This is a genomic window from Paenibacillus sp. F024, from assembly GCF_057814255.1.
In genome coordinates, this window is record NZ_JBVASZ010000005.1 from 56,880 (window position 1) to 172,222 (window position 115,343).

100 protein-coding genes, 2 pseudogenes and 2 riboswitches (2 of these 104 cut by a window edge) are annotated in these 115,343 nt (G+C 49.0%); of the genes and pseudogenes, 79 read left to right on the forward strand and 23 right to left on the reverse strand.

What is annotated here, in order from left to right:
- From ACZYR9_RS07620 to ACZYR9_RS07645, 6 genes are all read left to right on the forward strand, one after another.
- On the forward strand, nt 1–437 hold the 3' portion of the coding sequence (locus tag ACZYR9_RS07620) for a DUF948 domain-containing protein (RefSeq protein WP_488977869.1). Its footprint begins 25 nt before the window's first position; 437 of the gene's 462 nt are visible here — the last part of the coding sequence; its start codon lies off the left edge, out of view; its stop codon occupies nt 435–437.
- A gap of 149 nt (nt 438–586) precedes the next feature.
- Nucleotides 587–949: an STAS domain-containing protein gene (locus ACZYR9_RS07625; RefSeq protein WP_488978011.1), complete on the forward strand. Its 363-nt coding sequence runs from the start codon at nt 587–589 to the stop codon at nt 947–949.
- A gap of 10 nt (nt 950–959) precedes the next feature.
- Complete coding sequence (gene rsbW, locus ACZYR9_RS07630) at nt 960–1,409, forward strand: anti-sigma B factor RsbW (RefSeq protein WP_488977870.1); 450 nt, start codon at nt 960–962, stop codon at nt 1,407–1,409.
- Nucleotides 1,406–2,182 (forward strand): sigma-70 family RNA polymerase sigma factor, encoded by a 777-nt coding sequence (locus ACZYR9_RS07635; RefSeq protein WP_488977871.1) that lies wholly within the window; start codon nt 1,406–1,408, stop codon nt 2,180–2,182. Before rsbW ends, ACZYR9_RS07635 begins: the two co-directional genes overlap by 4 nt.
- A gap of 363 nt (nt 2,183–2,545) precedes the next feature.
- Nucleotides 2,546–3,181 (forward strand): GntR family transcriptional regulator, encoded by a 636-nt coding sequence (locus tag ACZYR9_RS07640; RefSeq protein ID WP_488977872.1) that lies wholly within the window; start codon nt 2,546–2,548, stop codon nt 3,179–3,181.
- A gap of 194 nt (nt 3,182–3,375) precedes the next feature.
- On the forward strand, nt 3,376–3,696 hold the full coding sequence (locus tag ACZYR9_RS07645; protein ID WP_488977873.1) for a hypothetical protein: 321 nt from the start codon (nt 3,376–3,378) through the stop codon (nt 3,694–3,696).
- Nucleotides 3,697–4,049: 353 nt separating this feature from the next.
- On the opposite strand, the gene ACZYR9_RS07650 is transcribed toward ACZYR9_RS07645, so the two are convergent.
- Entirely contained in the window at nt 4,050–4,520 is a 471-nt protein-coding gene (locus ACZYR9_RS07650) for a YtxH domain-containing protein (protein WP_488977874.1), read from the reverse strand.
- Between the two features lie 68 nt (nt 4,521–4,588).
- Entirely contained in the window at nt 4,589–4,846 is a 258-nt protein-coding gene (locus tag ACZYR9_RS07655; RefSeq protein WP_488977875.1) for a GlsB/YeaQ/YmgE family stress response membrane protein, read from the reverse strand.
- 401 nt (nt 4,847–5,247) lie between these two features.
- Between ACZYR9_RS07655 and ACZYR9_RS07660 the strand changes: the two genes are divergently transcribed.
- Nucleotides 5,248–5,379, forward strand: a complete 132-nt coding sequence (locus ACZYR9_RS07660) for a hypothetical protein (protein WP_488977876.1) — start codon at nt 5,248–5,250, stop codon at nt 5,377–5,379.
- Nucleotides 5,380–5,410: 31 nt separating this feature from the next.
- On the opposite strand, the gene ACZYR9_RS07665 is transcribed toward ACZYR9_RS07660, so the two are convergent.
- Both ACZYR9_RS07665 and ACZYR9_RS07670 read right to left on the reverse strand, forming a co-directional pair.
- Nucleotides 5,411–6,088 carry a DUF2306 domain-containing protein gene (locus ACZYR9_RS07665; protein WP_488978012.1) on the reverse strand — a complete coding sequence of 226 codons (678 nt, stop codon included), beginning with the start codon at nt 6,086–6,088 and terminating at the stop codon, nt 5,411–5,413.
- 202 nt (nt 6,089–6,290) lie between these two features.
- The gene (locus tag ACZYR9_RS07670) at nt 6,291–7,265 is read right to left on the reverse strand and encodes a helix-turn-helix domain-containing protein (protein WP_488977877.1); all 975 of its coding nucleotides are present in this window, start codon (nt 7,263–7,265) and stop codon (nt 6,291–6,293) included.
- Nucleotides 7,266–7,499: 234 nt separating this feature from the next.
- On the opposite strand from ACZYR9_RS07670, the gene ACZYR9_RS07675 reads away from it, so the two are divergent.
- The 3 genes from ACZYR9_RS07675 (at nt 7,500) to ACZYR9_RS07685 (ending at nt 9,861) form a co-directional block, all read left to right on the forward strand.
- Complete coding sequence (locus tag ACZYR9_RS07675) at nt 7,500–8,237, forward strand: ThuA domain-containing protein (protein ID WP_488977878.1); 738 nt, start codon at nt 7,500–7,502, stop codon at nt 8,235–8,237.
- Nucleotides 8,238–8,635: 398 nt separating this feature from the next.
- Nucleotides 8,636–9,682 (forward strand): type I glyceraldehyde-3-phosphate dehydrogenase, encoded by a 1,047-nt coding sequence (gene gap / locus ACZYR9_RS07680; RefSeq protein ID WP_488977879.1) that lies wholly within the window; start codon nt 8,636–8,638, stop codon nt 9,680–9,682.
- The gene (locus ACZYR9_RS07685) at nt 9,661–9,861 is read left to right on the forward strand and encodes a GapA-binding peptide SR1P (RefSeq protein WP_488977880.1); all 201 of its coding nucleotides are present in this window, start codon (nt 9,661–9,663) and stop codon (nt 9,859–9,861) included. Before gap ends, ACZYR9_RS07685 begins: the two co-directional genes overlap by 22 nt.
- Before the next feature lie 66 nt (nt 9,862–9,927).
- On the opposite strand, the pseudogene ACZYR9_RS07690 reads toward ACZYR9_RS07685, so the two are convergent.
- Nucleotides 9,928–10,077, reverse strand: a pseudogene (locus tag ACZYR9_RS07690) (WCX domain-containing protein); the annotation flags it as partial.
- A 20-nt stretch (nt 10,078–10,097) separates the two neighbouring features.
- Between ACZYR9_RS07690 and ACZYR9_RS07695 the strand changes: the two are divergent.
- A pseudogene (locus ACZYR9_RS07695) lies at nt 10,098–10,202 on the forward strand (short-chain dehydrogenase); the annotation flags it as partial.
- Between the two features lie 104 nt (nt 10,203–10,306).
- Here ACZYR9_RS07695 and ACZYR9_RS07700 read toward each other — a convergent pair.
- Nucleotides 10,307–10,837, reverse strand: a complete 531-nt coding sequence (locus ACZYR9_RS07700; RefSeq protein WP_488977881.1) for a hypothetical protein — start codon at nt 10,835–10,837, stop codon at nt 10,307–10,309.
- A gap of 278 nt (nt 10,838–11,115) precedes the next feature.
- Between ACZYR9_RS07700 and ACZYR9_RS07705 the strand changes: the two genes are divergently transcribed.
- The 15 genes from ACZYR9_RS07705 to mutT all read left to right on the forward strand — a co-directional run bounded on the left by ACZYR9_RS07705 (nt 11,116) and on the right by mutT (nt 29,940).
- The gene (locus ACZYR9_RS07705) at nt 11,116–11,406 is read left to right on the forward strand and encodes a YerC/YecD family TrpR-related protein (protein ID WP_010494821.1); all 291 of its coding nucleotides are present in this window, start codon (nt 11,116–11,118) and stop codon (nt 11,404–11,406) included.
- 240 nt (nt 11,407–11,646) lie between these two features.
- The gene (locus ACZYR9_RS07710; RefSeq protein WP_488977882.1) at nt 11,647–12,456 is read left to right on the forward strand and encodes a sirohydrochlorin chelatase; all 810 of its coding nucleotides are present in this window, start codon (nt 11,647–11,649) and stop codon (nt 12,454–12,456) included.
- Nucleotides 12,457–12,465: 9 nt separating this feature from the next.
- On the forward strand, nt 12,466–13,452 hold the full coding sequence (locus tag ACZYR9_RS07715; protein WP_488977883.1) for a diacylglycerol kinase: 987 nt from the start codon (nt 12,466–12,468) through the stop codon (nt 13,450–13,452).
- 103 nt (nt 13,453–13,555) lie between these two features.
- A complete protein-coding gene (gene rlmD, locus ACZYR9_RS07720; RefSeq protein WP_488977884.1) occupies nt 13,556–14,986 on the forward strand; it encodes a 23S rRNA (uracil(1939)-C(5))-methyltransferase RlmD in 1,431 nt (476 codons plus the stop codon).
- 25 nt (nt 14,987–15,011) lie between these two features.
- Nucleotides 15,012–15,191 carry a DUF3934 family protein gene (locus tag ACZYR9_RS07725; protein WP_488977885.1) on the forward strand — a complete coding sequence of 60 codons (180 nt, stop codon included), beginning with the start codon at nt 15,012–15,014 and terminating at the stop codon, nt 15,189–15,191.
- Between the two features lie 21 nt (nt 15,192–15,212).
- Nucleotides 15,213–15,656 (forward strand): HEAT repeat domain-containing protein, encoded by a 444-nt coding sequence (locus ACZYR9_RS07730; RefSeq protein WP_488977886.1) that lies wholly within the window; start codon nt 15,213–15,215, stop codon nt 15,654–15,656.
- A 56-nt stretch (nt 15,657–15,712) separates the two neighbouring features.
- The gene (locus ACZYR9_RS07735) at nt 15,713–16,000 is read left to right on the forward strand and encodes a hypothetical protein (RefSeq protein ID WP_488977887.1); all 288 of its coding nucleotides are present in this window, start codon (nt 15,713–15,715) and stop codon (nt 15,998–16,000) included.
- Nucleotides 16,001–16,305: 305 nt separating this feature from the next.
- Entirely contained in the window at nt 16,306–16,713 is a 408-nt protein-coding gene (locus ACZYR9_RS07740; RefSeq protein ID WP_488977888.1) for a WYL domain-containing protein, read from the forward strand.
- A 107-nt stretch (nt 16,714–16,820) separates the two neighbouring features.
- A complete protein-coding gene (locus ACZYR9_RS07745; RefSeq protein WP_488977889.1) occupies nt 16,821–17,174 on the forward strand; it encodes an HIRAN domain-containing protein in 354 nt (117 codons plus the stop codon).
- Nucleotides 17,175–17,266: 92 nt separating this feature from the next.
- On the forward strand, nt 17,267–20,164 hold the full coding sequence (locus tag ACZYR9_RS07750; RefSeq protein WP_488977890.1) for a PD-(D/E)XK nuclease family protein: 2,898 nt from the start codon (nt 17,267–17,269) through the stop codon (nt 20,162–20,164).
- Nucleotides 20,157–23,456 carry a UvrD-helicase domain-containing protein gene (locus ACZYR9_RS07755; RefSeq protein WP_488977891.1) on the forward strand — a complete coding sequence of 1,100 codons (3,300 nt, stop codon included), beginning with the start codon at nt 20,157–20,159 and terminating at the stop codon, nt 23,454–23,456. Before ACZYR9_RS07750 ends, ACZYR9_RS07755 begins: the two co-directional genes overlap by 8 nt.
- Before the next feature lie 115 nt (nt 23,457–23,571).
- Nucleotides 23,572–23,901 (forward strand): nucleoside triphosphate pyrophosphohydrolase, encoded by a 330-nt coding sequence (locus ACZYR9_RS07760; protein WP_488977892.1) that lies wholly within the window; start codon nt 23,572–23,574, stop codon nt 23,899–23,901.
- On the forward strand, nt 23,882–26,329 hold the full coding sequence (locus ACZYR9_RS07765) for a DEAD/DEAH box helicase family protein (RefSeq protein ID WP_488977893.1): 2,448 nt from the start codon (nt 23,882–23,884) through the stop codon (nt 26,327–26,329). The genes ACZYR9_RS07760 and ACZYR9_RS07765 overlap by 20 nt, the downstream gene beginning before the upstream one ends.
- Nucleotides 26,330–26,391: 62 nt before the next feature.
- Complete coding sequence (locus ACZYR9_RS07770; protein WP_488977894.1) at nt 26,392–29,544, forward strand: DEAD/DEAH box helicase; 3,153 nt, start codon at nt 26,392–26,394, stop codon at nt 29,542–29,544.
- A gap of 12 nt (nt 29,545–29,556) precedes the next feature.
- Nucleotides 29,557–29,940: an 8-oxo-dGTP diphosphatase MutT gene (gene mutT, locus ACZYR9_RS07775; protein ID WP_488977895.1), complete on the forward strand. Its 384-nt coding sequence runs from the start codon at nt 29,557–29,559 to the stop codon at nt 29,938–29,940.
- Nucleotides 29,941–30,392: 452 nt separating this feature from the next.
- Here the strand turns inward: mutT and ACZYR9_RS07780 are convergent, their stop codons facing one another.
- Nucleotides 30,393–31,208 (reverse strand): methyl-accepting chemotaxis protein, encoded by an 816-nt coding sequence (locus ACZYR9_RS07780; RefSeq protein ID WP_488977896.1) that lies wholly within the window; start codon nt 31,206–31,208, stop codon nt 30,393–30,395.
- 1,018 nt (nt 31,209–32,226) lie between these two features.
- Here ACZYR9_RS07780 and glmS point away from each other — a divergent pair.
- From glmS to ACZYR9_RS07815, 7 genes are read left to right on the forward strand one after another with little or no spacing between them, the layout of a single operon-like run.
- Nucleotides 32,227–34,056: a glutamine--fructose-6-phosphate transaminase (isomerizing) gene (glmS, locus tag ACZYR9_RS07785; protein ID WP_488977897.1), complete on the forward strand. Its 1,830-nt coding sequence runs from the start codon at nt 32,227–32,229 to the stop codon at nt 34,054–34,056.
- Between the two features lie 43 nt (nt 34,057–34,099).
- A complete protein-coding gene (locus tag ACZYR9_RS07790) occupies nt 34,100–36,310 on the forward strand; it encodes a hypothetical protein (RefSeq protein WP_488977898.1) in 2,211 nt (736 codons plus the stop codon).
- Between the two features lie 21 nt (nt 36,311–36,331).
- On the forward strand, nt 36,332–37,534 hold the full coding sequence (locus ACZYR9_RS07795) for a HEAT repeat domain-containing protein (RefSeq protein ID WP_488977899.1): 1,203 nt from the start codon (nt 36,332–36,334) through the stop codon (nt 37,532–37,534).
- Between the two features lie 30 nt (nt 37,535–37,564).
- A complete protein-coding gene (locus tag ACZYR9_RS07800) occupies nt 37,565–38,986 on the forward strand; it encodes a glycosyltransferase family 2 protein (RefSeq protein WP_488977900.1) in 1,422 nt (473 codons plus the stop codon).
- A gap of 20 nt (nt 38,987–39,006) precedes the next feature.
- Nucleotides 39,007–39,810 (forward strand): response regulator transcription factor, encoded by an 804-nt coding sequence (locus ACZYR9_RS07805; protein WP_488977901.1) that lies wholly within the window; start codon nt 39,007–39,009, stop codon nt 39,808–39,810.
- Nucleotides 39,811–39,842: 32 nt separating this feature from the next.
- A complete protein-coding gene (locus tag ACZYR9_RS07810) occupies nt 39,843–41,204 on the forward strand; it encodes a nucleotide sugar dehydrogenase (protein WP_488977902.1) in 1,362 nt (453 codons plus the stop codon).
- 13 nt (nt 41,205–41,217) lie between these two features.
- Nucleotides 41,218–42,108, forward strand: a complete 891-nt coding sequence (locus tag ACZYR9_RS07815) for a hypothetical protein (protein ID WP_488977903.1) — start codon at nt 41,218–41,220, stop codon at nt 42,106–42,108.
- Between the two features lie 50 nt (nt 42,109–42,158).
- Here the strand turns inward: ACZYR9_RS07815 and ACZYR9_RS07820 are convergent, their stop codons facing one another.
- The gene (locus ACZYR9_RS07820) at nt 42,159–43,088 is read right to left on the reverse strand and encodes a hypothetical protein (RefSeq protein WP_488977904.1); all 930 of its coding nucleotides are present in this window, start codon (nt 43,086–43,088) and stop codon (nt 42,159–42,161) included.
- A 120-nt stretch (nt 43,089–43,208) separates the two neighbouring features.
- A riboswitch (cyclic di-GMP riboswitch) is annotated at nt 43,209–43,301 on the forward strand.
- A gap of 47 nt (nt 43,302–43,348) precedes the next feature.
- Here ACZYR9_RS07820 and ACZYR9_RS07825 point away from each other — a divergent pair.
- The 5 genes from ACZYR9_RS07825 (at nt 43,349) to ACZYR9_RS07845 (ending at nt 49,846) form a co-directional block, all read left to right on the forward strand.
- Entirely contained in the window at nt 43,349–44,224 is an 876-nt protein-coding gene (locus ACZYR9_RS07825) for a hypothetical protein (protein WP_488977905.1), read from the forward strand.
- A 524-nt stretch (nt 44,225–44,748) separates the two neighbouring features.
- A complete protein-coding gene (locus ACZYR9_RS07830) occupies nt 44,749–47,454 on the forward strand; it encodes a UxaA family hydrolase (RefSeq protein ID WP_488977906.1) in 2,706 nt (901 codons plus the stop codon).
- Nucleotides 47,455–47,622 carry a hypothetical protein gene (locus tag ACZYR9_RS07835; protein WP_488977907.1) on the forward strand — a complete coding sequence of 56 codons (168 nt, stop codon included), beginning with the start codon at nt 47,455–47,457 and terminating at the stop codon, nt 47,620–47,622.
- A 391-nt stretch (nt 47,623–48,013) separates the two neighbouring features.
- Complete coding sequence (locus ACZYR9_RS07840) at nt 48,014–49,183, forward strand: sensor histidine kinase (protein ID WP_488978013.1); 1,170 nt, start codon at nt 48,014–48,016, stop codon at nt 49,181–49,183.
- A 3-nt stretch (nt 49,184–49,186) separates the two neighbouring features.
- Nucleotides 49,187–49,846, forward strand: a complete 660-nt coding sequence (locus tag ACZYR9_RS07845; RefSeq protein ID WP_488977908.1) for a response regulator — start codon at nt 49,187–49,189, stop codon at nt 49,844–49,846.
- A gap of 184 nt (nt 49,847–50,030) precedes the next feature.
- Here the strand turns inward: ACZYR9_RS07845 and ACZYR9_RS07850 are convergent, their stop codons facing one another.
- Both ACZYR9_RS07850 and ACZYR9_RS07855 read right to left on the reverse strand, forming a co-directional pair.
- On the reverse strand, nt 50,031–52,964 hold the full coding sequence (locus ACZYR9_RS07850; protein WP_488977909.1) for a DEAD/DEAH box helicase: 2,934 nt from the start codon (nt 52,962–52,964) through the stop codon (nt 50,031–50,033).
- On the reverse strand, nt 52,961–54,520 hold the full coding sequence (locus ACZYR9_RS07855) for an SWIM zinc finger family protein (protein WP_488977910.1): 1,560 nt from the start codon (nt 54,518–54,520) through the stop codon (nt 52,961–52,963). The genes ACZYR9_RS07850 and ACZYR9_RS07855 overlap by 4 nt, the downstream gene beginning before the upstream one ends.
- Before the next feature lie 206 nt (nt 54,521–54,726).
- Between ACZYR9_RS07855 and ACZYR9_RS07860 the strand changes: the two genes are divergently transcribed.
- The 19 genes from ACZYR9_RS07860 to ACZYR9_RS07950 all read left to right on the forward strand — a co-directional run bounded on the left by ACZYR9_RS07860 (nt 54,727) and on the right by ACZYR9_RS07950 (nt 75,341).
- A complete protein-coding gene (locus ACZYR9_RS07860; RefSeq protein WP_488977911.1) occupies nt 54,727–56,271 on the forward strand; it encodes a PucR family transcriptional regulator in 1,545 nt (514 codons plus the stop codon).
- A 144-nt stretch (nt 56,272–56,415) separates the two neighbouring features.
- On the forward strand, nt 56,416–57,075 hold the full coding sequence (locus tag ACZYR9_RS07865; protein WP_488977912.1) for an aspartate/glutamate racemase family protein: 660 nt from the start codon (nt 56,416–56,418) through the stop codon (nt 57,073–57,075).
- Nucleotides 57,068–58,006, forward strand: coding sequence for a DMT family transporter (locus ACZYR9_RS07870; RefSeq protein WP_488977913.1), 939 nt, complete (start codon nt 57,068–57,070; stop codon nt 58,004–58,006). The genes ACZYR9_RS07865 and ACZYR9_RS07870 overlap by 8 nt, the downstream gene beginning before the upstream one ends.
- Before the next feature lie 71 nt (nt 58,007–58,077).
- On the forward strand, nt 58,078–58,839 hold the full coding sequence (locus tag ACZYR9_RS07875) for an IclR family transcriptional regulator (protein ID WP_488977914.1): 762 nt from the start codon (nt 58,078–58,080) through the stop codon (nt 58,837–58,839).
- 39 nt (nt 58,840–58,878) lie between these two features.
- Nucleotides 58,879–60,513: an OPT/YSL family transporter gene (locus ACZYR9_RS07880; protein ID WP_488977915.1), complete on the forward strand. Its 1,635-nt coding sequence runs from the start codon at nt 58,879–58,881 to the stop codon at nt 60,511–60,513.
- Nucleotides 60,514–60,525: 12 nt separating this feature from the next.
- Nucleotides 60,526–61,587 carry an S-methyl thiohydantoin desulfurase family protein gene (locus ACZYR9_RS07885; protein WP_488977916.1) on the forward strand — a complete coding sequence of 354 codons (1,062 nt, stop codon included), beginning with the start codon at nt 60,526–60,528 and terminating at the stop codon, nt 61,585–61,587.
- Between the two features lie 127 nt (nt 61,588–61,714).
- Complete coding sequence (locus ACZYR9_RS07890) at nt 61,715–62,662, forward strand: DUF1177 domain-containing protein (RefSeq protein WP_488977917.1); 948 nt, start codon at nt 61,715–61,717, stop codon at nt 62,660–62,662.
- Nucleotides 62,663–62,706: 44 nt separating this feature from the next.
- A complete protein-coding gene (locus ACZYR9_RS07895; RefSeq protein ID WP_488977918.1) occupies nt 62,707–63,378 on the forward strand; it encodes an AroM family protein in 672 nt (223 codons plus the stop codon).
- Between the two features lie 45 nt (nt 63,379–63,423).
- The gene (locus tag ACZYR9_RS07900; protein WP_488977919.1) at nt 63,424–64,371 is read left to right on the forward strand and encodes an aminopeptidase; all 948 of its coding nucleotides are present in this window, start codon (nt 63,424–63,426) and stop codon (nt 64,369–64,371) included.
- Nucleotides 64,368–65,228, forward strand: a complete 861-nt coding sequence (locus ACZYR9_RS07905; RefSeq protein WP_488977920.1) for an NADPH-dependent oxidoreductase — start codon at nt 64,368–64,370, stop codon at nt 65,226–65,228. Before ACZYR9_RS07900 ends, ACZYR9_RS07905 begins: the two co-directional genes overlap by 4 nt.
- Before the next feature lie 32 nt (nt 65,229–65,260).
- On the forward strand, nt 65,261–65,800 hold the full coding sequence (locus ACZYR9_RS07910) for a nitroreductase family protein (RefSeq protein ID WP_488977921.1): 540 nt from the start codon (nt 65,261–65,263) through the stop codon (nt 65,798–65,800).
- Nucleotides 65,772–66,110, forward strand: coding sequence for a DUF6092 family protein (locus tag ACZYR9_RS07915; RefSeq protein WP_488977922.1), 339 nt, complete (start codon nt 65,772–65,774; stop codon nt 66,108–66,110). The genes ACZYR9_RS07910 and ACZYR9_RS07915 overlap by 29 nt, the downstream gene beginning before the upstream one ends.
- Nucleotides 66,111–66,328: 218 nt before the next feature.
- Entirely contained in the window at nt 66,329–67,171 is an 843-nt protein-coding gene (locus ACZYR9_RS07920; RefSeq protein ID WP_488978014.1) for a M48 family metalloprotease, read from the forward strand.
- 80 nt (nt 67,172–67,251) lie between these two features.
- On the forward strand, nt 67,252–68,514 hold the full coding sequence (locus ACZYR9_RS07925; protein ID WP_488977923.1) for a protein kinase domain-containing protein: 1,263 nt from the start codon (nt 67,252–67,254) through the stop codon (nt 68,512–68,514).
- Nucleotides 68,507–69,316: a serine/threonine protein kinase gene (locus tag ACZYR9_RS07930; protein ID WP_488977924.1), complete on the forward strand. Its 810-nt coding sequence runs from the start codon at nt 68,507–68,509 to the stop codon at nt 69,314–69,316. Before ACZYR9_RS07925 ends, ACZYR9_RS07930 begins: the two co-directional genes overlap by 8 nt.
- 4 nt (nt 69,317–69,320) lie before the next feature.
- Nucleotides 69,321–69,476, forward strand: coding sequence for a hypothetical protein (locus ACZYR9_RS07935; protein WP_488977925.1), 156 nt, complete (start codon nt 69,321–69,323; stop codon nt 69,474–69,476).
- Nucleotides 69,463–72,615: a DEAD/DEAH box helicase gene (locus ACZYR9_RS07940; RefSeq protein WP_488977926.1), complete on the forward strand. Its 3,153-nt coding sequence runs from the start codon at nt 69,463–69,465 to the stop codon at nt 72,613–72,615. Before ACZYR9_RS07935 ends, ACZYR9_RS07940 begins: the two co-directional genes overlap by 14 nt.
- A 7-nt stretch (nt 72,616–72,622) precedes the next feature.
- Complete coding sequence (locus ACZYR9_RS07945; RefSeq protein WP_488977927.1) at nt 72,623–73,930, forward strand: hypothetical protein; 1,308 nt, start codon at nt 72,623–72,625, stop codon at nt 73,928–73,930.
- Nucleotides 73,923–75,341, forward strand: coding sequence for a hypothetical protein (locus ACZYR9_RS07950; RefSeq protein ID WP_488977928.1), 1,419 nt, complete (start codon nt 73,923–73,925; stop codon nt 75,339–75,341). Before ACZYR9_RS07945 ends, ACZYR9_RS07950 begins: the two co-directional genes overlap by 8 nt.
- Here ACZYR9_RS07950 and ACZYR9_RS07955 read toward each other — a convergent pair.
- Complete coding sequence (locus ACZYR9_RS07955; RefSeq protein ID WP_488977929.1) at nt 75,309–75,764, reverse strand: hypothetical protein; 456 nt, start codon at nt 75,762–75,764, stop codon at nt 75,309–75,311. The genes ACZYR9_RS07950 and ACZYR9_RS07955 overlap by 33 nt on opposite strands.
- Before the next feature lie 214 nt (nt 75,765–75,978).
- Between ACZYR9_RS07955 and htpG the strand changes: the two genes are divergently transcribed.
- From htpG to ACZYR9_RS07980, 5 genes are all read left to right on the forward strand, one after another.
- A complete protein-coding gene (gene htpG, locus ACZYR9_RS07960) occupies nt 75,979–77,859 on the forward strand; it encodes a molecular chaperone HtpG (RefSeq protein ID WP_488977930.1) in 1,881 nt (626 codons plus the stop codon).
- A 445-nt stretch (nt 77,860–78,304) separates the two neighbouring features.
- Nucleotides 78,305–78,565, forward strand: coding sequence for a hypothetical protein (locus tag ACZYR9_RS07965; protein ID WP_488977931.1), 261 nt, complete (start codon nt 78,305–78,307; stop codon nt 78,563–78,565).
- 98 nt (nt 78,566–78,663) lie between these two features.
- A complete protein-coding gene (locus tag ACZYR9_RS07970) occupies nt 78,664–79,371 on the forward strand; it encodes a hypothetical protein (RefSeq protein WP_488977932.1) in 708 nt (235 codons plus the stop codon).
- A gap of 71 nt (nt 79,372–79,442) precedes the next feature.
- The gene (locus ACZYR9_RS07975; RefSeq protein WP_488977933.1) at nt 79,443–80,375 is read left to right on the forward strand and encodes an ADP-ribosylglycohydrolase family protein; all 933 of its coding nucleotides are present in this window, start codon (nt 79,443–79,445) and stop codon (nt 80,373–80,375) included.
- A 107-nt stretch (nt 80,376–80,482) separates the two neighbouring features.
- Nucleotides 80,483–81,322 (forward strand): hypothetical protein, encoded by an 840-nt coding sequence (locus tag ACZYR9_RS07980; protein ID WP_488977934.1) that lies wholly within the window; start codon nt 80,483–80,485, stop codon nt 81,320–81,322.
- 140 nt (nt 81,323–81,462) lie between these two features.
- Here the strand turns inward: ACZYR9_RS07980 and ACZYR9_RS07985 are convergent, their stop codons facing one another.
- Nucleotides 81,463–82,041 carry a hypothetical protein gene (locus ACZYR9_RS07985; protein WP_488977935.1) on the reverse strand — a complete coding sequence of 193 codons (579 nt, stop codon included), beginning with the start codon at nt 82,039–82,041 and terminating at the stop codon, nt 81,463–81,465.
- Nucleotides 82,042–82,257: 216 nt separating this feature from the next.
- Here ACZYR9_RS07985 and ACZYR9_RS07990 point away from each other — a divergent pair, with 216 nt between their 5' ends.
- The 8 genes from ACZYR9_RS07990 to ACZYR9_RS08025 all read left to right on the forward strand — a co-directional run bounded on the left by ACZYR9_RS07990 (nt 82,258) and on the right by ACZYR9_RS08025 (nt 89,723).
- Complete coding sequence (locus tag ACZYR9_RS07990) at nt 82,258–82,710, forward strand: hypothetical protein (protein WP_488977936.1); 453 nt, start codon at nt 82,258–82,260, stop codon at nt 82,708–82,710.
- 40 nt (nt 82,711–82,750) lie between these two features.
- Nucleotides 82,751–83,458 (forward strand): NAD-dependent protein deacylase, encoded by a 708-nt coding sequence (locus ACZYR9_RS07995; RefSeq protein ID WP_488977937.1) that lies wholly within the window; start codon nt 82,751–82,753, stop codon nt 83,456–83,458.
- 96 nt (nt 83,459–83,554) lie between these two features.
- A complete protein-coding gene (locus ACZYR9_RS08000; protein WP_488977938.1) occupies nt 83,555–84,739 on the forward strand; it encodes a hypothetical protein in 1,185 nt (394 codons plus the stop codon).
- Nucleotides 84,720–85,502: a hypothetical protein gene (locus ACZYR9_RS08005; protein WP_488977939.1), complete on the forward strand. Its 783-nt coding sequence runs from the start codon at nt 84,720–84,722 to the stop codon at nt 85,500–85,502. The genes ACZYR9_RS08000 and ACZYR9_RS08005 overlap by 20 nt, the downstream gene beginning before the upstream one ends.
- Complete coding sequence (locus tag ACZYR9_RS08010) at nt 85,486–86,073, forward strand: hypothetical protein (protein ID WP_488977940.1); 588 nt, start codon at nt 85,486–85,488, stop codon at nt 86,071–86,073. Before ACZYR9_RS08005 ends, ACZYR9_RS08010 begins: the two co-directional genes overlap by 17 nt.
- A gap of 41 nt (nt 86,074–86,114) precedes the next feature.
- A complete protein-coding gene (locus ACZYR9_RS08015; protein ID WP_488977941.1) occupies nt 86,115–86,978 on the forward strand; it encodes a hypothetical protein in 864 nt (287 codons plus the stop codon).
- A gap of 10 nt (nt 86,979–86,988) precedes the next feature.
- Nucleotides 86,989–88,179, forward strand: coding sequence for a hypothetical protein (locus tag ACZYR9_RS08020; RefSeq protein ID WP_488977942.1), 1,191 nt, complete (start codon nt 86,989–86,991; stop codon nt 88,177–88,179).
- Nucleotides 88,180–88,205: 26 nt separating this feature from the next.
- Entirely contained in the window at nt 88,206–89,723 is a 1,518-nt protein-coding gene (locus tag ACZYR9_RS08025; RefSeq protein ID WP_488977943.1) for a hypothetical protein, read from the forward strand.
- A 120-nt stretch (nt 89,724–89,843) separates the two neighbouring features.
- Here the strand turns inward: ACZYR9_RS08025 and ACZYR9_RS08030 are convergent, their stop codons facing one another.
- Together ACZYR9_RS08030 and ACZYR9_RS08035 are read right to left on the reverse strand one after the other, a co-directional pair.
- Complete coding sequence (locus ACZYR9_RS08030) at nt 89,844–90,305, reverse strand: chemotaxis protein CheW (protein WP_488977944.1); 462 nt, start codon at nt 90,303–90,305, stop codon at nt 89,844–89,846.
- A 29-nt stretch (nt 90,306–90,334) separates the two neighbouring features.
- The gene (locus ACZYR9_RS08035; protein WP_488977945.1) at nt 90,335–92,170 is read right to left on the reverse strand and encodes a methyl-accepting chemotaxis protein; all 1,836 of its coding nucleotides are present in this window, start codon (nt 92,168–92,170) and stop codon (nt 90,335–90,337) included.
- Nucleotides 92,171–92,317: 147 nt separating this feature from the next.
- Nucleotides 92,318–92,401: riboswitch (cyclic di-GMP riboswitch) on the reverse strand.
- A gap of 497 nt (nt 92,402–92,898) precedes the next feature.
- Here ACZYR9_RS08035 and ACZYR9_RS08040 point away from each other — a divergent pair.
- Nucleotides 92,899–93,849 (forward strand): helix-turn-helix transcriptional regulator, encoded by a 951-nt coding sequence (locus tag ACZYR9_RS08040; protein ID WP_488977946.1) that lies wholly within the window; start codon nt 92,899–92,901, stop codon nt 93,847–93,849.
- A 101-nt stretch (nt 93,850–93,950) separates the two neighbouring features.
- On the opposite strand, the gene ACZYR9_RS08045 is transcribed toward ACZYR9_RS08040, so the two are convergent.
- Nucleotides 93,951–95,405 (reverse strand): esterase-like activity of phytase family protein, encoded by a 1,455-nt coding sequence (locus ACZYR9_RS08045; RefSeq protein ID WP_488977947.1) that lies wholly within the window; start codon nt 95,403–95,405, stop codon nt 93,951–93,953.
- A gap of 417 nt (nt 95,406–95,822) precedes the next feature.
- Here ACZYR9_RS08045 and ACZYR9_RS08050 point away from each other — a divergent pair, with 417 nt between their 5' ends.
- The 5 genes from ACZYR9_RS08050 (at nt 95,823) to ACZYR9_RS08070 (ending at nt 104,092) form a co-directional block, all read left to right on the forward strand.
- Nucleotides 95,823–98,264, forward strand: a complete 2,442-nt coding sequence (locus ACZYR9_RS08050) for an RCC1 domain-containing protein (protein WP_488977948.1) — start codon at nt 95,823–95,825, stop codon at nt 98,262–98,264.
- 178 nt (nt 98,265–98,442) lie between these two features.
- Nucleotides 98,443–98,922 carry an acyl-CoA thioesterase gene (locus tag ACZYR9_RS08055; RefSeq protein ID WP_488977949.1) on the forward strand — a complete coding sequence of 160 codons (480 nt, stop codon included), beginning with the start codon at nt 98,443–98,445 and terminating at the stop codon, nt 98,920–98,922.
- 332 nt (nt 98,923–99,254) lie between these two features.
- Nucleotides 99,255–100,130: a radical SAM/SPASM domain-containing protein gene (locus ACZYR9_RS08060; protein ID WP_488977950.1), complete on the forward strand. Its 876-nt coding sequence runs from the start codon at nt 99,255–99,257 to the stop codon at nt 100,128–100,130.
- A gap of 172 nt (nt 100,131–100,302) precedes the next feature.
- On the forward strand, nt 100,303–102,219 hold the full coding sequence (locus ACZYR9_RS08065; protein WP_488977951.1) for a DUF2334 domain-containing protein: 1,917 nt from the start codon (nt 100,303–100,305) through the stop codon (nt 102,217–102,219).
- Nucleotides 102,220–102,538: 319 nt separating this feature from the next.
- A complete protein-coding gene (locus ACZYR9_RS08070; RefSeq protein ID WP_488977952.1) occupies nt 102,539–104,092 on the forward strand; it encodes an ATP-binding protein in 1,554 nt (517 codons plus the stop codon).
- 45 nt (nt 104,093–104,137) lie between these two features.
- Here the strand turns inward: ACZYR9_RS08070 and ACZYR9_RS08075 are convergent, their stop codons facing one another.
- From ACZYR9_RS08075 to ACZYR9_RS08105, 7 genes are all read right to left on the reverse strand, one after another.
- On the reverse strand, nt 104,138–105,217 hold the full coding sequence (locus tag ACZYR9_RS08075) for a lactonase family protein (protein WP_488977953.1): 1,080 nt from the start codon (nt 105,215–105,217) through the stop codon (nt 104,138–104,140).
- A gap of 99 nt (nt 105,218–105,316) precedes the next feature.
- A complete protein-coding gene (locus tag ACZYR9_RS08080; RefSeq protein ID WP_488977954.1) occupies nt 105,317–106,234 on the reverse strand; it encodes a response regulator in 918 nt (305 codons plus the stop codon).
- The gene (locus ACZYR9_RS08085) at nt 106,209–107,504 is read right to left on the reverse strand and encodes an ATP-binding protein (RefSeq protein WP_488978015.1); all 1,296 of its coding nucleotides are present in this window, start codon (nt 107,502–107,504) and stop codon (nt 106,209–106,211) included. The genes ACZYR9_RS08080 and ACZYR9_RS08085 overlap by 26 nt, the downstream gene beginning before the upstream one ends.
- Nucleotides 107,505–107,605: 101 nt before the next feature.
- Nucleotides 107,606–108,256, reverse strand: a complete 651-nt coding sequence (locus ACZYR9_RS08090; RefSeq protein WP_488977955.1) for an amino acid ABC transporter permease — start codon at nt 108,254–108,256, stop codon at nt 107,606–107,608.
- Between the two features lie 15 nt (nt 108,257–108,271).
- Entirely contained in the window at nt 108,272–108,928 is a 657-nt protein-coding gene (locus ACZYR9_RS08095; RefSeq protein WP_488977956.1) for an amino acid ABC transporter permease, read from the reverse strand.
- 88 nt (nt 108,929–109,016) lie between these two features.
- Nucleotides 109,017–109,856, reverse strand: coding sequence for a transporter substrate-binding domain-containing protein (locus ACZYR9_RS08100; protein WP_488977957.1), 840 nt, complete (start codon nt 109,854–109,856; stop codon nt 109,017–109,019).
- 14 nt (nt 109,857–109,870) lie between these two features.
- Nucleotides 109,871–110,599: an amino acid ABC transporter ATP-binding protein gene (locus ACZYR9_RS08105; RefSeq protein WP_488977958.1), complete on the reverse strand. Its 729-nt coding sequence runs from the start codon at nt 110,597–110,599 to the stop codon at nt 109,871–109,873.
- A 207-nt stretch (nt 110,600–110,806) separates the two neighbouring features.
- On the opposite strand from ACZYR9_RS08105, the gene speD reads away from it, so the two are divergent.
- Nucleotides 110,807–111,613, forward strand: coding sequence for an adenosylmethionine decarboxylase (gene speD, locus ACZYR9_RS08110; RefSeq protein WP_488978016.1), 807 nt, complete (start codon nt 110,807–110,809; stop codon nt 111,611–111,613).
- Nucleotides 111,614–111,694: 81 nt separating this feature from the next.
- Here the strand turns inward: speD and ACZYR9_RS08115 are convergent, their stop codons facing one another.
- Nucleotides 111,695–113,086: a GGDEF domain-containing protein gene (locus ACZYR9_RS08115; RefSeq protein WP_488977959.1), complete on the reverse strand. Its 1,392-nt coding sequence runs from the start codon at nt 113,084–113,086 to the stop codon at nt 111,695–111,697.
- A gap of 302 nt (nt 113,087–113,388) precedes the next feature.
- Here ACZYR9_RS08115 and acsA point away from each other — a divergent pair, with 302 nt between their 5' ends.
- Together acsA and ACZYR9_RS08125 are read left to right on the forward strand one after the other, a co-directional pair.
- A complete protein-coding gene (gene acsA, locus ACZYR9_RS08120) occupies nt 113,389–115,116 on the forward strand; it encodes an acetate--CoA ligase (protein WP_488977960.1) in 1,728 nt (575 codons plus the stop codon).
- Nucleotides 115,117–115,309: 193 nt separating this feature from the next.
- A protein-coding gene (locus ACZYR9_RS08125) for a methyl-accepting chemotaxis protein (RefSeq protein WP_488977961.1) crosses the window boundary here: on the forward strand, nt 115,310–115,343 show its start. 1,580 nt of this gene lie beyond the right edge of the window; the window shows 34 of its 1,614 coding nt (coding positions 1–34); it begins with the start codon at nt 115,310–115,312; its stop codon lies off the right edge, out of view.

Here is a 115,343-nt window from a genome sequence, read left to right on the forward strand (position 1 = left end):
GTATAGCCGCGGCGGCGGCTGCTTTTGTGGCATTGGTAATTTTTATTATCATGACCCTGCGTAACGTGTCGGAGGTGCTTGTTCAGACGAATACAACGATCCGGGAAATTCAGGGGCAAATCAAAGGTATCAGTACGGAAGCTGCTGAACTGCTTCGACATACGAATGAAGTAACGGTTGATGTTCGGAACAAGCTGCATTCCATTGATCCGGTTGTATATTCGGTGAAAAATATAGGGGATGCCGTGCAGGAGGTTACGTCCACCTTGAAGCAGGCCTCAGCTACGGTAGCTGACAAGATTGAGACGAAGGTCGTAAAAGAAAATCCGTTAAACAATGATTCGGTCGTCCGGATCATGCAGGCTGTACCCGCTGCCATTGAGCTGTGGAATTCGCTTAGGAATCGCAAGAAAAAACTCTCGCCTCAGCAGAGCTAGTTGCCAAGCTCGCGGCGTTTTCGAATGTTAACATTTTCAGCATGGGAAGACTGTTTCATCCAAAGGGGTTTAGGGTAAGTACATTAAGATAAAGAGGGTGCGGCTTGTAGAGACAACGAGCCGCAGCCGAGGGAGGACTTTTATTGATGCTGAACAGGCCGCAATCTTTTCAAGTGGATATACAAAAAACGGATCAGGCAAATACCGTATTTTTGCAGGGGGAGCTGGATTTATCCAAGGTGGCGGAGCTGCGTTCCGCACTGGATTCGTTTATCGCCGATACCCATCGAAAGCTGATTTTGAATCTGAATCAGCTGCAATATATTGACAGCACGGGTATCGGTGTGATTGTATCGGTATTAAAAGCGCGGAATGTTCTCAATGCGCCATTCAAGGTAGAAGATATTCCGCAAAAAATTCAAAGATTATTCGATTTGACGGGGATTAGTCCGTTCTTGCAAACGGATGAAAGATTCTCCGCAAACAAGGACAGTAACGATCTGAATGAATAGGAGCGAACATATGAAACTTGAATCTCATGTTGTCTCTTTAACCTTACCCGCTGAGGCCGAATTCATTGACTTGGTACGCCTGACGCTCTACGGGATCAGTTCCAAATTAGGATTCAGCTATGAAGAAATTGAGGATATGAAGGTGGCTGTGGCTGAAGCTTGCAACAATGCGGTAGTGCATGCCTACGAGCCCGGAAACGCAGGGCAAATGGAGGTGCGTTTTGAACGCATCGATGACGGGTTACGCATCATTGTCAAGGATCAGGGTCCAAGCTTTGACTATAAGGAAAAAGCGGGCCGGGCCGAGTCTTTGCATGAAAAAACGTTGAATGAAATTAACGTAGGAGGGCTGGGCATTTATTTGATGCAGGCGCTGATGGATGAAGTAGAGGTGATCACCGGCGCCGGTACCGAGGTCATCTTAACCAAGCGAGTCTCCAGAAGCGAGGAAATGGTATGAAAATGAATTCGGAGCGATTTGCAAATGCGAGCGCTGAGGAACTGATTGTAATTTATCAACAAACCGGTTGTAATGATACGGCAACGGTCCTGCTTCAGGAGTACGAACCGATGGTCAAAATGGCAGCTGGGAAAATGTCGCGCAATCGCCCCGATCTGTTTGAAGACCTCTATCAAGTGGGGCAAATGTCCGTGCTTAAGCTGCTGAAGCAGTTTGATTTAACATTAGGCGTTCAGTTCGAGGCCTATATGATGAAAAGCGTTATCGGACATATGAAAAATTATTTGCGTGACAAATCCTGGTATGTACAAGTGCCCAGACGCATTAAGGAAAAAGGAAATCAAATCCAGCAAGTGATCGATAAGCTTACGGTACGTCTCGAGCGTTCTCCTAACGTGGATGAAATCGCCGCAGAAATGGAGCTGTCCGTAGAGGAAACGATTGAAATTCTAGCAGGACGCGATTACTATCACTATGTATCGCTGGATACACCTTTATCGAGTGACGATAGCGGTTCCACGATCGGCGATGTCATCGGAAGCCCGAGCGAGGCCTATCTGCGGGTGGAGAATCGACTGGCGCTTCAGGAAGCGCTGGTGCGTTTGAAGCCGGAGGAACAAAAGGTGCTGCAGCTGGCTTACGTAGAAGGGCAATCGCAGCGAACCATTGCGGCGCAGCTTGGCGTCTCTCAGATGAGCGTCTCCCGCATCCAAAAGCGTGCATTGGACAAGCTGAGAAACTACTTTGAAGAGACTGATAGCGGCAGCAAATAAATGCGTCCTTTTCCCGGGGACGCATTTATTATGATCATATTCCCCGGCAAAGCCCTCCGACTCCCAATTCGGCAGTGAAAGGCTCAACATTCCGCTTTCTCTTATGAAAGAATAACTTCGACCCGGTTTATTTCAAGTTGGTCAAGAGATTCCTTCGGAGCATCCGTGTTGGTGATTAAAACATCCATCTCATGGATCCCGCAGAACGTCAGCCATGAAAAAAAGGCTGAGAGCTTCGGCCGCTGAGTAGATTTTACTCAAGGCATAAATCACTTGACTGAATGTTGAATGTTTTGTAACAATGTATATATATTGTATATATATTGTATATAAAACTTCAAATCTAAGTTAAGAGGTAAGCTAATGGAGAATGTACCATTAAAAGAAAAAGCCTATCGCGAGATTCGCAGCCTGATTTTAAAAGGTGAATTAAAGCAAGGTGAATTTTTAACAGAGCGTGAACTTGTAGAACGTTTGCAGATGAGCAGAACGCCTGTTCGCTCCGCAATAGAACGTTTAGAAATTGAAGGCTTTATCAATAATTCCCCCAACAAGGGTCCGATCGTCGCCGAAATATCATTAAAAAGAGCCGTAGACATTTATGAGGTCCGGATTGCTTTAGAATCCCGCATTATGAAGAAGCTGGCCTCCATTAAACTGGAAGATGAACAAATTGAACTGCTGCAGAACAATCTGAGGGAACAGCAAAAGCATCTGGAAGAAAAGAACTATGTTGAATTCACTGCCAAGGATGCAGAGTTCCACCAGGAGCTGGTCAGGATCTACAACAATATTGAAATGATTCAAATTATGAGTCAGATTCAAGATAAGCTTCAAATTTTGGCGCTTAAAGTATTTCGTAAAGACTCCGAGAGGCTCCAGCGCTATTATGACGACCATGTCAAACTGCTGGAGCTGATTATGCAGGGTGAAGGAGATCAGGCGGCGGAGCTCATGACCCAGCATTTGGAGACGGGAAAAGAGATACTCATATCCTAGCTTTATTCTAATTGCAGGTCAATCCGGCTTCCTGACCATTCCATCGAAGTGTCCCTTCAGTTAAGAGCATCCTGCGCCAATAGTGTTTATGTCATTTCGTCTCGTTTTAGCATTCACGTTTTATCTGCCCAGGGAGAGGGTAATAGTAATTAAGCAGTACATCAATTATCCCTTTAAATAAGGCGGTGGATGTCATGACAGTGAAGCATACCATCAAATGTCACGGAAGTGAAGTGTTGGTTCGCGAAGCAGAGGCAGGCCAATATCAACTATCGATTCAGGCAACGACCAATCCGCTGGGTTTCGGAAAAGTGCTAGAAACATTCTCAGATATAGAAACGGCGATCAAAGCGGCGGAGCTGTTCTGCAGCCTTCTGTCCGAAGTGAAAGAGGAGGGTTACCATCTGGAGAACGGCCATTTCGTTAAAGAGGGCCGGGACAGCATTTCGGTAGCGGACCGCTTGCGCGAATTGATGTCAAAGGAAGGCTGGAAGGAGCTCACGAACCGGGAATAAGCTTCCCGGTTTTTTTATTATGATAACGATAACCTGCCTCTAAATCGCGTTCAACCCTCCATGAATGGTCTCGTTAGAAGTTTTCTTATAGAAGTATTACAGTAGAGACTCAATATCTGAATGGAGACTGCTGTTAAGCTGAAAAGCAGCGCCTCGGAAGGAACGGCAGTATGGGGTGTTTTTCTGCGTACCGGTTTTAAGCCCAGAGAACATGAAGACAGCTTTAAAACATATCATCTAATGGAGGCTAAACGGTCAGGTATGTGTAAATGGCGGATTCGACTTGAAGTCACAATAGGCATACAAAGCTAAAGCCCGGCTCTCTGGTAAGAACCGGGCTATACTGCGAGCTATTAAGGGCTCGTTGTCTTATTTGATGTATTCGCCGTTTGAGTTGTTTGATTGGACGTCTGCCCAGATGGATTCAGGGTGTCGCGGGACGTGTCCGATGATGCCTTGTCCACCGAGTCCTGCGCCTTGGATATCATCTCATGGGAAGAGCTGGCGGCACGATCCAGCGCTTGATGTGACGCATCGGCTGCGCGGTTGGTCACCTCATGGGCCTTCTCTACCAGCTGGGTGCTCTGCTCTTGGACCTTTTGGGCGGTTTCCGCAGCTTTTTCCTTGCAGGTTGCCATCCAATCAGCGCCCTTGGTCTGCACGGTATTCAGCACATCCATAAGGTCGCTGCGCAGCTCGCGTCCGGATTTTGGCGCCATGATCAGGGCGATGAGCGCACCTGCGGCGGCGCCGACTACTGTTCCAAGGAGCAGATTATTGCTGCCCCTCGTTTCCATATTCGTATTCGTATTGGCTGTATTCATCGTTTCTCACTCCTCCAATTCCATTCATCTAATGGTAAGTGGCCGCTCGAAGGCGGCCAGCTTTCGCTTTAAGCGGTGCGTTTGAAGCCTTTTGCCAAGAGACCGAGCAGGAAGACGAACAACGCCGCGCCGATAATGGCTGGAACGATGGCAAAACCACCGATGACAGGCCCCCAAGAGCCAAGCAGCAGAGTACCGATCCAAGCTCCGACAAATCCGGCGATCATGGCCCCGATAATTCCCCCGGGCATTGCTCCTGGTGCAATAGCGGAGCCGATAGCCCCGATAATTATCGCCATTATAATCGTAATAATTAAGCTTAACATCTTCTTCACGCTCCTTATATGGTTTGTCTTGCTTGTTTCTTCTTACCCTGGACAACCGAAAGTGAAACCCGCAATTTTTTTTCGCGAGGAGGAGACCTTTCCCTCACCGGCGGTATGGACAAGAACGCCATTCTGTCGGAGATGATGCCGGCCTACGGCGAGGACGTGTGGAACTATGTCTTTTTCCTCACGCGCCAAACGGTGCTGGCGGATGATATCAAGCAAGACGAATTTGTTAAAGTCTATGAAGCCCGTACATCGCAGGGCGATCTTCCCTCTTGTTTATCAGGTATAGAGCGGCATGAGGGGGGAAATACGGGTGTGCTTTACAGGCTGAGGCGTTGTCTTCGCCGTTGTCGATGGAGACTGCGCCGCCGGCGTTTCAGGAGGCCTTCTGCTCCTTGGCCGCCCAGAAGACCCAAGCCGTGCCGGGCGGAAGGACGACGCTGGATGAAGCGTTGAAGCAGCTGCAAGAACAAGCGAAAAGTGCAGCACGGCCCCTGCAGATAGGGGCCGGTTCGCAAGCCAAGTAATTTATTGTCGAAGCGTAAGCGTTCATAGCTCTCACTTTGCGAATTTTTTACGGTAATGATGATTCATGGAAATAATGACGGGAACGAGCACGAGGGTCGGCAGAAACCATACGATCGGAGATACCTTGCTGAGGTTCAGCAGCCGGGGCGCGCCGAAAACCGTAAATGCGGTAATGGTCGCGATGCAGCAGCCCATCATGTTGCTGATATGCTCGAACCACCATTGCATCCGATGCTTCGGACGGCGCAGCCAATAGGCCAGCTGGGTCGTCCCCAAGAAGATGCCGACAATCGGGAAATAAGCAAGCAGAGGAAAGTCCAAATAAAAACCATAGGCGCTGATCCCTATGCCGGAAAATAATAAGGCGGCAGGGGGAGCGATTTCGAGCGGATGCCGGTGGACGTCTGCTTTTCGTTTGAATCGGAGCACCCGCAGTCCATGCCAGGCGGTAACCGCACTGAGGATGGCGATGAAGATCAAAAACCAGGCGTAAGCGATCGATTCCGTATTCCGCTGCGGATCAAAGGCGATATCCCATACGCCCATATACCACGCGGTGACCGATACCAGCCCCATCGCAGCGACATAAATCCAGCCGAACCGGACATGCGCCTTGCCGCCTTTTGCGGTGACGATCGGCAACCAGAAGATGGCCAGTGCCGTAAAGCCGGCAATCACATGCAGGATCTTAAACACGGTGAATAGCATCACGGTAAGTCACTCCGTTTCATAAGTCCAAATTGGATGAAATTAGTATACAGCAATCCGCTGAAGGCGTCATGCGAAATCATTCGGCTTATGGAAGGCGGGCCGCTTGTTGAAGCGATCGCAAAGCGGATCGGATGGCAACGCCGGATCTTTTAATCCTAAAATGAAGAAGATCGGCTCCCAGGAAGGGAACCGATCTTCTTTAATAGACTTGGACGGGGCCTCCGGTGGTGCTGCCGAGGCCTGCGCCGCCGCGCATGCGCTGCTTGAACTCCTTCGGGGAGCAGTGGTTGTGGCGCTTGAACAGCTTGTAAAACTGCGCCATGTTGGGGATCCCGACCTCAAAGGCGACCTCCATGATGCTGAGATCGCGTGTGAGCAGCAGACGCTCGGCTTTTTTGACGCGCTTATAGTTGACGTAATCGACGAAGGACAGCCCCATCGCCTTTTTGAAATATTTGATGAAATAATGATAGCTCAGGTTCAGCAGGCTGCACACATCCTCGACCGCGATCTTCTCGACGAGATGGCGGTCGACATAATCGAGCGCCGGCCGCAGACGGATCACGTCACTTTCATCGGAGCCGCGGAGCATACCTCGGGTATCGCTGCGCATCATCAGGAGCATCAGCCGCTTGATGGCGGAGCTGATGGCCATCTCGTAACCCCGCTGCCGGATTTGGGATTCGTTGAAAATGTCCGTAATCAAGGCGAACGCCTCTTGACGGGCCGTTTCATTTTCCTGAAAAATATAATTGAGCGTTCCCAGCGGCTGCGTCAGCTCCGAGAAGCAGTGCAAATAAGGCATCGTGCTTTGGTCGAAATGCTGGGACAAATCCACCTGAAATACGACATAACGAAGCTCTTCGGAGCTGTTCTTATGCGTACGGTGCGGTTGTGAAGACCCCAGAAGAAGCACGTCCCCAGGGCCGAGAAGATCATAATCGTTCTTGGTTTGAATGCCAAGATGCCCCTCCGTCACCGCAAGAAATTCCACTTCTTTATGATAATGCCAAGGCCACGTCTCCGGGATGCCGAAGTAGGGGGAGTTGACTTGAATTTCCCATATTTTCAAGAAGAGCAGGGGATTCTGGTATATGACTTCCTCGTTGATCGCATCGATGTTTAGAGCTTCCCAGTTCATAATTTCCGTACTCAGTCCGACGGCAGCTTCCATGAGACCGAACGTGCACCTCTCTCTTTCCATACATTGGATATATCATTTTTGGATATTTTTTGAATTGCTGCGGACTTATGCCCTACAGCCTCCTCATCAACTATTAGTATAGCACGAAACAAAGCTTAATGGCACTTTTGCATAAGGATGAAGCAGGATCGAGCATATCTTTCGCGCTATTGATTCACTATACTGGATAGTAATGAAGCATACTAAATTGGGGGGGACACTGCCATGGGTCAAAAGCTTAGAGTTACCGTTTGGAACGAATTCCGTCATGAATTGGAGAATGAAAACGTGCGCGCGGTCTATCCGCAGGGCATTCATAAGGCGATCGGCGAAGGTCTGGGAACCGATGTTGAAGTCTCATACGCAACGCTGGATGAGCCGGAGCATGGCTTGACCGAGGAGAAGCTGAACAACACCGACGTTCTGATTTGGTGGGGACACAAAGCTCACGGCGATGTGCAAGACGCCATTGTCGAGCGCGTCCATCAGCGGGTACTGCACGGCATGGGACTGATCGTGCTGCATTCGGGCCACTTCTCCAAAGTGTTCAAAAAGCTGATGGGCACTTCCTGCGATCTCAAGTGGCGCGAGGCCGGCGAGAAAGAGCGCATTTGGGTCGTGGCTCCGGGACACCCGATCGCAGAAGGCATCGGTGAATATTTTGAGCTGCCGGAGGAGGAAATGTACGGGGAGCACTTCGACATCCCACAGCCTGACGAACTGATCATGATAAGCTGGTTCGAAGGCGGCGAGGTATTCCGCAGCGGCTGCACGTATTCCCGCGGCCAAGGCAAAATTTTCTACTTCCGTCCGGGTCACGAAACGTATCCGACCTACTTCAACGAGCAGGTGCGCCGCGTCATCCGCAACGGCGTGCAGTGGGCTGCGCCGTCGACCCGCGAATATCCGAAATACGGCAACCACAAGCCATTGGAGGCTATTAAAGAAAAATCCCCGGTTTAATGTACGGGATGAAAAGGGCCCGGGGGAAATACTGCCTACTATATCTCCCCGAGCAAGGAAACACAGCTTTATATCATTACTCGTTAGAAGGTAATGCCCGTTAAGGAGCATCCGGCCGGATGCTTCTGACGGGTTTTTTTGCTTTATATATCGATAGAAAGAATCGTATTCCCCCGCCGGTGCTCGAAGAGAAGCTCGAGGTTGCGTAATATAAATATAACATACTGATTGTTTAATCATTGTATCAGTATGCATTTTTTGTTGATCAAATTGGGCGGATACAAGGATTTAGTTGCGTCATATAATCTTAGTCAATTTATATATTGTGTCTTATTTAATTATATGGTATATATTATATACAGGAATGAAAAACGATAAATGACACTGGAGGGAATGGCATGGCAGGGACGTTAGGGATTAGTGGGGTGGGACGTATCGGCAGGCTATTGATCAGACGCGCTTTTGAGCTAAGTGAAGACGGCATGGGGCTGAGAGCGATCAATTCCGTGTACCCGGCCGGTACCATTGCTCATCTGTTAAAATATGACACTGTGCATGGAACGTGGAAAGCGGATGTGCGTGAGGAAGGCGAAGACCTGATCATTAACGGCCGCCGCGTACGGATTGTGTCCGAACGCGACCCTGGAGCGATTCCTTGGAAAGAGCTCGGAGTAGACGTAGCTATCGATGCAACCGGTAAATTCAACAATAGAGAAGGCGCCACGATGCATTTGAACGCCGGCGCACGCAAGGTCATCATTACCGCGCCGGGCAAACAGATGGACTTGACCGTTGTCGTGGGTGTCAACGACGATAAGTACGATGCCGGCAAGCATACGCTGCTGTCCGCCGCATCCTGCACGACCAACTGTGTGGCGCCTGTGCTGCATGTGCTGGACTCGGCGTTTCAGGTCAAAAGCGGGTGGATGACAACGATTCATTCATATACGAACGACCAGAAGCATATGGATAATCCGCATAAAGATTTGCGCCGGGCCCGCGCCTGCACGCAGTCGATCATCCCGACCAGCACGGGCGTCGGTAAAGCGCTTGTGGATGTGCTTCCACATCTGGCTCCACTGGTTAACGGCATTGCGGTCCGTGTTCCGACACCGGATGTATCGCTGGTCGATCTTACGGTGCAGGTCAGCCGTCCGGTTGATGTTCAAGAGGTTCAAAAGGCGTTCCGTGCAGCGTCCGAAGGCACGATGGCGCCGATTCTCGGATACAGCGATGCGCCGCTTGTTTCCTCCGATTTTATCGGATGCGACAAGTCCGCCGTCATTGACGGTGAATCGATCATGACGGCATTTGATCAGGTTAAAGTGCTAGCATGGTACGACAATGAATGGGGCTATGCCAGCCGCGTAATGGATTTGGCTTCTACTGTTTCTAAATCTATGAATAAGGAGCGTGTTGAGTCGTGGAAAGAAGCTTTGGTGTAAACGAGATGCATCTGGGTACGATTCTTTGCAAGCATTGCCATCAAATCATAGGTACACAAGAAACACGTAAAGTCACGGTGTATTACAGTGTTTGTTCTTCCGACAATTGTTTGAACCGGGGAATGACTTCGCCCGATTCGCAGCCGATTGCTCCTATAGTGAATACAGCCATTATATAATCATCATCTACAGGCCGATATCTGCGCCGGAGGAGAAGCTCTTTCTTCCGGCATGGATATCGGCCTTTATTCGTATAAGCCGATAATTTCTTTGGCTAGAGCTTGAATATCCTTTTGCAGCTCCTGCGGTTCCAGTACTTTCATTGGCAGTCCAAAGCCGGTAACCCGGCCGTAGGCATATTCAAAGGTCTGCAGGTCGGCCTTCAATTCGGTCCAAGCCGGGTCGTCCGATCAGATTTGGCGTAACGGAAGGGAATTGGCGGGATGCAAAGAAGAGTGAACCGCACTTTATTATGCCGGAGACTCCGTACTTTGTCGGACGGGCGGCTGCGGCGTTGGCGGGAGCAGGGAGACGATAAGGCTAGGCTTGTCTTCTTTGCCCGTCACAGAAAGAAGACCGGATGTTACCGTGCATGCACGGTTAAGCATCCGGTTTTCGCGTTTTTCAGCGGATACGCTGCCTGCGGCCGCGTGCGGAGCCTTTGCGGTTACGTCTTCTTCTGCGTCTTGGAGTAACACTGCCGCTGCTTAGACTATTTGACTTTTTCTTCCCGAACATGCCCAGCAGCAGCTTGAGCATGGGTGCCGCCTGATTGACGCTTTGCACCATTTTTTGCATTTTTCCAACCGTATCCAGAATACCTTCAATGCCGCCCAGCCGATCCACCACGTTTTTCAGCTGACCGATGTTAAAGCTGCTGCCGGTCCCTGAAGCGCCGCCGCCTCCTCCGCCGAACAATGAAGCGAGGCCGCTCCCGGAAGCAGGCTCGGGCGATGCGGACGGTGCCGACACGGGAAAGGGGCTTTCACCGCCTAATCCCGGGAAACCGGAATACCCTGTATAATTCGGAAAGCTCCCGGGGAAATCGGCCCCCTGCGTCAAGCTTTGCGTGTATATGGGAGGAGAGGCGCGATGCTGCGGATACGCATAGGGGGTTATACCCCGGTTTTCAACGCCTTGTCTTAAATAACCCATGGCTTCACAACCTTTTTTTTCATAGTTATGTTGCACAAATATCCGGCGGACTTTTACCTAACGACAATTTCCTAGTATACTGTATGTGATAGGCGGATGGATGGATTGGACTCCTGTCACGTTCCGGCTGATTTTTGCCTATCGGCAGTTTAGTCCACTACCGCATAAAAATAGTAACGTTTTGCTAATCTAAAGAGGATTTCGTTCCCTGCACGTCGAATACAAGGTTAAGAGTTCGCAGGAATTTGAAGCAGACCATCAAGGGGTTGAATAATACCATGCAATTAAAAAAATTGAACGATAAAGCGATCGATCAGCTGTTTGAGGCGATTTTGACACTTAAGGATATAGAAGAATGCTATGTGTTTTTTGACGATTTGTGCACGGTCAACGAGATCCAATCGTTGTCCCAGCGGCTGGAAGTGGCACGGATGCTGCGCAAAGGCAACACCTATAACCAGATTGAAGCCGAGACCGGGGCGAGCACGGCGACCATTTCCCGGGTGAAGAGATGTTTGAACTACGGCAATGACGGTTACAAAATGACGCTGGAGCGTCTCGGGCGCTAATCCGGAGGGAGACCTTCCGCTGCTCTTTTACTTCATGTAGGCAAAGGAAGGATTCACGCTGGGAATTTGGACTGCCGTACGGAGTTTATGGGCTCCAAGTTGAACGAATGAGCGCAGGAATCCTTCTCGCCTGATGGGCTGAGCAGGATTTTTCTTGTTATTGAAAAGATGCGTATAGGCGAGTACCGGGGGCAATGCAGGCGGAATGTGCGTATCTTTTTTGGCAAGGAGGGATAGGGTTTGGTAAAATACGGGATATTAGTCATTAGTCACGGTTCCCGCAGCGAGGACTGGGTTCGTCTTGTAGACGAAGCGGTGGAGGCTGTCCGCGTGCCTGAGAGCGTACCGGTATACTCCTCCTTTCTGGAAATTGTAGAAGGGCGGCTGATCCAGGACGGGATCACGTACCTGGAGTCGCTCGGCGTTACGGATATTATCGCGGTTCCTTTATTTGTATCCTCCGGAAGTACACATATCGATGAAATCAGCTATGCGTTCGGGGTCAAAGACAAGCCGCTGCTGCCGACGGACATGAGGCCGTTTGCGGTTCGGGCACGGATCCGCTTTACATCGCCGATTGACGACGATCCGATCATAGCGGAGATCCTCTATTCCAAGATCAGGGCGTTATCGTCCGACCCGAAAAAAGAGATCGTCCTGCTTGTGGGACATGGAAGCATTGAGAAAGGGTTCCATCTTCTGTGGCGCAAAGGACTGGAGAAGCTGGCGATGCGGCTGAGGGTGTTAGGAGGCTTTGATGAAGCCGATGTGGCGATGCTGCTCCCGGATCAAATTCCGCGTAAAATGAACCACTGGCTGCGTTATAGGCCTCAGCATACGGTCATTGTAGCGCCGCTTTTTCTAAGCGAGGGTTATTTTACCGGACAGGTTATTCCCGAACGATTGGGCGGTTATGAATATAGGTATAACGGGGAGGCACTGCTGCCGCATACGGGGATCTCGAGATGGATCGAGCGGCAGACAGAGCCTTATATACAGGGTAAAGCATTAGGCGACTCTGTACGGTTTGATTCTGAAGTAAACAGGTGAGAGAGAGCTATGGCAGGACAGACCAAAAGGGCAAGACTCATATATAATCCATCCTCAGGCCGTGAGGAAATCAAGAAGCGGCTGCCGGATATTCTGCAGCGGCTGGAACGAGGCGGGCTGGAAACCAGCACCCATGCCACGACCGGGGAAGGTGATGCGACGCTGGCGGCGGCCGATGCGGTCGAACGGGGCTTCGATATCATCATCGCGGCAGGCGGGGACGGCACGCTGTACGAGGTCATTAACGGGATCGCGGAGAAGGACTACCGGCCTCAGCTGGGGATTTTGCCGCTGGGGACAACGAACGATTTTGCCCGGGCATTGAACATTCCGCGCAGCTGGGAGGGTGCGGTGGACGTTATCCTGCGCAATCACACGCGCGTGATCGACGTGGGCAAGGTGAATCAGCGTTATTTCATCAACATTGCCGGCGGAGGGTCGTTAACCGAGCTGACCTATGAGGTGCCAAGCAAGCTGAAGACGATGATCGGCCAATTGGCCTATTATATGAAGGGACTCGAGAAGCTGCCGCGGCTGCGGCCGATCGAGCTGCACATCAAGACGTCGGAGGTCGAGCTGCACGAGGAAGTGATGCTGTTCCTGATCTCCAACAGCAACTCCGTCGGCGGGTTCGAGCGCCTCGCGCCGGACGCGTCGCTCAGCGACGGCTTGTTCGACGTGCTGATCCTGCGTAAATGCAATCTCGCGGAGTTCATCCGCATCGTCTCTCTGGCGCTGCGCGGCGAGCATACGAGCGATCCGCATGTGATTTATTTGCAGACGCGGCAAATTCAAGTTACGTCGCCGGACTACGTGCAGATGAACCTTGACGGAGAATTTGGCGGCACCCTGCCGTGTGTGTTTACCAATCTGCCGCAGCACCTGCACATCTTTGTAGATGAGACGGGACAGTCCACCTATAAGACGAATCCGCTGCAGATCAAGCTGCCTTGGAAGCAGAAGTCCGGAACGGATGGGCATAAAGAGGAAGACTAATAGCCTACGCGGTATTGTGTTGGACTTTGGCCGGTGCTGCCGGTTTGATGGTCAAGATGGTTGTAGGCAGGCATGATAGAAGAAACGGATTAGTGAGGTTACCATGAGAAGGAAGAACAACCAACGCCGGGAGCAGCCTATTGAAGGTGTTCCGGTGGAAAAGAACGGAGAATACACTGCCGACGTCATCGGGATTGGACATGATGGAGAAGGGGTGGGCCGTGTGGACGGTTTTACCCTTTTTATTCATGGCGCACTGCCGGGTGAACGGGTACGGGTTAAGGTGCTGAAGGTTAAGAAGCAGTACGGCTACGCGAAGCTGCTCGAGATCCTGGAGGCCAGTCCCGACCGTGTAGATGCGCCGTGCCCGATCTACAAGCAGTGCGGCGGCTGCCAGCTGCAGCACTTAAGCTATGAGGCGCAGATGCGCTGGAAACGTCAGCTTGTGATCGACAACCTGACGCGGATCGGCAAGCTGCAGGTGGCGGGGGAGCAGGAAGAGGGCATGGTCGTCAGGCCCACCCTCGGCATGTCCGATCCTTGGCGCTACCGCAATAAAGCGCAGGTGCCTATCGGATTAGGCAGCATGGAGGGCGGCCTGGTCGGCGGCTTCTACGCCCAAGGCAGCCACCGCATCATCGACATGGAGGCTTGCCTCATCCAGCACGAGAACAATGATTCGGTGGTCGCCGCCGTCAAACGCATCGCCCGCCAGCTCGGCATCCGGCCTTACGACGAGGAAAGCGGCAAAGGCCTGCTGCGCCATGTCATCGCCCGCTACGGCTTTAACACGGGCGAGATCATGGTCGTATTGGTGACCAACGGCAGGGACATCAGCCGCGCGGACGAGCTCATCGGCTTGATCCGAGAGGAAATCCCGGACATCCGCAGCATTTGCCAGAATGTGAACGCGGAGCGGACGAACGTGATTTTCGGTGACGAGACCAAGGTACTGTGGGGCAGCGATGTGATCTACGATACGATCGGCGATGTGCGCTTCGCCATCTCCGCCCGTTCGTTCTACCAGGTTAATCCGGTGCAGACGGAAGTGCTGTACGGGAAAGCCCTGGAGTACGCGCAGCTAAACGGCGAGGAAGTCGTCATCGACGCCTACTGCGGCATCGGCACGATTTCGCTCTTCTTGGCGCAGCGCGCCGGCAAGGTGTACGGCGTCGAGATCGTCCCCGAGGCGATCGAGGACGCGCGGCGCAACGCGCTGCTAAACGACGTGCGCAATGCCGAGTTCGCCGTTGGCGCGGCCGAGGTCGTCATCCCCGCGTGGAAGCAGCGGGGCGTGACGCCCGACGTCATCGTCGTCGACCCGCCGCGCAAAGGCTGTGACGCCGCCCTGCTGGAGACGATCGTGGCGATGCGCCCCGAGCGCGTGGTGTACGTATCGTGCAATCCTTCGACGCTGGCGCGCGACCTGCGCGTGCTGGAGGATGGAGGCTATCGTACGGTGGAGGTGCAGCCGGTGGATATGTTTCCCCACACGGTGCACGTGGAATCCGTTGCGCTGCTAGTTAGAGGTTAAGTATAAATTATAATGGAGTGATGTTTTGAGTAAAGCAAAAGGCAAGGGCGGAACAGGCAGGGGAACAGACAAAAAGGGCTGGAACCGATGGCAAGCTAGTGCCAACAGAGCAAAAAGTGCTCCAAAACCGTATAAAAGCAAGGGTACTAAAAATAAGGATGGCACTTCTTCAGCTTCCAATAATCCAAAAGGCGACAAATCATAATAGAGAACGGGATGGGATCACTTGAGTAAAAATGAAATAAACAATGAATTGCCTTCAAATTATGAGCAATTAAAAATCTCCGCCAATCGAACGTCCAATTGGAGAGAACGTCTGGATGCTGTGGAAGAGCTAGGCCGGTGGAACAACCAAAAAACCATTGATGTACTCATGCATAGAATGAATAACGATGTCGTATATAAAATTCAAGAGGCTGCTTTCCATAAGCTCAAACAATTCGGCGAAGATGTTCAACTCCCGCCAAGGAAAAAAGGCGAATTGATTAAAGGAGCTGCTAAAATCCTGGTAAGAATTAAGAAAAGCTTGCCGGAAGGTCATTCCTTTGAAGAGTTTAAAGAGAAGTTAAAGAAGATGAGACTCGATGTATATGATACCTATGAAGGTGAAAAGGGCGCTGACTTCGACCAGTGGCTTGAAGCCACGTGGGCTTCGTTATCAACAAGGTAGGCTGGAATGATTAAAACAAATATTAGGGATGTGATCATCTGAGAAGGCAAAAACCAATGCCGTTTGACGAGCTGCTGAAGGAATTGCAAGGCCAGAAAACGATCCAAGAAGATCCGAATCATATTTCATTAGACAAGTTGTTTAATGAATCGTTCATGAGTAACCATTCCAGCTTTAAGAGCTTCGGAGAGTTTTTAGAGAAAGGCAATTTTCAAGCCGAGACCCATGGAGATATCAACAACATTCATGACGAGCTTTTTGATCGGCATGTGGCAAGGGAGACGGATTTCGCCGATTGGAAATCCATGCTGGATACAGCGACTAAGGAATACGAGGGTAAATAATGAGTATTGCAGCTAAGCTAAGGCGGCCGTTTCTGGACTGACCTTAGCTTAGGCTATATTAAGGGGGTTATTTTGCTGAATTGGTGCATGTGGAGTCGCTTGAATTTTTTTGTCCGGCGTCCGCGACGCTAATGTGAGTAACGTGTGTTAATGCCATTGTGGAGCAAAAGACGAGCGATACCGTTTACCATACCCAATACCGGAATGAAACGACGGAACGGAAAATGGCCCCTTATTATCTCGTTCCGCGTGACCAGCGATTTTACTGGACATTTCGAATTAGCCGGTTTCAAAAGGTGGAGATTATGGATCAGCCTTTCGATAAAGGTGATTTTAATATGAAGCAATACTTAAAAAATCCGTGGTTCGTTGATCGCGGAGAAAAGAATATTACGTTCGATGTCCGGTTTAATGCCGAAGTTGCCCGCTGCATCAAGGAAGAAGAGCTGTTTGTACATCCACGAATGAAGAATGAGAAGGATGGCGGCCTTATCTTTGAAGTAACGGTTAACAACGAAAAAGAGTTTCTAAAATGGGTTTTGCAATATGGGGCTTCTGCAGAGATACCTGAGCCTAAGGGTTCGGGATTCGCTCAAGAACCAAGAAGCCATACGCAAATCGGTAAATACGGTTTACATTTACGGATGAATTGCACATGCCCTTTCGAGCTAGACAACACTATAGATTACAATGAATTGAGGTGCCTCGCGTAATCACAGCGGGGTATTTCGTTTTATAGAACGTATATTCGCTGACATCCAGCTGTCCATACGCAGGTTTAAAATAGGGATAGTCTTAGGAAGAGTGAGGTGCGGTGCATATGGAACTTCCAGTTTACGTCGCGATAACGGGCATGGCTCATTATTATGGAACGAGTTTCTTGAAGCCGGGGCAGCTCGTACATCTCCTTAAGGACCCGGATAATTCATACGATCAGGAAGCTATTAAGGCTGAGATCCCTCCAATCGGCAAAATCGGTTATGTTGCTAATAGTACACATACAGTACCCAAAGGATGTAGAAGTGCGGGACGAATCTATGATTCATTTGAGCATCGAGTCAGCGGAATCGTTCGTTTTGTGATAAAGGATACGGCTATTGTCGAATTAACTCCTAATATTGAGGAAGTTTATGTCATAAAGCTTATGGAGAATGCATCGTTCCCATTAAGATAGACCAAAGTCCTCCTCTATCCGGTTACTGGAAGGAATGGAGATGGTTTTCAGCGAATGTAGGTATATTGGATTTTTCGTAAGGAGGCATTCCTATGGATCTGATCGATCGGCTATATCAGAAAATCAATGAGGCTCCATTGACTCCGAAAGTGCTGTTGTCCAGATCCTACGCGCAAGGACACCAACTGCTCGAACGGATATGTAAGCGCTATGGATCGATCTTTAATGTAGAAGTACAAACACTTCGCGGAATCGCAACTGCAAATGCAAAGGTAGAGCTGTTGCGCAGAAATATCCGTTTGCTCGATGAGGGGCAAGCTGGTTGGGTTATCCATCAGTTGATGAAGCAATTGGCCGAGGAAGATCCGGAGAGTTACATTACCGATGCTCTGTTAAAGCCCGGTATTGTCAATAAAGTCCATCGTGCCATCCTGGAGCTGCGGCTGGCTGGTATTCATGCTGAAGATGTAACGGCAGAGCCATTTACAAGTGCAGATAAAGGGAAATATATGAAACGGCTGCTCGCCCGATATGAATCGTATCTTCGAGAGCATAGCCGGACGGATGAGGCAGGCTTGGCTGAATATTTGAGGCCGGGAGCGGACGACGCCGTCTATTTGGTGCTTACACCGACAGGGTGGACGCAGGTGGAGCAGCGTATGATCGAAAAGATATCGGGCAGCCGCCTTTGCATCCTTGATTCAGAGGCACCTTTTTACATAAACGAAGATTTTTCAAAGAATACATTCACCATGTTCCGAGCAGCCGGAAGTTTAGCGGAAGTTAGAGAAGGATTTCGCAGAATACTATCGGAACCCGCGGCTCTAGACCGGACGGAAATGATCCTTTCTGATTATGAACACTATGCACCCATTATTCACTCACATGCCGAAACATTGGGAATTGCATCCACGTTCTCGAATGGACTGCCGCTTGTATTTTGTGCTGCCGGAAAAGCAGCTGTAGGTATATTGAATTGGATCGAAGAAGGTTACCCGGTAAAGAGACTAACCGAGATGCTGCGGCACGGTTATATGTCGTTTGCAGATAAACGGTGGTCTCGGAGCGATTGGGTTCGCATGCTGGAAAAGTCAGGAATCGGCTGGGGAAGAGAAAGATATCTTGCATTGCTGAGTCCAGAGAGACTGAGCGAAGAAGAACAAGAGCAAGGTGCAGCTTTATATCATTTTATGAACGATTTGTTTCATCGAATGCCCGAAGGCAATGAATGGAATCCGCTTTTACTTCTAGGCTGGGTGACGGATTTTGTTCAGACTTACGTTCCGGCTCGGTCGCCGGATGATGCCTATGTTGGGGCTGCATTGAAGGAGATGAATCATCGTTACATAACAAGTCCGTCAGAGCCCATGCCGGTGGACTTAGCTGTCAGCTATGTAAAAGAGCTGATAAGCGGGATTCGGATACGCGTCTCAGCGACACCGAAACCAGGTGCCATCTTTATCAGCTCCCTACATAACGGTGGATGCAGCGGGAGAGAGCGTACTTGGATCTTAGGCATGGATGAGAGAGCCTGGAGCGTACCAGCAGTGCAAGACCCCCTTCTTTTGGATCAGGAGCGTATTGCGTTGTCTGCTGGCTTGGAGCCTATGGGGGAACGTGCAAAAAAAGTTAGGAGCGAACGCGAATCCCGGCTCTCGCTTATTCGGGGCGAGGTATGGCTAAGCTATTCTTCTTATGATACGGGGGAGCAGAAGAGCCAGAGCCCAGCTTTTGAAATGCTTCAAATTCTACGCTTGCAGTCAGGAGATTCGTCTATGGATTTTGGAGCATTGGAGCATGCATTAGGCGAACCTTACAGTGTAATGGATATCGTGCATTCATCCGGGTTATCTGCCCCGTTTGATGGAACCGATGCATGGGCCCAAGTGCTGAGGGGTGCGGACGGCAATCGCAAGAAGGGAATGCAGGTCATGCTTCACTCTTATCCTGCTCTTGCTCAAGGGTATCAAGCTCAATTTCACCGGTTAAATGAAAAGCTCTCCTCTTACGATGGCTGGTTGGAAATTGATCCTTCTTCAGATCCCGAAACATCAGAAGATGGCAGTAACCGCAGCACTCTTAGCGTAAGTCAGTTGGAGAAATATGCAAGCTGCGGACTGCAATATTATTTTTACTACGTATTAAAGCTTCGTCCAAAGGAGACCGCAGAGTTCGATCGTACCCGCTGGCTGCAGCCGGGCGAAAGAGGTTCCTTGCTGCATGATATTTTCAGAAGGTACTTAGAGGAGGTTACGAGTCAGGGCACGAAACCTGCAAAACATGACAGAGTCCGACTGGTTGAAATCGTCGAAACAGTGATCGGAGAGAATGCACGATCCAATCCAACCCCGAATTTGCATGTGTTCGCCAAGGAATGTGAGGAAATCCGGCGTGATGTGGAAATTTTTTACCGCTGTGAGGTTGGCAGAAGGGATCAACCGTGCTTCTTCGAATTGGAGCTGAAGACACAGGATGGAGAGCCCATGGAGCTTCCATTGTCCGGTGACATTCGTATTACGCTGACAGGTTTCGTAGATCGAGTCGATCGGATAGGACCAAATACATACAGAATTATCGATTACAAAACGGGCAGTACAAGCAAATATAAGGCTTCAGAATATTTCAGCGGCGGGACACAGCTGCAGCATGCCTTGTACTCGATTGCGGTAGAGCATTGGCTTCGCGATACGGGGAGGGATCCTGAAGCCAGGGTAGTAGAGGCGGATTATTATTTTCCTACAGAGCGTGGACGGGGCGAGTATGTAAGGCGAACCCAGAATCGGAGAGAAGCGTTGACTGCTGTCATTGCCCAGCTGCTCGAAGCTCGAAATAGAGGGCTCTATGTTCCTACTAAGGATTCGAGGAAGTGCCAATGGTGTGATTACCAGGCCGTTTGCGGTTCTCATTCGGAGTGGATGGACGCCAAACGGGTTTCTGCTTCAAACGCTGATATATTGGGCAGGCTGCTGGAGGTGGAGGAAATTGGCTGAGAAAAAAGTGCCGGCAGTACCGGCAGATCAAGCAGACCGTGATCGGATCGTAAACGATTTAGATACGACTTTGCTTGTTGAGGCAGGAGCAGGATCGGGCAAAACGACCAGTTTGGTTGGCAGGCTTCTTGCGCTGATCGAGTCCGGTATTAGAGTCGACCAAATGGCCGCCATTACGTTTACCAATAAAGCTGCGGATGAGATGAAGGAACGTTTCCGGCTGGCATTGGAAAAAGCTTATTGGAGATCACCGAATAATTCTCTAGTACGCGGGCGGTTGTCCGCAGCGATGGCAAATCTTGACCTTATTTTCATCGGGACCATACATTCGTTCTGCGGATCGATCTTACGGGAACGGCCCATTGAGGCAGGGCTGGATCCTTCATTTGAAGAAATGGATGAAGAAAGCGATAAGCAATTCCGTGCGGGCTGTTGGGATGTTTATATGGCTGAGCTTGAGGGAGAGGCGCGGATTCAATTCGAAGAATTGTTGTCGCTGCGTGTTGATGTCAACACACTCCGGGACGTATATGATCGTGTGTCTTTATTTACTGATGTCGAGCTTCCTTATGGAGAGCGGGAGCGGCCCAACTTTAATCGAATTCGGGATACGCTGTTCCCTTTGATCGATGCTGCAGCACCTTATATTCCGACGGTTGAGCCTGAGAAAGGGTGGGATGCGGTTCAAAAGCTCGTTCGTCAAACGCATCAAAAGATGCGTTACATAGACCTATCAGACGATATGCGAATTCTTGAGATCGCGAAGGAGTTTGACCGCAAGCTTGATGTGACATTAAATAGGTGGACATCCAAGGAGCATGCCGGGGAAATGAAGAAGCAGTTTCCCGATTGGCAGATCAAGGTGCTTTTTCCGTTCCTTCAGGAATGGCGTGAATATATGTATCCGAAGCTAATCCGTTTCGTTCGGCCTGTACTTGCTTATTGCGAGGACTGTCGTAACGCCGCGGGAAAGTTGAACTTCCAAGATCTGCTCATGGAAGCTGCAAAGCTTGTGCGTGAAAATGGTGAAGTAAGAGCGTATTTCGCCGAACGTTACCAGAAGCTGCTTGTGGATGAATTCCAGGATACCGATCCGATTCAAGCTGAGCTGATGTTTCTGCTTACAGGGAATTCAGAGGATGGGGGATTCGAGAAAGACTGGCGGCAGCTTACACCCCGGCCGGGTTCCCTGTTCGTGGTTGGGGACCCGAAGCAGTCGATCTATCGTTTCCGGAGGGCGGATATTTCCATATATAACGAAGTCAAGGCGCGGATTTACGAGTGCGGTGCGGTTTTAAGATTAACGGCCAATTTCCGTTCTACACGTTCTATCGGCGATTTTATAAATGGCCAGTTTGCCGGCAAATTTCCGTCTTCAGAATCGGAGCACCAGGCTGCGTTCGTGAAGATGGAGACAGGTGCAGACCATCCCACTGGCAGTCGTAAAACGCCGCATGGCATCTACGTTCTCAATTGCCCGAAAGTGCCCGGAGGTAAAGCTGCAGTCGCACAAGCGGATGCCGAACAGATTGCCAAATATATCTCATGGGCATGTAAAAATGGCAATTTAAAAATGATGGAGCGTGACGGTTTAAGCCGTGATGCAGTTCCTAGTGATTTTCTCATTCTGACCAAAACGAGGGAGTTCATCCATCTCTATGCTGAGCAATTGGACTTGTACGGCGTCCCCGCAGATACTTCGGGGAGCTCAACAGTATACGAGGAGCTGTCGGCACTGCTGCAGCTTGCCCGCTGCCTGGAAGATTCGGCAGATCAACCGGCTTTGCTCGCGGTTATGCGAGGAATGCTTTTCGGCTTAAGTGACCGGCAGCTGTGGGCATACAAGAGGGAAGGTTTTCGTTTCTCGTTATTTGACTTGCCAGAGTTGGAAGCATGCGGAGATGAAGCGAAGTCGGTTGTTATCGTTCTTAAAAGGTTAAAGCTATACCTGCATTGGGCTTGCACGTTAAGCGCGGCGGCAGCTTTCAGTAAAATTGTGGATGATCTCGGTGTGCTGCCTTACGTGTCCACGTTACCTTCAGGGTCTGTTCGTGCTGGAACAATGGTGAGAATGCTGCAAATGCTTTACAGCAATCCGGAGGCAAGCTCTAGTTGGACGGAACTGTGTCGGCTGATTGAGCAAATGATCTCAGGTCGAGGAATGGAAGCATCGAGTCTATATGCCGGCGGCAATCAAGCTGTTCGTATAATGAATCTGCATAAAGCCAAGGGACTTGAAGCGTCAGTAGTGTTCTTGGCTTGTCCCTGTGGGGAGTCTGATCATGATGCGACGCAGTATATAGATCGGTCCAGTGATCCGGCTGCAGGCTACTTTACGATTAGTAAAGCGATCGGGGAATTTAAAAGGGAAGTGATCGCCCATCCTATAGGTTGGACCGGGATGAACGAGCGGGAGCGGGCTTTTTCAAATGCCGAGAAAGACCGACTGCTCTATGTTGCGGCTACGCGTCCGAAGCAGATGCTGGTCATCAGTTTGTATCCAGATCAACCGGCAAAGTGCCCTTGGACACCGCTTGTGGAGGGTATGGATTTCGCGCGTGAGTTGGATGTGCCTGCGCTGAATCAGGAGAGCAAAAATGAGTTAAAGGCGGGGCCGGATTTGTTAGGCGCAACTGCAGCCCGTCAGCAGAAACTAGACGCGATCGGCATACCGACTTATGCGGTAATTTCGGTAACAGGCCAAACCAAAGCTGTTAGCGAAAAGCCTGAATGGTCCGCAGAAGGCAGAGGCATGGCCTTCGGGAGTGTTATCCACCGGACGATAGACATGCTCGGCAAAGGGTTACCGGAGCAGGAAATCGGGGATGCGGTGCGCTTTTTGGCGGATGAGGAGGGCTTGGCTGCGGAACATATCAGCGAAGCTGTTCGTATGATACGGGACGTACTAAGCAGCGAGCTCTGGCAGCGCAGCCTGCGCGCTCGCCGCCGGTTGTTTGAGGTGCCGCTGATGATTCGCAAGCGTTCCGATGAAGTTAGCGTGATTAGAGATGCTGGTGATGCTGGATCAGAGGTTGCGGCCGCATTGAAAGGAACGGTTTCGATTGAGCATGTCTATGTTCGTGGAGTCATCGACTTCCTGTTCGAGGAGGAAGACGGTTGGGTCATCGTTGACTTCAAGACAGATAGTGTAACGGAAGAGAAGCTTCAGTCGTTCATTGACTTCTACCGGCCGCAGGTGCAGGCTTATGCGTCGGAATGGGAAGGAGCTTTTGGATACAAAGTGAAAGAAGCTGGCTTGTACTTTGTTCAATTAGGAATCTGGGCAACATGACGCTTAAGTGAAGGATAAAAGGTACATTTGTCGAATTATAATTTGCACTAATCTCTTCCATTCCCTTAGTTGTGATACAATAATAGATAACTAACATGCGAAGGATGAGTTACCTATGCCGGTTTACAATAAACTTGTTCGTGATCTTATTCCTCAGGTTATAAAATCGACTGGTAAGGAATGTCGCACACGTATATTAGATGAAGAAGAGTATAAGAAAGAGCTTGTCATAAAACTTAAAGAAGAGTCGGAGGAATATTTTTCCGCTCAAGGTCCAAAAGAATCATTAGAAGAACTTGCGGATATGCTCGAGATCATTCGGGCGTTGGCCACCGTACATGGTGCTACATGGGAACAACTTGAAGCCTTGAGAGAGAAGAAGGCGGAAGCGCGCGGTGGATTTCAGGATCGGGTGTATCTAATCGATGTCGACGACAACGCTTAATGTCAAACTCATTACAGAAAACCTAGCGGACGAGTTAATCATCGGAATGCAGAATGCTTCCGGTATCTATATCATGACTTCCTTTATCATGCAGTCGGGGGTGCGCTTATTGGCGCCCCATCTGAAAGGTGCCATAGAGCGGGGAGCTGAAGTGAGGGTTCTGGCCGGCGATTATCTTTTTGTTACGCAGCCGGAAGGCCTGCAGGCATTACTCGATATTGATACACGGCTGGAGGCACGGTTATGGCGAAGTATGGGAACGTCCTTTCACCCTAAAGCCTATTTATTTGACTATGAGAATGGTGAAGGGCTGCTTATCGTCGGTTCCTCCAACTTTTCCATGTCTGCCATGAGAATGGGGATGGAATGGAACCTGGCGATGAATGCAAAAGCCGAGCCTTATACCTTCCAAGTCGCGTTGGACAAGTTCATGCAGAACTTCTATCACGATTCTACATTGCCGTTAAACGAGCACACCATTGCTATCTATGAAGAGGAGTATCGGACCTGCCATCGAAAAAATCCGGAGTTAATCCGCATGATTACAGAGATGGAAGAGGATGAGTACCGTACCGAAAATACGGGCAATGCTGTAGAAAAAACGGTTTTGGACGGAGAACATACTCCTATCCATCCTAGGTTTGCTCAAATCGATGCACTGGATGCATTAGAGAGAACGTTAGAAGAGGAATATGACAAAGCCATGGTTGTCATGGCCACCGGACTTGGAAAAACCTATCTTGCCGGCTTTTTCGCTCAGCGCTTTAAACGTGTGCTATTCGTAGCGCATCGTGAAGAGATTTTGCTTCAAGCGAAACGATCATTTCAGCGCATCATGCCGGACAAAACCTTCGGTATTTATAACGGAGTCATGAAAGAGGGAAGCGCAGACTGTGTGTTTGCTTCAATTTACACCCTCGGAATGAAGAAACACCGTGAATCCTTCGTGCAGGACCAGTTTGATCTTATCGTGGTAGATGAATTCCATCATGCTGCCGCAACGTCATATCAATCGGTAATCCAGTATTTTAAACCGAAGTTTTTACTTGGTATCACGGCAACACCAGATCGGATGGACGGCAAGGATGTCTATGCCCTTTGTGACGGTAATGTCGCCTACCAGATTCATTTTATTGAGGCCATCCGTCGTGGCTGGTTGTCCCCATTCCGATATTTTGGTGTTTATGATGATACCGATTATTCATCCATTAGGTGGCTTGGAACGCACTATGATGATGAACAGCTGACTGCGGCGCAGCTAAAACAAACACTGGCCGACAAAATCTATATTGCCTGGACAGAGCATAAGCAAACAAGAACGATTGGTTTTTGCTCGTCCATTCGGCAGGCGGATTTTTTGACAGGCTATTTTCAAGACAGGGGAGTATCGGCAGTCAGTCTTCACTCTGGAACAGTAGGAATGACAAGGGAAGAGGCGATAACACGTCTAGCCAGAGGGGATTTAGAGGTCATATTTACCGTCGATTTGTTCAATGAGGGTGTAGATATTCCTAGTGTAGATACCTTACTTTTCGTCCGTCCAACGGAATCATTAACGGTGTTCACGCAACAAGTTGGTCGGGGTCTGCGATTATCGGAGCAGAAGTCGCATTGTACAGTCATTGACTTAATTGGAAATTACCGAAATGCAGATGTGAAGCTTCGATTATTTGCAAGTGAAGGGGAAGCAAAGGGAACAGCAAAGGAATCTGTTATTCCATCTGTACCGGTTGGATGTGAGCTTAATCTGGAGACGGCCGTTATCAATCTGCTCGATGAGTTAAGTCGTAAGAAGCTGCCATATCGCGAGCGTTTGCATCGTTCCTTCCTTGATCTAAAGAATGAGCTCGGACGAATCCCTACTTATTTAGAGCTTCACCTTTATGGCAGATCCAACAGCTGGGAATATCGGAATGAATTCGGTTCTTACGTTGGTTTTCTTCAATGGGCCGAATGCTTAACGAAGGAAGAAGAGGAAGTATACTATAGATATGAAGCTTGGATCCGTGATGTCGAGAAGACGGTCATGACCAAGAGCTATAAAATGATTGTTCTCCTCTATATGCTTGAACGAGGACCGGAACATTGGGCGGAGTCTGTTATCTCTAAGGAAGTAGCATCATTCTTTCACGGTTACCTTATGGAGAAGGAGTACCGGAGGAGAATTGATTTCTCCGATAAGGACTCGAAACGGCTTTGGGCGTATAATGAGACGGGAGTTAGTCAGCTTATTGAACGTATGCCAATGACGAAATGGGGTTCGGCTAAAGGGAGTATGACCCGCTTTGAGGATGGGATGTTTAGTCTGAGAATTGAGCCCGCTCATGAGCATCGATCAATCCTGTATCGCTGGACAAAAGAAATTTGCCTTTATAGGCTTCATCATCACTTTGAACGTAAAGAGCAAAAGCAAGGGCCCCTTCAGTAATGATGGGGTCTTCATGTATAAATGGTTTGTCAAGATAGACTCCAAGGCAGATGAGGTGTTTTATGAAGCAGGGGCTGTATGAGCAAATTATTAATAATCTTACAAGGAGACAGTTGTCGGATCTGGATCCTTCCCTATATGAAATTGGTATAGAACAACTTGACCCAGAGGAAGCAAGAAAACAACTATCTAATTATTTAGCTGCAGTGACCCGAAGAGCTTTAAAAATAATTCGTGAACAAAATAGTGATGATGACGATGCACTTCTTTTACAGGTGAGGACTTGCAATGATATTATTTCAACTTTGCGTAACAGTCTGGGCCACGAAGAATTAAGGGAATGGCAGCTTGATGAAAGGGGTGAGGTTCTAACCTACGTATATTCCAAGTTAAACCATATCCGTGGCATCAAGGAATCCAAGGTGAATAGACCTACAACACCATTGTCACAAAGCTCATTATTTACAGGATCTCATTCGGAGCCCAATATGATGAGTGAACTAAAAACGGAGGTAGTAACCTCAGATCAGGTTGATTTATTGGTTTCCTTTATCAAATGGAGCGGGCTGCGCTGCCTAATGGAGCAGTTAGAGGAGTTCACATCCAATGGGGGCCGTTTACGGGTCATAACAACGACCTATATGGAAGCAACGGATTATAAGGCCGTCATAGAATTAAGCAAGCTACCGAACACGGAAATCAAAATCTCTTATGACACAGATCGCACGCGATTACATGCAAAGGCATATCTTTTCAAAAGAGAGACAGGCTTTACTACAGCCTACGTAGGGTCATCCAACCTATCAAATCCTGCTCTTACGAGCGGCTTGGAATGGAATGTAAAGGTTACGGAGAAAGATGCCTATGATGTCCTGAAGAAAATAGAGGCAACCTTTGAAAGCTACTGGAATGATCGTGAATTTAAGAGTTTCTCCATCTCAGATCAGGAGCATCAATTACTGCTCAAGCAAGCACTTGGCAAAAAGAAGGAACAGGAAAGTAATCAATTAACATTCCAATTTAACATTACTCCTTACGATTATCAGAAAGAAATTCTTGAGAAGTTAGAGGCTCAAAGAGTGATCTATGGAAGAACAAGAAATCTGCTAGTAGCTGCTACTGGTGTAGGGAAGACTGTTATATCTGCATTCGATTATAAGCGGTTTGCCAGTCGCAATCAAAGGGAAAGATTACTCTTTGTGGCCCATCGCGAGGAAATCCTTAAGCAAAGCCTGGATACATTTCGGTTTATCTTGAAAGATCTGAATTTCGGAGAACTCCATGTTGGAAGTAGCCAAGCCGATTCCATCGATCATCTGTTTATCAGTATCCAAAGCTTTAACACACTAAAGCTTGCTGATAAAACAACTCCAGATTTTTATGATTATATAATTGTAGATGAATTTCACCATGCCGCGGCGCCTTCCTATCAAAGGCTTTTGTCTTATTACCAGCCTCAGATATTATTAGGGTTAACAGCCACTCCTGAGCGGATGGATGGAAAAGATGTATTGCACTACTTTAATGATACTATCGCGGCAGAAATTCGCTTAACGGATGCGATTGATCGGAAATTGCTTTGTCCCTTTCATTATTTCGGTGTGACAGATAACGTTGATTTATCCCAAGTCAAATGGACAAGACGCGGTTACGATCTGAATGAGCTCGAGAACTTATACACCCATAATAAAATTCGGGCAAGTCAAATTATAAATAGCTTAAAAAAATATGTAACAGATTTGGATGATGTCAAAGCACTTGGATTTTGCGTGAGTGTGGATCATGCGCTCTATATGGCTAAGGTTTTCAATGAGTCGGGGATAGCCGCTATTGCATTGCATGGAAAGTCTGGCGATGAGGAGCGTAATTCTGCTAAGGGGAGATTAGTTTCAGGTGATGTCAAGGTGATCTTCGTTGTCGATCTGTATAATGAAGGGGTAGACATACCGGAGATCAACACGATTTTATTCTTGCGTCCTACAGAGAGCTTGACCGTATTCTTACAGCAGCTTGGCCGTGGGCTTCGCTTGGCAGACGGAAAAGAATGCTTAACAGTTCTTGATTTTATTGGACAAGCGCAAAAAGAATATAATTTCCAAGAGAAATTTAGAGCTATACTTGGCAAAACAAAGCATTCCGTTCAGCACTACGTCGAGCACGGGTTTTCGAGCCTACCACGCGGAAGCTTCATTCAGCTTGAGAAACAGGCCAAAGAATACATCCTAAGAAATCTGAAGCAAACAACAATCAATCGGAAGAGCTTGGTTGCTAAGCTGAAATATTTTGCAGAAGATACTGGATTAAGCTTAACACTAGAAAATTTCATTCGATATCACGGAATGAGTCTAAATGATTTCTACGGTGGGCGTAATGGAAACCGTACATTCCGAGGGTTGATGGCTGAAGCGGGTTTAATCGAGCCATTTGAGTATGAGAATATGGAGTACCTGACAAAACGTATTCCGGCTTTATTAAGCATGAACTCTCGGAGACTTTTAGGTTTTTTAATCGAGTATCTTGAGCAAGGAAAGCTCGTACAAACAGAAGAAGAACGTCTGATGCTGAATATGTTTTACTATACCTTCTATCGATCTGAGCCCCAAAAACAGGGGTACCTGGACATTCATCACGCTGTTCAGTCTATTGTTTCCTGCAACACGTTTAAGGAAGAGATCATTGAAATACTTAAATATAATTACGCACATATTAACTTTGTCGATAAAAGGAATGAGTTCCCATACATATGTCCCTTAGATTTACACTGTACATATTCAACGGATCAAGTGCTGGCGGCCTTCGGCTTTTGGAATGAAGAAAAGGCTCCGGCTTTTCGTGAAGGCGTGAAGTATTTCGAGGATAAGGAAACGGATATTTTCTTTATTACACTAAATAAATCCGACAAAGACTTTTCGCCTTCTACTTTATATGAAGATTATGCCATTAACGAGCGACTCTTTCATTGGCAGACTCAGAGTCGTATTTCGGAAGAAACGAATACGGCTAAGCGATATATCCATCATAAACAAATGGGGAAAAGAATTGCGTTATTTGTCCGTGAATACAAGGAGGAGAATAACTACACTTCGCCATTTGTTTTCTTAGGGGAAGCCGAGTATATAAGGCACGAAGGAAATAAACCCATGAGTTTTGTGTGGAGATTGAAGGAAGAGATGCCTCCGGAATTGGTGCCAGTGGCAAATAAAGCACTTGGATAGGATGTGATTGGGATGATTGAGGTGGCAGCAGCCATCATCGAAAATGAGCTTGGTCAGATCTTAATAGCTAGACGTAAGAAGGGTAAAGCGCAAGAAGGCTTGTGGGAGTTTCCGGGTGGCAAGATAGAGAATAATGAAACGATTGAAGAATGCTTAAAGAGAGAGTTACAAGAAGAAATGAATATTCAAATTCAACCGTATGAATCATTTGGTAAAAATGACCATTATTATGGATCGACACATATTCGGCTGTATGCACATAAGGCTAAATTTATAAGTGGGGAATTGGAGTTGGTCGATCACGACCAATGTGAGTGGGTATATTCGAAAGATCTGGGGGAGTATGTATTTGCTCCAGCTGATGTTAAGTTCGTTGAGATGTTACTAGTAGGTTAGTAAGAAGCCATGGCTATTTGGTCCCAATACCAAAATTCAGTGCCTGACTAAATAATCTGAGGATTTACGTCACTTTGGATTTCACTTGAACATCGGTATCTGCTTCCATCCGTAAACCGTTTTAGCCCATAGAACTTGCATTTATTCTACATTAAAGCCAGGCACCTTAAAATATCGAATTAAGGTCCTGGCCCTAGCCCTGGCTCTGATTATTTTTGAGTTGTAGTAATTAGGGCTTGCTGAATAATCAAAAATTCCGTATCGCCATGGCTATTGAACCTATCATGCCCGCCTCTCCATGTAAAGCCTTCCAAAGATAATTTAGAGATCAATGGGTTGAGTGCTTCTTCTATTTCTACTGATGCTATTGCTGAGGTTATTTTCTAATCAAGATACGCTTCCAAAAGGCGGATTTGGCAATTGAATAGCTCTGCCTTTGAGGATCGACAACGTTATTTACCTATCTTAGCTAATCGTTCAGTCGTTTCAGAAATTTGCAGAAAAGCTGCATTCAGTTCTTCCATGCTGCCCGAATGTTCCTGCGTATGAGCGGCGATCTGTCGTATAGCTTTATCCATTTCCGCGACTATTACTTGAATACGCGTTAATTGTTCTTTAATTTTGCTTGCTGCCTCCATGCTGTTGGCCGCCATTTTTCTGATTTCATTGGCAACCACGGCAAATCCTCTGCCTTGTTCTCCGACTCTTGCCGCTTCAATCGCGGCATTTAATCCTAACAAATGAGATTGGCTTGCTACCTCCTGGACGAATTTCAGGACGGAGCCAATTTGCCTAATATCGTTCATCGTATCCTGAGACTGTACGGATAGCTTTTGCAAATAATTCGATACTTCATCACTATCCTTTCTCACCTGCTCCGTGGTAGCGGTCATTTCCTCGATCGTAGCGTATAATTCGGAAGTCCCGGTTCTTAAAGCATCCAATTTTTTATTTGATACCACCGCGGCGAGAGAACCGACGACTTGTCCATCCTCCTCTATGATCGGTACTGCCGTGGAAATATAAGGGACGCCGGATACGGAAGCATCCCGTTCCACTTGAACGTTGATGCCCAAACGCATCGCTTCCGCCGAAGCAGTCCCCGTATATTTGCTCATGGGCTCGCCCGCTTTAATATTGGCATCAAACGCTTTTCCAGGCAAATATCCGATGACTCTTTCAGGGGTTGAAACGATGATACAAGCATCTTCGGGATACGTGTGCTGAAAAATGGGCATGGCATCTAATACAAGCTGAAGTTTGGACATCACGACACCCCTAAAGTTACAGATATATTACGCGGCGATCTATCAGAAAGCGTTTTCAATATAAATTATACTAATTTATGTAAAAGATTCAATCGAAATGTGCTTCCTCCCGATAGGTTGATTAAATTTTGAAGATGCGTTGAACATATTTTTAAAGATTGACCTGGGTTTCGATAAAGAAAGGTTCATGTCACGCCTTTATACTTGCTCCGAGCAGACGCTGCCTTCCGGTGCAGCGGCTTAGCGGGACATTTTTACGGGAACGATAAAATCAAGGTTACATATCGGCGGAGAAGCCGCCCAATATACGCTTCCGGCTCCTCTTGATGCGTGCAGCGGTTTCTATATAAATCCAGCCATGGTTTGTTCCGTGGGGCTGGAATATTATGGACGAATGACATGGTCTGCAGTCTGGGATAGGTCCAGTGCTTTATCCTCCTGAATACCTCAATTAAGCTGCAGGAATCGGGTTTACGAGCTTGAACGATAAACCGCAAACATATTCCATATTGTGGTATGTTTTTTCTCTTTGGACAGAGGCTCAGAGGCCGGTTTAGCAGATAAATAATCCTTAATTTGGGAAAAATTCTCTCCCCGTAAAAAATAAAATTTTGTAAATCCGAGAAAGAGACCTATAGAGGCCTATTCAGAAATAGCGTCTTTACCGGTGGTTGTGTAGGAAATTGGACTCCCCGAAAGGACACCTTTTTTAGCTCTATTTGATAACGCTTTAATTTACCTTTGGTTAGATAGTGATCATCAGGCTATCCGTAGGTTTTTTTTGGAAAAAACAAGGTTTGCATCACTCGAACATTAAATGCGTGTTTTTTGCAAATATCTACAAAATTCGACAAATCGCTAGAGGCCGATGGTTATGTCTGAGGATGTGTATTGTCTGTTAGGGAACGTTTATGAAAATTGGTGCTCTCGCAGTATACTTCGGCCAAATTGAATGAGGTATGGTGAAAAAGGGCGAAGGAAGCCTGGATTCTCAAATCGAATAGGAGAGTGGTTGTAAATGTGCGGCATCATGGGTTATGTGGGAGGCAAGCAATCGCAGCGCATTCTGCTCGACGGATTGAAGAGGCTGGAGTACCGCGGTTATGATTCGGCAGGTATTGCGGTATGTACGGAGCAAGGACTCAAGGTTGTGAAGTCAAAGGGCCGGATCGCCGAGCTGGAGAGCCGTCTCTATCAGGAAATGCTGCTTGGAACGATCGGCATCGGCCATACCCGCTGGGCAACCCATGGGAAGCCGTCGGACACGAATTCACATCCGCATACGGATAACGCTATGAAAATATCGGTCGTTCATAACGGCATTATCGAGAATTACCTGGATCTGAAGGAACAGCTCACCGGGCAGGGGGTCACCTTCGTTTCCGAGACAGATACGGAGGTCATCTCCCATCTGATCGCCTCGCATTACGACGGCGATATCGTTAAGGCGGTGCAGCGGGCTACGAAGCAAATGCGCGGGGCCTACGCTCTTGCCGTCCTCTGCGAGTTTGAGCCGGACAAGCTGGTTGCGGTTCGGATGCACAGCCCGCTCATTATCGGGATCGGGGAGAACGAGCAATTCATCGGCTCCGATATCCCGGCGATTCTGGAATACACCCGAAACGTGTACATCTTGAACGACGGAGAGATGGCCGTCTTGAGCCAGTCGGGTGTTGAGCTGATGACGATCGAAGGCAACTTCATCACCCGGGAGCCATTTCACGTGGATTGGGATCTGGCCGTGGCGGAGAAGGACGGGTACGCGCATTTCATGCTCAAGGAAATTCATGAGCAGCCGAAGGCGTATAGGGATACGCTGAGCGGCCGGCTGCTGACGGCAGCACCTTGGGTGCACCTGCCGGAATTGTGCCTCACGGAAGAACGGATCAAAGCGATCCGCAGCGTGCACATTGTTGCCTGCGGAACGGCCTACCACGCCGGTCTGGTCGGCAAAAACGCGATCGAACGGTTGGCGCGCCTGCCTGTCGAGGTCGATGTAGCGTCGGAATACCGTTACCGCTCACCGCTGATTACACCGGACACACTTGTTATCGTTGTGAGCCAGTCCGGCGAAACGGCAGATACGCTCGCTGCGCTCAGGGAAGCTCAGCGCAACGGTGCCCATGTGCTGGCAGTGACCAATGTAGTAGGAAGCTCCGTTGCCCGGGAAGCGAACGATGTTTTGTTCACGTGGGCCGGACCGGAGATTTCGGTTGCCTCCACCAAAGCGTATACCACGCAGCTGATCGCCTTGTACCTGCTGGCACTGCATTTGGCCGGTGCGCGTGGAACCTTGGAGAATGAGGAAGCCGAATCGATCTCGCAGGCGCTGAAGGCGCTTCCGGACCAGGCGGAAACCATTTTGCAGAGGTCCGTGGAAATGGAAGCTTATGCACAGGAGATTTCGCAGTATCAGAACCTTTTCTTTATTGGCCGAGGCATGGATTATGCGGTAGCTCTTGAAGGCTCGCTCAAGCTCAAAGAAATCTCTTACATCCATTCCGAGGCGTATGCGGCCGGCGAACTCAAACACGGGACGTTGGCCCTTATTGAAGAGGGCACGCCGGTCGTCGCGCTCGCGACTCAGCCGGAGCTGTACGAGAAGACGGTCAGCAACATCCGGGAAGTGATCGCGCGGGGCGCGAACGTATTCGGTATTACCGGGGTGAACATCACCGATCTTGAGAGGCATGTCAACGGCCTGTTCCGCATTCCCGACACGCATCCGATGACGGTGCCGGCCCTGTCGGTCATCCCGCTGCAGCTTCTCGCTTATTACGCGTCTGCAGCAAAAGGGTATGACGTGGACAAGCCACGCAATCTGGCCAAAAGTGTAACGGTGGAATAATGGCAGCAAACAGGCGTACGGAGAAAGGAAGGTGATCAAACGGATGCGAAAAGGAAAAGCCTTCCTTCTGACGATCGGGCTGCTCGGAGCCGTCATGGCAGGAGGCTTCTACGGACTGAACTATTTCGCAGCCGCCAAAGAAGTGGAGCATCAGACGACATCTGACGGCACGAAAATCAAATTTCGTACGGAAGGCGAAACCATCCAGATGTACCGGTATGGAGAATGGCAGCCGATGTTCGTAAAAGGGGTTAATCTCGGGGTTACGCTGCCGGGGCATTTCCCAAGCGAGTTTCCGCTGCAGCGCGAGGATTATCTTCGCTGGTTCGGCCAGATCAAGGAGATGGGAGCCAATGTCATCCGGGTGTATACCCGCCATAATCCTGTGTTCTACTCCAGCTTGGTGGAGTATAACCAGAAGCATGCGGACGATCCTCTCTATTTTATCCAGGGCATCTGGTCGCCGGAGGAGCAGCTCATCGAGAAAAAGGACGCCTACCTGCCGGAAATCCAAGACGCGTTCCGTAACGAAATCGAGCGGGCTGTCAAGGCCGTCTACGGCGATTTGGAGCAGCCGGAATCACCGGGCCAAAGCTCGGGAACATATAAAAAGAACGCCGGACCTTATTTGCTGGGATGGCACATCGGGACGGAGTGGGACCCGGAAATGGTATTACATACAAATGAGACTCACAAGGACAAGGCGGCTTATACGGGCCGGCACTTCCAAACGGAACCCCATGCATCTCCGTTCGAGGCATGGCTGACCGAAATGATGGATCATACCGCGCGAGCAGAAAAAGCGTACGGCTGGGAGCATCCCGTTACTTTTACCAATTGGGTGACGACAGACGTGCTGTCCCACCCGGAGGAGCCGTTGTATACAGAAGACAGGGTCAGCGTGGATGCTACCCATATTCGTCCGCTGCAGTGGGAAGCCGGCTATTTCGCCGCCTACCATGTGTATCCGTACTACCCTGACTTTTTCCGGTTTGACAAAAATCCGAACCAGGTCAAGGATGCGAACGGCCAACCGGATTCCTACCGGACTTATCTGCAGCGTCTGAAAGCGTATCACCGGGGCATGCCGCTCATGGTGACGGAGTATGGTGTACCATCGTCCGCCGGAATCTCGCATTTTGCCCCCCTAAACCGGTCTCAGGGCGGACATAACGAGGAACAGCAGGGCCGCATCGATGCGGAGCTGACGCGCGCCATTCATGACGAGGGCTATGCCGGTGCCATCTTGTTCATGTGGCAGGACGAATGGTTCAAGAAGACGTGGAACACGATGCCTATGGAGATACCGGCCGACCGGCGACCGTATTGGCTGAACGTTCTGACCAACGAGAAGCAGTTCGGGGTGCTCGGCATGTATTCGGGAAAAGACGGGATCCTGCACATCGACGGGAAAGACGATGATTGGAGAACGCTTAGAGATGACGTCAAGACGAGGCTGGACGTGCAGGTACCCGGAATCCGTGACCTCTGGGCGACCCATGATGAAGCGTATGTGTACCTGGCCGTCCGGCTGGATTATGCGTTCGATCCCAAGCGGGAGACGCTCTTCCTTGGTACGGACATCCTGCCGGGAGGCAATAAGCATGCGCCGGAGCTGAACGGCAAGGTGCTGGACGAAGGGCTGGAGACGCTCATTACCATTGGAACGGACGAGGAAACGGGTGTCCGCATCGCAGCCAACTATGATATGCAGAAGCGGCTGTACGGCTATATTTACGGCATGCTCCCTGTGACGGAACAGGATACCCAGGACGATTCGGGAGTGTTCAGTCCCTGGCGGCTGCCGGTTAGCCTCAAGATGGAACCGCCGGACACGAAATTTGCGCACCCTTTCGAAGACGCGGAAGTCGGCCGGCTGCCACGGGGGACGACGGATCCGCAGGACCCGTCCTACAATTCGCTGGCCATGTGGCAGTACAGCGGGGATTTCATCGAGCTGCGCATTCCATGGATGCTCCTGGGGCTTGCGGATCCGAGCTCACTTCAGGCGGTTAGTTACGACATGCCGGACAAGGTATTCAAGACGGCAAAAATGGACGGCATCCGGTTCATTCCCTGGTTTATGGACAAAAGTACGAAGCGCATTACCGGCCTGGACGCCGAAGCACAAGCCTTCCCTGTGTCCAAGGCGCCCCGATTTACTTGGTCCCCTTGGGATACGGTCACCTACACAGAGCGTCTCAAGCAAAGCTATACATTGATGCAATCCCTATACAGGGAGTTGGAGCGTTAACGGAAGAACGGAGGTAAAGCCATGTATTCGAATTTACAGGTCGCGCAGGCGTTCATCGTTGTGCTCGTCTGTCTCATTGCCGCCGGCCTGATCCTTCTTGCTGCGCTTAAGCTGCGGGCCAAACGGCAGCGGAAGCTGACAGGGAAGGTTCTGGCCAAACATGAGGACTGGTTAACGTATGTGCTCGCGAGTCTGGACGGTGCGGGGGAGCTGTATCCTCCTCCTGCCGGACTTTCCGCAGCGGAGCGGCTTGTTATCCAGAGCCGGCTGATTGGTTGGATCGACCAGCTGAAGGGAAGGCCGCAGGGGAAACTGATCAGGCTGTGCGAGGAGATGGGTCTCATCAACCGGCAATTGAAGCGGCTGCAGAGCCCGTTCGGTTGGGTCAAGCTTGACGCGGTTCACTATCTGGGCTGCATGCGTTCGGCACAGGCGGTACCGGCGATGCTGCGGTACCTTGGCTCCATGAAGCGTGGACCGCTGATGTTCATCGTGGCCAGAGCGGTGGCCAAATGCACGCGGAAGCCGGAAGAGCTGGTCGAGATGGCGAAACTGCTGCTGGTGCCGGGCAAAGATGCCTATCAGCTGATTGCGGATATCATTGCAGAATCTGAGTTTGGTTACAACGAGCTGGTGGAGCAGTTTCTGCAGAGCCACACGACAGAGCAAGTCAAGCTGGGCTTGGTTCTGCTGCAAAAGCACACCGATCCGGGCATGGCGGAGCTGCTCTATCAGCTGGTGGATACGGAAGACAAGGAGATTCGCGTGGAGGCGGCAAGATTGTTCCTCCGTGGCAGTGGAATGCTGTCCGATCACCGGATACGCCACCTGGTGAGCCACCGCGACTGGGAGATTCGGGCAGCGGCTGCCCAGGCAATGGGAACGCTCGGCATGAAAGGCAGCATCGGGCTGCTCACCGAATCACTCGCCGATCCGATCGCTCAGGTACGATATGCAGGCGCCAAAAGTCTCGCGATGCTTGGCCAAGAAGGGTTCAGCGCTTTGTGCAAGGCGGCGTCCGGCCCTAGTACCCAATGTGAGGCGGCAGTAGCCCAAAGCGTCATCCGGGAAGAATTGAGTCAGTACGATCCCAACGAGCAGGATATTAGACGCATGGGCTTCCGAATCATGCAGCGGTTCGTGTATGAGCGGTTTTTCGGTACAATCCCTGCAAACACAGAGCAAACATCATCTTCTGGCGGACAGGAAACCATCGCCGGGTGATGAGAGATATACCTAAAGGAGGTGAAGAAAATGAGGGACTTGCTTCTTATTTACGGAACGGCGATCACCTATTATGTCGTCGCGGTCAGCTTGATCTATTTTACAATCCTGTTTTTCTCTTACCGGGGAATCTATGCCATGACGAAAAGGGCCGCATATTCCCGGTTTCAAACCCTCTCGGGATCGGAGTTCGTTCCCCCGGTCTCTCTTCTGGTTCCGGCATACAACGAGGAAGTGACGATTATCGAAAGTGTGAAGTCCTTGCTGACGCTGAATTACCACACATATGAGGTCATTGTCGTGAATGACGGATCGAAGGACAATACGCTGCAGGTCATGATCGACGCGTTCGGCCTGTCCGTTATGGAGCATGAAGTGCGGTATGTGATCGACTCGAGCAAAATTAAGGCGATTTATCACAATCCGGCTTACCCCAACCTGTATCTCATCGACAAGAAGAATGGAGGTAAGGCGGATTCCCTGAATGCGGGCATCAACCTGTCGCATTACCCTCTTATTACTTCGATCGACGCGGATTCCCTTTTGGAGAAGGATTCCCTGATCCGGATGGCTCGCGTCTACATGGAAAATCCAAAAGAAACGATCGCCGTCGGCGGAAATGTGCGTGTCGTCAACGGAAGCAGGATCGAAGACGGTGTCGTCACGGATGTACGGCTGCCGGGCAAGCTATGGCCGATGTTCCAGACGATGGAGTACATCAAGGCGTTCCTTGGCGGCCGCATCGGCTGGAGCCATATCAACGGGCTGATCATCGTGTCCGGGGCGTTCGGGATGTTCAGCAAGGAGCACGTCATCAAAGTCGGCGGATACCGGGAAGGTTACCCTGGCGAAGACATGAACATCGTGATCAAGCTCCATCGGTATATGCTGGAGAACAACATTCCTTACAAGGTGGCTTACTGCCCGGATGCCGTATGTTGGACGCAGGCGCCGGATACGTACCGGATTCTCAGCAGCCAGCGAAGGCGATGGGGCAGGGGGAACCTCAAAAACATGAGCGAGAACTACGATATGGCATTCCGTCTGAAGTATAAAATGTTCGGGATGCTGACTATGCCCTACAATATTTTGTTTGAGACACTGAACCCCTACTTCAAGATTACCGGCTTTCTCGCGCTTGTAGGCTATGCCTGGATGGAAATGACCGGGTGGAAGGTACTGCTTATGTTCATGCTGATTAACTTCCTCACCGGATTTCTGCTCAGCATCGGCTCGCTCATTCTGGAGGAAATGGCGTTCCGTCGATACCCACGCATGCGGGATACGCTCAAAATGGTCGCATTTTCCGCCCTCATGTTTCTCGGGTATTACCAGATTGGGGTATTATGGCGGCTCCAGGGGCACATTGAATATATGCAAAAAAACAATTCTTGGGGCGTTATGACAAGACAGAGCTGGAATCAAGATGCGGCAAGCAAATCATCAACCTAAATCCCAGGAGGCGAGTGAACATGAGTATCATGCTAAAGGTACGAAAATTGAACGAGATGATGTACGAGTCGGTCGTGGAGCGATTCTGGTACGCCGAGGGTGCGGACTGGAAGGGCTGCGGCATCATCCTTGTCCGCTGCGGTCAGCCGTTTCAGGAAGCGGTGAAGGGCATTCAATCCATTATCGGTCCGGAAACAGGGGGAACGGCGGATATCAAAGCGGATCCGGACAAGGGGGTAATCGCTCTGCTGCTGTTTGACTCCGCCTTGAGCCATACCCATTACACGGCGCTGCGCATCAAGGAGCTTCTCTCCGGGATAGCACAGAGCCCATTCACCGTCATGCTGGCGAATGTGAAGCCAAGCGCCGAGCGTAACCCCGCCTTTTTTCAGGCCGTCACGGACGTGTTTGAACAGGTGCCGGCATCGCAGAACGTCGTCATTTTCCATGACCACTACCAATCCAATGAAACTCAATCCGTACTGCTGGTGGATGGCGATGAGGATGTACGCCGGTTCCTCCAGCTCCGTCTTCAGCTGAAGGGATACCGCGTGCTGGCTGCAAAGGACGGTAAGACGGGACTAAATCTATTTCGACAAGAAAGGCCGGATGTCGTTGTTACCGATCTCAACCTGTCGGGCATTGACGGATTTCACTTCCTTACCCGCATCAATGATGAGGATCCTGAAGCGAAAGTGATCGTGTTCACCGATAACCGGGTGGAGCAAGCGATCAGCAAATGTTTTGAGCTTGGCGTGGCGGATTACATCACCAAGCCATTTTCCCCAGTGGAGCTCGAAGCCAGAATCGAACGTCTGCTGTAATGTAAACCCATACTCAAGGAGGCTGAAGAAAAATGAATTCAAACTATGCGCATTTGTATGCTAACATCCAAAGCAAAAGTGCCGTGCTTGGCGTTATCGGGCTCGGTTATGTCGGGCTTCCGCTTGCCATCGAGATGGTAGAGAAGGGCTTTACCGTGTACGGTATTGACCTGGACACGAACAAGGTCGATCTGCTAAAGGATGGGGTCTCTTATATTAAGGATATTTCCCAAGATCGGCTCCAGGCTGTCGCTGCAACCGGGCGATTCCATCCCACTTCGGATTACCGGGTGGTGCAGGAGCTGGATGCCGTATCCATCTGTGTACCCACCCCGCTTAGCGCCAATCAGGATCCGGATACCTCATACATCATTTATGCCGTTGATCAGATTAAGACGCATATGAAACAAGGGCTTCTCATCGTTCTTGAGAGCACGACCTATCCGGGAACGACCGAGGAATTGATCGAACGGGAAATGCTGGGGATGGGACTTGTGGCCGGCCGGGACTACTTCCTCTGCTTTTCGCCGGAGCGTGTAGACCCTTCCAACGAAAAATACAACACTTTCAACACCCCTAAAGTACTCGGTGGTACAACGCCAGCCTGCATGGAATTGGGCAGCCTGCTGTACGGCAACATCGTGGATACGGTCGTCCCGGTCTCCTCGCCGAAAGTGGCCGAAATGTCCAAGCTGCTCGAGAACACGTTCCGGAGCGTAAACATCGCCTTTATCAATGAGATGGCTATGATGTGCGAACGGATGTCCATCGATATTTGGGAGGTGATCAAGGCAGCCAGCACGAAACCGTTCGGGTTCATGCCGTTCTATCCCGGGCCCGGAATCGGCGGTCACTGCATACCGCTGGATCCGATGTACCTATCCTGGAAGGCGAAGGGCTTCCGCTTCTACAGCAATTTTATAGAACTTGCCCAGTCGATCAATACCAACATGCCCTACTTCGTTACCAATAAGACAGCGCACATCCTTAATATCTACTCCAAATCGCTGCGGAAATCCAAAGTGCTCATTCTTGGCATGGCGTACAAGCCGAACGTGGACGATCTGCGCGAATCGCCGGGCCTCGAAGTCTATGAGCTGTTCCGGGAGGGCGGGGCGCTGGTGGATTACTTCGATCCTTTCGCCACCTCGTTTAGGGATAAGTCCGGCAGCAAGGTGACTTCGATCACTTACGATCTCGATAAGTTCCGTTCCTACGACTGCATGGTACTGATTACGAATCATGAGGCCGTCGCCTACGGGGAAATTGCCGACTTGGGTGTGCCGATTCTCGACACGCGCAATGCACTGAAGGCGTACGATCTGCCGCACATCTACAAAATCGGAGCGCCGGATGAACAACTCCTGCCGCTGGCCGAGGCCGTGTCAGGCTAAAGGGAGAAAGGCATTGAAAAGTCACCATGCCCGTTTGTTTCTGCTGTTAGTCGTGATTCTGAACGTTCTTTGCGCCATTCCCCGGCAAGCGAACGCGGAAGCTTTGACCGGTTCTCCTGCCCCGGTCAAAGCTACATGGATATGGTATACGGAAAAAATAAAAGATTCGGCTCTTTCCATTCTGGACACTTGCACGGCGAAAGGAATTAAGGTCGTTTTTCTGCAGATCAACCGGGATGTTAAAGTTTCCGATTACCGGAAATTTATTAAGGCGGCGGGTGAGCGGGGTATAGGAGTTCATGCTCTCGACGGAAAGCCGGAGTGGGGTTTTACTTCCTCGCGTCCCGCGATCGAAACGTTTTTGAATTGGGTGAAAACGTACCAGGCCGGTTCGGCGGTGGGCGAGAGGTTCACAGGAATACACATCGACGTCGAACCGTATGTCCTCCCCGGCTGGTTCGACAACACGGAGGAATTTATCCCGCAATGGCAGGATAACGTAAGATTTATGGTGAGGGAGGCTCATCGGATGCAGCTGCCGATTGGCGTCGATTTGCCGTTCTGGCTGCATAAATACACGGTACCGGAAAGCGGCGAATCCTTGAGCAGGTGGATGATCCGCAAGCACGATTCGGTCACCATTCTGGCATTCCGGGATTCCGCGTATGCGATTGGGTTCATGGCGTCCAAACTGCTGGAGCAGGCGGCCGACATCGGCATACCGGCGATGGTAGCAGTGGAGACTCTGCCCAGTAGGGAGGGGGGGTTCATTACCTTTTACGAGGAAGGCCGATCCTATATGAACGGGCAGCTTGAGCAGCTGGCATCGCTGCTCAGCCATCGTTACGCCTTCAGGGGTATTGCCGTTCACCAGTTCGAAGCCTGGGAAGCTCTGAAGCCTTAAGCGGCCCGTCGTACAGATCATAAAAGCAGCACACCAAAGGGCAGCGCCTGTTACAGGCGCTGCCCTTTGGTGTTCCATCGTTCCATGCGCAGCCATTCGGCCAGGTCATGCACGGCCAGACCGCCGAAGGCGTCCGAACGTCCGTATTCGGCCAGAACCCGCTTCTCGACCTCCTTGAAAGCAGCGATTCCTTCCTCGTGAAAGCTCAAATGGTTGGCTTCATCCGGAGCCAGATTAACGCCGACATACACCTGCTTGCCCAATTTCTTCGCAGCATCGATCTCGTGCTTCACGATATCGATCAGCCCGTTTTCTCCTTCGGCACGATCGCGGTACGACATAATGGCCAGGCTATCCGTCTGGCGGATCATCCATTCGTCCAAACGCACAGACGCGTCATCGGGACCCGGCACTTGATACTTGTTGAGCCAAAACGGTATATCGACGCCGGTCTCAAGTGAATGTTCTTTCGCCGACACCGTAAATTTCCGCATCATGTTCATCCATTGTTGAATGACTTTTTTGTCGTTCCTTTCCCATTCCGGGAGCAGATAGGGCTCCACATCAAGGTGAACGCCGGTGAACCTGGCCTCGGCAGGCACGGACGCATTGTAGGCAATCACGTTCTTCAAAAACCCGGTCATCTGGGGATGATGGCGGGTCAGTGCCCAATGACGCTCGCCCCCCAGTGCGTGAACATCAATCTGTGCCTCTGACGCTGACTGGATAAAGGTACGGTACCCCATTTTAGTCTCCTCGTCCTTTTGCGAATCGTTGAAATACAAGTACACGGTGCGGACATTCTGTTTTTGCAAAAACCGGACCAAAGACCCGTCATGATCGGCGTTCAGCTTCTGCAGATCCCATATCCACGTCACCCGTTCGCTGCGCTCATCGCTTCCGAACGGCCGCAGGAAAAGCACGGTGACGCCAAGGATGAAGACGGCCGCAGTGATGTAGAGCTTTTTCTTTTTTGTCATCCATCATCTACCTCTCCGTGGTGTTTTTACAATTGCTTAACAAAAACATGGGCCTCAGGACTCATGCCGAATAGGGTTGAACTATATATACTAAGCACTAGGTTTATTCCACTATTACCCATATCGTCAGTGTAAATCCGCCGAAGGGCGGGGACGCAAAGTCACGGGTCTGAGGCGTGGGAAGGTTCACACTACGTCAACCGGGCTGCCGATTCAAAGGACCTGATCCGGTATGCATCAAAGGAGAGCAATGATTCAACATGATGTTAAACCACTGTCGTCTGTCGCTTTTTCTCGCCATTCTTTTCCTGGGAGCCTTAGGATGGCACCCGTCGCCGGCCGGTGCGCAAGCTCCCGTCAAGTCGACCTGGCTCTGGCAGACCCCTCTGATCAAAACGTCCGCGACCGAAATTTTGAATTTCAGCACATCCAATGGTGTAAACACGATCTACCTGCAAGTGAACCGCGACGTCCACAGTTCCTATTACAAGAACTTCATTAAAGCGGCTAAAGCCCGGGGGATCGAAGTCCATGCTCTTGACGGTAAGCCGAGATGGGCGTTCGAGTCGGAACAGCCGAAAATCGCTGCGTTTCTGAGCTGGGTCAAGACCTACCAAGCCGGTGCTGCGCAGGACGAGAAGTTCAGCGGGATTCATCTCGATATTGAACCTTACTCGCTCTATGAGTGGAAGACAAATCAGGCGGCCATGATCCCGCAGTGGCAAAATAACATGCGTTATATCGTACAGGAAGCAGCGGACATGGGGCTTCCCGTTGGCGGGGATATCCCATTCTGGCTGTGCAGCTATAAAGTACCGGACGGCAGTGAAACCTTAAGCCGTTGGATGATGCGCCAATACGATTCGGTTACGATCATGGCTTATCGCGACACCGCCGAGAAAATCGCCGGAATTGCCTCGAAAGAGCTGGATGAGGCCGCCGATGCGGGCATTCCCGCCGTGATTGCGGTCGAGACGCTCAGCATCTCGGAAAGGGCGTTCATTACGTTCTATGAGGAGGGTACGGCATATATGAACCAGCAGCTTACGAAGCTGAACTCCCAGCTGCAGACGCATCCCGCCTTTGCCGGAATCGCCGTACACGATTATGCCGGATGGAAAGCGTTGAAGCCTTAATCGGCGATCATCGCCCATATGCTTACACGGTACCGGCGCCTTAGCTCCCCCCACCATGATAACATGTTAGGGTGGGTGCGGCCATGATTTACAGAATCTCAATCCTATCGCTGACCGTAGGTGCTATACGGGAAGGGCATGTCTTTGGCACCGCTCGTCTTAGACAGAAAACAAATCCACAACCGGCTGCGGTTGTGGATTTTTACGGTTTGCTCATTCGTACGGAAGCTGATCATAGCCTTGTTCCATCGACTGGTATGAAACGAACTTGGATTGGGCTCAACGTGCCGATCTCCTTTCGCTAAAAGTCGCATTAAGCAACACCCCTTGCACAGAAAAGACCAGCCAATTATTTCATTTTATGATACAATATGTACATGGAGATGCGCTGCTGCCCAGTTTCGTTTCAGCATTCTGTAATCGGTTTCAAACTTTCTTATGGCGGTCAGCGAGCTCTTCAAGGTTCTGTACGGCTGCGGATCATATTTAAATCAAGTAAATCTTAAATAAGGAGTTATTCATCTATGACCCAATCTTATCACTTTGACGAAGTTGGCAGACTCCCCTTGCCCGGTGATAATGTAGCTATTGCTATACGTCAACTGGACGCCGGCACCATCATTGACTATCAAGGTCAAACCTTGACCTTGGATTACACGGTCATGGAAGGCCATCGCTTTGCGGTGAAGGAGATTGCCCCCGGTGAAGACCTGCTTTCCTGGGAATTGCCCTTTGGTGTGGCTCTGCAGCCGATTCAGCCCGGCAATTATGTGATCAACAAAGGCGTATTGGAAGCGCTTAGCGTGCGCTCACTGGGATTTGCGCTGCCGGCGACGCCGAATTTTGCCGATGAGCTTCATCCTTTTGTTCTGGACGAGGCGAATTTTCAACCGGCCCCGGCACTGCCCGCATATCCGGACAAGCGCACCTTCCTGGGTTATCGGCGCAGCCAAGCGCGCGGCGTGGGTACCCGTAACACGATTGTCTTGTTGGGCACAACTTCACGCACGGGGAGCTATGTCAAGCAGCTCGCCGCTCGTTTGCAAGGCGAACTGAAGAACTATCCTCAAGCGGATGGGATTGTTCCTGTGGCGCATACGGAAGGGGATGCAGAACAACCGAATAACCTGGCATTATTGCTGCGCACGTTGGCCGGGTTTATCGTCAATCCGAACGTGGGTGCGGTCTTAATCGTAGATAACGGCATGGGATCCGTGACCAACCAGATGGTCGAAGCGTATATGCGCGAACACGATTATCCTTTAGATGATGTTTTGCATCGGTTCCTGTCCCTCAAAGGCGGCTTTCAAGATAATCTGACCTTAGGGGAAACCATTGTACGTGAATGGCTGCCGACGGTCAATGCGATAGAACGGACCCCTGAATCTATCAGCCATCTAAAGATTGGACTGCAATGCGGCGGGTCCGACGCCTTTTCCGGAATTTCCGCCAATCCGCTGCTGGGTTGGATTGCACAGGAATTGATACGCTACGGCGGCGCCGCCAATCTGGCGGAAACCGATGAATTGATTGGCGCCGAGCCCTATGTCCTGCAAAAGGTACGCGATGTTGAAACCGCTCGCAAATTCTTGAAGCTTGTCGAAGATTTCAAGGAGCGGACGTCTTGGCACGGCGCTACCGCGGAAGGAAACCCATCCGGCGGCAATAAATACCGCGGCCTTTATAACATTTATCTCAAGTCCATTGGGGCTGCCCGCAAGAAAGATCCGGCTACCCGCCTCGACTATGCGATTGACTATGGTGCACTCATGAAAGAGTCCGGGTTCTATTTTATGGATAGCCCGGGTAATGACCTCGAGAGCATTGCCGGTCAGGTGGCTTCCGGCTGCAACCTGATTTACTTTACGACAGGCAACGGCTCGATCACCAACTTCCCGTTTGTGCCGACGGTCAAGGTGGTGACAACGACGCGCCGCTTCCAATTGCTGGCCAACGATATGGATATCAACGCCGGTCAGTACCTGGATGGCATATCCATGGATGAATTGGGCAAGCAAGCCTTTGAATATTCGATACAAATTGCCTCCGGTCAGCGCAGTGTCGGGGAGAAGGCCGGCCATTCACAGGTGCAGATCTGGCGCAACTGGCGGCAAACCGATGCGAGCCGGCTGGATGCACTGCTCAATGCACCTCTGCCGACGGGAGAGCCTATTGCGATTCAAACCGATGCAGCCGCTCAGACGAATCCCATCCGCTTCACCTTAACACGTCACCAAAACCATCGAGCCAGTGATCAGATCGGACTCATCCTGCCAACAAGTCTTTGTGCCGGTCAGGTGGCGAATATGATTGCGCAGCGGCTGAACAAACAGGGGATTGGTCCATCCGGAAACCTTTCGCGCTTTGTGGCCTTGGCTCACACGGAGGGCTGCGGCAATTCGGCCGGCCAGCCGGAGCAGCTGTATGCCCGCACCATGATTGGCTATGTTGCCCATCCGCTGGTTAAGCATTGTCTGCTGCTGGAGCATGGCTGTGAGAAAACCCACAATGACTTTATGCGTCACCAGATGGAGGAGATGGGGGTTGATCCCAGCCGACTCGGCTTTGCCAGCATTCAGCTCGACGGCGGGATCGATAAGGTAACGCGGAAGGTGGAAGCGTGGTTTGCCGATCAATTATCCGCAGCTGGGCCAGCCGTGAAGGAAACGGTCGGGCTGGAAGCATTACGCATCGGGATTTTAAGTGGTGGTCCCGTTACAGACGCGGCCGGTGAACAGCTGGCGATGTTGACGAAGATGATTGTCGGCGCAGGCGGTACGGTAGTGGTCCCTGAGAACAGCGGGCTGCTTTCAACTCCTGCTTACAGCGGCAATGTATTGACGACATCCCATGTCCCGCCGTCATTGGCCTATGGGGAGCATGCCCGTCAAACAGGATTCCACATCATGGAAACCCCCACCGAGCATTGGGTGGAGACCGTTACCGGCATAGCGGCCACGGGTGTAGAGTTAATGATAGCGCTGGTTAATCATCAGCCGATGCAGACGCATCCGTTCGTGCCAATGCTGCAAATGGCATCCGAGCCGACGATGCAGCAAATGTATGACAATGATTTGGACCTGTTACTAACAGGGAATCCCGCCGCTTGGACCAACCAGATTCTAGAGAGAAGCAAGCAAATCCTGGAGCACAGCTATACTCCGCGTCTGTATCAGCAAGGTAACGTTGATTTTCAATTAACGCGAGGGTTATTGGGTGTGTCATTGTAAATGGAAGGTAAAGCTGAGGCTCACTATGGCTTAGAGGAACGTCGGCAGACACTGAAAAAGCCTCAGGATCAGGACCCGGGTCAACACCCCATTTTGGAAAAAAAGGCAAGCTGCAAGCTGGCGCTGGTATTCAACCGCGTCAGCTTTTTTAGTTTTCTTTGCGAGTAATGCCTCCCCAGAATCCGTGGGTGTAGTTTTTTGCTTGCTATTTACCATCGTCTTACCGTAAATTTTATATACCATTTAAGCGGCATCGCAACTAACCTTAAATAGACTGGTAAATATTGGGCGGTGGCTGACCTTTTGATATGAAAAATTGTATAATATAATCAAAATACATCCACTAGAGGAAAATTATAAATTCATATACAGATCACACGTTTATTCGACTGAATATTTTAGCTAAGCAAGCGGGAGTGATCATTCATTTTGAATTCAGTATTAGTTGAATGGTGGAAATTCAATAATCATTTACACATGCCTATCTCGAAAAGGTGATTGTAGGATTATGGATATTATAAAGGATTTTTTGCTCCAATTCGCGTTTATAGCCGCTGTAATGTTCATCTTCCAAATATTTTTTGCTGAGAGATCTGAGAGAAGTCATCACAGACAGATTATCGTATGCGTATTAGCGGGGCTATCGATCCTACTATGTATGTCCTTTCCTGCTTATATTACTTCCAATATCCATTTGGACATTAGAATCGTTCCATTACTGTTAGGGACGTTACATGGCGGTTGGCAAACAGGCGTATTCCTATCCGTACTTATCATCCTCTACCGACTTTATCTTGGGCCCGATTTGGGATTTTATACTACAGCTCTTACCCTTTTAATTAGCATGCCGGTTATCGTATTCTTTCAAAAGCTCTTCATCAAAGCAACAAAGAGAAAGAAGATACAAATGGCGCTTATGCTTTCCATCTACTATTGTCTTGTTGGACTGACAACAGTATCAATGATTAGGGGGTTTTCTTTTAAGGTTTTTCAGGTGCAGATCATTCATATCACGATGACTATAGTGGCTGTGTTATTCTTCACTTCTTTAAACGAAAAAATAAAGGAAATGATCAGAAGGAATCAGCAGCTGCAATCCGAAGCCAAGGATGCGGAAATCGCCTTTTTGCGTTCCCAAATCAACCCTCATTTCCTGTACAACGCCCTGAACTCCATTGCCGCACTGTGCATCGACGAGCCTCAGAAGGCAGAGGAGTTGACTCTGGATCTTTCGCGGTATTTGAGAAGCGGCTTTGACTTCAAACAACTGGATTTCCTGACAACCCTGGAAAATGAATTGGAATTGGTAAAAGCGTATATCAACATCGAAAAAGCGCGTTTTGGCGCGAGATTGTGTGTGGAGTACGATGTAAATGCGGATCCGGATATCCAGATCCCCCCGCTGATTCTGCAGCCCTTGGTTGAGAATGCTATAAGACACGGCCTGATGTCCAATTTACGGGGGGGAACCGTAAAAATATCCGTAAAAGAGGGAGCAGACTCCGTAATCCGCTTTGCCGTGGAGGACGATGGATGCGGTATGAGCGAATTAAAACGTGAGGAAATACTGAAGCCGGATGTGAATAAGAAAGGCATAGGGCTGTCGAACATCAGTCAACGCATTCAGCTTCTCTACGGAAAAGACATTCATATTGAAAGTGCAGAAGGAATAGGCACAAAGGTTTTCTTTGACATTCCCGCACGACCGTTCAAGCGGATTGGAGGCTGAAGCATGCTCAAAGCCATTATCGTGGATGATGAAGAGTTAGCGGTGAAGCGTTTAAAGAAGCTGCTGTCTGAGAGCGGAGAAATCGAAATATGCGGAGAGTTTCTAAATCCGTTGGATGCTTATGAATATGTGAAGGCGAATCCGGTACATATTGCATTTCTCGATATTTCCATGCCGAATATTGACGGTATGAGCCTTTCCAGCCTATTGCTTGATCTCGATGCTTCCATAGACGTGATTTTTGTAACCGGATATGACGATTATGCGGTTCAAGCCTTCGATATGAGCGCGCTGGATTATTTGATGAAGCCGGTAACCGCCCAGCGAATGTCAAAAACGTTGGATAAAATCAGAAAAAAACATAGAGTCGAGGGTGCCGAGCCCTCAAAGGTTAAGCCGCGGGAGCAAGATGAAGTTCCATACAAGGCAGGGAGTCCCGAAACGCCGGTAGAGGAACCATCTCCTAAAGTCATGCTAACAGAGCAGGAAGCTAGGATTCTACGATTGATCACCGATGGATTATCCAATAAGGAAATCGCCTATCATCTGAACATCAAGGCTGAAACGGTAAAGTCGCATATTAAAAATGTCTACAGAAAGCTCAATGTAAGCAATCGGGTGCAGGCGCTGCAGCGTGCCAAGGAATTAAGGATATTTGAATGAAAATGGGCCTCAAATTTCTTTTGGGGCAATAAGTGAAAAGGAAAGTGATGCGGGATAAAAGTGAACTTGGATGAAGACTGAAAAAGTCCCTTGATGTAAAAAAAGCACAGCCGCTCAATAAAAATGAGGAGGCTGTGCTTTTTTTGTATAGTTCTAAAGGAATAGAATGGAAGTTAAATGCGCCTCACCACGCCTGCCGAAGCGCGAATAAATCGTGCAGATCCTCGTTGGAGAGCTCCGTAATCCAGCTTTCCGAGGTGGAGATGACGTTCTCGCTCAAGCTCATCTTGCTCTCCAGCATCTCGTCGATCTTCTCCTCCAGGGTACCAAGGGAGATGAATTTATGCACCTGCACGTTGCGCTCCTGTCCCATCCGATAGGCCCGGTCGGTGGCTTGATTTTCGACGGCGGGGTTCCACCAGCGGTCGAAATGAAACACGTGGTTGGCCGCCGTCAGATTAAGGCCGACTCCGCCGGCCTTCAGCGACAAAATAAAGATGCCCGGACGGGTCCCGTCTGCGGCCTGGAACTTGGCAATCATCTTATCGCGCTCCGTCTTCGGCGTGCTGCCGTTTAAGTATAGTACGGACTCGCCCCTATGCGACTGCAGGACATCGGCCAGTATGTGGCCCATGCCTACGTATTGGGTGAAGATCAAGCAGGAATCTCCCTCGTCCCTAAGCTCGTCGACCATAGCAACGAGCCGTTCCAGCTTCGCCGATCCGGTGATGAACGCTTCACGGTGTTCTTCGGACAGCAGTGTATTCTCAGACAGCGCGGCTTCCTTCGTTAGAAGCACGGGGTGGTCGCATAGCTGCTTAAGCTTAGTCAAGGCGGCGAGGATGGCACCTTTTCGCTCCATGCCCTCCAGATGCTTCATACGCTCCATGAGATCCTTGACCACCTGCTCGTAGAGTGCCCCTTGCTCGGCGGTAAGGTTGATATAGACCTTCATTTCCTGCTTTTCCGGCAGATCCAGCCGGATAGCGGGATCGTTCTTTTTGCGGCGCAGCATGAAGGGCTTGACAAGCTTCTGGAGCTGCGCAGTCCGCTCCTCGTTGTGATGCTTCTCGATAGGATTGGCAAAACGATGCTGAAACCCGCGCTGGTTCCCCAAGTAACCGGGGTTAAGGAAGTCGTAGATGGACCACAGCTCGGACAATCGATTCTCGATCGGCGTCCCAGTGAGAGCAATGCGGTGCCGTGCTTTGAGCGAGCGGATAGCTGCCGACTGTTTGTTTTGCGCGTTCTTAATGTTCTGTGCTTCGTCCAGGCAGAGCGAGCTCCAAAGGGTCTCCTGCAGAGTTTCTTGATCCAACAGCGCCGTCGTATAAGAGGTGATGACCACATCCGTATCTCTCAAAACGGCAGAAAGCGCCTCGCCGTCTAACCGTCCCTTCCCGTAATGAAGCAGCACCTTTACATCGGGGGCAAAACGGGCCAGCTCCTTCTGCCAGTTGCCAAGCACGGAAGTGGGACAGATGAGCAGGGCGGGGGACTCAGACTCCGCCTTGTGATGCAGTAAATAAGTGATGAATTGAACGGTTTTGCCAAGCCCCATGTCGTCGGCTAAACAGGCCCCGAGCCCGAGCTTTCTAAGAAAGCTCAGCCATGTGAAGCCTTCGCGCTGGTAGCCGCGCAGCTCTGCGCGCAGCCCCTCAGGTACGGCAAGCTCTGTTAATTCCGACGGCTGTCCAAGCTGACGAAGCAGTGCTAAGAGATGCGAGTTGAGCTCCACCTCCAGCTTGATCCGTTCCTCTTCGTCTTCCGCATCATTTTCGGTTGTGCGGCTGCTCTCTGACGGCTTCTCTTGTTCCAATTCGTTTAACAGGTGCAACTGAAGGACATCCTGCAAGGACAAGCCTTCTTCGGGGTTCACGCTTTCCATGAGTCTGCGGATCTGCTCAAGCAGACCGGGATCCAAGTAGACCCATTCGCCGCGGAAGCGGATAAGCCGTTCCTTGCGGCTGAGCAGCGCTAAGAATTCGGCTTCGTTCAGATCCGCATCGCCGATGGCAACCCGCCAGTCGAAATCGACAAGGGCGTTTAGCCCGAATAACGACTGGCCTCTGCCGCCGGCTTCAGACGTTACCCGCGCCCTCAGGCGGGGCTTCCGCTTCGAGGCGGCCTCCCACCAGCCGGGCAGCATGACGTTCCAGCCGTCACTCAGCAATTGGCGGCTGTCCGTGGTCAGGAACCGCCAAGCGGCTTCGTCGCTTAACGGCCCGGCGAAGAGCTCGCCGCCGCTATTCCCGCTTGGAAGCGCCGCGGACAGCCTTGCCGCCCATCCGGGAGACCGTTCCCGGATGTAAGGGCTCCAATCGCTGGCCCATGTGCCCAAAGCGTGTCCGTCTGCAGACAGGCGTACGGGTACGAGTGTTGAGCCTTCGCTTTTATCCTGCAGCACCAAACGGAGGCGCCAATCGTACTGCTCATCGTCGGGCTCCAGCAGCTGCAAAGCAGGGCGGAAGGGGGCGGTGTCCGGCTTCCAGCCGAGTGCTGCGAGCCACTCTTCCTCGGTCAACGAGGCGGCCGAGGCGGCTGCCGCCTGGGCCGCCTGAAACAGCGCGGGATAATCGCGGCGAAGATCGGACACGGCAGCATTGTCTGCATAGTGCTCCAAGGTAACGGAAGCGGAGAAGGCTGAACGCAAACCGGATAGCTCCCCGCCTGAATTGTCCAGGCTTTTCAGCGTATCCCAATCCAGCTCTGCCAGCTCCTCGGATCCGGCCTCCCATGTCCATTGCAGCTTCCCATTCCGGAATGAGCTGTAGCTTGGTAAATAACGGCCTGCTTTGGCTTCTTTGTATAAGAGCGGCGCGGCCTCAAGTAATCCCTTGGCGGCTTCATTTCCGCCTTCCCATCGGAGGACCTCCATGAAATTCGGCTCTGCGAAGAAGGGGAGCACCATTTCTGCAGGGAGGATCGTTACTGTCAGCTCCCCAGCCTGCTGCAGCTCCAGCGTGGTTCCGTAGCAGGATGGCTCGTGCCAAGCGAACAATAATTTACGGAACTTATCGCCGGGTACATCATTTCCATCCTGAAGCCCCCATAGCAAGGCATCCCCGCTGTCCGTCAGAATCACGTGCAAGGTCATATCATACAATTTTGTACTCATTCCAACAGCTTTCCTTTCTTCATTTCCTCTTGCAGTGCCCGCAGCCGGCTGTGCCGTTCCGTAAAACCGGTGAAGAAGCGATCCCAGCGATCGGCTTGTTTCATCTTTTTGTATACTTTTTCCAGTCTTTTCAACAGCCTGACCGCTAATTTGTAATCATGCCGATTTTTAAGGGAGACATAATGATTGACGGCTTGATGGTAATAAGGCAAAAGGAGACCCGGCGCTTCCTTCTCGATCGGCTGCAGGACGCTGACCCGATGGTGAAGGGGATCATGTCCTTGGAGGATTTGCATTTCTATCCAAGGCTTCCATTTTCGCTGCTCGTACAGCATCTCTTCAATGATCACAGCAGAATGAGGCAGCATCCCTTCCAGAACGTTCCACAACGGCTTTTCGGCTTCAGGAACATGCGCGATCGCCTGTTTCCAGTAATTCATATAGACATCGAATTCCTTGGTCCTTCGGCCATAAAAGGAAGAGGCGGTTCTTATCAGCCAATCCACTAGATTTCCCCAGTCGCAGGAATCGGAAAGATGATTCAGGAAAGGAAGAAATAGACTCGCCGGCGCTTTTTTTAACGCACCGCTCGCTTCCAAAGCCGCCCATGCTTCTTTGCTTCTCGATTGATGAAGATACAAGTAAGCTTTCACCAATGAGAGAGAATCGGACATCGAATCGGTTGATGCCTTCTCTATGTGGTTCATCTCTTGCGACATCCAGTCACCGGCCTCGGGATGGGGGGCAATCCAATGCTTCCACAGTTCCGTATACAGGCCCAAATTCAGATAGTTATGACCGGTTTCTTCGGCTATTTGCTGTCTAAGATAACTTAACGTTTCTTTAAGGCGATCTACAGCGAGGGTGAAGTGGAATAGGGCTGATTTCTGCTTTAACAAGGCATGAATTTCATCGCTCACCCGGTACAGCGCAAAAGTGGTGTAGTAATTTACACTGCTTTGGACGGTCTGCTCGTTGATCTTTCGCAGGATGAACAACTCTTGATGCAGTTCGAAATACATCCGGTCCATCTCCGAAAAAGGAATGGCGTCCTTCCGGATATTTTGCAGCTGATCCCGCAATGCGTCCATATACATCCCCTGATCATATCCCGGTTTAACATGGGATGTATATTGGTCCAGAAACTGATGCCAGCTAAACACATCCATGTCGGGCAAGGAGTTGAGCAGCGATGCTGAGGGGGAATGCGAATCGCTCCGTCTAAGGTGCTGCTTGGCATTCACAATCTGCGCAGCCGGATGACCGAGTCGGTCGGCAAGCTCCATCATAACCGCCGCCTGATGTTTGCAGGAGGTTTGGACCGGGCAAGTACAGGAACTGGCCTTGAGCTTGTCTACATGCAGCGTAACCTTGTATTCCTCCGAGCCTGTTACCCTCGCTTGAACCATCTGATTCTCAGAAACGATTAGTGTTGTTACGCGCTGCTGTTTGAAATAAGTAAACCCTCGGCTAAGGGTAACCTCATTGAAAGTTTTAGCTGCTTGCTCAAGCAGCTTCAACCATTGCTCATCGTTTAAAGCAGGAAAAGAAATCATAGCCAAGCTCCTTGCTAAAAAAATAAAGGATTCTAACCTTTACTATTATAGAACGGTATGAATAGAAATACGATGTTTTCATGATTAGGCAAAAAATGACCAAACGTCAGGTTTCCTGACATTATTTTAGCTTATCTCCCACCAATCGCGCGGCTTTATGTTACAATAAAGCTAAACACACAATCTGCCCGAAACAGGTGAAGGACATGAAATTCAAAGGGCTAACCGTCAAAGATTTGCTGAAGCTGCCCATACTGAAGGAGGCGAAGCTGGTCGCCGGTGACAAAGGACTGAACCGCATCGTCCGCTACATCGATATCATGGAAGTGCCGGACGTGAAGGGCTGGCTGCGCGAAGGCGAGCTTATCCTGACCACGGGCTATTCGATCCGCCACGATCCCGCGCTGCTGCTGGATCTGATCGAGCAGCTGGCGCAAGCGGGGGCCGCGGCGCTGGGGATCAAGCCGGAGCGGTTCATGACCGGCATCCCGAAGGAAGCGCTCGAACTCAGCAACCGGTATCATATTCCGATCATTCAGATCCCCAATGGGATTCCGTATATTGATATCACCTACACGGTGATGGAGCAAATCCTGGACAAGCAGGCCGCTTTGCTCAGAAGGTCTGAAGAGGTATACAGGACACTCACCAATCTGGTGCTGAACAACAGCGGCATTCAGGTCGTGGCGGATAATGTGGCCGAGCTGGTCAAATGCCCGATCTGGTTCGTGGGCAGTACAGGCAAGCTGCTGGTGTCTTCTCCTTCTACGGCACCTTATGAACCTTCCGCGAAAAGCCGCCGATGGGACGTCACGGTGGATAAGCAGTTTGTCGGCCGGCTGGTTGTGGGCAAAGAGCATCTGGACGAGCTGGAGCTTGTCTGCATCGAGCAAGCGCGTCTCGTATTCTCACTGGAGCTCATGCGCAGGAAGACCGCCTACGATACGGAGCAGCGGCTGAGAGGCAGCTTTTTTGAGGAATTGTTAATGGGTATGCCCCTCTCCCGGCAGGAAGTGGAGAACAAAGGCCGGCAGCTCGGACTGCAGCCGGAATGGCTGTGGGAGGTCTGCATGATTGAGGGGGATATGCCCATCCTGGACGAGACAGCAGCTCTGTTCGCGGAAGTTAGCGAGCTCGTTCATCAGGAATCGGCCAGCCGGAAAGTCCGCTCCCATGTCCAAAAACAAGCGGACCGGCTGGTGCTGCTGCTGGCCACCTGCAAAGGCGACCTCGCCAAAAAGCCCGCCCACAGCATGGAGAAAACCAAGGCATGGAGCGATATTCTGGGACCTCATCTTTCCCAGGCAGGCAGGATCCGCAGCGGTTTCGGCGCCAAACGCCCTCTTTGGGAAGTCAACCGCAGCTATATTGAAGCCAAGAAGGCGATCACGCTCGGGGAGCGTCTGGATAAAAACAGGCACATGTTCACCTTCGAAGAAGTGGAAATGTTCCATCTGCTTCTCGAGTCTTCCGACTATGTCAATTTCGGGCCGCTGATTGAAAAGAAAATCGGCAAGCTGACCCTTTATGACAAAGAAAACGGAACGGATCTGGTCACCACCTTATATTATTATCTGGCTAACGGCGGCAGCCTGATCGAAACCGCAAACCGGATGTACGTCCACCGGAACTCGGTAAAATACAGGATTGACCGGATCAAGGAGATTTCGGATATCGATCTGGACAATGCGCTGAACCGGTTTGTCTATTACTTGTGCACGGCATTTTACCTTCTGAAAAAAGCAGAATGAACAAAGACCTGTTGTGCTTGCAGCACAACAGGTCTTTGTTCATTTTGGCGTTTGGACACATTGTTGACACATTTGAAACGGATTACAATAGATTAATAATACTTTTCAGATTAGTCTTACAATAATGGAAAGGGATGAACCCATATGATCGGATTGATTCGCGTGCTGACCACGACGGATGCCGAAGTGCTGGAACAGCACGGTAAAATGATCACCAATCTCTACGGGGTGCCTGTTATCAACAAATGCATTCCGGACCAGCCCCTTGGCATTTTCAACGATGAGACCGAAGAGATCGCCAATCCGAAAATCGTAGCGCTCGGCCAAAGCCTCGAAGCTCAAGGCTGCAAGCTGCTCATTATCAGCTGTGCTGCGGATCCTGCGATCAAGCAGCTTCGCGAGAATGTATCCATTCCTGTCATCGGCGCAGGGAGCGCAGCTTCGCATATGGCGCTGGCCATCGGCAAAAAGGTCGGCGTAATGGGTATCACCGACGAGGTGCCGGCCGTCATGAATAACCTGCTGGGCGATCTGCTGGTGAACTCCATCCGTCCGGAAGGAGTCACGAACACTACCGACCTGATGACGCCGGCCGGACGCGAGAAGGCGATCGCTGCGGCGCGCAGTCTGATGGAGCAGGGAACGGAAGTCATCGTCTTCGCCTGCACGGGCTTCTCCACGATCGGTCTGGCCGATGTCTTGAGAAAAGAATTGAACGTGCTCGTGATTGATGCGGTCGAAGCGGAAGGGTTATTTGCTTCTACCCTGTATAAACAGCTGGGCAGTGGGCAGCCGGTTGTCTGATTTCAAAGCGTTTTCGCCGGTCAAAGCCTACTCGATTATCATTTTCTGCGTCTTCATTTGGTCACTGAACTATATTTCGCGTCAAATTTTACTCAAGGAATTTTCCCCGTATTTTCTTTCGGCGCTAAGTCTGACGGTCATCGCCGTCGTTTTCCTGGGCTGGGCAATCGCCGCCAAAGCCGTGGTCAAGGTCAACCGGAAGGAAGTCCTGTTTTTGCTGTTGTCCGCGGTCATCGGCCTCATCGCTAATCAGATTTTCCTGTACCAGGGTCTTCAGCGGACAACGGCAACCAACGCTTCGCTCATTTTTACGCTGGCGCCGCTGATCACCGCCGGGCTAGCCGCTATTTTTCTCAAGGAAAGAATTACCTGGCGCATGATTGCAGGCTGCCTGGTGGCGACCGTCGGGATTTCACAGGCGCTTGGGCTTGCAAGCTTCCAGCTGAATACGGGCGATTTGCTGCTTCTGGGCGGGACATTCACGTTTGCATGCAACCTGATTTTCATCCGTATTCTGTCCAGGAGGCTATCGCCATTCATCGTCACGGTGTACAGCTTTGCGCTAAGCGCTATCCTGTTTGACCCGTTCGTATTGGCCTTTTCCACGGTGGATTGGCATCATTCGGTTTGGATTTGGGTGCTTGCCTTCGGCTCCATCCTCATTGCGCAAGGGCTGACCAGCGTCTGGTGGAACAAAGGGATGCAGACGGTCGGCGCCGCCAAAGCCGCCATTGTGCTGAACCTCCAGCCGTTGATGACGATGCTGCTTGATTTTGCGGTCTTCCGCCATGCCGTTTCCGCATCTCAAATCTTCGGGGCTTTGCTGGTTTTTGCGGGCGTGGTGCTTGGAACATGGCAGAGGAGCTTTTTTAAGAAAGAGAAATCGAATCCTGAATTTACCTGTAAAAAGGAGGCTGAACCGAAGCTTTAATTTTTGCAGGCGCTTTTTTTGGTCAAAATGAGAACCGCTGGTTCGCATACAGGTACAAAGGATGGGATTCTGTGTTGAAGACATTGGATCAGGCGCTGGCCGTATTGAATTCGTTTACGCGCGAGCATCCTTCGTGGGGCGTGCGCGAGCTCGCCAAAGAGCTGGGGATGAGCCATTCCATCGTATTTCGCATTATGGCCACCTACCGTAAGCACGGTTTTCTGGAGCAGGACAACGAAACGCGAAAATACGGGCTGGGCCTGCGGTTTATGGAGCTTGGAGCCATCGCGGGTGACCGGATGGGGCTTGCCCAGCGGATTCACCCGATGCTGAAAAAACTATCCGAGTCGACGGGGGAATCGGTTTTTCTCACCTGGCTGGACGGGCACGAGGGAATCTGTATAGACATCTATGAAAGCTCGCAATTGCTTAAGTATGTTCTTACCGTGGGGAGCAGGGTCCCGCTTTATGCCGGGGCATCCAATAAAGTTATTATGGCGTATCTATCGCAGGAGGAGCAGGAGCGCATCATTGCTGAAGGGCTAAGGGCGGATAAACTGCTCAAAACCTTTCCCGGTAAAAACAAGCTCATGGAGGGACTGCGAAACATCAGACGGGAGGGATGGGCTTATTCTCTAGGAGATTATGCAGATTCGGTCTTTGGCATCGCGGTTCCCTTGTTTAACCGCCGAAACGAAGCGGTCGCTTCGCTGACCGTAGCCGGACCGGATCACCGGATGCCGCCGGAGAAGGTAGAACATACGCTTGAAATGCTCAAAAGGGCCAGGGACGAGGTTCAGCAAATTTTGCAAAATCCTTTATTCACCGCCTGAGCAGGAACCGGATCGACCAAATGAAACGGAGGAATAACAGTGGGAAATCATCAAGTACAGCAAGAGGAAAATGAAAAGAAGCATCCGAGGTTTTTTGAGCCCTTTGGCCTCATCCTGAACATCGTTACAGCTGTGTTTGGCGCCATCATCGGCATGCAGATCGTCACCACCCTCGGCGTCACGCCGAATACCTCCATTATCGGGGCGCTGGTAGCCATGCTGATTGCGCGCATTCCAGTTACCATATTTAATCGATACAGATCGGTCCACCGCCAAAATATGGTGCAGACCTCGATCTCTTCGGCCACCTTCGGGGCGGCCAACAGCCTGCTGATTCCGATCGGCATCCCTTTTGTGATGGGTACGCCCGAGCTGATCATCCCGATGCTGATCGGCGCCGCGCTTGCCATGTTCGTGGACGCCGCCATTTTGTACAAGCTTTTTGACTCCAAGCTGTTTCCCGCATCCGGCACTTGGGCTCCCGGGGTAGCGACAGCCCAATCGATTCTCGCAGGCGACAAAGGCGGCAAGCGTGCAGGGCTTCTCGGTGTCGGCATCGTTATCGGTCTTATCGGCTCCTGGCTCAAGATTTCGATGTCCGCTTTCGGCGTGGCGTTTATCGGGAACATTTGGGCATTGAGCATGTTCGGCATCGGCCTCTTGATCCGCCAGTATTCCGTTCCGTTGTTCGGCATTGACGTCAATAAATTGTACATTGCACACGGCATCATGATCGGCGCCGGTATCGTTGCGCTAATCCAGGTAACGATGCTGATCTTCAGCAGTCAGAAGAAAAAAGCGGCAGAGAGCCAGGCGGCACGTGAAACGGCGGCCGCATCCGACGATGCCCAGCATACGGTTCCCATCAATGAAGCGAAGCGCACGCTGGGCTTAGGCTTTGTCGCTTATCTGATCATCGCACTCATCATTGCGGTTACCGGCGGTCTCATAACGGACATGCCGCTTGGTATGCTGATCGGGTTCCTCTTCTTTGCCGCCTTCGCAGCGTTCGTTCATGAGCTGATTGTCGGTATCGCGGCGATGCACTCCGGCTGGTTCCCGGCTTTTGCCGTCGCCTTTATCACGTTATTGTTCGGCATGCTGATCGGCTTCCCGCCGGTAGCCCTCGCTTTATTGGCCGGCTTCAGCGCCTCGACCGGTCCGGCATTTGCCGACATGGGCTATGACCTGAAAACGGGCCATATCCTGCGGGGCGGCGGAGCCGACCGGGAATTTGAGTTGAACGGCAGGAAGCAGCAGTACATCACGGCTATGATCGCTTTCGGCGTGGCTCTGCTTACGGTTCTTTTCACTTATCAATCGTACTTCGCGCAAAACCTTGTACCGCCGATCGATAAAGTTTACGTTTCGACGATCCAAGCGGGTACTTCGCCGGAAGTCGCAACCCAGCTGCTTCTTTGGGCCATTCCGGGCGCGATCATTCAGCTGATCGGCGGACCAAGCCGCCAGCTTGGCGTATTATTCGCTACGGGTCTATTGATCCTTTCGCCGAATGCCTGCTGGGCCGTGCTTAGCGGTATCGCGATCCGGATTATCGTAACGCGCATTTGGAAGAAGGAAGCCGAGGCGCCGATGAGCATCATGGCGGCAGGATTTATCGCGGGAGACGCGCTCTACAGCTTCTTTAACTCGGTATTTAAATTTAGAAAGTGAGGCTGAACCCTTTTGACGAATATCAAGATCGACGCACAAATGGTTGAATACGCGGTTTACGGCGGCGCCCTGCTGGGCGGCGGCGGCGGCGGCTGGATTGAGGAGGGGCTGAAGCTCGGGCGTCTGGCTTTGGAAGTCGGACAGGTCGAGCTGACACCGATAGACAAGTTCGCCGAGGACGATCTGCTCGTCACTGTATCCATGGTAGGGGCGCCGGCGGCCAAAGACCAATTCGTCATGCCGATTCACTATGCCAAAGCGCTTGACATGCTCTCGCAAAAAATCGGGAGACCGATCCAGGGACTCCATACGAATGAGAACGGAGGTTCCACCTCGGTCAACGGGTGGTTCCAATCGGCAATCACCGGCATCCCGCTTGTCGATTTCGCCTGCAACGGACGGGCCCATCCTACCGGTGCCATGGGCTCCATGAACCTGTCCGAGCTGGAAGGCTACGTTTCCCACCAGGCCGGTGTAGGCGGCAAAGACGCGAATTATATCGAAATGAGCATATCCGGCTCGCTTGAGCGGTCCGCGTCCATGATCCGTAAAGCGTCCGTGGAAGCAGGCGGACTGGTGGCGGTGGCCCGTAACCCTGTAACCGTCGGCTACGCCAAGCGCAACGGCGCGCCGGGCGCGATCTCGCAGGCTATCGGAGTAGGTGAGGCGCTGCTTTCGCACAAAGGCGAAGCGGCGATCGACGCCGTCGTCGCCAAGCTGGGCGGCAAAGTCGTCACGACCGGATCCGTCACGGACTTCACGCTGGAGACGACCGGGGGCTTCGACGTCGGCACCGTCTGGATCGACGGCAAATATGAAATGACCTTCTGGAACGAATACATGACGCTGGAAAAGGATGGCGAGAGATTCTCCACCTTCCCGGACCTGATCATGACGCTGGATGCGAAAACAGCCAAACCAATCGTTACCGCTGCCATCCAAAAGGGCCAACAGCTGGCTGTTATCACCGTTCCGAAGCAAAATTTGCTGCTCAGCACCACGATGTATAACGAGAGGCTTATGAAGCCGGTCGAGGACATTATCAAGAAGCCGGTTATCCCGTATCTGTACTGAATGAACTTGAGGTTAATTCGATTTACGGACCTCCGCAAAGTCATCTTTTGCACTTATATCGATTCCATGAGGGTAGTCCGTGACGGACTCTGCTTTGCGGGGGACAGCTTAGAATGGAGGAAGTAAAATGTCATTGAAACACACCATGATCGTAATGGAAGCGATGGATAGCGCTTATGTCAACGGGGAAAAAATCAAGGAGCTGTTCGCCGCTTATCCGGACGTATCCATTACTGTAAACAAAGTCACCGGTGAAAAAGGCAGCACCGATTTCATCAAGATCGTCATTCATGGAACGGAAGGAAAAAGCAGAGGCTGCAGCGCGCCGACCTTCGGCATCATCGGCCGCTTGGGCGGCATCGGCGCCCGTCCGAGCCGGATCGGCCTCGTATCCGACGCCGACGGCGCGGTTGCGGCCGTTGCCGCAGCGCTGAAGCTGGCGGACATGCAGACCAAAGGCGATGCTCTGAAGGGCGACGTCATTATCAGCACGCACATTTGCCCGGATGCGCCGACCCGCCCGCACGAGCCGGTTGACTTCATGGATTCGCCGGTTGATATTTTGACCATGAACAAACATGAAGTAACGCCGGAGATGGAAGCGATCCTGTCCATCGATACGACAAAAGGCAACCGCGTCATCAACCATAAGGGTATTGCCATCTCGCCGACCGTAAAGGAAGGTTATATCCTCCGCATTAGCGAGGACCTGGTGCGCATTATGGAAATGGCGACCGGCCAGCTGGCCGTTACGTTCCCGATCACCATGCAGGACATCACGCCTTACGGCAATGATTTATACCATATTAACTCTATTCTACAGCCTTGTGTGGCTACTGACGCTCCGGTTGTCGGCGTAGCCGTTACCGCCCAGTCGACCGTACCGGGATGCGGAACGGGCGCCAGCCACGAGATCGATATTGCAACTGCCGTACGTTTCTCCGTGGAAGTGGCAAAGGAGTTCACTGCAGGCATCACCCACTTTTACGATAAGGACGAATTCGAGCGCATCACCAAGCTGTACGGCTCCATGAAAATTTTACAGACCGGCGGAGAAAACTCCCCGCGCGATTAAGCGCTGGGGGTTTTTCTTCCCGATTCCGACTGGAGGAATGCGTAATGGAACGTTTGGGTATGATTACGATTGGTCAGGCGCCCCGCACGGATGTGGCGCCGATCATTGAGCGATATTTGGAGGGGCGCGCGGAATTGGTTCAAGTCGGCGTGCTGGACGGCTTTTCAAAAGAGTACATTGAAACGAATCTGGCCCCCGAGCCCGGAGAATACGTTCTAACCTCCCGTTTGACGACGGGGGAATCAGCCGTGTTCTCGCGGGAAAAAATTCAGCCGATCCTGCAGAGGAAAATCCACGAGCTGGAGGATTCGGGAATCCGGCAAATCCTGCTTCTGTGTACCGGCGTGTTTCCCGGGCTGACAACAAATACGTCTCACCTGATCGAACCGGACGTGATTATCCCGCCGGCAGTCAAGGCGATGACGGGCGGTCGCCGCCTCGGCGTTATGGTGCCGCTGCCGGAGCAGACGGACATTTTGCAGCCCAAATACGCCCCGCTCGGAATGAATCCGGTCTTCGGGATCGCATCGCCATATAAGAACGATGAGGAAAATTTTTATAAAGCGGCAAATGAATTGAAGGAACAAGCCGATCTGATTTTGCTGGATTGCATGGGCTACACGGAAGAAGCGCGTGAGCTGGTGCACCGGATCAGCGGCAAGCCGGTCATCCTCTCGAATGCGCTTATGGCAAAATTAGTTTCTGAAATGATTTAATGAAAAGGACACAATCCCAAACTCCATAGGATGGGTGGAATAGAGATGAATCAACAACTCGTCGAAATCAGTAAAAATGTACTGCAAAAATGTCTTGGCTTGAAGGAGGGCGAAACCTTCCTTATCGTCACTGACGACGTCAAGAAAGGGCTGGCCGAATCGGTGTACGAAGCGGGCAAAAGCCTTGGCGCGGAAGCCATGCTTGCCGTGATCAAAGTAAGGGAGCGCTCCGGTCAGGAGCCGCCTGCTCCGATCGCCGCGGCAATGGCCGCTTCACAGGTTGTCCTGTGCATTACCGAGCATTCGCTGACCCATACGCAGGCGCGCAAAGCGGCTGCGGCTGCAGGTGCACGACTGGCTACCATGCCGGGCATTACAGAAGATATGTTTCTGGAGGGTGCTATCGCCGCCGACTATTCACAGGTCAAGGAATTGACCGAGAAGGCAGCCGACATGCTGACTTCGGGCAAGCAGGTCCGCATCGAAAAGGGCGGATATACCCTCAGCTTCTCGATTGCGGGCAGAAATGGCGTTCCCAGCACCGGCGTATATCTGAATCCGGGGGAATCCGGCAACCTGCCGTCCGGCGAAGCTTATATCGCCCCGGTGGAAGGATCGGCCGAGGGCCAAATTCTGATCGACGGCTCCTTGGCCAACTACGGTAAGCTTAGCTCGCCGCTGCTGCTGACCATTGAAAAAGGCCGGATCGCCAAGGCCGAGGGCGAAGCGGCGGACTGGCTGCTGGGCGTGCTGGGAGACGGCGATGGCCGGCAGCTGGGCGAATTCGGCATCGGAACCAACGATAAAGCCAGAATTACCGGCGTCGTGCTTGAGGACGAAAAAGTTTACGGTACCATCCATGTCGCATTTGGCAGCAACAATACGTTCGGCGGTACCGTTTCGGCTGGCGTCCATATCGACGGCGTGGTGTCCAAGCCGGACATAACCATCGATGATCTGAAAATCATGGAGAACGGGAAGCTGTGTGTATGAGCCGGCAAACCATTCGAAGCCGGATGGAGCTCGAGGGCATTAAGCTGCCGGTGGATCTCATGAATCAGACGCTGAATATCCTGACTTCGCACGAATCGGTCAGAGGATTTCTGAACAAGCCGCTTGCCGAGGGAGCGCTCCAAGCGATTCTCACCTCCGCCAGAAGCGCGCCGACTTCCTCGAACCTGCAGGCGTACAGCATCATCGTCGTCAAAGACGAGGCGCGCAAAGCCCGCATGGCTGGGCTTTCGGGAAGCCAGAAATTCATTAACGAAGCCCCGGTATTTCTTGTCTTTTGCGCCGATATCTACCGGCTTAAATATCTCACCGAGCGGCAGGGGTACCGGTTTGGGGCGGAATCGCTGGAGATGTTCCTGCTGGCGTCCGTCGACGCGGCGCTGGCGCTGCAGAACGCCTTGGTCGCAGCGGAATCACTGGGGATGTCGGCGGTGCCGGTAGGCTCCATCCGTAACGATCCGGCAGCCGTAGCGCAGGAGCTGGGCTTTCCGGAAGGGGTTTATGCACTGGCAGGCCTGGCCGTCGGATTCGAGCGTGAAGGCGTGCGGCGGGGAGTCAAGCCGCGTCTGCCAGAAAAAGTGACCGTGCATGAAGAACGCTACTCCACCGAGTACTTGGATGAGGGCTTGGTCGAGTATGACCGGACGATGATCAACCGCAGGACGTACGACGGCCGCAGGGTGTCTCTTGCCGGTGAACCCGAGAAGGAAGGCGTGGAGTACGGTTGGACGGAGCACTGTGCAAGACGCTGCACCCGTCCCGAAACGATTGCCGCGTCGGCCAGCCTGAGGGAAAATTTGAAGCAAATTTTGGAGCGGCTGGGCTTTTCGATTCAATAAGCCGCAGCATGGAAGGTGAGGGAGGATGACAAATGAGCTTGGACGTTTTGGAGTCGATTAAAACCAGGCGCAGTACGCGCTCTTATGATATGACACGCCGGCTTCCGCAGGACATTTTCAAAGCGCTGGAAGAAGCGGTGCTGAACAGCCCGTCGGGCAGCAATGCGCAGGAATCGCATTTTGTGATCGTGCAGGACCCTGATCAAATCCGAAGGGTGAAAAGATTTGCCCAGGGCGTTTCGGGCAATCCGGCTGCCGTGGTAGTGCTTTGCACCAATCAGAAAGAAGCGCTGGAAAAAGGCGGAGCCGACACGGCCCAAGCGCTGCGCTTCGTCAATTTGGGCATCGCGGCCGCGTACATTATGCTAACCGCACAGTCGCTGGGCGTATCCAGCTGTCCGGCCCGGTCCTTCCACCCGAAGGCGGTGCAGCAGCTGCTTGGCCTGCCCGAAGAAGTTGTGCCCGAGCTGCTGATCACCCTTGGTTACGCGGACCAGCCGCCGCGCCCGAAAACCAGCAAACCGTCCAGGGAGGTAATTTCCTATGACCAATACGGAAAAGAACATATCTGAAGAAGAACTGCATAACCGGATTTTGGACTTCGTCGGTTATGTCCTAACAGCCGCGCGGGCTTTGTACAAGGAACCGCAAAGCTACGGCCCGATGCGGCTTGTCGATACGCTGACGAAAGCGGTACAACTGCTTGAGGATGCCGGGGTCCGGGACGAATCCATCGAAGGCTCGCTGGGCGTCATCCGCGAAAACCGCTGGCAGGTTACTTCCAACCCGGAAGCGTTCGGAGAAGCGCTGGACGAGGCCATCAGCCGCCTTGTGCAGGTCACGCTCGAGGATGCGCGGCAGAAAGAGAATAAGGTGAAGTGAGTAAGAAGACCCGATGGGGACGATTCGACCCTTCGGGTCTTTGTTTATTTTGGTGTCGGTACATATATGAATTAAGAAGCTGTTTGAAATAGGTTCAAATTCCTATAAAACATACCAAAAATCGTAAAATTTAATTTACAAATAGAGGAATTTGTACGAAGTTGTCGAAAGCAATGTGGTACTAAGTAATCACAAAGGAGCTGGGATGATTGTATCTTGTGGATTTCTTTAGAAGGCTGTTCAAAAAAAATAATTGGGGCGTTATCGTGTATTTGATTTTGAACATATTCCTTTTGTTCTCTTTGTTTGGCGCTTCCGGTATAGAGGGATTCTTGATTGTTCTTGCTGTTTATGCCGCTTCTTTGGCCGCAGCGTTATCCCCGATAGGAGAATACATACTTCGAATGCAGACCGGATCCAAGCCCATTACCCGTAAAGAATTTCGCGATCGGATCGAGCCTCTGTTCAATAAAGTATATGAAAAGGCTAAGTCTAAAGACCCATCCTTGCCGGGCGATATTCGCATATTCATTAACTATGATCCGTCGCCCAATGCATTTGCTACCGGCCGCAGAACCGTTTGCTTGACGCAAGGGCTGCTAGCTCTGCCTGATGACGAGATTGAAGCCATATTGGCACACGAGTTTGCCCATTTGTCCAACAAAGATACGGATATGCTGCTGGTCATTTCGGTAGGAAACCTGATTGTTACGTGTGTATTCATGTGTATTCGTTTTGTTTCGACAATAACAGTTGCCATGGTCAGCAGAAGGGTTTGGGCCGCTCTCTTGTTCGACGCAATGCTAGCCGGGTTGATGTGGATATGGACCAAAATCGGCATTTTGCTTGTATTGAACTCCAGCCGCAAAAATGAATTCGAAGCGGACAAATTTGCCTTGGAAATCGGATACGGGAAACCATTGGCCTCGGCGCTGGATAAGCTTGCCGGTTCCCAACCGCAAGTAGGATTGTGGCGGGCATTGCATTCTTCCCATCCCGAAACACATGATCGGATCGGTAGACTGCAGGAACTTGGGGCTGACTATTATGCCAAGGTCTAATGAATCGATAGCATAAAAAAGATAGATACCGATTAACGTTTTTCTTCTAAATGAATATAGAAGCCAGGAAGTGAGAATTCATGCCCGATCACTTTGTTTTTCTTAAGACGTTGCAGCCGGAATTGTATCGACACTGCAGGCAGGCTGAGCAAAATGTGAAAACCAAACCGAACATTGCTGCATTTGAAATGCGAAAAGCATTGGAACGCTTTATGACATGGATTTGTGAGTTTCACCATATCGAAGTTATTGGTGCATGGAAAACACCTACCCTGGATGAGCGCATTCGTAAAACCGCAGAGATAGGTTTCTTCGACGGTGAGATAGCCAAACACTTACACAAAGTAAAACGCATTGGAAATGAAGCCGTTCATCCTGGAAATGCTCCGAGTGACAAAGGGGACCCGATTACGGTTAAAAGAGCTGTAGATCAATTGCTTAGCTTCCATAAGGTTATCCTGTCCTACGTAATGGCACATCACCGTGTATTGGCGGAACCGATTAACGAAGACAACATTCCGATCATGGATTGTTATCCTGAATATTTATTGCCGTTGGATGACTCGGAGGCCTGCGAGAAAAAATTCATGTGTACCAGATATAACGAATTTACGCATTTGCAGGTCTACTGCGTTGTACGTCAGTTCAGAAGAAGTAAGGTTAAACAGGATTCGGGCTTCCAGCTGAGGGATTGGATGACACTGGAACGCCGCTGGACGATGGATCCCTTGCCGCAAAACATTGTAAGGTATAGACCCATTGAAATTGAATCAGGTAATGAGTTCTTTTATACATGCTACGAGTTAGGGGGCGAACGCTCCCAAACCTTGGATCAAGTGAACCTGAAGCAGCTGACCATTCATGAAAAGCTGGACATTTTGCTGGGGATTGTGAATGGCATTCAAGAATTACACGATAATGAAGAACCTATTATTCACCGTTACCTTCGGCCCAGCAGTATCTATCTCACGAAACTGAAGAATGGCAGATGGCTTCCTAAAATTTGCAATTTCGAATACTCCAAAGTCGATAATCCTAATATAGAAACAATGATACAAAAAGTGCTCGAGCGGAAGGACCCGTATAAAGCTCCCGAAATTGCTTTGAATGCCGGTGATACCTATTGGCCTTCAGTAGATTTATATTCTTTCGGTGTTCTTGTTTTGTATATGTTTGGTTTACCTGTACAAGGAATTAAAAAGCCGGCAGAGCTTCAAAGATCCAAGCTATCCCGGGAATTCGTACAGCTTACTGCAAATCTTCTCAGTCCGGTACCTGGTCAACGGCCCGGTATTATTCAAGTGAAAGAACAATTTGAAAAAGAGGTTCTGCTCCATGTCTGACATTGTCTTTACGCAATCCTTTCGATACACCTATCTAAAGACCGTTTACGAGAGTTCGAATTCAGCGTTTATTGAAGCATTCGATGAAAAGGAAAAACGTAAGGTGGGCATTAAGCGAGTATATGTCGAGAAACGCTATTTGCCTCGGGCGGAATCGGAAGCCAAAGTTATTCATAAATTAGCCAATTGGACTTCGAATATTCCTGCCTTATATATGACTCACTATGACGAGCTAACGGAAACGTATTACTTGATCATGCAGTTGATTGAAGGCGGGTTAACTCTGCGGGAGCAGCTCAGTACCCGGGTTCCGATGCGTACTTCGGTCGATCTTTTAATTAAACTGTGCGATATTATGGCACCGTTGCACCATCAGAAATACCAGCATAGAGACATCAAACCGGAAAACGTTCTGCTGCGAGGTCAGCAGGTGTTCCTAATCGATTTTAACCTTACAGCAGCGTTACCGCGTAAAGGTGAAGGTACGGCAAACTATCAGGCACCCGAACAGAATGAATATCTGGAAGGCATAGGCCTGGACCGGGTGGATGTTTTCGCTCTTGGTCTCATTCTCTATGAACTCCTTGTTGGGGAGGTTCCTCGTTTGGGAGTTGACTACAGTAGTTCCATGCTTTCATCCAGCCTGAATTGGGAGTTTTTTAATCCTCCTATGTACAAAGACCCGCAAATTCCTTCAATCCTGAACGACATTGTGATGAAATGCCTCAAGTATAATCCGAAAGAGCGATATCGGGACGCACGGGAATTAAAATATGCTTTGCAGCAATTTAAAAGGAGTTAAAAGCATGGAGCGCATTAACGATCGCATGGATGAAACGGACCGTTTGTTTCTAGGCGAAGCATTAAAGGACAAAGGCGGGCTAACGCTTCCGTCAACACTTAAAGCTGAGACAGCTCCCCTTCCCGCTTTAGAGGAGTTGATCAAACGTGCAGGAACATAACGTATACCTATACCCGGAAGAAGAAACGCTCCGTTTCGCTCAGAGGCTGCCCTTTGTATGCACGACGACTTTCTTTAATCAATGTGCAAAGTTGAAATTAGACCCCTTTGAGTTGATTGGACAAGTTTCCGCCACCCGGGTATTTCTGACGATGTGGGACAAAAATGACAGTCTTGTTTTCTTGCTCGAACAAGCGGTCTTGCTTTGTGCAATCCAAATGGAAGAGGGAAAGCCTGAAGCGAGTCTTATTATCAAATATGTAAAGAAGAAGAGTGTAAAGGAACAGAACCGGTTTCTTCGACAATCCTTAAAGCTGTTCACGGAATACGGTGCGGTGTTATGGAAAGGTAAAGATATTTATTCCGGGCACTCTTGGTTAGAGCGCGACGCTGCGAAACAGTCCTTCTATGATTTTCTTCCCAAGCTTAAGGAACAAACAAACCGGTTAGGAGACGGAAACAGAAAAATAAGCGGGGAGACGTCCGAAGAAGCAGAGAGCAGAGACGATGGGGATGACGAATTCAATGAATTCAACGAATTCGATTGTCTTCTGGATATTGCCGAATTTTATAATTTGGCCGAAGATGAAGTTCAAAAAACGGCCGCCCAATCCGGGACTGAAACGGCCTATATCCTTCGTGAGAGTGTGAATGATTATAGCCGGGTGGACAAGGTCGGATTTGCTTTCTATGTTACGAGTTTGGACGGAAAGGTATTTAAGAAGAATGTGCGAGTCCAGACTGTACTTGTAAATGGGGAAACGGTTACCGGAACCATAGTGCAGTTGGATCCGGAAGCCTATCCGCCGCGCATCGACGTATGGTTTGAAACCAAGTTTTCCGTAGATGAGATGCCTGAAAGGGGGATCCTTGCTCCAGAATACAATGCTGTCCAACGGGAGGTCCGGGAAGCCGTTATTGAGGAATTGCGCAGTGGAACCGCCGCCTCGCAATACTTGGAAAATGTGTTGGGACGAAATCATTTTCTTCCATATCTGAACACTGATTTGACGGCTGCCGTCGATCGCTTAAAAAGCACAAAATATCCCCCTAACGATAGCCAAATCGATGCAATCGTAAGGGGAATAAATGTCCAGGATGCGCTCTTGGTGCTTGGCCCTCCGGGAACGGGAAAAACAACGGTCATCCTCGAATGGGTTAAACATTTTGTCAAAAACGAAAAAAAGCGCGTGCTGATTTCCAGTCAAAACAACAAAGCCGTAGACAATGTGCTGGAGAGGCTATCCCAAGAAAAAGGGATTGAGACGATTCGTGTAGGAAACGAGGAGAAGGTCCAAGTCAACGTTCAGCATCTTATGTTTGAAAACCGTGCCCTTGAGCTGCAACGGCGTATTGAGAAAGCGACTTCCGAATATGAAAGCAAACTGAACAATGATTTAGAGAAGCTGACTTTTTATAAAGACATCCTTACTTCTGTTAAGGAAACGCTCATACAATTGGATATTGCCGAAGATCAGCTCAATCAGACTTATGAGGCTCTCACCGCAAAGCAGCTTCCTGAGCTTCGGAGCATTTACAAGGAGTTCCTTCAAGTCCAGGAAGGGATCAAGCAGCACCGGAGCAGCGTGGATTCTCTGGTTGTGAAAATCACAAAATATCATAATCTTTCTAAGTTTAGGAAAATAATAGAATTACCGCTTCGCCAGCTTCGTGTATATAATCTGAAGAAGCATCTGTCGGGCCATGAAGCATTAAGGCAGGAGGAAGCAGCTCTTGCTCAGCAATACAACTCCGTCTATAAAGCCGTAGAGGAACTGGTATGCTCAGACCGTATGACCGTTCTTAAATCAGATTGGAGGCATCTTCAGGAACAAGGGCAAAAAGGCTCGCAGGCCGTCCGTTCCGCACCGGTTTGGGAATCCTACCTTCCGGATTTTGAAGTACCGGAAAACATAACTGAACAATCCCTTGATCAAGCTGTAGGGCATTGTTATACAGTCAACGGTAAAATCGAACAGATGCGCGCGGCGATTCAGCAATGGAAAGAACACTTGGCGGAAAAGAAAAATTATGCTTTATCCCAAGTGCTGCTTGAATCTGTCGATCTGGTCGGAGCCACTTGTATTGGGATTAACAGCAAACAGAGATTTAAAGATTTGAAGTTCGATGTAACGATTATCGACGAGGCTGGACAAATTCAGATTCATAACGCGATCGTACCTATGAGTCGATCCTCCAAGGTTATTATGCTTGGGGATCACCTGCAGATACCGCCTATTGAAGACAGTGAGGTTAAACTTCGTTGCGAGGAAAATACAGTGGACACATCACTGCTTTCCACCAGTCTATTTGAGTACATGTACAAGCGATTTCCGAATGAACACAAAATTTTATTAGATACCCAATACCGGATGCCCGGCGAGATATCGGATGTTCTGTCAGCATGGTTCTATGAAGGCCAATATAAGGCATTTGAAGGGAAGAGGGGACTGCAATCGCCTTTACTTCGCCTATGTACAAGCCCGTTCGCGCTTATTTCAACATCGGACAGCAGCAGACGCCGCGAGACCGAGAAGACCGGGGAAGGATTTTACAATACATATGAAGCGATGTTAGCTGTAGAAGTATTAAAGGAAGCACTGCAATCGATAAATCCCGAAACGTTGAATCCCCAAGGAAAGAAGTATGTTCCGGGAGGAAGGTCATTCACCCCCGAAGAGATTGGAATCATCACGCCGTACAATACTCAGGTTAAATTTTTGCGGGAGTTGGTCATGAAGGAGCTTCCGGAAATATCCCGGGAGGAAGCCAATGAGCTTGTGGCCTCTCTCGACAGCTTTCAGGGGCAGGAAAGGCCCATTATCATTTACAGCTGCACACGTTCCAATACGATCCCTCCTCATAAAAAGAGAATTGGCTTTTTGAAGGAGCTTCGCCGTTTAAACGTGGCTCTTTCCAGATGCCAGCAGCAATTGGTACTGATAGGAGATATGGATTTTTTTAAATCGTGTGTTTATGAAGATGAAACACAGAGGGATGAAGAGGGACGGCCGAAACCGGGCACAAGTGAGAAGGAATTTGCCGAATTCATTCGCTTGCTGCTGTCACAAATCGATAAAGGTAATGGTCAAATTATCTTATCGGAGAAGCTATTCCCACTAGACGTCATGAAAGGTTAGGTAAGCGATGTCTGCAGAACAATTTACGCACACAAGAGCATCATCGTCATTTCAAAATAACGAGCGTGCGTTGAAAGACTTCTACCGTGCGTACCCTGAATTATTTGCCGGCGGAAAGCTTGAGCTTTTTGCCGGGGTTTATTTTCCTGTGGCTCTATTAGAGCTTCGTCTGCTGGAAAGTGCAAGTGAAGAGTTCGATACCATAGAGCATGCCGTGCTTCTGCTCGTTCAAGCGGGTCTCCAAGATCCGCAGCAAATCTGTGATGTTATGGGAATGCCATATAACTATGTAAACAAGATTTTGGAGCTTCTCGAAGGTTATGGTCATATCTCCGGCGGGAGGATCACGGAGCTGGGTATACGCTCCGCTCTAGAGAAGGTCAAATATACCAAATATGAAGTAAATCAGAAGGTTCAGGCGGATACTTTAAGCGGTGTTTTCTTCTCGAGAGAAATGGCTCAAACGCTGCTGGCTATGAAGACCGCGGAAGGTACGAATTTTTATGTTCCCCATGTTCTTCCGAGGTCGGAGCTTTCTTCATCCATCTTCAGTCAACTGAATGAAATCATACCCCGATATAAGCAGCGGGGGGTATTCCACGTTAACGTTGAAGCCGTATTGGAAATTCTAAGCAAAGAAATAAAGTACACTCAGGGATTTCTTGTCCGTTTCGGGCATCTTCCACATCCGTTTGTAATCTTGAAATGCAGGAGCAAAAAATTAGGGCAGACCATCATGGACTGGCGTCCTATTGCAATCTCAAAATCCACCTTTGAAACACTGGGTTGCCCCGATATAGGCACTACGGTCGTTGAAGATTCATGGTTGACTCCGCTCGACACTCTATCCGATGAGCTTGTTGATCAGGCGGCAGCTATGCTGGCTAATGAAAGAGTTATGGAAAAATTCAGTAAACAGTTGAATAAGCAATTCGGTGTTGGATGGGAACATATCAGCCTAACGGATGCTGTGCTGGATATTTTCATGAACGGGCAAAGCTTGCCCCCATTTTCCTGGGAGCTGCTGCAAGCGGTGGAATCCATAACTTATAGTTCTCGAGGGATCCCTTATACGGGGTTTGCCAAGAACCATTTTCTACCTGGCGTAGTGTGCTATGTTGACACTGAAGATGATGGTCTTAAGGAATTGTCACAAAGGATCGTTAGGTTGAAAGAGTCGAATCACAGACTGAATTTATACCCGGCTTTAAAAGAAATCTTGAGTAATGAGGATGAACTGATATTGGATCGATTGAAGAGCGCATTGGATTCAATTGAAGGTACAATTCAGAAGGAGCATCGCAGGAATGGATAAACCGTTGATCAAGCATTTTACCCGGTTGGTCGTTCCGTTCGTTACCGATCAAGCGCTCATCCATGAAGGGATTTGGGAAGCGAAACACTTTACGACTGACAACAGCTTGCTGCTCCACATTCGAAAGCTGGTCGGGAGTTCAGTAACGTCAGTCTGCCGTTACTATGTTCTGAATAATAATGTTCGGATGAAATGGTTTCATCCCCAGCGTCCCGTATTTTATCAAAAGAAGGATGAAATTTTTGCCTTCTCATTTGAACAAATCCACTTATTTTTATTTGAAACAAAAATAGGATTTTTAATTATGGATATATGCTATCGGGATTCTCCTACAATGGAGGAGCTCATTTGGCGTAACTATACTTTAAAGAAGTTTAACCAACATGATCAACAATCGATGTGGCGCGAGCATAAGAAAAATAAGGACGGGCCGGTTGAACTGGTACATGTTTCATTTCAACACTGGATTGAGATGCTTACGTCCGATTTTAAGGTTACAGCTTATTTCGAAGAGGAAAACGGTAGCCCTTCTATGGCTAATACGTTTACCTTTGCGTTGCTGCCTCCGCGCGAAGATGAATTTGTGGAAGAAAAACTTTTCGAAGCGCTCTTTCATTTGAGGCATTCGTTCGGAGAACACCATATTCCCAGCAAGCGAGAGATCAACAGACTGCAGCGGACAGAGACCCAGCATTTCTTTAAGAACAGTTACTGGGGATTTTCTTTAGAGGGAGCAGCAAATCTTGTATTTTTAACAGGTCATGCAAAAGCGGATTCATTCTTCGAACGGCATTATCCTGCCTCGGTTAAGAATAGCTACTTTATATTGTTTCTTATCGCTTTACACCAGCGTTGTACGCTTATGCATCTGGCTCAACGGGCAGCACGTATCAGTAAATTGGAACGGAACCAAATCACCCAAATATTTCAAACCATCGAGGAAATCGATGAGGTTCAGCACGATATCATCCAATTTACGTTACGGTCATCTTTCCTTGAAGTATCGAATATGACCCATAAGGCACTTCTTTACGATTCGATTTTCCACTCTCTCCGGATTCAGAACCTGCGTGAAGAATTGCATTTTGAGTTGGATTCGTTGCAGCGCTACTCCCAATTGAAGAGACAGGAGCTTCAGGAGAAAGAGAAAGAGGAGGCAAGCAAGAAGGAACGATCGTTTGAGCAAAAACGGCAATCGCTGGAACGAATTATACTCGGATTATCGACATTGTTTGTCGTTGTATCCACTATAGCAGACTTTTGGACTATTCTTGATAAATTGTTCGCAGGAGCTTTCGCAGGTCAAGTGATGGCAAGTATATATCTCATTCCAGTTGTTCTGATATTGCTTATTGTGTCTAGTACGGTCGGCTACTATTTATTCTATACTTCCGGTCGCCGAAGAGGCTAAGAAAATCGGTACGAAGGCTCTTAGTGCGTTACCTAAGTTTCCTTCCGCCCGGGATATATATTCTTGTCCGGATAAGGCGGCTTTTTCATCTCCTCCGACAAACGCTTGTCCGATGGATGCTTCGTTAGGGTGAGAATATCTGAGCCCATTCATATCGATAATCACGATATAATCGACGTTGGTTGCGATTCTCGTTCGTTCGGCGATCGGTTGAATGACTTGTTCTCCGCCTTTGATCCCGACATGCTTGCGGATGTCAGGCATTTGGGCGACGGTTCTCGCGATGGCAATCGCCCGTTCGCCGATTTCTTTTTCAAATGCGTTCGTGATATTATGAACCATAATCCATCCGCTGGCCAGGATGGAAACGGATACAATGAAAAATGACATGATTAACATTTTAAGGCGAAGACTGATTTTCATGGGCCGATTTCATCCTTTTGGCAGCATTACAGTTTATAATTAATAATAAAACATCTGAAAGCATTCTGAAAGTGTATAGCAATCGGAGACGTACGGCCCATTTCTTTTCTCAGTATATTGACATCAAAAAAAAGGTTATGTTATATAAAGAGAAGAGTTAGCACTCTCTTTATTGGAGTGCTAACCATAGAATGGAGTGAAAGGGGAGCTATTCATGGCAAAAAAGCAGTTTAAAGCAGAATCCAAACGATTGTTGGAAATGATGATTAACTCCATTTATACGCAGAGAGAAATTTTCCTCAGAGAGCTGATTTCGAATGCCAGCGATGCCATTGACAAAATCTATTATAAAGCGCTGACAGATGATCAGCTGGTGTTTGATAAAGAAAATTATTACATTAAAGTAAAGCCGGATAAAGCAGGCCGTACGTTGACCATCTCGGATACAGGGATTGGGATGACCAAAGAGGACTTAGAGAACCATCTGGGGGTTATTGCCAAGAGCGGCTCATTGGCCTTCAAGAAAGAGAATGAATTGAAGGATGGCCACCATATCATCGGCCAATTCGGGGTGGGCTTCTATTCCGCTTTTATGGTAGCCGATGTGGTTACGGTGATCAGCAAGGCTCTGGGCAGCGAAGAAGCTTACAAGTGGGAATCCAAAGGGGCTGACGGGTATACCATCGAGCCGTGCGAGAAGGCGTCGGCGGGTACGGATATTATTTTGAAAATCAAAGAGAACACCGAAGAGGATCAATATGACGAGTACCTTGAAGAGTATCGATTAAGATCGATTATCAAAAAATATTCCGATTTTATCCGCTACCCGATTAAGATGGATGTGAAAGCTCAAAGACCTAAAGAAGGCAGCGACAATGAATTCGAGGAATATGTCGAAGAGCAAACCATCAACAGCATGGTCCCGATTTGGCGGAAAAATAAGAGTGAGCTAACCACAGAAGACTATGAGAATTTTTATATCGAGAAGCGTTACGGCTTCGATAAGCCTTTAAAGCATATCCATATCAGCGCCGACGGTGCGGTGGTCTATAATGCGATTCTGTTTATCCCGGAGAATACGCCGTTTGACTACTACACGAAGGAATATGAGAAGGGGCTTGAGCTTTATTCCAACGGTGTGCTGATCATGAATAAATGCTCCGATTTGCTTCCCGACTATTTCAGCTTTGTCAAAGGGATGGTCGATTCCGAGGATTTATCGCTTAACATTTCCAGGGAAATGCTGCAGCATGACCGGCAGTTAAGCCTTATCGCCAAAAACATCAAAAATAAGATAAAAAGCCAGCTGCAAAGCCTGTTAAAGGATGAAAGAGAAAAATATGAGACATTCTATAAAGCCTTTGGCAGACAGCTGAAATTCGGGGTATACAGCGATTACGGAGCCAATAAGGATGTCCTGCAGGACTTGCTGATGTTCTATTCCTCCAAAGAGAAGAAGCTGGTCACGCTGGATGAGTACGTGTCGAGAATGCCTGAGGATCAGAAATACATCTACTATGCCTCCGGGGAATCGTTGGAAAGAATAGAAAAGCTCCCGCAAACCGAGCTGGTAGCCGACAAGGGGTATGAGATTTTATACTTGACCGATGATATCGATGAGTTCGCCGTCAAAATGCTCATGACCTACAAAGAGAAAGAATTTAGATCCGTATCGAGCGGCGACCTGGGAATCGAATCGGATGCCGATGACCATGCTTCGGAAGCAGAAGAGAACGAATATAAAGACCTCTTCGAAACCATGAAAAATATACTGAATGATAAAGTGAAACGTGTCAAAGCGTCCAAGAGACTCAAAACTCACCCGGTCTGCCTGTCTACGGAGGGTGAATTAACGATTGAGATGGAAAAGATTTTGAAAGCCATGCCGAGCGGACAAGATGTAAAGGCGGACAAAATTTTGGAAATCAACATCAACCATGAGGTATTTCAATCCTTAAAGGATGCCCAAGCCAAGGATAAAGAGAAGCTTAATTTGTATACTAACCTGTTGTACAATCAGGCGCTGTTGATCGAAGGCTTGCCGATTCAGGATCCCGTAGAATTCACCAACGATATTTGCAAAATCATGGTGTAATGGGAGGAAGCCGCCGTTAACGCAAATAACCCGACTTAGGCTCAGCCTGAGCGGGTTATTTGTCGTTCTGAGAAGGTCATCAGGTGCGGTATTATTTGTTATCATTCTAAAATACGTTAAGCTTCAGGAAGGACGTAACACTTGGGTTACGTCCCTTATGCTATGGTATAGATACGGTGCTAAGTGTTGGAGTCTAACTAAGTAATGAAAGGAAGTATGAATATGGGTGCCCTGTATAAGCTGTCATGTGAATGCGGCTGGAAAGAAAGCTTCCGGTTAGGCGGGAGTTCGTTTATAAGAGATGCTTATTCGGATATTGAGAGGGAAATGGAAGCCGAACAGCATCCCAAGGTCAAACGGATGTGGAACGAAGTTTTAGAAAGCCCTTTGCTTCAATTAGAAAAACAGAGGCCTGATCGGAGTAAGCCCTATATGCCTTCATTTTTTGGCGAACAGAAGGGGACGTGAAATTCAGGTTTCAAGCAAGGCGTATGTTTATTCCGGATGGGAGCTTGGCATTTGCCGGTCATGCGCCGCGGTAGACCGTTACCTGCAGGTTGTAACGGCACAAACACCGACGCAGGAAAAAGTTCATATTTCCTTATGCCGGATTTGTGCAAATGAGGTTACCATTATTCCTGTAGAAAAAATGGAGTGTCCGGTATGCTCGCGCAGCACAAAGTACCACGGACAAGCGATTGAATAACTAATACTGACGATGTATCTATTCAAAAAGGAGCAGCTCCTTTTTTGGCTGATGCAATGGCGTGAAGGATCATTTGAAATTCGTGGAGGGGAAAGCCTGTGCAAATCATCGTTGCTCCCGAAACTCTTGAAGGCAATCCGGAAAACGGTTCATTAGTCCAATTTCAAGGAAATTGGTACCGTATTGTTTCAATGGAATATAGTGATGAGCGGGGACCCGGCGTCCTATTATATCGAACAGCAGCCGGGGGCAGCCGCATCAATCCCGACCGGCAAGTCCTGGTTGTGAAAGAAGATATTACGCGGGATGAATGTTACTGGGGTGAAATCATTTCGTACAACGAACAGCTTTGGGTCGTGGATAACCTCGCATACCGGACTCCGTTCGGAAGCTTTATCCGGCTGCTTGCGATAGATGAGGAAAAGGACGAGTGGGAGAATTGCTGGATTCGGACGGAGGGAGTAGCGCCTTTGACGCAGCATCGTTATCAAATCCTGCACTTGGTAACCTTCGAACAGAACAAGGATCTGCAGAGCAAAATAGGGTTTGTCATTGTGAACGAAAACACCGGAGCCTTATGCTGCTGTTCTTATAAGGAAGCCTGGAAAAAGGTTTTCGACGAAGGAGCCAGCAATGCAAAGGCTTCTTGCAGCAGCTTCGGCAAGATGACCACGTATTTGCTGGATTCCATAGACGGTTTGCCCCCGTTCGACAGTCATTACTGGCGAATGCCGCTAGAGGAAGCGGAGCAGCGCTGGCAGAAGCATTTCTCTTCGGATTTCCAGCGCGCTATCGATGCGCCGTAAGAATGAAAAGAAGACGACAAACCGCTAAGGGAAGGGTTGACCGACGGAATAGATGAAGGAGGAGCTATGGAATGAAGACTAGGCCGGCGATGAGTTTGGATCGATACCTGGGATGCTTGTTTGGTTTGGCCGCAGCAGATGCGTTAGGAACGACGGTAGAATTTTGTCCCCCCGGTTCATTTGCACCGGTGCGTGATATGGTAGGGGGAGGTGTATTTGACCTGCTGCCCGGCCAGTGGACAGATGACACGTCCATGGCGCTCTGCTTGGCGGATAGTTTGCTTTCTACCGGCGGATTCGATCCGGTAGATCAAATGACACGCTATCGGAAATGGATGCGAGAGGGCTACATGAGCAGCACTGGAGAATGCTTTGATGTCGGCAATGCGACTCGTGAGGCCATTTTGCGGTTCGAGCAAAACGGAGGGGGCTATTGCGGCTCGGAAAGTCCGGACATGGCCGGCAACGGTTCCATCATGAGGTTAGCCCCTGTACCGATGTTTTTTGCCGAGCAGCCGGCTTTAGCCGTTTGGTATGCGGAGCTAAGCTCTAGAACCACACACGCTGCGAGGGAGTGTGTGGATGCCTGTAAATTTCTGGGGGCGTTGATGCTGGCAGCATTGCATGGGTGGTCCAAAGATGAAATTTTGGAACCCGGCGCATTCAGACAATGGCTGGGGGAGGAGCTTCTAGCACCACGGGTAGAAGAGATCCGAAACGGTTCTTATCGCAGAAACGAACCGCCGGTGATACAGGGAACAGGGTACGTGATCAAGTCTCTGGAGGCGGCCTTATGGGCGTTCGCTAAGTCAACTTCTTATGAGGAGGGTGCGCTTCTCGCCGTAAATCTGGGCAATGATGCAGATACAACGGGGGCCGTATACGGTCAACTCGCTGGAGCTTATTACGGACTGGAGGGAATTCCCGTACGGTGGGTAGAGATACTGGCCAAACGAAATGTGATTCGGAATCTGGCAGAGGGTCTTTATCGGAATAGACGGTAATGCAAATAAATGGAAATTAATGGAAACCTTGAGGAGCATGGTCAATAATGGTCATCATGACGCCTGCCAAATTCGGTACCGGCGCAAGACAAAAGGAGAGAGACCCCTTGATCTTAACGGAAGAACATATTCATTCTTTGTTGTCCTTTATTGGTTATGGTGATTTATCCAAGGCTCAAATCATCTTTTTGGGTAATGAAGGCGGTCTTGGAGACCGAAGTGTGGAAGATAATATTGCAAGCATATGCTTTACATATAAAGAAAATGTTAATCATTGTGTCCATGGGGATTGGACAAAGGGTTATTGGAAACAGGATCAATGGAAACCGGGTAGAGAAGTGCGTGTGCCTCGAAGTCCTTTTCTCCGATTATGTTCCAGAATGATATTAGCCTTGGAACATCCCGATCAGCCCATTGCGTCATGGTTTCAACAAGCTGATCATAACGTAATCCAAGCCGTTAAACGATTCCTTATGGAGGGAGGCTTGTTTACAGACAGGCCCGGCATTCAAACTGCCCTTTTGGATTGGCGTCCTCTTCCGCGGAAGCGGGAATCCGATCCATTGCCCTACGACAATATCGACCAAAGGAGTTATATTGATGCCTTTCATTTCTTCGATAGACCAAATAATCCATATATAGAATGGAGAGCCCAAAGATTAAGCTTGTTCCGGAACTTGATGCAAAGTTATCCTGTGCCGTTAATCTTAGGTATTGGAAATATCCCGGCGAAGAAGAGAATGGTTGACGGTATTTGGGGTGAACAAAGATATGAGGAAATCACTCTGCAGCCGAGCGGTAAAAAAATAGCTGTCAGCAAAAATAAAATCGGTGACAACACGAGAGTTATTCTAACTCCTTTTTTCGGCTACGAACATATGGGGTATTCCGGTGTGAAGGATCTTACACAGTATATAAGACATCACATGGAATTAAAACAGAATTGAAGAGCAAGCATAAGCATCTATAATGAAGATAGCCCTTATCATCATATGATGATAAGGGCTATCTTCATTATCGGGGGTTATTTATCCAGCACATGCCAAGCGATTGCGGCTTTGAAGAAAGTGGATTCTTTCTCCGTTAATCAGTTTTCTTCCAAGTACTTATTGATTTTCTCCCGAACATAAAATTGTACTGATTCAAACGGCTTGCTTTTCGCGTTGGGGATGTTAAGCTCTTCCGCTACTTGGTTCAAATAATGGCTGTCTGCAATGGCGGTAAAGAGCTCGGGAAAAATTAATAGTTGAAGTCTCTGCGTATACATCGTCGGTCTGGGAGTTTGACCTTTTTTGGACAGGTGATCTAATAATCCAATTTTCCTTATTGTTCCGGCCAGCGCAAAGTCAAGGGCTTGATAGTTTTGCTTTCGAATCAAGAACAGCTTGGCGAGGATTTCTTTGGTATCATCCCTTTGTATAAAGTTCAACAAGTTAGGAACGATTGGCCGTGGTTCTATCGCTATAGCTGCCGCAAATCGATTTACTTCATCGCCAACTAAAAAGTCTTCAATAAAATCAACCGGATGCCCAGGCTCCCAAGCATCGATCCTGGTGTGGAGATCTTTTAGTAATGAATTGGTTTTGTCTTCAAAATCAAGGTCCGGATTTTCTCTTAGGGACTGCTTTAGCCGGTGATAGGCTTGGTCGATTTTATCCATACTCATGGTGATTTTCGCTCCTTCGAAGGTAGAGTTTACTGGATGATTTAGGTAGACTTAAGTAGTTTACTATCGTGATTTGAACCATTGCAAAACTTTTTTCTTTCGTTGGGGAAGAGGTCCTTTCGTTAAATGAATTGTATACCCAGCCGCGTAACAAAAATGTTACGACGATACCTTTATTATAAGGAATAGAAGGATCATATTTAAGGAGGTCAAACCATGACGAATCATGAAGCGAAAATCATTAGAATCTTCCATGTATGCATAAACAAGGTGCAGCAATGCCTGCAATATGATCGTTTACCCGATGCAAGGTGGTTCAAAGGGATATCCGGTTCAATCGCTTTGTTAAAGGTCTCTGCGAAAGTAAAAGGCAGCCGCAAAAATCTGGCCTGGCGCAGACTTGAGCGATATTACAGCAGAATTTGCCGGCTTCTGGATTTGGGTGCCCCGATGATGATTGTAAGGAATGAAGCCCGGCAATTAAAGGAGGCTTTGATTGAGATGGAGCAGGTGTTCAGAGGGATTGCCCCAAGGCTTACTTACGAAAAAAAACAGGACTTACTGACGCATAGAGATATCGATTTTACTGTACATGGGGAAGATCCTCTGTTTTCTATCCGCACTCGAAAGCATATTTTAAGCCCGGCCCTGATCGGGTACAAATTATAACCATCTTATAGCGATAACAAATGAAATGGAGTGAGGCACAATGTTAAAGCGTTTATTAGAGGAGTCCGCCTACGGTATCGTTTTGACGGGGGCTGGAATGAGCACGGAATCGGGAATTCCGGACTTCCGCAGCAGCCTGAGAGGAATTTGGAAGGATCAAAATCCGATGGCTCTTGCCAGCGTGCAGGCATTGGAAAATAATCGTGAGGCGTTCTTTGCGTTTTATCGAAGCCGGTTGGAAGGACTGAAGCAATGCGAGCCTCATCGCGGCCATTATGTTCTCGCCGAATTAGAACGGCAGGAGAAATTAAAAGCAGTCATTACACAAAATGTGGACGGCTTACACCGGAAGGCAGGAAGTCAGAACGTGATCGAGCTTCACGGAAATATTAAGCGTTTGTCCTGCATGCTGTGCAAGGAGAAGTATGATGACTCTGTCTATTTAATGAACACACCCTATTGTCAGTGCGGCGGATTCATTCGACCGGATGTGGTGTTATTCGGAGAGGCTCTGCCGGAAAAGGCGGTGGAACAGGCTTATAATGAGATCGAGAAAGCAGACCTGCTGATGGTATTAGGCTCATCCCTGTCTGTGTATCCTGCTAATCAGCTGCCGCTCTACGCCAAAGAACACGGCGCCAAGCTGGTGGTTGTCAATTTCGAGCCAACGGAGCTCGACCTTCATGCGGACGTGCTTATTCAGGGGAAAATGATCGGCGAGCTGCTCACGGAATTGTGTAATCTTTAACGGATCGGATCACATAGACTAAACGATGTTTTTCTTCACGGCTTGCCCCTTTTTCGATAAAATAGAAGGAAATCATCCTTTAAAGCAGGTGCAGCCATGGCCGTCGTCAAAGAAAAAGTGCAAATGATTATCCCTAAGTCCGAGCCATCCGGCAATCCGGTTGTTAACGGCGGTAAGATCCATCATATGGGCAACGAGTGGACGATCGTTCAAGCGGATTATCATGATGATAAGGGCGAAGGGCTGTTAGTAGAAAGGGTAATTGAGCGCATTGTTGCAGACCCTCCAAAGGAAACGTATGAGCAGTTATTGGAAATGGAACAAGAGTGGGAACGAGCGGAGGGGCTCGGTGACGAAGAGGCATGGATGTCGGAGGGAATTGCTCTTTATAAAAAAATGATCATCCTCCAGCCGGAGCAAGCCAGACTCAAATACAGTTTGGCTGCTCTTTTGCTACAGCATGGGACACATCATAAAGTGAAACTGTTAAATCGCTTGAAGGCCACTTCTTTATTCAGGCAGCTGCTGCAACTCGAACCGAATCATCCATTGGCCCATTATCACTTGGGATATATTCACTGGTATGATCAGGAGTGGCACGATGCTAAAGAGCACTTCTCCATTGCCTTAACATCGGGCAAGCTAACGGGAAAGCAAAGAGTCCGTGTTCTCGGTTCGCTGGCTGTTTGTTATTCTAAAATCGGCGATAGAAAAAAAGCGGAGCGGTACCTTGAGCATGCTTGGAATGAAGATACGGACCGCTTGTATATTCCGGAAATCGAGCTGTTTCGTATGCAGATCGAAGCCGCGTCTCAACAAACCAAAGTAACCTGTGCGCTCATTCGGAATCATGAAATATCGATGATTCCCTACGAAGAAGCCGAACGTATGACAGATGACATCATTGAACAGGGCGGTTGCGTTTTGGATCTGTTCCGTTCCAAATCATTATTCTCCGGTCCCAAGGATACGGTGGAGCTTCAACCCCGGCTTGCTGCCTTGCTGGAGTATCTTATGAAGCAGACGAAGGCCCGCACTTCAGAGCAAATAGCGGGGGATTTATGGGAGGGAGGTAAAAAGGATACCGTTCGGGTGTACATACAAAAGCTTAGGGGAGCAATAGCTTCATGCTTGGACCTTCCTGCGGATCAAGCGATACTCAGGACGAAGCAGGGATATATGTGGCAGTGGGTGAAGCCATCTCAACTCATCGTATCCTATGATCCCGGAGGGGAAAATCGGATGAGGCCGGTGACCACAGATGATATCAGAAATTCATAATAAAATCTCAAGCACGGGCAGTAATTTGTCGGAACGGCTGGAGGACAAGCTGACGGGGGATTTTTTCGGGACGCTCCGGTACTTGCCCTTCGAGCTCGGACTTAGGACTTTGTTTTCAAAGGTTTGTTTTGAAGCCGAGGAATCAAAGCGCCAATGGATGCTTATGTTGGATCGTTTTCAAGGATACGATATGGAATACCGTTTTTGGCCTTCTCATCCAGAGGGGGAGATTGATTTATTAATAGATCATCCTGAGGTTTTGGTTGGTATTGAGGTCAAATATTTGAGCTCCTTATCCTCGGAGGATGAAGACCCGCTAGCTGTGATAAATCCTGAAGAAAGCCGTAATCAACTCGCACGTTACGCCAGGATGCTCCATTCGGTAGGCGTTAACCGACAGAAATTTCTCGTCTTTCTGGCCCCACTTAACATCCTGCGGCCGGTTGAACGAACCATGAGGACTCGTCTGATGATTAACGCCGATATATCGCTTGGTTTTTTGTCTTGGCAGGAGGTGCTGGAGTCTCTTCAGGAATTGAATACCCGAACGCTTGAGATGGGACAGCGGCTGATTCTAAAGGATGTTACAGATCTGTTGTTGAAAAAAGGTTTTGTCCGGTTCCGAGGGTTCTCCTCCGGACTTGAAACGCTCGAGCTGAATGAATCGGCATACCATTATCAAGGGAAGAGACAACGATTCAAAACTCTCGTATGGCCTGAAAATCCAATCAAGGAGAATATGAGCTATGTCTATAAAAAGTGACATCGGAACAAACATTGCTCAAGCGTTTAAGGTTCTATTGAAAACTTATGAAAATCTGGACTTGCTGTTTACGGAGATGGATATGGAAGCCGAGGAAGCCGGATTCATTCCCTTAACCCAGAGGCCCCTAAGGTGGAAGTCGGACGTACATTACAGCGGTTGGTTGATCAATGATTTTATTAAGCTGTATCAGCTTAAAGTGGACCCTTCTCCGGCGGATGAGGCGAACAGGAGCATAGGTGCCGTATACGGTGTGGAGGTTAATTTCGAAGAGGATTATCCGAAGCTGTGGTTGATCCGTTATACTTATGATTTTGGTGCTTGGACTCGACTGCCCGCGGTCTCCGATCATCCGACCTTTTATTATCCGCTTGTGGATGAGAGCGCATTTCGGATTACGGAGATCGACGGACTCTTAAAGGGGGCGCCCGTTGATGACAAAGTGAGGAAACGATACTGGGGTATTCGGGAGGTGGTTGCCCGTAGTATTCCGCTAGTACAGGTCAACTCCCGCGATGCCATACACAGCGACATTTTTGCTCGATTGGCAGAGCTTTCGGACGGTAACTGAAAGACAAAAATATATATAGCAAAATGGATGCAAGGAGAACGATGGATAAAAAAAGAAGACTTCGCGATTTAAGCTTCGGTATCACGAGAGCAGATGCTCCGTTAATCATCGGCGGGGGGATGACTCCGCTTGGGGAACCGTTATCCGCATGGATGGCCGGCGAGTTTAATCGTAACCTGGATGAGTATGATAAAGCCATTGATGCGGTATATAACCAAACGCACATTGGAGGATCTGGACTTCATCATCTTCTGGATGGTCAGCATACGGTATGGGGTGCGTTTGAAGCCGTCAGAGATGTGAGAACGGATGACTCACTCGTAACTGAAATGATGCAGGCAGGAGAGCATTTGCTTCGGGATACGGCCTCTAAGTCAGGAATAAACCCTTTGTTTTCACTAACGGAGGAGCAATACCGCAGTATCAGCGGATCGGTAAGTGAAATGGGCATTTCCAGAACCTTTTTAGCGGATGCGCTTACCTTTAACGGCAGTGAGCTGCTTGGGGGACTGGCAGGACTGACGGCTGCATTACTGCTTGGGAATAAACCGGATCCGTCACGGTTATCCCGCCTTTCCGGGGGCTTGTTGATTTCTTCTCTAGCCACCGCCAATCCGATCTTGCTTCCCATAGCTGCCGGGGGGATGGTTTACGGGGCGATGAAAAGCGGCAGTCCGGTTGAAGCGTTGAAGCAGAATGGTAAGGGTGCCTTGGTGTCCGGCAGCGCTTTGCTCGTTTCTTCACTTGTCGGAGGCCCTGTATGGATAGGATGCCTGGTTGGTTTGGCAACGGCTCTTTTGGTTTCGTATTCCATCGCTAACCCTAACGAAGCGTTTCAGCGAATGAAGCAGCTCGTTGAGCCGGCTGGGCGATTATATCGGAAAGTATCCCTTCAATTACCCTAAGGAGAACAGCATGAATAGCCTGCTTACTAAGATCGTTCAATTCGAAGCTTTTCAAAAAGTACATACCGATTTATCCGAGGTCAATGGTGAGACCATCCATCACATTATGACCTCATTTCAACGTGCGCTGCGAGAAAATCGCTTAGCTCTAGCGGCTTCTAAAAACAAAGATCAATTACGGGCTGCTCTGATGCAGGAGCAGCTGATCGTTCAAGCCCAGGCAAGCCGGTATTTAAGCATAACGGATGAATTTACGGAACGTCACAAAAATTTATGGAGGTTCAATTCCAAAGCTCCGGAAATTTTTTTCGAAACGGCCTATGATCAGCTTGCAAGCTACTTTCAAAGAAAAAAGAATCTGATGCACAGAAAGCTTGAAGCGGACAGCTCCTGGTACATCGGAATGAAAGATTCGGCTAAGAAGATGGGTTCTTTGGTCAATATGGCTGTAAAAGGAGCGAATCAGCTTTCGGAGAAGCTGGGCGGACAGAAGCTGACGGCCCATGAGAAAGTCATTGACGATAAATCCATCGTAGAATCGCTTATGGAAATGCATTTGCATCCGAACGACGTGGCTTTGGATATCGGACGCCTGCTGGATCATTGCAATAAAGTGTATGAGGAAGCATGGAAGAAAGAAATTACGGCCCAGCGGCCGGATCTGGAGCGCATTATTCCTCATATGCTCGTACACAAGGCAAGGGAAAATGTAGACCTCCGGTTTCATGTCGGAGCCGCCGAGCAAATGCTTATGGTATCCATTGGAACAACGGTAGCCAGTGTTCTCGCCTTGGCAGCGGGATGGCATACGTTAACCTGGGCCATTCTTACCGTCTTCCCCCCGATGGCCATATTTGTGGCGGCAATTACGGTAGTTACAGGCTTCCTCACAAAAGATAGTGCATTGAAGCAGAGGAAGAAGCAGATCGACGATGCGGTCAATCAGTACTATCATTACTTTTTGACCTATCTGGATGTCATCAAGCTAAAGGAGCTGGGGAACAGGTCATTGCGTGAGCATATTGTAGAAGCGGGAGAGACCATTATAGGAAAGACTGTCGCTCAATGGGAAACGGCTATACTGGGCGGGCTAAAAATAGAGCATTACAGGCAGTTAAATGCCGCATTTTCCAGACACCTGCTCTATATACAGGAGGCTCTTGATCAACTTTCCGAGCCGGATGCAGACGGACTTCGGTAATAAAAGTGAACGATGGGTGGAAGACGATGAACAACTTAGCGAAGGCAGTTCTTTTATTTGCTGCTATCTATTTGGCATTTCAGCTCCTGAGCTTTACGATCGCATTCATCTTGGATCACAGCTTGATCTTTACGATTTTGGCGGGCAGTGCTTATTTAGCGATCCGCTACAAAAACGAACTTATACAGACCCTGCCTATAGTAAAGAAATATTACACCCGAACGAAATCGTTTACACAATCGAAGCTGAAGCAAGCGGAAGATAAGATGGAAGTATTGTTTAGAAATATAGAGGAAAAACAAAATAATTTAATGGTATATATACGCGAGCGTGAGCAAATCGCTGCTGAACTGAAGGTGAAAAATGAGGAAATTAAGCAGCTTGAACAAATGCTTCGCGACCACCGCAATAGTTCTGGTCAAACCGATATCCTTCAACAGGATTTGCAAGCCAAGCTGAGGGAAGTAGAGCAGTTGAAAGCTTCCTATCGTGAAATGGAGGCCCAAATCGGTGACGCTGCGCAAAAGGTCGTAAAGCTGGAGCAGCAGCGTTTAAAGCTGTTGGATGAACGGAATCAGGCAGCGAAACAGCTGGACGAATTAACCGCGAAACTCCAAATGAACGAACATCGTAACCACCAGCTATCGGCTGAGGTGGAACGGTTGCGTGAGCGGCAGGAGAGGTTGGAGGCGCTGCTTGCAGGTTCAACCTCCAATGATGAAGTTAAACGGATTCAACATGAGATCGATATGCTGCGTACGCAGCGTGAAAGCATGGAATTCCAAATCAACGAATTAATTCATGAAAAACAAAATTTGGAAAACTACCGGATAGAGCTTGAAAGCACGTTAAACCATACTCATGAAGAGCTGGAGAAGAAAGCTCGGGAATTAGAAGCGGCCCGGGCGAATGAAGCTTTAGCTCAAAGTCAATTAGACCAGATCCATGTCATGCTGCGTGATAAAAATAAACAATTCACTCATCTTTCGGAACGGTTGCGTTATATCCAAGAGGAGAGCCAAGCGAAATTAGAGAGGGCCGGGAATAAAATCAAATCGTTAGCACAGAAAATCGATGAATTCATAGGGCTGGAGTTAAGAAGCCGGGAGGATGCCGAGGCCTTGATTCAATTAGCGGAAGAAAATAAAGTTCTCCAGGAGGAATTAATGAATGCGCGAGAGGCCCGTTCAATGGAGAAGGATATTTTACAAAAGGAATACATACCGCGGTTTGAAAAGATCTACCCGCATTGTGAATTCCACAAGGAGTTTTTTCATGATTTTATTCAATTGACAACGAAGGACCGGATCCAAGTGGAACGTGAAATTTGTCTTATGCATTATTGTCTAGCCGAGGTGGAATCGAAAAGACGCCCGAATACGGTCCACTCTGCCGTAGGGAATTTGCTGGAGATGCCATTCTCGTCTAAGGGAAGAATCTACTATCGGCATCATCAGAACCGGCTCTATATTTATCGGGTAAGCAAAACGGAAAAAGACCAAAAAGTAGTCATTCGATGGCTGCAAAACAGTTTACATGCCTGAGCTGCCGGAATATAAGGGCGGGAAAGCAGAAATAAGAAAGGAAGACATCGGCCTGTTAAGGCCGATGTCTTCAGGGGTTGTTGTACCGCGCTTGATGCAATTCATCCATCGCTTTACTCTTCATCTAGTAAAGACCTGGTGCCGCTTCACTTCCTCATCTTGAAGCAGCACTTTATCCAGCTTTAAAACGCCAACCAGATCGCCGCCGGTAATTCCGATGCCTACCAAAAGGCTGCCATTGACATGGCCGAAATGGTCCGGAGGAGGTTGGACATCCTCGAAGGTAGTGACTTTATTCACACTATCGACAATGATCCCCACCGTACCCTCTTGATGATGAACGACCATAATGCGGGTCGTCTTCGAAGCCTCCTTGTCCTGAAGCCGAAACAGGCTTCGAAGGCTGATGATCGGAACCACCTTTCCTCTTAGATGAATGACCCCTTTGACGTAGGATACCGCACTGGGAATGGGGGTAATGGTCTGCATCTTGATAATTTCGTGGATTTCCTGAATACGGATAGCGTATTGTTCACCGCCGATATGAAATTCCACGTACTTTTCCTGCTCAATGAACTGCATCAATCTGACCTCATTTTTTCTAAAAATCGTTATTTAATTTTAAAGACAGAGACGGATTCATTCAAGCCTTCGGCAAGCTGTGCAAGCGACTGCGATGTAGCGGCCGTTTCCTCCGAAGCTGCGGCAGCCTCCTGGCTGGCAGACGAGATGTTTTCAATGGAATGCATAACCTCATTGGACTGGGCGGCCTGTTCTTCGCATGCAGCTGCAATTTCCCCCGCCTTGAGCTCGGTTTTGCTGATCATGTCAATAATTCGATCAAACGCCTTTCCTGTCTCCTCGGATTGGCTTACCCCATCGGAAACGGCCGTTACACTTCTATGGGTGTTTTCCTGCATGCCTTTGATGATCGCCGTAATTTGTTTGGTTGCCTCGCCGCTGCGCTCGGCCAGCTTGCGCACTTCATCGGCTACAACCGCAAATCCTCTTCCCTGCTCTCCGGCGCGCGCCGCCTCAATGGCTGCGTTAAGGGCAAGCAAATTGGTTTGATCCGAGATATCGTCAATGACTTCAATAATCTCTCCGATTTTATTCGAATCTTCCTCTAACCGTGTCATATGCAGATTGACCTGATTCATGCTGGAGATGGAATTTTTGACAATATTTCCTCCATCGTGGGCGATGGCCGTCGTTTGGGCTGCTAATTCCGCGGCCACTTCGGCATTGGCGGCAACCGAATTAATGGCTGCAGACAGCTCGCTGAATAATTCCTGCATATTTTGGGCGGATTGGGCTTGCGCCGAGACTCTGCCGGCAATTTCATCCGTCGTTGCGGAAATTTGCTCCGATGCGGCAGCCACATTATGGGATGAGCTTACGACTCCCCCGATCAAGTCCCGCAGATTATGAACCATATGGTTCACCGATGCGGCTAGCTGTCCCAATTCATCCTTGGAATGAACTGTGATTTCTTCCGTCAGATTTCCGGCGGCGATTTGTTCCGTCGTAAGCATCAATTGCTTCAAAGGAGCCGTAATCGAACGAACGATCCACAACGCTAACATTACACCAATGACAATAGCGATGGCAATAACGGCAATGGTGGTATAGAGAATGCGCTTCGTGGCGTTGGCAATTTCCGACATCTCAATGGCGCCGATAATCTTCCAGCCGGTCAATGGATTAGTGACAAATACCGCCTTGGTGTCCATCCCGTTAAACTGAAATTCCACGGTTCCGGAATCGGATGCGTAAAGCTCGGACACATACGGCTCCGTGTTATCCGTACCCGGTTCAATTGTAGGATTGGTTACGTACTTGCGGTCCCTGTCCAGTATAAACACATACCCGTTCTGGCCGACTTTAATACTGTTCACTTGTTTGGCAAGGTCGGTCAAAACCAGGCTGCCGCCGACAACTCCCGTTTCATCGTCACTGGTTTTCGAAGGGTTCACGGCGATTTGATTATTCGTTGCGGAGAGGAACGGATCACTTACGATAGCCTTCCCTTTATTCTCCGTAGCTGTAATAAACCACGGTCTGGTCCGCGGATCGTAGCCCTCTATGGTCCTGTCGGGAGAAAAGATCATCACTCCGGTATTTGTTCCGAAATATACGACTTCATACTGGGGATTAATCGCCTTATAGGGCTCCAGAATGGCTCTAACCCGCGGGCTGGCCGTTCCATCCACCATTTCGCCCTTGATCTGCTGCGCCAAAAAATCCATGTCGGATAAGCTTTTGGAAATGAGGCTGGTAATTTGATCGTTTGCAGAGTTCACGCTTTGACTTGCGCTTTGCATAATTTGGTCTTCCACCTGCTGCCGCGCTTCCAGATAAGAAAACCAGCCGACGACGCTGCACGGCAGGATTAATATGACTAGAAATGCTGCAATTAAACGGGTTTGAATACTCATTTTCAACATGGGTGCACTGCCTCCTGAACGTAATGATTTGCGGGTTGTTTCCAAGTGGTCCGAGAATCAGATGCTGTGCTTTTCCTCCTCGAATGGAATCTGAACAAAAAAAAGAAGCTGCCCTTGACGAGGTGACGGGGCAGATTCTTGGTCCCCATTGGCGGCCCGGCTGCCATAACATGATGCTGTAGGCCCGCAGCTTTGCGTCCCTGCCTTTCGACAGATTTGCCTTTTTCAATTGGTATTGTTAGAAAATTCGAAAACAGAAAATTACAAAATTCGATAAAATATTTTATATTCCGACAGGCATCTTTTTCCATATTACACACATCGGTGGAAGAGATCAAGTAAAGAAAAGGTTAAAATTTTATTATAATCAGTTATAGCAAGAGTCTTAAGTTCTATTTTAAAAGGAGGTTTATGGAAAGTATTGACCATGATCTAATTGCGAACGCATATTCGAGACAGCCTCATGTCACATGGGAATGATATCCTCTATTGGAAAGTAGTTATCTTGACTTTTCGGAGGGTATCGATGACCAATAAAACAGATAAAATTCAGATCGACATCTTAACCATTTTACTGCAGCTTGGGCTGAATACGGACATCATTCGTAACCTACCGCAAGAGCAGACTAACAACCGATGAAAATTGCGACCTAGGAAGGAAGTTCCCTTGTATTAGAAGAATAAGTAATATACAGGAAAATAGTACTAGATGATTAAGGGGGATGAGCATGATCGACAAAGTCATCCGCATGTTCACCATTATCAACGCCATTCAGGCAAATCCCGGCATTTCGGCATCCGATCTGGCACTCAAAAGTAATGTGAACATTAGAACGATATACCGGGACTTGGATACACTTAGCCTGATCGCCCCGGTTACCAATGACGGGCGGGGAACAGGCTACCGTTTTATGGGTAAATTTTTTCTTTATCCGCTCAATTTCACGGAGCAGGAGGCGCTTGTATTCTCGCTGCTGCCTTCCGTACTGGACAAAGATAAGCTCCCGCCCGGATTTGACACGGCTTACGATAAGGTCATGGCTACCCATTTAAAGGAGAAGTCCAGGCAAAACCGGTTGGTCGAAAACTTGGCCGATATCATCCAAATGGGGACGCCGGCGTATCGCAAAGAAAGCCCGAACTTTCTTCAACCGATCATTGAGGCGATTTTGGAACAGAAAACGATCGATACCATCTACCACACGCAGTACAGGGATGAAACCACCATACGGAAAATAGACCCTTATTATTTGGTGCCCCGTGACCAACGTTTTTATCTGATCGGCTTTTGTCACTTGAAGCAGGCGATTCGCACCTTCCGGATCAGCCGGTTTCAAAAGGTGGAGGTGACGAATCTCTCCTACGACAAAGGAGATTTTAACATCAAGCAATACTTGAAAAATACGTGGACCATTGACCGCGGCGATAAGAATATAACGTTTAAAGTCAGGTTCGCCCCGGAGGTTGCACGATACATCAAAGAAGAGGAGTTATTCGTGCATCCCCGTATGAAGGATCAGAAGGATGGCAGCTTGATCTTTGAGGTTACGGTAAACAACGAAAAGGAGTTCGTCAACTGGATTCTTCAATACGGCCCCAATGCGGAGATATTGGAGCCCAAATCGGTGAGGGAAAGCTTGAAGCAGCAGCTGAGCCTTTGGGTTGAGATGTACAAGTAAGCAGAGACAATTGGCGAATCGTCTCAAGGGTCGACCGCAGCTTCCCGATCGATGAAAATAAACGAACCCGGCAGGCCGGGTTCGTTTATTTATGCAATCGATTACTTCAGCGTATAAGGCAGCTTGAAAGTCCACAGTTCGGTGCCGTTGTCCGGCGATGTGCTGTCCACACCGAAATCGTTGTCGTTGACGAGGACAAGGGTACTGCCGTTCACAAGCGACAAGCCTTCTATTTTCTCGTACGGATAGCCGAATGCTGCCGCATCGAGAACGGTGCGTTTGGCGGGCGGCAGGATGCCGGTTGCTTTCAAATCCTCTATCGACATTTGCTCCAGCGTTTTGCCGGCGTTCTTCTCCTCATCGTACCTGCCGAGGATATTCGTCGCATTGGAAAGGTCAATGGAATAGATGCGTTTCAACTGCGCTTTGTCGCCTGCGTTCTTGTCGCGCTCGTCGATGAGCAGCGTGTTCTCGTTGATCACGACCATATCGGAGATGACGATATCGGATTGCTTCAGATCGGTGAATTGCTTGGCGTCCTCTGCGACATAAGCGTACTCGGCTATCGGCTCCAATGTTGCCAGGTGGAACTTCACGATCCGCAGCTGGCGTGAATTGTCGGCAGTTTTATCCGGATTGCGCAGAGGGCTCTGCATGGCCATAAACATGTATTTACCGTCAGGAGTGATTCCCACGGCCTCGGCGCCGCGGTTTTGACGCAGTTTATTGTACACGGCCGGAAGCATTTCCCGGGCAGGTACGAGCGGAGTGGCTGCTTGAGCTGCCCAGCCTTTAGGTACAATGCGCTCGATCAATGTGCCGTCGCGTTTGACGTGTACGATGGACGGGCCGTATTCATCGGAAATCCAGAACGTATCGTCTTTGGGGTTATAGGCAATCCCTTCAATGTCGAGACCGTACGGGTCGTAGGCCAGCTCTTTTTCCGCTCTTGCATCATAAGGAGCTTCATCGCGGCCCTTGATGTTGGGCAGACCGGTAATACGGGAGCTGCCGCTCACGGGATCTGTGCCGCCAACCTTCAGCGGAATTTGGTCGAGAATCTTGATTTCGCCTTTGCTAATTTCGATTTTATAGATGCTTGGTGTGTAATCCGAAATCGGGAATGTACGAAGCTCTTTGCCGTCGACCGTGACTTGGCCGTTGGGACCGCGGTCGGCTGTCGAATAAAACACATTGTCCGGATCGCCCGGCAGGTGAGTCAGCGAGGAACCAATCCCCATTTTGATCCCGTTCGCTAAATCCGGAGCATTCAGCTTATACTTGCCGATTAACTCCGGTTTATCCGTTAAAGAGACGCTATTGCGGAACTCGTCCCAATCGACATATTTGCCGATCGCTTCTCCGAATGCGCGAACGGGCAAGTAGAGGCTGCCATCCATATTGACTGCCGGGGAAGACGGTGTAATCACTTGCCCGTTGTTCGAGTACATGATTTTTTCAGTGGTTGTACCGTTCATGCTTGCCGCGGATCCGATGCCGGTCCCTGCTGTGAGTGTCAGTGCCGCTATGACAGTGATAAGCCATTTTTTCTTCATTGATGAATCTCCCTTCAACTGGTTACCCTTTTAATAAGGGGATTATATCAATGGATTATTAAATTTAAGTCATGCAGGTTTTGATATATTGTAAAGGGGGAAGAGTGAAAACAATCATTGATAATGATAATTATTATTAATTATAGTGTTGCATTGACGGCGTGACCTCACCGTTTATACCATGTGCGTTGACGTTATCCAATAAAGGAGAACCGCCTCTGTGCATCATCGGTCACAGAGGTGGTTTTTTGTTCCGTTTTTATTTCCAATGAATCATATTGGTATTATAATAGAAATGGAATGATAGGAAATCAGTCCTAAACATGGTAAATTACAATCTTTTTTCCTTTAGTTCTAAGGTTTAATTATGGGCCAAACGCATCATTCATATCATGAGTAAAGGTAGGAATGCGATCAATGAAAAGGGATAAATCCTTAAGTTATTTCAAGCAATTCTGTGTAGCGGTATTATTGATTATTTTGGCTTCACAATGGTATGTTCCTTCAGTTACCTATGCTCAGCTAAAAATGGATCCCGCCGATCATTGGTCTGTCTTCTATATTGATCAAGGGGTACAGAAAGGCTACCTTCCGTTCACGGATTCCATTTCTCCTGAAAAAGAAGTTACTCGGGGGGAATTCTTAGCGTATATCAGTAAGGCAATCGCTTTGAAGCCGATTAAGAAAGCTTCAGATTCGATATGGTACGATCCCTATGTGAGCGCAGCGGTGGAAGCAGGAATTCATAGATATGAAGACTTTACTTCGGGAAACTGGGATTCCAACTTAACACGTAAAGAGCTTATGCGAATGACGGCACGAGCTGTGGATCCATCGCTTGTGAGTGGCGATAATGACGAACAACTGATTTATACCAGCGTAAAGCAGGGTGTAGTCGGAGGAATTTGGGATGGGACATTGGGTCTGGATCTGCCCGTAACCCAAGGATATGCTGCAATGGTGCTGCACAAAATTCTTGAAGTGAAAAGCGGGAAAACATTTGAGCCTGATCGCTCCGCACTCTCATATGCTGAGGTCGCTTATACAGGGACGAATATTAAGGCTGTTTGGGGTGATGCCTTCGATACGGTAAAGCTGCCTTACAAAGTAGATACAATGTACAGAACATCGATTGATTTTACGGTAGACCAAATTTTGATCGTTGATACAACCAATCCTTCGTCAGCGTTTTATTCAAAGTATGCTGGCTTTCAAGAGGCTCGCAACGTCCATGCCGAGTTGAAGCAGAAGGAAAAATACTTGGTCGCCATCCATATCAAGGTAGATGCAGCAGCTGTTCCGAAGGAAAATATGAAATATGTCTACATCCCGCAGATGATTCGCGGCGAAGGCATTCCCGTTTATTTCCAAGGGAATGCAGTGAATGATTATAATCATGGCTTCTTCCGAGAGGGGAAAGAAAACAGTCAAACGGATGGTTGGCTGACGCTCGCGCTGATGAAGGACGAAATTGATGAATACATCAAGTTTGGTGAATTCAACTTTTCTATTGAAGTGACGGCGTCCGGTGTGCATAACGAGCTTACTTTGTTTCATAAAAAAACGATAGAGCAGAAGCCTGTTAAGCTATCCGATCTTCTGAAAGAACGTACGATAGGTGTTCCCTTTCCTTACTATAGAGCGGATACGCCTACGTTATGGACCCCGATTGATATTCAACTAAATGACGGCATAGTGAGCAGGTATCAGGTATACGGAAAATCGGTTTCCGGTTCCAATAATTATTACAGCGAATACGACCGGCTTATGTATTATTGGATGGATGGAAAAGAATATGAGTTAGCGTTTAAGCAGGTTCCGGGCTTATCTATAGAAGACCGAAACAAAATAATAGATCAACTGGTGGCCGGAGATCCGACCGGAGTGGCGAAAATAAATGAGCTGCTGGGCCTTAACAAATTTCAAGAAGTAGATACGCCGCATATTATCGATATATCGGGCAGTTCTAAACACCGATTAGCTTTATCGTCTGATGGATTTGTGTATGCATGGGGCAGTAATGGCGGGGGGCAGCTTGGGAAAGGAGATCTGGAGCCGCTGTTTCCTGCTGTACCCCAAAGAGTTGAGAAATTAACGGATATCGTGGATGTTCATGCCGGTGAAAGCTACTCCTTGGCATTGAAAAAGGACGGTACGGTTTGGGCTTGGGGGAGCGATTTTATTGAGTTTAACCGCGAGCCTGTTGTAGAACCTTTACATATACCGGAATTGGATGGTGCGGTAAAAATTTTTGGTACCAACCGATCGGTTATTGTGCAAAAGGGTGACGGGTCCGTCTGGGAATTTGGGTATCTCTACACTTATGCGGACAAGCTCAGGCAAAAGCAGATTGAATATGTCAATGACGTGTTCTATGATTGGGGTCATTTTGCCCTGAAAGAAGACGGCACTGTTTGGCGCTGGGATACTTATGCCGATTATGCATTTGCCAATAAACCCGATTCGTATCTCAAGCAGCCCAGAATGATTGAAGGGATAAATGAGGTTGTGGCAATCGGAAGAAACGGACAACTGCTGATGGCCAAAAAAGATGGTTCCGTCTGGCAGTGGGATCATTATAGCAATACACTGACTAAGTACGACGCTATCAGCGGAGTAGTTACTCTATCAGGAAGATTTGCTCTTAAGGATGACGGCACAGTTTGGGAACTTATTGCTAATACAGCCAAGCAAGTGGAAGGTTTATCCGGCATTAAAGTTTTAAATCATGGGATTGCCATCAGTGAAGATGGGAAGGTATATAGCTGGGGGTATGACGCAGGAATTCAAGGGAACGGTTCGTTAAAAGAAAGGGATTCCTCCATGCAAGAAGTGAGATGGAACCCTTGGAAAAGGTAAATTCTCCCGTAAAAAAACACAATGAAGCTTCTGCCGCGGCATATCTGATCCGGCTGGCACCTACAGCCAAACCTACCAACAACCCCTGCTTGAATAAGCAGGGGTTGTATTGCGAATACGATAGAATAGAACTAAAATGTGTTGTGTGTACTGTTCCATAGAGAGAGGAGAATAATCTATGAAAAACATATCGTTTGTTCAGCCGGACCCTCAGAGCTGGTTGGAGAAATTTCATTTTTCGATTCCTATTAAAGTCCGTTATTGTGAGACAGACCTTCTCGGACATGTGAATAATGTCAGTTATTTTATGTATTTCGAGCAGGGACGTATTGAATATTTCGAGAATCTCGAATTGACGGAGGATTTGTTTAGCGATAAGACGGTATCTGTCGTTGCGAACCTGGAATGCCAGTATCTGGCCTCCATTTACCTGAGGGATCCCTTGAAGCTCCATGTAAGGGTCGAAGATATCGGCCGTTCCTCGATAGAGTTGGAATATGCATTGGTCGTTAACGATCAGTTAAAAGCAGCCGGACGAGGAACGATCGTGCTAGTGGATACAGCCAGCGGGAAGAGCACGCCGATACCTGACGCAGCTCGTGAAGTCATTCTTTCCTTTGAAGGGTCCGGTTTAACCGTGCCATCCGTTACGTCATAATCCAAGTAATGATTTGTCTGAACATCAAAAGGGCGGCCGGAGCGTGGTTCCGAATGTGAAAGGCGGAACTCATACCGGTCGCCTTTTAACGATTTCCTGCCCAGATCTCCTGCATAAGCCGCTTCACCCGCCGAGATTAAAGCTCTGTTCGTCTATCTCGTCGATGACCTCGATCTCGATAATCCCCCCAAGCTGGTTTGATCTTTTTCCTGCCGGGTGATTTCCCGTCTAGCTGCTTGGAATCGATTAGTCTACTGAAGAAAAACTATTATGCTATAATACAGATATATGGGAGAGATTTTCACAGAACAGATCGGAATGGGGAACCAGTCTTGAAAACATTTAAAAAAGTATATATCGAAATTACAAGCGTATGCAATCTGGCATGCAGCTTTTGTCCGCAAACGGCCCGAAAGGCTAATTTTATCAAGCTGGACACTTTCAATCATATATTGGATCAGATCAAGCCGCATACGAATCATATTTATCTTCACGTGAAGGGCGAGCCTCTTCTCCATCCCAAAATCGATGAGCTGCTCGATGCAAGCCACGCCAAAGGGTTTAAGGTCAATATTACAACCAACGGTACACTGATTCATAAAGCCAAGCATAAGCTGCTTGGAAAACCGGCGCTGCGTCAAATGAACTTCTCGCTTCATAGCTTTGACGGACATGAGGGATCGGAAAATCGGGAAGAATATCTGGCTAACATTCTTTCGTTTGTCCGGGAAGCGGCTGAGCATAAGGTAATCTTCTCGTTTAGATTGTGGAATTTGTCTCAGGATAATGTAACCAATCTGGAAAAGAAAAGAAACCGGGAAACACTGGCCGTACTGGAGAAAGAGTTTAATCTGGATTACAGGATTGAAGAAAAAGTAGTGCCGGGCAGCGGAGTCAAAATTGCCGACAACATTTATTTGAATCAGGATCATGAATTTCAATGGCCCAGCTTACAAGCGCCTGAAGATGACGGAAAAGGATTCTGCCACGCACTTCGAAGCCAGGCCGCGGTACTGGTTGACGGGACCGTTGTGCCCTGTTGTCTGGATGGGGAAGGCGTAATTAATTTAGGTAATATCCACAGCAGCCCTTTCTCGGAAATCGTTGAAAGTGAAAGGGCAAACAATCTTTTCTATGGATTTTCAAGGAGAGAGGCCGTTGAAGAATTATGCAGGAAGTGCGGGTATAGGCAAAGATTTGGCGCTTGAGACATCTCGCGAAAATAAAAATTAAAGCCTGCTGCCCGCCATAGGGTGAAGGATTTGAGGGCAAAATACCTTATGCGTACCATTGCCTATATGAACACTGCACCGCGGCGCATTTCAGCGGCATCAAGCCGGAGAGTCTTATCATCCCGACTTGGAGGGAGTTATTTACATCATGAGGGCTTTCATACGCAACTATAAATGGACTCTACTGTATTTATCCGGGATGTTCATGTTGTGTTTATTAGCGTTGGGTTTGTATCAGTTTCTGTTGGAAAGAGGAGACAAGCCGCCGTCCTTTGCCATGATTCGCTTAGAAGATATTGGTCCAGGCGGATATTATGATTCTTTGGAAGGCTTGGGCAAGTTAAGAGCAGTATTGGAGTTTTTGCATCAGGAGCATATTCATTACAGTATGGCCGTGATCCCAAGATGGATCAATATTCTACCGGATGGAACGCGTTATGACCGTTCTTTAGATCAAACGGGCAGCTCCTATATTCAATCGTTGGATAAGCTCCTGCATCAGGCTGTTGCGGATGGCGCGACCTTGGGCATGCACGGATATACACATCAGGTAGGGAGTATCCGCCGGACAGATGGACATCAGGCGTCTGGGATCGGCAATGAATTTAACGAACCGGATATGCCGGAAACGTCAACAAAGTCCTTTGCTGAGGAAAGGGTAAAAGCAGGACTTCGCATATTTCATCATGCAGGATTGGCTCCCGAGTTTTGGGAAGCGCCGCATTATCATACGACCACGGACCAGGATCAAGTATTTCGTGCTTATTTTGGGCTCCAGTATGAGCCTGATGCAGCCATTAATCCGAATACTTCTGCGGCACAGTATCTTACGGGACTTAACCAAGGCTACGGCGCTGCAACGCTAGGAACGGTTTATGTTCCCACGCCATTATCTTATATTCCTGAAAATAAAGATGAAAAAGCCATACTGCAGCAACTCGGCAAATGGAATCGAATGAATTCATTTTTTTACCACCCGTTTTTGGAATTTCAATATTTGATCCCTGTCGTTGATGATGCGGGGAAACCGGTCATGCGAGACGGGCTGCCCGAATACAAATATCCCGATACGAACACGAGCATGCTCCAGAAGCTGGTAACTCAGATCAAATCCAAGGGTTACCTATTTTACTCCATTCATGATTATGTTCCTTTTACCCCGTCCCAGCGTGTAGAAGTAGGAGAAGGGAACGAGAATGATATCCAAATCGGTGATGTAACGGGCAAAGGCCAATCCGACGTCTTGATATGGAATAAGAAATCCGGAAATATTAACGTTGTCGAAGGCTACTTTAAGGACATGCGCAATGGGATTCAGCCTGTTCCGAAGGTTTGGGCCACCGTTCCTTACACCGACGGTTCGGCATTCACAATTAACGATACGAATGGCGACGGCAAAAAAGGCTTGTGGGTAGTTCACCCGGATGGAAGGCTTGAGAGCTACACTTCTACAGGAACCGCATTTACCCTGAATCAGGTATGGAATATCCCGCCCGGCCAATGGCTTGAGGCGCAAGAGCTGCATCAGCCGAACGGTGATTGTGTGCTTGCGGGACATTCGAAGGACCGCAGTCAGCTATTGGGTGTATATTTGCACCAGGGAATGGCGGAACCGATCACGCCTTACACCTTCACATCGCCGTCCACCAAGGATTGGGCAGTAAAAGAGGTATCCCCCAAAGGCACACAAGGCTTGTTCATGTCGAAGAAGGATACCTCTGACGGATTACAAATTGAATTTGACCCGGCTGTAAAGCAGTGGAAAGCAACAGAGGTACATTTGAATATTCCCGCAAGGTCCGGCCAAATCCGATTTGGCGATTTTAATGGTGACGGCAAGGAAGATATTTTGCGCTGGAATGCGGCGGATTTAACGTATACGGAATACCTTCAAACGGCTGACGATGAGTATACTTTGTTATCCACCTTTGGCCCTTGGGGGAAACGCAATGGCCGCTTGATCATCGCTGATTTCGATGGGAATGGAAGAAAGGATTTGGGTCAGACCACCAATGAAGATCCATATCTCGATGTGGCGCTGTCTTATCAAAGTAAAGAGCATTAGCCCCGGACTTGTTCATTTATTATGAGTATGGCCCGTCTTTCAGCTTATAGGCTGCGTTAGACGGGCCATAGGTTTGTCTGCCTCCGGCCTATGATGCTGTATTTCTTAATTACATAATAAAGTGGAGCCGCGGATGAATGCCGCGGCTTTTTTAAATAGATGTAGGCCCCCGGGTGTTTTTTTTGAACAGCTCAAACTACGACACATGTAAAATTTTGTTGAATTTCGTTGAAGCAATCGATATATTGTTCTTAAGTTAATGTGTAAGCGTATTCTTCAAAAAGTGTGTATGCATCTTAAAATAGGGGGAAAGAAGCCTATGCCGGGCTCGACAAAGAAGGAGCAAGATCGTATACATGCTTTAAGGCGGTATCACATTCTGGATACACCTCCGGATGGTGCTTTTGACAACATTACTGCACTTGCGGCCCAATTGTTTGATGTGCCCATAGCAATCATCAGCCTGGTAGATACGGATCGGGTTTGGTTTAAGTCCCATCATGGATTAGCTGCGCAGGAGGTTGAACGTGTTCCTGGTCTTTGCGCTTCGGTGATTATAAACCATGAGCCTTATGTTCTCACGGATGCAAGCCTCGACCCCCGGTCGCTGGCCAACCCGCTGGTTGCCGGAGAGATGGGGTTTCGTTTCTATGCCGGAGTCCCGCTGACGACCCATGACAACCATAATCTTGGAGTGCTATGTGTTATTGACCTCAAGCCGCGTGCGGTCACCAAACAAGAGATCGATACGCTGAGCACGCTCGCTCAAGTCGTCATGGATGAAATGGAATTACGTCTGGCTGCACGTCGTATTGACGAACTGAATAAAGAGCTGGAGCTGTTGATTCACTCGGCAGGAGAAGGTATTTTTGGGGTTGATCAACATTTACATACGACGTTCTGGAATATCACAGCGGAAAAAATGACGGGCTATTCAAGTCATGAGGTCCTGAACCGGAAAACCCATCAGATGTTTCATCATACGAAAATCGATGGTTCCTGTTATCACGAGGAGGAGTGCCCTATTTACCTTTCCATTAGGGAGGGCGTTACCAAAGAAGTCGTAAACGATATTTTCTGGAGAAAAGACGGCACTTATTTCCTGACGGAATATATCAGCACCCCCATGATTCAAGACGGTCAAGTCACTAGGGCGGTGGTTACATTTAAGGATATTACGGAGCGGAAAAAAACAGAGGAATTATGGATAAAAGCCGATAAGCTCAAGACGGTTGGACGACTGGCTGCCGGGATGGCTCATGAAATTAGAAATCCATTGACAACGATAAAAGGTTTTTTGCAGATGTTAGGCAAAGAGAGCTGCCCCCCGCATTATTTGAACACCATGAAAGAAGAGCTGCATCGTATTGAATCGATCACAAACGAGTTTATTGTATTATCCAAACCGAATGAAGTGAGATTTGAGAAAAAAGAGATGCTTGCTATATTGCACAGTGTAAAAGCATTATTGGATAGCGAGGCCATTCTGAACAAAACGTCGATTGAATTATACCACGACGGACAAGATACCAGGATTTATTGCGATGAGCATCAATTAAAGCAAGTATTTATTAATGTTATCAAGAATGCAATGGATTCCATGCCCAAAGGGGGGAAGGTCTTTATTCAATGTTCGGCGCTGCCAAATAAAGTGCTCCTTCGCGTGATCGATCACGGCTGCGGGATGGATGCTGAACGCGTCAAGCATTTGGGTGAGCCCTATTATTGTACCAGAGAGAAAGGCACCGGATTGGGCTTAATGGTAAGCTATAAAATCGTAGAAGAGCATCGGGGGGAAATGATCATCCAAAGCGAGCTGCATAAAGGAACGACCGTAGATATTCTTTTGCCTCGATATGAGCATGATATATAAAGTTTTTATCACCCTCCGCGGGAGCGGAGGGTGGGGAGAGCGAGTTTAAGCCAACTCGGCAAACTGAATACATACGGGCTTGGACACTTCCAAAACCCTTCCGGCAGGAAGAAGCTTTCCGGTGTCCGCATCTCTGGTAAATGTGACAATATTGTTGGAGTCCCGGTTGGCGGCAAGCAGGAAGCGGCCGTCCGGCGACAGGGCGAAGTTTCGGGGGTGTCCGCCCAACGTAGAGACATGCTCGACTAACGTGAGCTTCCCGGTTAACGGATCGATAGCGTACACCGCGATGCTGTCATGTCCGCGATTGGAGCCATAAAGAAAACGGCCGTCGGGGGAAATATGAATATCGGCACAGGCGTTATCGCCTTTATACGAATCCGGCAGAGTGGATATCGTTTGGATTTCGCTTAATTCTCCTTGCTCCTCATTATAGAAAAACGCGGTAATGGTAGCGTTCAGCTCATGAATGACGTACCCGTAAGACAAGGACGGATGAAAGGTAAAGTGCCGCGGGCCGGAGCCTGGTGCAACCTCGACTTCTCCATGAGGAATCAACCGTTGACCGGGGAGATCAAGCTTGTAAATCAAGATTCGATCCAGACCCAAATCGGAAACAACCGCAAATCGATTGGAGCGGTCGACGAACACGGAATGCGCGCGCGGCCTGTCCTGCACAGGCAGGATGCTGGAGCCCTGATGCTGATGGATATCTGCCGTTGCACCGATTCTTCCGTCCTCCAGAACCGGGGACAGACCGATCATGCCGCCGTGGTAGCTCGATACCATAATACATTGGCGGGAATGGTCCAAGGTAATATGACAGGTTGGCGCCGGTACGGTGTTTTCTTTATTTAAAAAGGCTAATTTGCCGGTGGCAGGGTCGAAATCAAAAGCGGCGGCCGCCCCGCAGCGCTGCCCGTTGGAATCCGTTCCTTCCGTAATAGCGTACAGTTTGTTTCTGCCATGGTCCACATCCAGAAAGGTCGGGTTCTGAAGCCCGTCAGCTTGATCGACGATTTCGAGACCTCCGGTCTCCGTATCGAACAGGCATGCATATAATCCGGGATTGGACGAATCCGCGTAGGATCCTAAGAAAGCAAGCACCTTCTTCTTTTTCTCCATATAACATCATTCCTCTTTCCCTTTATTGTCATAACCGAATTATCGCAAATCCGTTGGCAACAGGCAAATGAGATCCGAAATATACAAAGGAAAGCTGTTTTAATGGCTTGGAGAACGCGCCTCCATATAGAACACATATAGAAATTTTCGGATATTCAACTTGGAGGTCGACGTCTTGCTGTCTTCCTCCAATTCCCGCATCCGATTGCGTACTTCCTGAAAATCGAATAAACGGGAAGCGAAGTATTCAAATGTAGGGTTGGCATAATCGTTTAATCCCAAAGAGGAGAGGTGGGTCAAGGATTGCAGCGCCAAGCGGCGTACGCGCTGCTCCAGCGCTCGTACGTCCTTCAGCATGCTTGCATTCGGCTGATAGCCGTTCTGCTTTGCAACCTGCTCATAAATCGTTTTGAGCGGCGGCAAATCAGGCAGCATTTTTCCGTCCTGTTCCTGCTCTTTCAACCAACCGACGATATGGATCAGGTCAGAGGCACCCGCCTCCCCGGCAATGCCCAGCTGCGGCAATAAGGAGCGCGCTTGTTCTTCGATGGACCTTTCCTTCTGTACGGCAGTGCTTCCTTTGGAATCCGCCATTCCCGAAGTCTCCAGTAAGCTCAACGATTGACGGATGGTTTTCATCGACTTTTCCAACAATAAATGCTCCGATACACGTCTTAAGACGGCAAGAACCTCCAAACGGTTAATCGGCTTTTGGATGAAGGTATCGACTCCCTGCTGGTAAGCCTCTCCGATCATCTCTTTGTTTTCTACCTGGGAAATCATGATAAACCGGCCCTCGTAGCCTTCTTCCCTTAGCGCTTTGACGGTCTCAATCCCGTCGCGGCCCGGCATCAGCAAATCGATGATCACGATTTGGGCATCACGCACGGTTTCCTTGGAGGTTTGCGCTCCATCATCAGATTCTCCGATCACCTCGCCGAGGCCGCTTTCACTAATGATCCGCGATACCATTTTGCGGACGGCAGGGTCGTCATCCACCAGATAAAATTTCAGCATGTTCGGCTTCCTCCCTTTGTATTAAACGTTCCGTCGGAATGCGGATTTCAAACCGCGTTTGTCCCGGCAAGCTGTATACGCTAATGGCTCCCCCCAGCAAGCGGACAATATCGGCGGCATGCGAAAGACCAATACCGGTTGACGAGTTCCCGTCATCGTCAAATTTGGTCGTATAGCCGGGGTGAAAGATCAACTCCAGCTCGTCGGAAGAAATGCCTGGACCGTTATCTGTCACGTAGAATACGGCTGACTCGAATTCGAGATCGACTCTCAATTCAATCCGTCCTTGGGACTCAATGGCTTCAACCGCATTGGAAACGATATTGTTCAACACGGAAAGAAGCGGATAAATTTCGTCGGTGGATAGCTTTACGTCGCATCGGGTATCCAATTTGATAATTTTGCCCAGCAGCAAGCCGTAGTTTTCATTGGTTCTGGCTACCATCGCGCAAAGCACCGAAATAGGGATTCGCTTGGAGAGCATCCGCTCCTGTTGAATGATTTTGGACAAGCCGGAAAGGATGCGCTGGGAATCCTTCTTGAGCTCATGCACATTCTCTGCAATATGGAGCGCTTGCGCTGCGTGAGGAGGAGACAGCCCCTTCAGCTCCTTGGATAACCGGTAGCTCTCCCGGGTAATGTCTTCAATATGGGACATGGATTTTCTCAGATAAAAGGCCTCTTCAAACAAATCCGAATTAATCAGCATTAACCGTTCCAATTCCTGCCGGCGCTGTTCTCCCTGGGCCCTAACCTGGCGAATCGCAAGCATATTGCATAGTCCAACGACAAAGAAGCTGCGAAGCAAGCCGATCAGAACAATCAGCAGCACCCCTTGGAACGATATCATGGATGGCAAATCCTCCCCCATGCGAATCAGCAATTCCGCTCCATTGGAAGCGATATCCGCAATCGCGCCGTAAAATCCGACCTTCAACGGATATTCCACATTGGTTTTTAGTTTTAAAAGGGAGATGACCGCCGCAAACGTAACATAGTAAAAAAATACGGGCATGTGCTGCACAATGCCTTCTGTCCAAGGAATTCCATATAACGAAGCATCCATCACAACGCGGAAAAAGACGATAAACAATCCTGCGGACACGCCTGTCGTAAGGACGGGAACGGAAAACCATAACAATCCGAAGAAATACGCGGCAATGCCAAGCGAAAATCGAAAGTCCCCTCCGAACGGGGTGATTTTCACCTCTCCAAGCAGCGCCGTCGACAAAAGTATGACGATCCAGATGAACAACCTGTGATCCCGCATCATGATTCGCCGCTCCTTTCTTCTCCGGATACCAAAAATACTCTCTCTTCCTATGGTACAGGAAGAAAGAGCATTTTGTCGCGTGGGAAAAGCTTCATGATTTAAGCCTGTTTATTTTCGAGCCTGCGCGAAGCGATCGAAAGCAGGTAATTGACTACAAAATAGAGCAATGCCGCAAACAGGAACGTCGGGATGACGTAGTTAATATTATGACCGTTAATGATTTGCACGTGGTTCATGAGCTCCGGCAGAGCAATGACCACCGCTAAAGACGTATCTTTCAACAGCGAGATAAACTGGCTCACCATGGGCGGAACCATTCGGCGGAGCGCGATTGGAAGAACAATATATCTCAAGGTTTGCGTCGCTGTCAAACCGGAGGAACGTCCTGCCTCGATGAGTCCTTTTTCGACCGAATTCAATCCGCTTCGTACGATTTCGGAAATCATGGCCGATTCGAAAATAACCAGAGCCACTACGGCTGCCGTAAACTTATCCAGCTTGATGCCGACCTCCGGCAGAGCAAAGTAAGTAAAAAAGATAATCAGCAGCAGCGGCAGATTACGGATGGTCTCGACAAGGACCGCGAATACCTTGCTGAGCACCGGTATTTTGGCGTATCGAACGGTACCCACCAGAACACTGATGACAAAACTGATAGCGATCGAGAGGAGAGCTACCTCAATCGTGATCCAAAAGCCTTGCAGCATAAATTGTATATTAACAGGGGACAATGCACCAATAAAATCCATTACGCTTCCCCTCCTTTAATTCCCTGCGTACTTGCGTTCCAGATAACGCACGCCGTAGCTGAGTGGAATAGTCAAAATCAAGTAAAACAACGCAGCAAAGATATATGAACTGAACGTATCGAAGGTATCCGAGTTAATCAAGTCGGCTTGATACATCAAATCCGACGCGGACAAAACGGTAAAGATCGAAGAGTTTTTCACCAAATTCAAAAATTGATTGCCGAGCGGCGGAATAACGATTTTGATGGCTTGCGGCAAAATGATATGCCACATGGCTTGAAGATACGTTAAGCCTGAAGAGCGGGCGGCCTCCATTTGGCCTTTGGGCACCGTCTGAATACCGGCGCGAATCGCTTCTGCGATAAAGGCGGAGGTATATACGGTAAGGGCAACCAACCCGGTGACGAATGGAACAAGGACAACGCCCGTCAGGAGCGGAAGTCCGACCAAAACGAAAAAAGCAATCAGCAGCAAAGGAATATTCCGTAAAAATTCTACATAGGCCGCGCCGAACCATTGAAGCGGCTTAAAGGGGGTAATTCGAAATATGGCAATAATCGTGCCGAGAATAAAACTCGCAATGAGGGATATCACGCTTGCTGCGACGGTCCCGCCAAAACCGATCATGTAGCGGTCAATATTGTCGGTGAGGACCGTAAAATCGATAATCATATCCCTGCTCCCTCCTTACATCCCGTTTGAAAGCATAGAGGAGACCAGCGGCCTGCGCTCATCCCCTCGGCTTGTGTTATTTGGTAGATTATTTAGTCGGTTTTTTGCCGATCCATTTCTCATAGATGGCGTCGTATTGACCGTTTTCTTTCATTTCCTTCAAGGTATCGTTCACGAGCTTAACAAACTCTGCATCGTCTTTACGCATACCAATACCGTACGGCTCTTCCGTGAACGTCTCATCTAATACTTTAAAATTACTGTCCTGCTTTGCCATCCCGAACAGAAGAGCGTTATCTGTCGTCAATGCGTCGCCTTGTCCTGCTTTTAATGCAGTAAATGCTTCGGCATAGGTCTCAAACTCCATAACCTGTGCATCCGGTGCTGCCTCACGTATGTTTTTGGCGGAAGTAGAACCTTTGGCCGTAAGCACCTTGGAAGATTTCGTCAACTCTTTAACCGATTTGATCGGGCTGTTAGCCGGAACAAGCAGCGATTGGCCGGCGGTGAAGTAGACGTCAGAGAAGTCGATCTCTTTCTTACGCTCTTCCGTAATTGTCATCGTAGCCACGATCATATCGATTTCGCCGTTTTTAAGCATGGGGATCCGTGTTTTGGAGGTAACTTCCTTCAGCTCGATCGCGTTCTCGTCGCCGAGCACTTTCTTTGCGATGGCCTTTGCGATGTCGATATCCAAGCCTTGAACCTGGCCGGTAGCCGGATCTTTCAATCCAAATAAATTCAGGTCATACTTCACGCCGGCGACGACTTTGCCGTGTGCCTTGATTTTCGCGATCGTTCCTTGTGCTTCTTTTGCTCCTGGTGTTTCTTGAGCAGCTTGCTTACCACAGGCTGCTAAAGTGCCCATTGCCAATACAGCGGTTAATGCGATACTCGTAATTTTGCCCCAACGTTTCATTGTGTACATCCCCTTTTCCTGAATTAGTGGTTTAAGATACGGCTGAGGAATAAACGAGCCCGTTCTTCGCGCGGGTTTGCAAAAAATTCAGCCGGTTGAGCTTCTTCAACAATTTGCCCCTGGTCCATAAACACGACCCGGTCCGCCACTTCTTTGGCGAATCCCATTTCGTGGGTTACAACGACCATGGTCATTCCTTCACGTGCCAGCTTTTTCATAACATCGAGTACTTCTCCAATGGTTTCCGGATCGAGTGCCGACGTCGGTTCGTCGAACAGCATGATCTTCGGCTTCATGGAAAGGCCGCGGGCAATGGCTACACGCTGCTGCTGTCCGCCGGACAGCTGGGACGGATAGGAATGGGCTTTATTAGGTATGCCGACCTTCTCAAGGTAAAACATTGCGGTCTTTTCCGCTTCCTCTTTGGATACTCCGTTTACTTTCATAGGAGCGAGAGTAATATTTTCAAGGACGGTTTTATGAGGGTATAAGTTAAAATGCTGGAACACCATTCCGATATCCCGGCGCAATTTATTGATGTCGGTCGACTTGTCATTAATTCTTACACCGTCGACAATCAATTCGCCGTCAGTGATGGTTTCCAAACGGTTGATGCAGCGGACCATCGTGCTTTTACCGGAACCGGACGGACCAATGACAACAACGACTTCGCCTTGCTTTATCGTGAGGTTAATGTCCTTCAGCACATGAAATTGACCGTAGTGCTTATTGACCTGATGGAAATGTATCATTGGGCTCCCCTTTCTTTTGTCAGGTTTGTTTACGTGATTGAATTCATGGTATTCCTTAAACAACCGAAAACGACCGAATCCGACAAAAGTGGTTCAAAAAATTTTAACAATTCATTTTTCTCAGTATGCTCTGACAGGGAAAAGAATGGGTAAATAGGAAAAAGGGAATAGTATTCATTGAATCTCGAGAGTAAGGAGAAATTCATGATGAGGCTTACACAGGAACAGAGAGTCCAATTGCATGGCTTTAATAATCTGACGAAATCATTAAGCTTTAATATGTATGATATTTGCTATACGAAAACCAAAGAAGAACGCGAAGCCTACCTGGAATATATCGATGAACAGTATAATGCCGACAGATTGACCACCATTCTTAAGGCCGTATCCGATATCATAGGCGCACATGTTTTGAACATAGCCAAACAGGATTATATCCCCCAGGGATCCAGTGTCACTCTGCTGGTTTCAGAGGGCCCGGTGGAAGAAGCTCCATCGGAATCTTTTGACGAATCGCCCGGGCCTCTGCCTGCAACCGTCGTCATGCAGTTGGACAAAAGCCATATTACGGTTCATACGTATCCTGAATACCACCCGGATGAGGGGATCAGTACGTTTAGGGCGGACATCGATGTATCTACCTGCGGAGAAATTTCGCCGCTCAAAGCGCTGAATTATCTGATTCATTCCTTTGATACGGATATTATGACGATTGATTACCGGATCCGCGGCTTCACAAGAGATATCAGCGGCTACAAGCTGTTTGTCGATCACGAAATCAGCTCCATCCAAAACTACATTCCGGAGAAAGTGAAAAGCTTGTATGATATGATCGATGTCAATGTGTATCAGGAAAATATTTTCCATACGAAATGCAAGCTCAAGGCTTTTGATTTAAACAACTATTTATTCGGGTACACCAAAGAGAAGCTAAGTCAGGAAGAGCAGCTCGAGATTGCGGAAAGCTTGAAGATGGAAATGGATGAAATCTTTTATGGAAAAAATATGTACTGAAGCGCCATATGAAAAAGATCGTTCTCCTGCCCGGATCAACAGATCCTCAGAGGAGAACGATCTTTATTTTTAATAAAAACTTCATTGATAGGAAAACACGTCACCATCCATTGTGATGCGGTTTCTTCCATTTTGTTTAGATTGATACAAAGCGGAGTCTACGGAAGCGATCACATTTTCTTTTGAGATGTCATGCGTTCTGGTGGTCACCCCAGCTGAAAAAGTCACCGTAAGATTTTGCCCGTCCTGAAGCGGAATAGGCGTTTCTTGAACCTTGGCCAATAACCGGATTCCAATGTTATGCGCTTCCGAGGAGGAAGTTTCCGGCATCAGGATGGCGAACTCCTCACCGCCCCATCTGGCGACAAGATCCGTGTCCCTTACGTTCGTTTTCAACATTTGGGCAACGGTATGCAGAACACGATCTCCGAAGGGATGGCCATAAGTATCGTTAATCTGTTTGAAATGATCCAAATCAATCAGGATTAATGAGAGCGGATGCCCGTACCGGTTTGAACGGATAATCTCTTCATCAAAACGGCTCTCGAAGTGTCGCCGGTTTGCAATTTTCGTCAACTCGTCAGTAACGGAAAGCTCATACAGCTTTCTTTCGATGGAGATTCGTTCTGTTATGTCGGTAAGAACGACAATAAGTCCGCTGGCAAGTCCATCGTCATCGACCAGATACGTATCTGCAAGAAACGTAGCCGGAGCTTTGTGGCGCTCTGAAATATGCAGCTCCATTTTGCCTACCTTTTGTCTTTGGGCCAGAAGCTGGAAGATCTGGTCTGTATCTTTGTTGGTAAATCTAGTTCTAATCTCCCAAAAAAATTGGTCCAACACTTCATTCTGCTTCATATTCAAAAACCGGCACATCGCCGGATTGCACAAATCGATTTTACCGTTACGATCGATTCCAATCATATATGCACTCGAGTTTTCCACCAATATGTGCTGCTTGTTCATAAGACTGGATCTTACCTTTAACGCCCGGTCCATGATAAATATGATCACTAAGCATATCCCTGCCTGAAATAAACCGGATAAAAGGCTGTCCGGCTGAAGCTTGTTCCAGTTTGTAATGACATGAACGGTACTGATCATCACACAAAGCAGCAGGACAAAGACAGCTTGCTTCAAGGAGAAAAAAAACAGTGCCAATACAATGGGGATCATGAAAATTTCCAGACTGAATACATCCCCGTTGTGTACGGTTCTCAATTGATCCCAGGCTAAACTGAGCAATAAAATAATGCCGATCATGAAATAAATGACGAACCTTCTTTTCTTCGGAAAGGAGATCATCCATAGCGGCGCGGCTATGAAATACGTGAACAGCATCATTGCGGCAAATAGAAGTAATTGAAGCGGCACGGCAATCTTCTGATGAAACAACCATTCCACATAGATAAATCCCCCGTATAGTGCGAGTACCGCGATGTTTGAAGCAAATCCGATCATGTTTCTTTTCAATATTTCACAACTCCCCCGATGCCTTGCTTGCTTCTGCCTTTTAGGTCTTTGCTACCATAATACAGTCTAGCATTAGTAGTGGATCATTGCATCTAAAAAAAACGATAAAATACCATGGAAATCGACATAAACAAAGCGAAAATCAAGGGCCTGGTAAAGCATAACGCCCATCCGTACAGAACGTTTTTTTTGCGTTTCACGCCCTTTTTTTAACGCTTCGCGCACAGTTCCGCCACGGAAAGAGCAAATCCGTATATAATCGTTTTAAGCGCTTTCAATCATGTGGTCAAGGAGCTGATTTCATGACAGAACAACAGCTTGTCGAAACGATTCCAAGTGTGAAAGGGAGGTATAATCTTCAATCCTACGAATCCACATATAGTTCGTTTCGCTGGGACGAAATCAAGACTCATTTTACTTGGCATCAAACGGGCAAATGCAATTTGGCCTACGAGGCGATCGATCGGCATGCGCAAGGGCCTCTCAGGAATAAAACGGCTTTAATCTATGAAGATGAGGAGCGTAAGGAAAAATATACATTCGAGCAGCTAAGTCAAATCTCTAACCGCTTTGGCAACGTGCTGCTGAAGCTGGGCATTGGTCAGGGGGACCGTGTCTTCTTCTTTATGCCGCGGACGCCGGAGATTTATGTCGGCATTATGGGTACGATCAAGATCGGAGCGATCGTGGGTCCTTTGTTCGAAGCCTTTATGGAAGGGGCCGTGCTGGATAGGCTTGCAGACGCTGAAGCGACAGCCATTGTCACGACGTCCGCTTTAAAGCAGCGTATACCGCGGGATAAGCTGCCGCATTTGAAGCATGTCATCATCGTCGATGAGCAGGAGGAATGGCTTCCGGGAGAAATCGATTATCATCGGGCGATGGCGGAGGTTTCCGACGAACTGGACATAGCGTGGGTGGATCTCGAGCATCCGTTCATACTGCATTATACATCCGGATCGACAGGCAAGCCCAAAGGCGTGCTCCACGTTCACGGTGCCATGATCCAGCATTATATTACCGGTAAATGGACGCTGGACCTGCAGGATGACGATATTTACTGGTGTACCGGCGACCCGGGGTGGGTGACGGGGACCTCCTACGGTATATTTGCTCCATGGTTGAATGGAGCGACCAATCTGATTCGCGGCGGACGATTTTCTCCCGAGCGCTGGTATCAGACCATCGAGAATCATAAGGTTACGGTTTGGTACAGTGCGCCGACGGCTTTTCGGATGCTGATGTCAGCAGGCGATGAAACGGTAAGCAAATTTAACTTAGCCTCACTTCGTCATATGCTTTCCGTGGGTGAGCCGCTGAACCCTGAAGTCATTCGCTGGGGAATGAAGGTATTCGGCAAACGCATTCACGATACCTGGTGGATGACGGAAACCGGAGCGCATATGATTGTGAATTTCCCATGTATGGATATGCGTCCGGGATCGATGGGTAAGCCATTCCCGGGCATTCAAGCGGCGATCGTCGATGACCAAGGCAATGAACTGCCGCCTTATCAGTTGGGAAATCTGGCGATCCGTACCCCATGGCCGTCCATGATGCGCAGGATTTGGAACAATCCGTCTAAGTATGAAGAATACTTCCGTCTGGAGGGCTGGTATATTTCCGGGGACTCCGCTTACCGTGACGAGGACGGCTACTTCTGGTTCCAAGGCCGAGTGGACGACGTGATCAATACATCGGGTGAACGGGTCGGTCCATTCGATGTGGAAAGCAAGCTCGTGGAGCATCCTGCCGTGGCGGAGGCAGGCGTCATCGGTAAACCCGATCCGCTCCGCGGCGAAATTATCAAAGCATTCATCTCTTTGCGTGAGGGCTACCGCGAGACGCCGGAATTGCTGGAGGAAATTCGTCTGTTTGTGCGCAATGGGCTTTCCGCACACTCCGCACCGCGGGAATTTGAAGTGGTTGCGAAGCTGCCAAAGACGAGATCGGGCAAAATCATGCGCCGGGTGTTGAAAGCACAGGAGTTAGGGCTTCCGACGGGAGATCTTTCCACGATTGAAGATTAGTGGCAAACCATGAAGTAAACGAAAAAACGATAACAGGGCTGTTCCAAAAGTGATTCACAACGCTTTGGGATTCGCCCTTTTTTCTTATGCAGTACCACAAAAAAATGCTAAATTTATCCAATTTCTCATCCGATAACAGGTATAGGACGTGCTTCATCCATTATAGCGTAGGCAAATGAAGGGGGTATCCTAGGTGAAAATACCAAAACAGCTGGAACAGCGCGCAT

What these genes read in the sequence shown, in the direction of transcription:
- rsbW (WP_488977870.1), top strand. Translation starts at nt 960, where the DNA reads ATGAAACTTGAATCTCATGTTGTCTCTTTAACCTTACCCGCTGAGGCC.
- ACZYR9_RS07635 (WP_488977871.1), top strand. Translation starts at nt 1,406, where the DNA reads ATGAAAATGAATTCGGAGCGATTTGCAAATGCGAGCGCTGAGGAACTG.
- ACZYR9_RS07640 (WP_488977872.1), top strand. Translation starts at nt 2,546, where the DNA reads ATGGAGAATGTACCATTAAAAGAAAAAGCCTATCGCGAGATTCGCAGC.
- ACZYR9_RS07645 (WP_488977873.1), top strand. Translation starts at nt 3,376, where the DNA reads ATGACAGTGAAGCATACCATCAAATGTCACGGAAGTGAAGTGTTGGTT.
- ACZYR9_RS07650 (WP_488977874.1), bottom strand. Translation starts at nt 4,520, where the DNA reads ATGAATACAGCCAATACGAATACGAATATGGAAACGAGGGGCAGCAAT.
- ACZYR9_RS07655 (WP_488977875.1), bottom strand. Translation starts at nt 4,846, where the DNA reads ATGTTAAGCTTAATTATTACGATTATAATGGCGATAATTATCGGGGCT.
- ACZYR9_RS07665 (WP_488978012.1), bottom strand. Translation starts at nt 6,088, where the DNA reads ATGCTATTCACCGTGTTTAAGATCCTGCATGTGATTGCCGGCTTTACG.
- ACZYR9_RS07670 (WP_488977877.1), bottom strand. Translation starts at nt 7,265, where the DNA reads ATGGAAGCTGCCGTCGGACTGAGTACGGAAATTATGAACTGGGAAGCT.
- ACZYR9_RS07675 (WP_488977878.1), top strand. Translation starts at nt 7,500, where the DNA reads ATGGGTCAAAAGCTTAGAGTTACCGTTTGGAACGAATTCCGTCATGAA.
- gap (WP_488977879.1), top strand. Translation starts at nt 8,636, where the DNA reads ATGGCAGGGACGTTAGGGATTAGTGGGGTGGGACGTATCGGCAGGCTA.
- ACZYR9_RS07700 (WP_488977881.1), bottom strand. Translation starts at nt 10,837, where the DNA reads ATGGGTTATTTAAGACAAGGCGTTGAAAACCGGGGTATAACCCCCTAT.
- ACZYR9_RS07705 (WP_010494821.1), top strand. Translation starts at nt 11,116, where the DNA reads ATGCAATTAAAAAAATTGAACGATAAAGCGATCGATCAGCTGTTTGAG.
- ACZYR9_RS07715 (WP_488977883.1), top strand. Translation starts at nt 12,466, where the DNA reads ATGGCAGGACAGACCAAAAGGGCAAGACTCATATATAATCCATCCTCA.
- rlmD (WP_488977884.1), top strand. Translation starts at nt 13,556, where the DNA reads ATGAGAAGGAAGAACAACCAACGCCGGGAGCAGCCTATTGAAGGTGTT.
- ACZYR9_RS07735 (WP_488977887.1), top strand. Translation starts at nt 15,713, where the DNA reads ATGCCGTTTGACGAGCTGCTGAAGGAATTGCAAGGCCAGAAAACGATC.
- ACZYR9_RS07740 (WP_488977888.1), top strand. Translation starts at nt 16,306, where the DNA reads ATGGATCAGCCTTTCGATAAAGGTGATTTTAATATGAAGCAATACTTA.
- ACZYR9_RS07745 (WP_488977889.1), top strand. Translation starts at nt 16,821, where the DNA reads ATGGAACTTCCAGTTTACGTCGCGATAACGGGCATGGCTCATTATTAT.
- ACZYR9_RS07750 (WP_488977890.1), top strand. Translation starts at nt 17,267, where the DNA reads ATGGATCTGATCGATCGGCTATATCAGAAAATCAATGAGGCTCCATTG.
- ACZYR9_RS07760 (WP_488977892.1), top strand. Translation starts at nt 23,572, where the DNA reads ATGCCGGTTTACAATAAACTTGTTCGTGATCTTATTCCTCAGGTTATA.
- ACZYR9_RS07765 (WP_488977893.1), top strand. Translation starts at nt 23,882, where the DNA reads ATGTCGACGACAACGCTTAATGTCAAACTCATTACAGAAAACCTAGCG.
- ACZYR9_RS07770 (WP_488977894.1), top strand. Translation starts at nt 26,392, where the DNA reads ATGAAGCAGGGGCTGTATGAGCAAATTATTAATAATCTTACAAGGAGA.
- mutT (WP_488977895.1), top strand. Translation starts at nt 29,557, where the DNA reads ATGATTGAGGTGGCAGCAGCCATCATCGAAAATGAGCTTGGTCAGATC.
- ACZYR9_RS07780 (WP_488977896.1), bottom strand. Translation starts at nt 31,208, where the DNA reads ATGTCCAAACTTCAGCTTGTATTAGATGCCATGCCCATTTTTCAGCAC.
- glmS (WP_488977897.1), top strand. Translation starts at nt 32,227, where the DNA reads ATGTGCGGCATCATGGGTTATGTGGGAGGCAAGCAATCGCAGCGCATT.
- ACZYR9_RS07790 (WP_488977898.1), top strand. Translation starts at nt 34,100, where the DNA reads ATGCGAAAAGGAAAAGCCTTCCTTCTGACGATCGGGCTGCTCGGAGCC.
- ACZYR9_RS07795 (WP_488977899.1), top strand. Translation starts at nt 36,332, where the DNA reads ATGTATTCGAATTTACAGGTCGCGCAGGCGTTCATCGTTGTGCTCGTC.
- ACZYR9_RS07800 (WP_488977900.1), top strand. Translation starts at nt 37,565, where the DNA reads ATGAGGGACTTGCTTCTTATTTACGGAACGGCGATCACCTATTATGTC.
- ACZYR9_RS07805 (WP_488977901.1), top strand. Translation starts at nt 39,007, where the DNA reads ATGAGTATCATGCTAAAGGTACGAAAATTGAACGAGATGATGTACGAG.
- ACZYR9_RS07810 (WP_488977902.1), top strand. Translation starts at nt 39,843, where the DNA reads ATGAATTCAAACTATGCGCATTTGTATGCTAACATCCAAAGCAAAAGT.
- ACZYR9_RS07820 (WP_488977904.1), bottom strand. Translation starts at nt 43,088, where the DNA reads ATGACAAAAAAGAAAAAGCTCTACATCACTGCGGCCGTCTTCATCCTT.
- ACZYR9_RS07825 (WP_488977905.1), top strand. Translation starts at nt 43,349, where the DNA reads ATGATGTTAAACCACTGTCGTCTGTCGCTTTTTCTCGCCATTCTTTTC.
- ACZYR9_RS07830 (WP_488977906.1), top strand. Translation starts at nt 44,749, where the DNA reads ATGACCCAATCTTATCACTTTGACGAAGTTGGCAGACTCCCCTTGCCC.
- ACZYR9_RS07835 (WP_488977907.1), top strand. Translation starts at nt 47,455, where the DNA reads ATGGAAGGTAAAGCTGAGGCTCACTATGGCTTAGAGGAACGTCGGCAG.
- ACZYR9_RS07840 (WP_488978013.1), top strand. Translation starts at nt 48,014, where the DNA reads ATGTTCATCTTCCAAATATTTTTTGCTGAGAGATCTGAGAGAAGTCAT.
- ACZYR9_RS07845 (WP_488977908.1), top strand. Translation starts at nt 49,187, where the DNA reads ATGCTCAAAGCCATTATCGTGGATGATGAAGAGTTAGCGGTGAAGCGT.
- ACZYR9_RS07850 (WP_488977909.1), bottom strand. Translation starts at nt 52,964, where the DNA reads ATGAGTACAAAATTGTATGATATGACCTTGCACGTGATTCTGACGGAC.
- ACZYR9_RS07855 (WP_488977910.1), bottom strand. Translation starts at nt 54,520, where the DNA reads ATGATTTCTTTTCCTGCTTTAAACGATGAGCAATGGTTGAAGCTGCTT.
- ACZYR9_RS07860 (WP_488977911.1), top strand. Translation starts at nt 54,727, where the DNA reads ATGAAATTCAAAGGGCTAACCGTCAAAGATTTGCTGAAGCTGCCCATA.
- ACZYR9_RS07865 (WP_488977912.1), top strand. Translation starts at nt 56,416, where the DNA reads ATGATCGGATTGATTCGCGTGCTGACCACGACGGATGCCGAAGTGCTG.
- ACZYR9_RS07890 (WP_488977917.1), top strand. Translation starts at nt 61,715, where the DNA reads ATGTCATTGAAACACACCATGATCGTAATGGAAGCGATGGATAGCGCT.
- ACZYR9_RS07895 (WP_488977918.1), top strand. Translation starts at nt 62,707, where the DNA reads ATGGAACGTTTGGGTATGATTACGATTGGTCAGGCGCCCCGCACGGAT.
- ACZYR9_RS07900 (WP_488977919.1), top strand. Translation starts at nt 63,424, where the DNA reads ATGAATCAACAACTCGTCGAAATCAGTAAAAATGTACTGCAAAAATGT.
- ACZYR9_RS07905 (WP_488977920.1), top strand. Translation starts at nt 64,368, where the DNA reads ATGAGCCGGCAAACCATTCGAAGCCGGATGGAGCTCGAGGGCATTAAG.
- ACZYR9_RS07910 (WP_488977921.1), top strand. Translation starts at nt 65,261, where the DNA reads ATGAGCTTGGACGTTTTGGAGTCGATTAAAACCAGGCGCAGTACGCGC.
- ACZYR9_RS07915 (WP_488977922.1), top strand. Translation starts at nt 65,772, where the DNA reads ATGACCAATACGGAAAAGAACATATCTGAAGAAGAACTGCATAACCGG.
- ACZYR9_RS07925 (WP_488977923.1), top strand. Translation starts at nt 67,252, where the DNA reads ATGCCCGATCACTTTGTTTTTCTTAAGACGTTGCAGCCGGAATTGTAT.
- ACZYR9_RS07930 (WP_488977924.1), top strand. Translation starts at nt 68,507, where the DNA reads ATGTCTGACATTGTCTTTACGCAATCCTTTCGATACACCTATCTAAAG.
- ACZYR9_RS07935 (WP_488977925.1), top strand. Translation starts at nt 69,321, where the DNA reads ATGGAGCGCATTAACGATCGCATGGATGAAACGGACCGTTTGTTTCTA.
- ACZYR9_RS07945 (WP_488977927.1), top strand. Translation starts at nt 72,623, where the DNA reads ATGTCTGCAGAACAATTTACGCACACAAGAGCATCATCGTCATTTCAA.
- ACZYR9_RS07950 (WP_488977928.1), top strand. Translation starts at nt 73,923, where the DNA reads ATGGATAAACCGTTGATCAAGCATTTTACCCGGTTGGTCGTTCCGTTC.
- ACZYR9_RS07955 (WP_488977929.1), bottom strand. Translation starts at nt 75,764, where the DNA reads ATGAAAATCAGTCTTCGCCTTAAAATGTTAATCATGTCATTTTTCATT.
- htpG (WP_488977930.1), top strand. Translation starts at nt 75,979, where the DNA reads ATGGCAAAAAAGCAGTTTAAAGCAGAATCCAAACGATTGTTGGAAATG.
- ACZYR9_RS07975 (WP_488977933.1), top strand. Translation starts at nt 79,443, where the DNA reads ATGAAGACTAGGCCGGCGATGAGTTTGGATCGATACCTGGGATGCTTG.
- ACZYR9_RS07985 (WP_488977935.1), bottom strand. Translation starts at nt 82,041, where the DNA reads ATGAGTATGGATAAAATCGACCAAGCCTATCACCGGCTAAAGCAGTCC.
- ACZYR9_RS07990 (WP_488977936.1), top strand. Translation starts at nt 82,258, where the DNA reads ATGACGAATCATGAAGCGAAAATCATTAGAATCTTCCATGTATGCATA.
- ACZYR9_RS07995 (WP_488977937.1), top strand. Translation starts at nt 82,751, where the DNA reads ATGTTAAAGCGTTTATTAGAGGAGTCCGCCTACGGTATCGTTTTGACG.
- ACZYR9_RS08000 (WP_488977938.1), top strand. Translation starts at nt 83,555, where the DNA reads ATGGCCGTCGTCAAAGAAAAAGTGCAAATGATTATCCCTAAGTCCGAG.
- ACZYR9_RS08005 (WP_488977939.1), top strand. Translation starts at nt 84,720, where the DNA reads ATGATATCAGAAATTCATAATAAAATCTCAAGCACGGGCAGTAATTTG.
- ACZYR9_RS08010 (WP_488977940.1), top strand. Translation starts at nt 85,486, where the DNA reads ATGTCTATAAAAAGTGACATCGGAACAAACATTGCTCAAGCGTTTAAG.
- ACZYR9_RS08015 (WP_488977941.1), top strand. Translation starts at nt 86,115, where the DNA reads ATGGATAAAAAAAGAAGACTTCGCGATTTAAGCTTCGGTATCACGAGA.
- ACZYR9_RS08020 (WP_488977942.1), top strand. Translation starts at nt 86,989, where the DNA reads ATGAATAGCCTGCTTACTAAGATCGTTCAATTCGAAGCTTTTCAAAAA.
- ACZYR9_RS08025 (WP_488977943.1), top strand. Translation starts at nt 88,206, where the DNA reads ATGAACAACTTAGCGAAGGCAGTTCTTTTATTTGCTGCTATCTATTTG.
- ACZYR9_RS08030 (WP_488977944.1), bottom strand. Translation starts at nt 90,305, where the DNA reads ATGCAGTTCATTGAGCAGGAAAAGTACGTGGAATTTCATATCGGCGGT.
- ACZYR9_RS08035 (WP_488977945.1), bottom strand. Translation starts at nt 92,170, where the DNA reads ATGTTGAAAATGAGTATTCAAACCCGTTTAATTGCAGCATTTCTAGTC.
- ACZYR9_RS08040 (WP_488977946.1), top strand. Translation starts at nt 92,899, where the DNA reads ATGATCGACAAAGTCATCCGCATGTTCACCATTATCAACGCCATTCAG.
- ACZYR9_RS08045 (WP_488977947.1), bottom strand. Translation starts at nt 95,405, where the DNA reads ATGAAGAAAAAATGGCTTATCACTGTCATAGCGGCACTGACACTCACA.
- ACZYR9_RS08050 (WP_488977948.1), top strand. Translation starts at nt 95,823, where the DNA reads ATGAAAAGGGATAAATCCTTAAGTTATTTCAAGCAATTCTGTGTAGCG.
- ACZYR9_RS08055 (WP_488977949.1), top strand. Translation starts at nt 98,443, where the DNA reads ATGAAAAACATATCGTTTGTTCAGCCGGACCCTCAGAGCTGGTTGGAG.
- ACZYR9_RS08065 (WP_488977951.1), top strand. Translation starts at nt 100,303, where the DNA reads ATGAGGGCTTTCATACGCAACTATAAATGGACTCTACTGTATTTATCC.
- ACZYR9_RS08070 (WP_488977952.1), top strand. Translation starts at nt 102,539, where the DNA reads ATGCCGGGCTCGACAAAGAAGGAGCAAGATCGTATACATGCTTTAAGG.
- ACZYR9_RS08075 (WP_488977953.1), bottom strand. Translation starts at nt 105,217, where the DNA reads ATGGAGAAAAAGAAGAAGGTGCTTGCTTTCTTAGGATCCTACGCGGAT.
- ACZYR9_RS08080 (WP_488977954.1), bottom strand. Translation starts at nt 106,234, where the DNA reads ATGCTGAAATTTTATCTGGTGGATGACGACCCTGCCGTCCGCAAAATG.
- ACZYR9_RS08085 (WP_488978015.1), bottom strand. Translation starts at nt 107,504, where the DNA reads ATGCGGGATCACAGGTTGTTCATCTGGATCGTCATACTTTTGTCGACG.
- ACZYR9_RS08090 (WP_488977955.1), bottom strand. Translation starts at nt 108,256, where the DNA reads ATGGATTTTATTGGTGCATTGTCCCCTGTTAATATACAATTTATGCTG.
- ACZYR9_RS08095 (WP_488977956.1), bottom strand. Translation starts at nt 108,928, where the DNA reads ATGATTATCGATTTTACGGTCCTCACCGACAATATTGACCGCTACATG.
- ACZYR9_RS08100 (WP_488977957.1), bottom strand. Translation starts at nt 109,856, where the DNA reads ATGTACACAATGAAACGTTGGGGCAAAATTACGAGTATCGCATTAACC.
- ACZYR9_RS08105 (WP_488977958.1), bottom strand. Translation starts at nt 110,599, where the DNA reads ATGATACATTTCCATCAGGTCAATAAGCACTACGGTCAATTTCATGTG.
- speD (WP_488978016.1), top strand. Translation starts at nt 110,807, where the DNA reads ATGAGGCTTACACAGGAACAGAGAGTCCAATTGCATGGCTTTAATAAT.
- acsA (WP_488977960.1), top strand. Translation starts at nt 113,389, where the DNA reads ATGACAGAACAACAGCTTGTCGAAACGATTCCAAGTGTGAAAGGGAGG.